The following is a 115,343-nucleotide window of genomic DNA, read 5'->3' on the forward strand; positions in this document are numbered from 1 at the left end:
AATTGCATATTTCATTGGAATGCGGAATGTACCTGCCGGAGGTTCACCTGCTAAACCAGCGGATATAAAATGAAAACGGCTGGATCGAATAGATCCAGCCGTTTCAATCAAACCTATTTTCGCAGAAACCTAGTGGTTTACTTTGTTGATTTCGATGCCGAGTGTGTTGTATTCAAACCAAGTTCCGACCGCTTTTCCTGCCTCGTAGCGGCCTTCAAACTCTTTTGCACCGTTTTTGTGGTAAGAAGTCCACAGGCCTTGTTTGACGGCCTCGCCTTTCACTATCGTGTATTTTCCTTCCGATTTGACTTGTCCAGATCGGTAGTACTCCTTCCAAAGGTCAAAGGGAGCACCTTCCTTATAAATTCCCTCGCGCATTACCTGGCCGTTGTCATGGTAAAATTTCCATTCGCCAACCTTTTTCCCATTTTGGACATTTCCTTGATACTTTTTTTGACCATTCTCAAAGTAATCAGCGGTCGGCGTTTGGGCTACCGAAACCGAACAAGAGACCAAAATCAGGAATAACGCTGCGATTAATGTTTTCATACCTCAAATTACGGATGAAAGCAGCAAGCGTTGGCGGTCGTAATCCACAATCGCGGCGGAAACGGCCCAAATTGACGACAATCGGCTTAGCGCAGCACTGTCACTGGGCACCCCATTTTTTGACAATTTCGGCGTAATCCTTTTCGAGGTCTGTTGCTGTGACGTTTTTGGAGCGGATGATTCCCTTGGCGTCCAACAAAAAGGAGACCGGGATGCTTTGAACCTTGAACTGTGCGATTTCTGGCGAACTCCAGCTCGCGTTGCCGAGCATTTGGCCTTTCCAATCCAAGCCATTTTCCTTCACTGCTTTCAACCAAGGCTCCTTGATATCGTCAATCGAAAAAGTCAGGATTTCGATGGGCACTTCCGGATGGGCATGGCGCCATTCTCCAAGGCGTTTGGCTTCCATCTGACCCAGACCACAAAAAGAGGCCCATATATAAAGGTATGTGACCTTGCCTCTGCTGTCGGAAAGTGAAACCGAATCCCCGCTGATGTCGGCAGCGATAAAATCCGTCGCCTCATATCGAATGAAATCCACGCCCATTTTTTCGATTTCATGGTCGATATGGTTCAAGAACGGCGACTTTTCACCTGCTGATTTCCGGCGCTCCAAAAACTGCTGCAAATAATAGAAATCACCTTGTGGATTCAAGGTCGAGGCCGCGTACCAAGCCGAACCCGCGTGCGGGACCGTGTCTGCATACGCACGCACAAATTCGCGGTAGCCATGCAACGCCAGATCAGAAGTCGATTCCTGTATCACCCAACGCTCACGATCATTTGCTTGGTTCATGTTTTGAAGCTTCCGGTATTCACGGCTGTACTCGGATCTTAGCCGGTTCCGCACGTTGGAAAATGCTTGCAAGGAGGCCGTTCTTGCACTTCCCAGCACTTTGCCATTCGCAAGTTGACCGGAATTGGCTGTGACGGTGAGGTGGTCGTTCATCGGCACGAGCATCATGCTTTGATTGTTGGAAAGGCGCAGTGTGAAAATCTGGTTGGAATCTGCTGGATGCCGCAATGAGAATTTCCCTTCTGAATCTGTTTTCGTCGAATCCACTGTTTGAAAGCCGGTTGGGCCAACAAGGTCAAGAAAAACTGCACCTTCTGGGTATTCTGCAATCGTACCTTCGATTTCGAATTCGGACTCGCTTTTGGGTTGATTGCAGGAAAAAAGCAGCAAAATGGAGAGTAAAGCACCAATGGAAACTGTCTTTTTCATGCGTTGATCAATCGAATTGACGTCAAAAATAAGAGAATTCCTGAATCAGGGGAGATTCAATTTCTTGGGAACGATTCTCAGCCTGCGGATTTATCCGAGGAGCCCATACCGCGAAGCCAGTTGCACCGCTTCCATACTGTTCCCTGCATCGAGTTTCTCTAAAATCCGTTGACGGTGGGTGTTGACAGTATGGACGGAAATGGAAAGCAAATCTGAAATTTCCTTACTGAGATGGCCTTGCTGAATGAGGGACAGCACTTCCCGCTCGCGAGAAGTAAGTTTTGCCTTTTCTGTTCCGCTTTGACCTTGGGCTTTTGGAATTTCAGCAACTTGACCCGTTCTGTAATTGACGAGCGTGCTTTGGACCCCAAGGTCGCTGCCTTGGCGCGGCGAAATGTCGAGAACACTCAGCGTAAGCCAAACATTGCCCTGCGCATCCAATTCCAGCGGTTGGTGCTGCTCCACAATGCGGATATAGTTTGCTTCATGACTCAGAATTCTGTATTCTGTAATCGCCTTAAAATCATTTCGATCTGCGATTGGAAGCGCAAAGAAAAACTCTAGCGTAGAGATTCCGCGGGCGATGAGCACGGGATAATCCTCGGGATGAATCCTTGAATCGAAATATTCTGTGCCCTCGTTTTGGATTCTGTCGTGGTCATACCCAAAAAGCGATTCGAAGTTGTAAGAGGCAAACACATGCTCCCGACGGTTCATGTCAAAAACCGATACACCGCTGTTTTTGATAGCTGCAAGCTGCTCCAACATCGGCCGCGCGCTCTCCAGCTTGGCATAATCCAAGCCGGCTGGATCGAGCTGCTGTCGCTCCAACAATTCAAAATAGCGCATTTGCAATGCTTGCAACTCTGACATGCCCCAAAGATACTGATTGATCAGTATTGCCGGGCAAACAAGGCTTGGACTGATTTGCCTTAGGATTCAAAAACGCGAAATCCAAGGTAAAATCAATGAAAAAACAGCAACGGATTCACCCCGAATATCCAAAACGCATGCTGCGTATGACCATGCTGATCACGGGACTAACCCTCTTGGGGTTTCGTGCAGCGGGCCAAGGCATTCCGCCGTTTGCAGATCTGCATTGCCATTCATTTCTGAAGCCATTCTACTCCGGATGGGGCAATCCTTGGGAATTTCATGAACATGAATGCCCAACGACTTCCTACGACATGGTCCTGGAAAAAGCAGGTTCGGTTCCGAAATTCACCCAAAGCAACTTCGAATCCATGCTCCTCGGCAATGTCAAAGTGGCCTACCTTTCCTTGACGCCGCTGGAATACGAGATGCGCCATCCAAAGATCTTCCGTGACCTTGAAAAATTGCGCAACAGCTACGCCTGCATGGCAGGCATCACACCCAATTGGGAATTTTTCCTTGACAAAAAGGTCGATTATTGGCAGGAATTGATGGCCAATATGCAACAACTCATCCGCGGCAACCGACAACCATTCGTAGCCGGGAAAGACACCCTTTTTTACGAAGTCGTTGGTTCAGGAAGTCAATTGCAGCGCGTTTTGGGGCAAAAGAATCGGCTGGCGGTCATCTTGAGCATCGAAGGGGCCCATTGCCTCGGTCAAGGCCCGCTGACGCCCGAATTGCTCGCTTCGGCAGACTATCAGGAAGAAATTCTAGAGCATGTCGACGTACTCAAAGGCATTCGACCAATGAATGCGGAGGGCGAAATGCTGCCGTTCCCGGTTTGTGTGATGACCCTGAACCATTTTATGTGGAATGGATTGAGCGGGCACGCCAAAACGTTCGGGCAGGTGGAGGGCTATTTGCTCGATCAAACGGAAGGAATGAATACAGGAGTGACGCCCTTGGGCGAAAAGGTGATCCGGCGGCTGCTCGACAAGGACCAAGGTCGTCGCATTCTCATCGATGTCAAGCACATGGGAGTCGAATCCCGGAGATGGTACTATCGACATCTGGCGGAGCGCCGTTTGAATGGCGACACGATACCCGTGGTTGCGACGCATTGCGGCATCGCCGGCAATAGCTGGTGGACCATTGCGACTGCGCGTAACGGCAACGACCAAAACAAGGTGAGTTGGCTGCATCAGGCGCCGATTGCAATGTTTGATGAAGATGTGCACGAAATTTTCGCAACGCATGGCATCCTTGGGCTGATGCTCGACAAGTACCGCTGCGGCGGCGCACTTGGCAATGCCCTCGTCGATGAAACGCGGGAAGGTTCCATTCAACGCCGCAAAGCCTATATCCACCTTCTCGTAGCCAATATGCTGGAGGTGGTGGATGTCATCAAATGCAAGGAGGCTTGGGACATCATCGCACTAGGCAGCGATTTTGACGGGATGATCAATGCCATGGAACCGTATGACCAAGCGATCAAATTGCCCACGCTGCGCGACGACTTGATCGCCTATTTCGAGGCTCCCGAGGATATTTTTGACCTTTTTCCCAAGCGGAAGGTTCAGCGTTATATGTTTGGGCTCAGCGCCGAGGAGATTGTCAACAAAGTCATGGGCGGCAATTTGCTGGTCTTCACCAAACGTATGCTGGACCAAGAAATTGCATCTGGACAAGCGGCGGAAGGGAAAAGTGAAAAGTGAAAAGCTAAAAGTGAAAAGTTGTGATTCTTGCTTTGCGGAATGCGATGGGAATCGTGCGGTCCATTCCGTTTGATGGGAGTCCAATTTGTCGACAAGGCTCCATGAGATGACGTTAAATTCCTTTGCGATGATTTTGCATGTGGCTTTTCCAATTCGGTAGCGTTATTTTGCAGGTATGAGCACATTGATCACGCCGTCGGAAGCCTTGGCATCGACCCTCGCCGGGGTGCAGCCGTTGGGTACCGAAAAAATGGACTTGCAAAATGCCTTGGGCCGTGTTTTAGCTGCCGATGTTTTGGCACCGATCGACCATCCGATTTTTGATCAGACTGCGGTGGATGGCTATGCTTTCCGATTCGCGGATTGGGAAATGGGCAATCCTTTGTTGGTTTCGGATCACATTCGTGCGGGAGATGCTGGCGAACGGGTTTTGGGGCCGCGTGAATGTAGCAGGATTTTTACTGGCGCCCCGCTGCCTCCGGGCGCGGATACCACTGTGATGCAGGAACTTACAGATCGCGAGGGGAATCTCCTGCAGATTCGTGACGCAGGCTTACGGTTGGGTGGGAATGTGCGTCGTGCGGGCGAGCAAATCCGTGCAGACGCGCTTGCACTTTCGCAGGGACAGCGCCTGAACGCAGGAGGAATCGGCTTTTTGGCATCGTTGGGAATAAAATATGTGGAGGTATTCCAGCGCCCGAGGGTCCACATCATAGTCACCGGCGACGAATTTGCCAAGACAGAAGCGGAGTTTCAGCGCGGCAAAATCTACGAATCGAATGGGCAGATGCTCAAGGCTGCTTTGCAAAGCCGGGGCATCTCCGCCGAATTCACTCTCTGCAAAGACGATCCAGCAGTTATGGCCGAAATGGTCAAGCTCAAGTCGTCGGAATGCGATCTGCTGATCCTCACCGGAGGCGTTTCTGTCGGGGATTTTGACTTCAGCCGCGGCGCTTTGGAGGCGAATGCATTCGAAGTCATTTACCATCAAGTCGCCCAAAAACCCGGCAAGCCCTTGCTTTACTGCGCTCGAACTCAACAGCGGGCATTTGGACTTCCGGGAAATCCAAGGGCTGTGCTGATGTGCTACCACCTCTATGTTTGGCCACTTTTGGACCTGTTGGAAGGGCAAAAGAGGACGGGATTGCCTTCGCTGGAATTGCCGTTGGCAACCCCCTACCGCCGCAAACCCGATGGCAAAGTTCATTTCGTCACGGGCAAACTCACGACGCAAGGACTCCAAATCGAAGGCGGGCAGCAATCGCATATGCTTCAGAGCTTCGCAGAAGCCAATTTGATCGTAGAACTGCCGGCCGGCCCCGAATCGTTTGCCGCAGGAGATGTCGTGAAATGCTATTGGCTTCCGCAGGTCTGATTCGGAATTACTGCGCAGGCCCAACTTATCCACATTTGCCTTTTCCCGATACCAAGGTCAAACCCAAAAAAGGTAGATTCGCGCTTATTGTGTTTGAATCAAAAACCGATACACTATGCAAGGAGAAAAAATAAGCATCCAAAATGGGGTGCTGCAGGTTCCCGACCAACCGATCATTCCATTTATCGAAGGTGACGGCACGGGTCCCGATATCTGGGCAGCTTCTGTCCGCGTGCTCGACGCCGCCGTCGAAATCGCCTATGGTGGCAAGCGTAAGATTCATTGGAAGGAAGTTTTGGCAGGTCAAAAGGCTTTCGATACAACCGGAAGCTGGTTGCCTGAGCAAACAATGGCTGATTTCCGCGAGTATCTCGTGGGCATCAAAGGTCCATTGACCACTCCGGTTGGCGGCGGCATCCGTTCGCTGAACGTGGCTTTGCGTCAAGAGCTTGACCTCTATGTCTGCTTGCGCCCTGTGGAGTATTTCACTGGTACGCCAAGCCCGGTCAAGGAGCCTGAGAAGGTGAATATGGTGATCTTCCGCGAAAACTCCGAAGACATCTATGCCGGTATCGAATTCAAGGAAGGCAGCGACGACGCCAAGAAGTTCTTGGAATTGCTCAAGGAGCATTTTGGCGCACGTTTCAGCAAGATCCGTTTCCCTGAAACGAGCGGCATCGGCATCAAGCCTGCCTCCAAAGAAGGAACGCGCCGCCTGTTCAAGGCTGCGATGGACTACGCCATTCGCCACAAGCGGAAAAACGTGACGATCGTGCACAAAGGCAACATCATGAAATTCACCGAAGGTGCATTCATGGAGTGGTCCTATGAAATGGCCCGCGAAGATTACGGCGGCACCTTGATCGACGGTGGTCCTTGGACCAAAGTGGTCACCAAAGACGGCCACGAAATCGTGGTGAAAGACGTGATTGCCGATGCATTTTTGCAGCAGATCCTGCTGCGTCCGGCCGAATATGACGTCATTGCCTGCATGAACCTCAACGGGGACTACATCAGCGACGCACTTGCAGCCCAAATCGGCGGCATCGGCATCGCTCCTGGCGCCAACATCAACTACGTCAATGGCGCGGCGATTTTCGAAGCGACCCACGGTACCGCTCCAAAATACGCTGGTCTTGACAAGGTGAATCCCGGTTCGGTGATCCTTTCGGGCGCCATGATGCTGGAATATCTGGGTTGGATCGAAGCCAAAAACCTGATCCACAGCGGACTCGCCAAGGCGATTTCGTCCAAGCGTGTCACCTACGACTTCGAACGTTTGATGGAAGGCGCGACCTTGCTCAAGTGTTCGGAATTTGGTGACGAGATCATCAAGAATATGAAGTAAGCCTGTTTTGAGGCAATTTGATGGCAGCCAGAAAGGGGATTTTTCCTTTTTCTGGCTGTTTTTTATCGAGAAACTTTGTTTCGTTTATTTCGTTAGTAACAATAAATTTTACATTAACAAAGTTAACCAAACGGGACATACAAAACCCACAGATCCAAAAAATTGGCGCGAGATCGCTTTCTAGATTACCAAGGCCACCCAACGACAACTTCCAACACAAGGCATCATCGCTGGGATCTTCGATTGAGGAGACAGGAGACTTTGAACTTGCTAAGGCGACATTGGAGATGTTCATGAGCATCCTATCCAATATGGCAGAAGGCAAAACGGTCTCCATTGTTCCATCAGAGTCTGAACTCAGCACACAACAGGCCGCCGATATGCTGAATGTCTCCCGTCCCCATTTGGTGAAGCTGATCGAGAGGTCATTGGCCAAGGATTCCCTTCAAGAAAGTGGGCAATCCATCACAAGCTGCAGCTAAAGGCCTTGTGGCCAATCGAAAAATGCTGGGTTCAACGTTCAAGAAAGCTTCAATTTCTCGCCAATCAAGCCCAGGTTGGGCCTGGGCTTCGAACGAATCCATGAACTAAATCTGGTGATACTCCTGGAGCTATTTACCAGCCAGCACCCTGACTAAGAGGTGTAATGTTTGACAAAATGCAGGTTTACTTTCTGGAGGACAAACAAAAGATAACTTGCTAAAAATTCAGGAATAATTCCGTTTTTCAATTAAACCGAGAATAGTTAATGAATCAAGGCTCATACTCCAAATTGATGAACTTTTGGGGCAAGAAAAGATGGAGCTAATTGGATAGAGAGTTTGCCCAGCTTCTAGACCTTTCTGAGATGAACCCTTATCCGCTGCAATAGCGACCTGTTACGCAACGGGACAAGGCTTCTAAAAGCAGAGAAAGTTTATGGCTTATCTCGAATTCATGGGCCAGATGGCTCAATGGCATCCTCTGAAACCATCATCAGAACATTCGAATTGACACCATTGGTAGAGCTCATCAAACCGACTTAAGAAATCGGGTAGAAAGGGAAGTCCTGATTTACTGGAAAACCACGAAATCTGGAGCTTCACATATGTTCAAAAATGGGCAAAAAAAAAGGCAACGCCAGTTTCCTGACAAAGCCTCCGATACAAATATACGAAAACAGCTAGAAAAGAGTGCGATTCCACCCTACCTTTTTCAGATTTTGTTGAAATTCAATCACTTTAGAATTGCCCATCCACAGATGCTGCCCTACCTTGCATTAAAAAAAGTATCGATGAATGCTTTCAATTACCCACGTATTGCACAATTACTGTGGCTACCGATATTCATTTTGGGATTTGCAGCCTCTGATAGTACTTACCTCCACGCCCAACCCATCCGCGTCTACATGGACCTTCAAATCCATACCACGATGCACCAAGCCTACGGCTTCTTTGGCGAAGGGCTTCAGTATATCGACGCAAAAAAACCGCCCAAGGAGAGCTACAAGCATCTGCTCAAAAACGTGAACCATGCCGATTATCTCGAAAACAATTCAGGGGCGCGAATCATTTGCAACGGGGCAATCACCAACGAATGGGTGCGTTCCAAGAAGAAGGCGCGTCGCGTTATTTTGGAGCAAATTGACTATGTAAATGCTTTTGCGGCGGCGCATTCCGACAAATTTGCGGTCGCCAAGTCGCCGCAGGAAGTCCGGGATTTGGTCAATACGACAAACAAGACGGTCATTTTCCATTCCATCGAAGGTGGCAACAAACTGATCAACAGTCCCGAAGACGCCCAATTTTGGGCGGAACAAGGTGTGGCATTCATTACGCTCATTCACTTACGGGATGCCAAATTGGGCGCGGCGGCCGTTGCACCGGAATTCATCACGAAGTTGATCAACCTACGGGCTGCCTTTCGGAGGGAAAAGAAACGCGGACTTACCGAATTGGGCAAAAAGGCGATTGTCTGGCTGGCAAATGCTGGCATCATGACCGACATCACGCATATGTCGGATGGCTCCCGAAAAGACGCGCTGGATGTGATGGAAAAAAATGGCATTCCTCCCCTATCGACCCACGATGGCTTCAAGCCGATTCAAAACCATCCAAGAGCCATTTCCGAATCTGATGTCCTGCGGATTTACCAAAATGGAGGTTTGATTTCGTTGCCCATCAGCGGGTACTCCCTGCTCCCGCACAAAGCTGACAGCAATTATCAGCGGCAAATCGATCAGCTGAAATGCTATTGTCCAGGATCGATTGACACGTACAAATTCACCTACTCGGCACTTCAAAAGTTCATCGAAGGCAATGTTGCCACAATTTCTGAAGGGAAATTTGCCAAATTCGATGGGCTTTCCGAGTCAGAAAAGGAGCAGTTTTCGATCGGATACCAGAGCGATTTTAATGGTTGGTTGAACCACAGCCGGCCAAGATATGGCAAGGATGGCTGCTACGAAACCGAAAAAGACGACAATTACGCCGAACTGGAAATCAAGGGCCTCGCACATCCAGGACTGATGCCGGACTATTGGGAAACCCTCAGAAGTGAAGGTGTAGATTTGGCTCCCATCGAACGCGCATCTGAGCGTTTTTTACAAATTTGGCAGCATTTTCTGGATCAGAAAGGTACCTTCGAATAAACGATTGGACAATGGTCAGCTTGGACAGCGTACGGGAAATCGCATTGGCTTTTGAGGCTGCTGAAGAGGTGCCGCACTTCGAAATCACATCCTTCCGCGTCAAGAAGAAGATTTTTGTGACGATGAATGCGGAAATGAACCATATCACGATTCGGCTATCGGAAGTGGATCAATCTGTTTTTTACGAATACAGTCCCGAGGTCATTTACCCCGTCCCCAACAAATGGGGTAAATACGGTTGGACGCATGTCAATTTATTGCTTGTCGAGGAAGAATTGTTGCGCGAGGTGATTCGTCTGTCTTATTGTATTGCGGCGCCGAAGAAGCTAGGGGACAAATACATGATGGACGTGAATTTGTGATTAGTATGTAATCAGTAGCAGGTTTTCATCATTGGCTTTTGCATCGTCCAAACGAAATTTCATCCATGCAACACATTATCAGCCGATTATTCATTTTCCTCTTGTTTGTCAGCACGGCAAATGCCCAAAGTCTTCCGCCTTCATCCTCCGATTCGACGGAAAGCAATCCATCCTTCGGGGCCAAGATTGGACTTTTTGGCTCCGGGGGAATGTACCGTGGCTTCCGACAAAAGGAATCCATTTGTTTTGATTGCACCCCGCGAGCGTACCAAACAGCAACTGTAACCAATGCTTTGGCAACATTTGGCATGGTGGCAGAGATTGGCAAAGCCCAAAAGCATCTTGGGATACGAGGTGCACTTGGTCTGGCCTACCAACAAATCAAATGGGACTATGAATTGGAATTCCGGCCAAGAGGCCTGCCTTTGCAACAACATACGGTTCATTTGCGGGCGAATCGGCTTTTACTTGATCTGAATTTTAAGCTAAGGTATTCCACGTTGGGCCGACATCCCTTGATTTTGCAAATGGGCTTCTTTGCCAACGGGTTTTTGACGCGTGGATCCAAATCGTATTCGACCTCTCCCAATCGGTCTGCCTTTTTCAGCCAATTGTTAGGGCCACCCATGGGTGTGACTGCGGGCCTCTCCCATCAGCTCAAGGCAAAGGGAATTGTCCTTGAGCCATTTGCAGAGTTGAGATACAGCCTAGCAAAGGTCATGAGGGATCCTGATTTCACTTCTGGAAGTCTGCAAATTGGGTTGATCGCATGGATGCCCAAATGAAATCACCAACCCCGAGAGGAACCCTTCGGCCTCTGGCAAAAGGTGGTAGGCGATGAACGGCTGCAAGCAGAGAGGAAGAAAAGAACCCGAAGGTTCTCAAAATCATTGTTCAGTCCCCCACCCTCTCGGTACACGAAAGGTTCCTCGCGGATTTGGTTGGGCAATAATACGGAAATCGGCAAATCGGAAAGGCGATTTCGTTTCTCTACGCGCAATTCAGCAGTTGCCAAGGCGTTTGAACATAACATTCCAAACACCGATCCGCCAAGCCACGAAATTTCACCTAATTTCGCGGCATGAGTAATGATGTTGCCCAACCCGACCCCAATGAGATGCTGCCCAAGGGTCGCCGAATTTTCCTGCAGTTGGCTATTGGAAGCCTTGGTTTGGCCCTTGTATGCATCATCGAGGAACTGATCACCTGGAATGCACCGCCATTTTTGATCGGGCAAGCCGTGCTTTTTACCATTTTAGGATTGTTTTGGTGGCTCCTTACCAAGGGGCATGCCTTGCGGTGGCTGCTGTTTGGGGTGCTGCTGATTTGTGGGGCCTATACTTTCCTTTTAGGTGGCCTTCATATGAAAGATCTTCAAACCGAGGCTGTTGATCCAATTTGTTATTGGTTGGTCGGCGGCGGAATCGCCTTCCTCGGAATGGGAGGATATTCTGCCTACAGTGAAGAATTGGATTCCTATTTCCGCTGGCTTGTGCAGCAACGTGCTGACAAAAATGGAGAGCCAACCGAATCCTGAAATACGAAAGGACCTCACTGAAGCAAGAAAAAATATCCTGCAAATGCAAAAACGGGCGGCACCATTACAGTACCGCCCGTTTCTATTTTCAAAGTTTCCGCTTACTGAAGCGAAACTTTTTTGATGATCGACTTACCGTCAGCTTCGACACGCAGGTAATAAACACCTGCTGCTTGTGAGGAAAGATCAAAGGCAAGCTTGCCATTGTTGAATCCTGTCAAGTTGCGTGAAGCGACCTGCTGACCGATGGAATTGAACACAGCCAATTTCACATCCGTTGCGTTGGGCAGGTTCACGTTCACCGAGAACATACCATTGTTAGGGTTCGGGAAGACCGACACTGCATTGGAAGGCAGTGCATTGGCTACCGCAACAGCACCGACTTGGATATTGATATTGTCCAAGTAGAGGTTGTTTTCGTAGTCGGTGATGTTCACGAACTTCACGATCACGTTGGAGTTACCGACAAACTGACCCAAGCTCACGGATTCGTTTCTCCACTGATTGGGGCTGCTAGGGGTAAATGCACTTTGCAGATAATAAGGAGTCACCGTGGTGAGTGCTTGATCAAACTTGCGGTAGATTTCCGTCCAAGAAGTTCCGCAGTCAGTCGAAGCATAAAGTGCAAGTGTGTCTGAATATCCCGTCTGCGAGTACAAAACATAGGAAAGGTCAAACGTCACATCTGCACCGGAAACACCTGAGAGATTTACACTCGGAAGCAGGAATTCGTCGACTTCGCCACGTGCGTTGTAGTCATAGTTGTTGACCCAAACAGAACCATTGCCGCCGTTGCCGACATTGGCCTTGTGCTCCCATGTAAAGCTGTTATCAGGGTTGTTGAGTGTCCAACCTGCAGGCGGCCAAGTGGTGCTCGTGAAGTTGTAGGCAAATGGGAGTGCTTGCCCGGAAGTGGCAATCGTAAAGCTGCTCGAGTTGGAGTCATTGTTTACATCACCATCCGTAGCACCATTTGGGTTGGTGGTGTAGATTGTGATCGTGTGGTTGCCCGCGGAAACGGTCTGCACTGGGAGCGTCACGTTCGTTGCAGCCAAGGACGAAAGACTACCGGTCCAAGCTTGGGTGGAGACTGCACCTCCGTCGATTTGCCAGTTGATCGTGACCGATGTCAAGGTGTTCAAGCCAAAGTTCTTCAACGTAAAGGTTGGCGTGATTTGTTCCGTGCAGTACGTTCCTGATGGCGATGAAATAGCCAAAACACCAGCATCATTAGAGGGCAAATTGACAGGAACGCAACCCTGTGAGTTTGCCAATGAAGACCTTGTGCCGGAAAGTGTGGCATTCATCCTTGTCCCTTGACCGTTGGTAAAGAAGTACATACATGCATCCGGGGTATAGTCCATGTAGTTCATGAACATGACGCCTGGGGAGGTTGCTGAACAAGCATCGGTAGCTGGGAAGCTCAAGCAATTGTAGTTTTCGCCAGCTTGGTTCGGGGTATCTGCAACAAAGTCAGTACCATTGCATGCACCGCCATCATCGCCCCAAATGTGGCGAAGGTTGAGCCAGTGTCCCACTTCGTGGGTACAGGTACGGCCTTTATTGTAGGGCGCAGAAACAGTTCCGGTACGGCCGAAAGCATTGTAAAGCACCACCACGCCATCTGTTGCAGCCAATCCGCTACCTGGAAATTGAGCGTAGCCCAACAATTGTTGCCCCAAGTTGCAGACCCAGAGATTCAAATAGGAATCGCGTGGCCAAGCATCGCTCCCACCTTGGCTGGTATATTTCACGGGGTCGCCGTTCATACCAAAAGACGTAACGGTCGTGTTGACACGTACAATGCCCGTCGTGGGAAGACCTTGTGGGTCGCGGCTTGCAAGGCAAAATTGAATGCCCGTATTGGCCACCAATGAAGTCCAAGCACCAGGAACGCTGGTGACGTCGGCATTGGTTCCACTGTAATCTTCATTGAGAACAGCAATCTGAGATTGTACCTGTGTGTCGCTGATGTTCTGTTGCGTCGTACGGTAGACAACGTGTACGACGACAGGAATGTTGATGACGCCACCGGGAGTCCGGAAGTTCTCGCCATTTTCACGCACAAAGCGCTGAATCTCATTCTCCTGCTTTTGCAAGCTCTTCGCAATCGAAGGATCGCTCTGCATTTGTTCATGGAGGTGGTCCATCGTACCGCAGGTACGTTGTGCCACCAAGCCATTCGCTGCCAAGAGCACTACAAACAGTAAAGCATACAATTTTCTCATCCTATTCAAAGCGTTTAAAATCTTGCATAAGATTACAAATTTTCCCCTCCAATCCCTCAAAGGCCCCCAACTAAATCGATAAAAAGGTTATCCACATGGCAATTCTGGCGATTTCAGGCTGATTTTTGTAATTGAATCGAAAAGCATCAGAAGACTTTGATTAGCTTCGTGTATGAAAATTAATGCCTTCGCAGCGCAAGAATCCGGCGCAACCTTACAGCCTTTTTCCTTCGAATCAAACCCGCCGAAGGCAGGCGAAGTACTTGTCAAACTCACGCATTGCGGGATTTGCCACAGCGACCTCCATCTGATTGACAATGATTGGCGGGCAAGTAAATATCCACTTGTCCCCGGCCATGAGGCGATCGGCACCGTGATTGAATTGGGTGAACAAGTACCTTGGCTCCAATTGGGACAAACGGTTGGAATCGGCTGGCAAGCAGGCAGTTGTGGATATTGCGAATGGTGCGTCCAAGGACAGGAACAATTGTGCAGCAAGAATGTCGCAACTTGCAATGGCCGTTATGGAGGCTTTGCCGACCATTTACTTGTTGATGCACGTTTTGCATTCCCTATTCCGGCTGCGCTTGCGCCAGAAAATGCTGCGCCACTGCTCTGCGGTGGCATCACCGTTTATTCACCGCTCCGTAACTACGACGTGCGCCATTGGCACAAGGTCGCAGTCGTCGGCATCGGCGGACTCGGACACCTTGCGATTCAGTTTGCCTCCGCCATGGGCTGCGAAGTCTGGGCACTCTCCCACTCAGCCAACAAAGAAAATGAAGCGAAGACCTTGGGAGCGCATCATTTTGTCGCAACCTCGGACCCCAACAGCCTGAAAGCGTTGCGCGGGAGCTTAGACTTCATCTTGGTGACAGCCACCGCAGACCTCGACTGGAAACCGTATGTCGCTGCCCTTCGCCCCAACGGACGCATCTGCTTCGTGACCGGTCATGCCACCCAATTGGACGTTCCCGCTAGCGCGTTGCTCGCCAACAAAGGCATCCTCGGAAGCCAAATCGGTGGCCGCGCCCTCATGCAAGAAATGCTCGAATTCGCCGCAAGGAAAGGAATCGTTGCCAAGACCGAAGTCATGCCCCTCGCCAATGTCAATGCTGCCCTGGACAAAGTCCGCGACGGAAGCGTAAGGTACCGGATGGTGCTGAGAATGGGGAATTGACAATTAAGTATGCTAGGTTCGCAGTTAGCAGTTTGCAGTTAGCAGTTTTGAATGTCGCGTTTGGCGCCACTCTCGCTGCTCACTGCTACTTTCTAACTGCTAACTGCCCAGACTTAACGCTGCTTCATCAGCACATCCAAGTACTGCTCCAGCTGATCCTTGAGGGCCGTCAAGTCGGCATCTTGGGCGCCGGGGAATACCTTTTTGAGGGATGCCAATCCGTCTTGCAGCGCGACTTTTGCGCCTGCTTGGTCACCGCTGTGGAACTTGTCGCTCATCGCCTTGAGGCTGGCATTCATCACCGCGACGGCATACATTTTCTTCTCCTGCTGCTCCATCAACAGTTCCATTTCGCCGCTGCCTTCACTCCATTTCAAGGGTGATTCCACAACCTGCTCCACGACCTTGTTGGTGCGCAAATCGGTGTATTTCAGCTTGATGGTCACCGGCTCATTCTGTGCACTCGGCATCGGATTGAGCACTTTGAAGCGAATGAATGCCAATTGATTCAACCCGGCATACATGTTTTTGAGCTTGATTTTGAGGCGATTGGGGCCCTTTTCCGTAATCGGGAAGCCGAGGAGCTGCTTGTACTCCAAATGCTTGTTGAAGAGCACTTCGACTTCCAAGTTCTTTGCAACCGGGTACAGCACCGCGCTCAGCTGCTCCACGAATACGTCACGCATGCCGCGGGCATCGCCTACGTGCTCGAGCAAGCCCCCGCCACGCGTGGCCAATTGCGTGAGCAAGGCGACATTGTAGTCTTCGCCGACGCCGACCGCACTGCATTCCATGCCTTTGTCGGTGAAGGGGGTCTGCATTTTGATGAAATCTTCGATCGGCGTGCCATCGTAGCCATCCGTCAACAAAATCATCCGGTTGGTGCCACCTGCCTTGAAGTTCTTCTGAAGCTCTTTGTAGCCGGCTTGCATTCCCTTGAAGATGTTGGTGCCGCCGTCGGCTTCGATCCTTTCGATCAGCTGTACGATCAGCGCTTTGTTTTCGCCAATTGCCTGGGCAGGAATCAAAACCGTTTCGAAGTCCTCAAAAATCGTCAGCGAAATCACGTCCACCTTGCGCAAGCTTTGGACAAAATCCACCAAGGACAATTTGAGTTGATCGATGCGGTCATGGCCCGACATCGAACCGCTTTTGTCAATCACGATGGCAAGATTGAGCGGGGGCGCAAGACTCTTTTCAGCTTCGGCTCCGGTTACGAATGCCAATCGCAAAACCGCCTCTTGGCTGTTGGCATTGATCGGGCCTCCCCATTGCACCAATGGATTGACGGCGTCGTTGGATTCGGGAGCAACATATTGGCGCTCAAGGAATTTCGTAAATGCATCCACTGCCAATTGTTCGGGGCGGGGAATGAACTTGTCCGGGAATTGGTACTTCTCCTGCGGATTGTAACGCACGGTTTTGGTGCTGTAGCCGATGCCACGGCGGCGGCGAAGGTCCACGACATCCAAATCGAATTCGTAGCGGCCGTGGATCATGTATTTTTTGCCTTTGGGGAGGAGAAAAGTCACCACACCGTTCAGGTCGGTCTTTCCGCGATACCATTTCTTCTCGCCAATCACCTCCAAAAACACCGGTTCGCTTTTCCAAACCCCGTCCGGACCGCCCTTCATGGTCAAATGCGTAATCACACTGCCCGAAGTGCCTTCCTGCGCTGGATCGAGGAATTGCTCGACGGTATCGCGAACCACTTTTTCCTTGATGATCGTGGGTTCGTAAGTGAAGTGGCGCGTACCTCTGTAGCCTGGCACATTGGGCAAGTCGATGTAATCGTAGCTCGCGATGCCATCGATGTCGATCTCGTATTCATTGTCGAGGGGCACCATGAAGGTCGCGATGCCAGCAGCATTGGTATTGGTGGTGAAGGTTTTACCGATTTTGTAGCAGGTAACTGCGATCGGATAGTTGAGCAGCGGCTGATCGTTGCCTTTCACGACTTCCAGCTTAATGAGGCCCAAGCCCGTGGTAGGTTTTACATCGGGGCTAAACTTCTGTGCTTCCGTCTTGATTCCCAACTTCGTACGGTCCACCGGCGGACGGGATTCCCGTTCGTAGCGCTTGAAGTCGTAGGTAATCGTTTTGGACAACTTCATGTTTTTGCCCGGCATCACCTCGAGTTGCCAGAAGAAATAATCGCGCACTTGTTGCACATTCATCTGCCAGAAACGACCGGTGGTGAAGGTATGGGCGAGCTTCCCTTCGGCATCCGTCTTTTGGAGATGGCGTTCGCGGGTTTGGGTTTCGATGAATTCAATTTCTGTCGCGGCCAGCGGCTTGCCGTGATTGTCGAGCACGGTCAAGGTAAGGGCAAGGTTGCCCTGTGGAGCCTGCGCCATTGCAATATTGGCGGTTAACAAACAGAGGATCAGGGCCCAAACACATTGGGCAATTCGAGCAGTTTTCATAGCGAATGCGTTTTCTTAGCGGTACAATACTACAATGTAGGAAGGGCAATTGGTTACAGCTGGGAAAATGAAAAATTGCCGTGGGTTGGAATTTTGGAGGAAGGACCTAGCCTCAACGAAACTTTGCAAATCAGATCGATCCTGCAAGTTTTTCTACTTCCTGCACCGACAAGCCGCTAACATCGGCGACTTGATTATGTGGCAACCCGATGGCGAGCAACCTCTTTGCGACAGATTCCTTCTCTGCAAGTAGCGCTGATTCAACAGCATTTTTCACCGCCCGCGAAACCGCCAAACTCTCCCTCCCCCGCGCATCTTGCTCCCGCATGCCCGCATAAATGTATTCATCCCATTCCTCCTTATTCCAACTTTGGCGGTTTGCATCCTGATAGGCTTGAACAAGGCCTTCATCGTTGGCATTCTCTGGAATTACATTGAGATTTTCTGCCTCTTTGATGAAAAATATCCATTTGTCCGCAATGGTGGCCAATTCAGCACTGCTTTTGTTGAATTTGGGCAGCTCGATGAAGAAGAAATCCATGTCCTTGATGATCCTTTCTCCAGTTTCGACATTGCAGATGCTGTGGTGCGAGAAATAATGGTCGCCCTGGGTAAATGGGAAATCAAAAATGCCAATGAAAATCACGGGGCGCAGTTTGTGGTACTGATCCCCTACTGCAATTTGCGCGGCATATTCCTTCGAAGAATAATACAACAATCGCTTGTCCATCCCGTCCAAATCAGCCACTTGCATCTCAATGATGAAGCTTCGGCCAGCCTTGTCCCGCGCACGAACGTCAATGATCGTGGCTTTCAGGTTACGAATGATCGGCAACTGATAAGGATTCAGGATTTCGACTTCCGCGATGCGGTCTTCGCCTTCCAATTTGAGGATCGCATTCAAAAAGGAAATGAGAATGATCTTCTTGGACTCATTCCCAAAAATTTTCCTGAAGGCGATATCGTTGGTTACATCTACGAAGGTCATCACGCGACGATTTAAACAAAGTTAGCGAATCTCGTGTTGGGCTGCAATGGTTGAATCGAATTCGATTTGGAGTCATTGGGGGAATTTGACAGCGAATTTCCCAAAAAAACATCCCCCTCGAACTTCTCAGTTAGACTCTAACTCAAACCTCAACATACTTCCCTCCCCCACCTCATAATACCCCAATTCCTTGTAAATCTTATTGGAAGTCGGATTGTCGGCGTCGGTGTGCAGGCAACAAAACCGTTTGCCGTTCTGCAATTGCAATTGGGTGATTTGGGCGACGAGGTTGCTGGCGAATCCCTTCCCGCGCGCCTTCGGAGGCGTGTAGACGAGCACGACCGTGATGCCGTGGCGCGTGGGACGTTCGACGCCTGCCATGCTCACGACTTCGCCCTCGACTTCCCAAACCCAAAATTGCTTTTCGAGAATCTTCGCGCGGGCCAATTGCGTCGCCTCCTCGATGCGAAGTGTTTGACGCAAGGAATCCAGAAAAAAGTCAATCAACCAATCTCGGATCAAGTCTGCGTCACGTGGTTCGGCAAGCCGCATCGACCCTGCGCAAGGTCTTGGCAAGCTCAATTGGTCGAGTTGCAGGGTATTTTGCCGAAAAACCCGCTTCCATCCCGGAAAATAGGCATCGGCAAAGGCACTGACCTGCGGCTCTGGGCCCACGATTCCCGGCAAATGGGAGTGATGGAGCTGCATCCATTCGACACCCGCCGCCAATGCACTTTCCCAACCTGTCGGAGCGCAAACCAAAATCAATTCGCGCGGCGCGGTTTGGAATAACGCGAGTTTTCTTTGCCCTGCTTCCGAGATGCCCACCATCAGGGCAACTACTTCACCGCCAGCCGCTTCGCGGCGCTGAAGCCGATAGAGAAAACCCAGCAACAAATTGTTGTTGGCCGCATTTTGCTCGAGCCATTCGGCCCAATCGGCGAGCATCGCTGTGGCAGTGCGGTATTCTTGGATGTCGATCTGCGGCATTTTCTACTTTTTCTGGGGCAAAAGTAAGCGTTGGAACGGGGAGTTCATTGTCGCAAAGGTCAAAATATCCTTGCAAAAATGGCGTCGCTGCCTTTTCATCCGATTGAATTTCCCTTTCACTTTTCTTGCCTCTTGGCTTGGATTTTCGCATTCAAATCCGATATTTGATCATCATTCACCAACTCAATTCCAATGCAAACTGCGCTCCGTCCCAATGCTCAACGTGCCAAGATCGCCATCATTATGATCTGGATCACGCTGGGGACACAAATCGTTTCGAGTATTTCTGACTTTTTTCAATTGATGCTCCTCAAGGCCATCGACAATGGGGAATCCTATGGAATCGACAGTTTGAACGCCAACGATACCAGGCAGCAAATTTTGGGAATTGTGACGTTCCTGATGTTGATTGCTTCGGCGGTCACCTATATCCAATGGTTTCGCAGGGCCTATTATAACCTGCACCTCATGGACGGAAACCTGCGATTTTCCGAAGGTTGGGCATCCGGGGCTTGGTTTGTTCCCATCATTTCCCTGTTTCGTCCTTTCCAGATCATGTCAGAGCTGTTTCAGGTCTCCAAAGCAATTCTATCCCGCAACTTGCCTCAATGGCAAGCAAGAGAGCATTCCACTTTGCTCGGGATTTGGTGGGCGCTGTGGGTTATCAACAATGTTTGGGGCAATATTTCTGCGCGGGTTACCTTGGATGCCAGCACCATCGAAAAACTCATTGTATCCACCCAAATCAGCATGTGGAACGTGGTCATCAACATTCCATTGGCCATTCTCGCGGTGAGGATCATTCAGGAATATTCAGGAATGGAGGGTCTTTTGGCCACACCGATGGCAGTTTTCCAGCAAGACGAACCCGTTTCGGCAGCTCCAATGGAAGAACCGGCAGCCCCGTCGATCAACCTTGAAAAGGGACCGTCTGCTGAATAAAACAAATACCGGAACAGAGCTTTCCTCCATTCCGGTATTTGCGATACATCCTACGCGCTAATCTTCTCAGCTTGCTGCTTTTTCCTCTTCGGCAGGCGAATTGTCAGGAAATCCGCCCGGGAATCCGCCGCAGCGATTGCCCCATTTGGCCTTCATTTTGGCCTTGTCGGATTCGCTCATGCTTTCCCAACGCTGCTCGAATTTCTTGCGCCAATGTTCGTGGCGACCTTGACCGCCATTGCATCCGCCATGGCCTTGACCGCCCATGCGGCCGCCCCATCCGCCCCGACCTCCGAAGAAGATCTTGGCCAAAATCAACAGCCCCATCGCCTGCAACCATGTGATCGCGCCCAATCCGAAGATCGTCGGCATCAGCCAGTTCCAGAGACCCATCACGGCAAAGCCTGCCAAGGTCACGAATGCGGCGCCCATTACCGCGAATTTTAAGCCTTTCAAAATCCAGAATCCTTTGGTTTTCATTTTCTTTCTTGTGTTTTAATCCAAATACCATTCGGCCAACCGCCCTCTCAGATACTGCACGGCGTGGTACTTGCGCATCCGCAAGGTGTTTTCCGTTTCGCCGGTCAGTTCTGCGATTTCCCGGAAACTCAGCTCATCAAATTCGTGGCTCACGAATACAAATCGCTGGTTTTCAGGAAGGTCTTCGATGGCGGCTTCGATTGCCGACCAGATGGATGTGCGTAACATTTGCTCTTCAGGATTGCCACTCAGATCGGGCAAGATGTCCATGAGGCTGAGGGTCGGTGCACCGTCCTCGTCCTCGATTGCCTGCTGCCGGCTCGCAGGCAGGGGTTTCTTGCGGCGATACAGGTCCGCGATCTTGTTTTTTGCCACCCGAAACAACCAAGAGCCAACGCGTTCGATGGTTTCCAAGCCCCGATAGGCCTCGGTCAACTGCGAAAACGTGTCCTGAAAAATGTCGAGGGCATCGTCATCATCGCGCACCTGCCGCTTGATGAAGTTCAAGAGCTTTCCCCCCTCCTTGCGGTGGGTCTGCTCGATCTCTTCATTTTGCGCTGCTGCCATTGATATATGCTGTACGCTATCCATTTCTAACCATGTAGTCGGCGGAATGGATTTTTTATTTCAAGCCGAAGGGGGATTTTCTTTTGCACTACCCACAATATATTGGTTAACAGTGCGTTAAAATTATAGAATGGTCCAAATAAAATGGGATGCCATCCGAAAAGCCTGGCTATTCAGTAGTTTTTCACCGATGAAACCAACGAAGCGATTTTACATCCTGCTCCTTTTCCTGACCTTGATGCCGATGTTGCAACAGGCGCAGTTGCTCGTGGATCCTACCTCGAGCCGTGCAGCAAAGCGCCGCCTCAAGGGAAATGCCAAGGTGGCCAAACTCAGTCGAAAAATTACCGCCGACAAAGTTACCGACGAGGAAAAAGTGACTGCGATCTACCGCTGGGTGACGCGCCATATTCATTATGACAAGCGCAGCTACCGTTTTCACATCATCAAGCCTGCCGAACCTTGGTATGTATTGCGTCGTCGCAAGGCGGTTTGTGCAGGCTATGCCACCCTTTTCAAACGTCTTTGCGCAAATGTCGGGATCGAATCGCATTTCGTCATCGGCCATGCCAAGGGGCTCGATTACCGAGAGGGCGAGCGATTTCTGCGTGGCGAACATGCATGGAATTCGGTATTGATTGGCGGCGAATGGCGTTTAGTCGATCCGACTTGGGGCAGCGGTTGTGCCATTTTGCGAAAACAACTGCTCAAGAAGTTACAATTCAAGCTCTTTGGAACGCTTTATTTGCCCAAAATTCGGATTGTGCACCGTCCGAATATGGATTGGTTGTTTGTCCCGCCGCAGGAAATGGTTTGGAGTCATTTGCCCGTCGATCCGAAATGGCAATTGTTGGATTCGGCGGTTTCGCTTGCAGCGTTTGAAGCCGTGCGGGATACTTTTATACCAGCCGTTCCCAACAATTATCTCGACGCAATCGCGGATGCAAGCGGTCATATCGAGCCGATCCAAGAATGGCAAGAAGGCAGAAATGGCCGCCAATTTAACGTGAGAGACGAATTTGATCTCGCACGCGGATGGATCCGCAAGGGACAGGAAGCTTTGCTGCTTCCAGCGGATGCTGGAGGTGATACGATTGTCTGGCACCGCGGCATCGATGACATGAAGGAATCAACGCCTGCTTTGGCGGCCTGGATGCAAGTGTTGAATGCCGAAAATCGACTTCGGCAGCAAGAATTGAGTGCCTTGAACAACCTCATTCAAAGAAGCCTTGGAAAAGTAAGGGTCGACTACGATCGTACGGAAGCTGAACAGCGCCGAACTCGGCACTTTAGCGACGTCATACATTACCATCAGCAAAATGAAAAGCGGTTACTCGACCGGATGCGACAATCATTTCGCGACAACGGCAGAGGTCCTATGGTCGTGGGAAAACCACCCAAACCTCATGTTTTGGAGAATCTTCAACACAAGTATTCCCAATCGATGGACCGTGCTGATTCGTTGGTCGGGCTTGCGCTGGGAACGACGGTGCAAATGTTGGCACTTTCCGATACCATTGGATCGCTCCAAGATAGTTTGGAAAACACCCGAATACAGGCTGTGATCCAACTCGAAGTCTGTAAGTGGCTTCTGATGGACGCAAGGGAAATCCGCTATGGTTGGGCGCTGATGAAGCTTGACAGCATTGGTCGTCAGTTAAAATCTCAAAATCAGCGTTGGCACAAGGTCAAAAACCGGTATTGGAGCATCTACAAATCCAGCCGGCTACGTTGGCTCGCGCCTGCAAGGCAAATGGAAAAAGCGCATGGCTTGATTTGTCAGATTCATCGCGTCAACGCCCCCTTGTTGCTGGTTGAGGATCTCGGCGATCGTTTCAGAAGCACCTTCGAGGAATTCAGGAAGCTGCGTTATCAACAAATGCAGATTCCAAATTCAGAAGTTGCAGTTGAAAAACAGCACCTTATGACTTCCATGGCGATTTACATCAAGACCGAAATGGAACTGAATCGACAAAGTAACCTTGGTTACGATTTTGTAACCGCTGAAAGGCGTTGGCAAGCAAGTTGGTACCGTGGCGAACGCGCACTTGCAGCGAATTTGCGCAATTCGGCGCGGGATGGCATGCTCAGGTTGGGAGCTTGGATCAAAAATGCACGCGCTGAGGCCAAACGGCAACTCGCAAGCCGTCGATAACGCGACGGCATTCCCGGCGAGCTCCTTCCCTCCTACCTTTCCACCGCAAAATTCACCGATCCGATCCCTGATTCTGTCCGGAGCACAATCCGGTACATTCCAGTGGCGAGCTGGGAAACGTTCAGTTGGATGCCCAATCGACCGCCCTGCACGTCGACCGATTCTTGCTCCAAGATGCGCCCCAACAGGTCGACAATTTGAATTTCGCCGCGATCACTGAGCAGGCCGGAGGCGCTCAGTTGAATCATCTCGGATGCGGGATTGGGACCCACTTCAAAGTGCAAGTGCAAAGCCTCGCCGATGGCACTCGCCACATCAATAAAAATCGAAGCTGAAACGGCACTGCAACCATTTGCATCCGTGATGGAAACAGCATAGTTGCCCGAGGTCAATGCGGTAAAGCTTTGACTAGTTGCACCTGAAATCGGGCTTCCATTCAACAGCCATTGAAAAGTAACGCCGTTCGTGGCGGTCAACAGCGGCCCGATGGCATTGATGGAAACGGTCGGCGCAGGGAAAACAGTCACCAAAACCGTATCCGCGACGCTGCAATTGGCATTCTGACCGGTCAAGACATAACTCGTGGTCGATGTCGGGAACGCCAATGGACTTGCAATTGTGGTATCGCTGAGGCCGGCAGCGATGCTCCAAGCGTAGCCGCCGTTGCTTTGGCCCTGCAATTGCGTGGTGTCGCCTTCGCAGATGCTCACATCGGGGCCCGCCGAAACCACGGGTGCCGTCGTGACGGTGATGTAGCCAGTCAATGTCCGTGTATCAGATCCGCTGCCATTGGTCGCCACAAGCGTCACATCATAGGTTCCTGGCGCACTGTAGCAGATGTACTGCGGATTTTGAAGGTTGCTCGTCGAAGGTGTGCCTCCTGGGAATGTCCACGACCATGAGGTAGGCTGCCCTGTGCTGAAATCCAGAAAACTTGTGCAGCCGCTGCCACAGAAATCTGTGGTGATGGCCATAAAATTCGCGAGAGGGACCGTACTGTTCGTGATGAAAAAGCAGGGGCTGTTGGCGGATGAATTGTTGTTGATGCTATTGGTCGCAATCGCTGTCAAACTCCCCGAAAGTGCGCCGCTGTAGGACCAATTTCCCGTTCCATTGGCTTGTATGGTGGCCACAAAACTGCGTGGTTCGCAGTTTTGGCATTGGTCGTCGATGTAAAGATCGACCCAGTCATTGGCGGCTGCGGTGCCGTTGGCGCCCGCTGCATTGGCCGCGAGAATCACCGGAGAAGCATAGCCATTGTTGCCATCGGGCTGCATGTAATTCCCGTCCTCCAAAGAAATGCCATCATAGCCGTTGCAATAAATCACGTTGCCGCGAATCGGATTGTGATTGGCATTCGTTCCCCAGACATTGACACCGTAGTAGCCGCTATTGGCGATCACGTTGCCCTCGCCGGCATTGAGTCCGCCGATCGTGTTTCCGCTACTGGGGCATCCGTAATTCGAATAATGCACGCCAACCTGGACACCCGAATATTGATTGCCGAGGGCCGTTCCACCGGACATGTCTGTTCCGATTTTGTTGCCTTTGACCACGTTGTTGTTGCTGCATTCGATCAGAATTCCACTGTAGAGATTCGCCGAAATCACATTGCTCCCTCCCGCTGTTGCGCTGCCGATCGTGTTACCGTTGGCACCGTTCGTGAGGAAAATGCCTTCATATTCATTCGGAATCGCCGCCGTCCCGGTTGCATTCACGCCAATCATGTTGCCCAGAATGCTGCAATTGGTGGAGGCCTCGATTTGGATGCCTTGGTAGCGATTTCCCGAAATGACATTACCTTCCCCCGCCAATACGCCGCCGATCACGGTCCCGTTGCAGCCCGCATTCAGCACAAGTCCTTCGTATTCATTGGCTTTGGCGACCAAACCGGCGTCATCGGTTCCGATAAAATTCCCTTTGAGTGTGCCGTTTGCTGCGCCGTTCACTTCAATTCCGCGGTAATAATTTTCGCTGATGGTATTGCCTGCTCCCACGCCGCCGAGCACATAGCCACTCGCGCCGGCATTGATCACGAGGCCATTGTAGGGAAATTTCTGAATTCGAACGCCTTTCAAAGTAAAATTTGCCCCGTTGACTTCGATGCCGTCTCCGTTCTGGAACTGCGAACCGTCAATGATAATCTTGCGCCCGTTACCGGTGTAGCCATTGGCAGGCTGCGTGGTGCCGTCAATGGTCGTGCCGGCATCGTTGAGCACAGGAAGCGAACTGAAGCAATAAATGGTATGTGGAGCTTGTCCGGGAATGTTGAACACAACATTGTCTGCGCCCGGGGTGAGATTGCAGAAGGTCATGGCCTCCCGCAGGGAACCTGCGCCAGCGTCACTCACCGTAGTAACTGTGAAGGTCGTTGCACCGGAGAAATGGAACAGGCAAAACGCAAGCAGTAGAAATGTAATTGCTCTTTTCATGTGTGAATCCTTTAGGGTGAAGATAGTCAAATGCCTCCGAAATAGTACTGATTTACAGCAGCATTATTTCATTCCCTCGAATTTCGAATGACGAAGCTGGAAAGCAGTTTTTCGGCTGAGGCAGAATGGAATCGGCTTGGCCGGCTATTTTGCCCGCGTCTCGGAAAATTGTTTGTAGGTTCCGGAAGGGATCACCGCCATCAATCCGTTGACGCTGTCGACCAGGGAATTGCCTTCGCGCGTAGCCACGGTGTATTCGTAGGTGTCTTCATTGGTGAATTTGCCTCGGCGAATGGTGACGGCCTTGCCATCGGTCATGCGGCAGGCAATTTCGAAGCTTCCCAGGCTCTCAAATTTGGGATTGAGCGTATGGAAATGCATCATGGTGCCATTGTCATTGGTCATCGTCGTGAGCATTTCCCAATTGCCATCGACATTTTTCCAGATCGCCCAGGCACCAAAAAACTGCATCCGGATCTCGGTTTTCACCTTCGCATCCACCTGAACCTCAACCCGCTGAAAATGATACAATTGCGGATCGATTTTATTTGCAAAATCAGTCCCGATGAAATAGTCCTTTGGTTTCGCGCGGTACCGAGATTTGGCGAGGAAGTCCTTTTCGCTCAAGGTTTCGAGTTCCATTTCCACAGGTTCCTGCCCTTTGGCGACGGGCTCCGGCCGTTCCGGAAGCTGATTTCCTTCGACCTTTTGCCGCGTAGAATTGACCTCTTCAGCAGGCGCAGAAGCCTCTTGCCCCACGCATCCAATGTCTTTTTGGGGAACATCAGTAACTCAATGGCAATAAATATAAAGGCCTCATTTTGAATCTCCTTTTGCTTGAGCACAAAAAACAACATATTGAGTGGAGCGTTGATAGTTAAAAGACAACTCTCAACTCTCCTCTCTCAACTCTCCACAGTCGCAACAAAGATTGACTATCCCCCCATGGATCATTCGTCTTCATCCCCATTGATCGGCGGCCCAACTCTCCATTCGTTGCCGTGACGGGTCACGAGCAGGCGGTCGAGGGTGAGTTTACCGTCGGGATGATAGCAGATTTCGGACACCAAGACAGTGTCGGGATCCAGAAATTCCCTTTCCGGAAATGCCCTCAGAATCCCGTCAAAATTCGGCATCGCGCCTCCCCGGAAATGGGCTTCGAAGGACAATCGCAGCGTTTCTGCCGTTGATTCGACCAACTCATCGACCTGCTCCTCGAAATTGGGCAGGCGTTCCAAGAGCATTCTCGCCTCGGTTTCAAAGTCCTTGCAAGCCAATGCAGCTTCCAAATCGCCATTCGAATAGGCATCTTCCAAGCACAGAATCGCCCCTTCCGGTGTCGTCATGTCGTGTTCAAAATGGTCCACGCCGTAGTCAAAGGTCACCCCGAATCCCTTGTCAAATTCCTGCCGTTCCTCGGGACTCAGGCTCTCGCGGTAAACCCGGATTGTATATCCGCCGATCAAACGTCCATCTTCCACGATCAGCCAGTCTGAAATCGCATCCACGGGAATGCCGATTCGCGTGCCTGCCTTCACATTTTGCACCATTACGGGATCGCTATCGAGCGTGCCATAAAACAGACCGTCTTCGTCGAGGCTCAAGTCGCCAAGCCACATGTGCTCGACGCCATTTTCGTCTTCGATCCTGACTTTCAAGGAGAAACCGTACTGTTCCTCGGATGGATCGGCCAAACTTTCCCGGAAATAGCCGAGGGTATGGCGCGCCTTTTCCATCGCCCAGTTCATCTGCGCATCGCCCGAGGCGGCATCAAAGATGTTGTCGCTTTCTTCGCGTTTGGTGTAACTCATTCGCGTACGAGTTTCATTTCCTGGATCAGATTGGTCGCGCCCGCATATTTATCGACGATGAAAAGCACGTAGCGGATGTCGACCATGATGTTGCGGCAACGCTCGGGGTCATACATCACGTCGCTCATCGTGCTTTCCCAACTACGGTCGAAGTTCAAGCCGATCAAATTCCCGCTGCCGTCAATCGCGGGCGAACCCGAATTGCCGCCGGTCGTTTGGTTGGAGCCGGTGAAACAGACGACCAAATCGCCATTAGCATCGGCATATTGGCCAAAATCATGGGCTTTGGCGAGGTCGATCAGGCGCTGCGGAATGTCAAATTCGGGGTCGTCCTTGACATATTTGGCAAGCACGCCATCCATCGTCGTGTAAGGCTTGTAAATCGTGCCGTCGGCAGGTTCGCTGCCTTCGACCTTGCCATACGTGACGCGCAACGTGCTGTTGGCATCGGGCCAATATTTTTTGTCGTTGAACACCGTCATCAGGCCTTTGACATAGATGCGCATCAGGTCCTGCATTTTGGCATTCACTTCCTGTCCGGAGGCCAAGGCTTTGGCCGTCCAAGCAGCAGAGACGCTTTTCTGCAACTGATAAATCGGATCGTTTTGGATCACTTTCGGACCCTTTTTCCCGAATTTGTCCAAGAATGCATTCAAACGCGCCTCGTCGGTGAAGACGGATTTGGCGAAGGTTTCGGAGGCATAACGGTCCCAATCCTTGCCGTATTTGGCGGTCAAACTTGCGTGGATGTCGGGTCGCAAGGTCGGATCCAAACCGTCGATGTACATGGGATACAATGCAGCCAAAATGCGGCGGTCGGCATCCGGATCGTAGTTTTTGTAGAATCCCGTGGTGCTTTCCTTCAGCTTTTTAATTTCGTCGGCCAATTTTCCATCGGCGACGAGCTTGTCATAGTTGTCGGCGAGACCCGCAAATGCCGCGGAAAACCGCAGTGCCTCGGGGCCCATGTGGTAAAATTCGATGTACAAGGAACGGGCCATGAGGAAAGGCTTTGCCTTGAGGATCAAGGCATTCAGATCGGTGACAACAGCGCCATATTGACTTGCAAGCTTGGGATCGCGGGCAACGGCGGTGTTGAATTGACTTTCAAGGGCCTGCTTCTTTTCGACGGCATGCAGGCGCTCCAAACCTTTGGTTTCGCCGATCCATTTTTTCCAGGCATTGGCGATACGGGCTTGTTTGGCGGCGTAGGCGATGCGCAAACGCGTGCTTTTGGTCATGGTTTCGTCGATGATCTCGAGGCTTTTGTCACGCATGGCAATCGCCCGCGGATTCATTTCCTGAGCAATGAACTTGACCATTTCGCTGTGCAAATACTGCTGTGTCTGCCCAGGGAAACCATAGACCATGGTGAAGTCACCCGGTTTTGTGCCCTTGAGCGATACCGGCAAGGAATGACCGGGAGTATAGGGTTTGTTGTCTGCCGAATACGCCGCGGGCTCATTGTTGGCATCGGCGTAGATGCGAAACATGGAGAAGTCGCCGGTGTGGCGTGGCCACATCCAGTTGTCGGTATCGCCGCCAAATTTGCCGACGCCTCCGGGAGGCGCACCCACGAGGCGCACGTCCGTGAACGTCTTCGTGACGATCATGTAAAACTCATTCCCGTAGAAAAATGGCTTGATTTCAGCCTGATGTTTGGGTTCGGCAGCCTCCGTTGCGGCTTCGATCGCTTGAATGTTGGCACCGATCCGTGCAGCGCGCGCTGCGACATCCAGCCCATCAGTTCCGTCCAGAATCTTGGCGGTCACATCCTCGATGCGCACGATAAATGTGGCGGTCAGTCCGGGATTGGCCAATTCTTGGTCCTTGGATTTGGCCCAGAAGCCATCCTTGAGGTAATCGTGCTCCACTGAACTATGGCTCTGAATCTGCGAAAATCCGCAGTGGTGGTTGGTGAGGATGAGCCCTTGCGTCGAAATCACCTCTGCGGTACAACCGCCGCCAAAGAGCACGATGGCATCCTTGAGGCTGGATTTGTTGACCGAATAAATGTCTTCGGCGGTGAGCTTCAGGCCCATGGCTTGCATGTCCTTCTCATTGAGGGACTTGAGCAACGCGGGAATCCACATGCCCTCCGCTGCGCGCAGTGTGAGGGTGAGGGTGAGCGTGAGGATCAGTGTGATCAGTATTTTCTTCAGCATTCTTCTTGCTTTAAACGATTTGGCGGTGAAGATAAGCTGTTTGGGCTTCGAGTGCAAAATCAGTGTGAGCGGGAGAGTGAGAGCGAGAAGGAATTTCGGCGAATTTGGAGGGTTGGCAGGTCGGAACCGCTGATTTGGGTGGAGATTGGCAATTTTTGTACCCTGCGAAGTCGCCATTGGGAGGGGAAATTCACACAGTACTACTCAGAGGCGGTGGATGGCCACCAAGGCACCAAGACACCAAGCGGACAGGCTGGACTTCGTGCCTTGGTGCCTTCGTGGCCAAATAAAGAAATGAAATTCTTTGCTGTCTGAAATGAAAAATGGAGGGCTCGAACTTCCATGACTTTCCTCATTGTGGATGAATTTTTCCTTTTCTTATTTGGAACGATTCTAAATAAGCACGATATTTGCATTCGAAATGGAAGGTAACATGGAAGACTTTATCAGCGTTGACAATGGACTTTCGATCTTTGGACGGAGCGACGAAGAGCGCTTGCCCAAATTTGCCTGCGGCCTCGTCGGCTGCTGCGAAGGCAAGAAAAAGTGCTGCAAAAAATACAAGGACGGAAAACGGTGCAAATCGTGTCCGAAGCGGTGAGGGTGAATGGAGAATTGAGAATTGAGAATTGAGAATTGAGAATCGAAGATCGGCGAAGCCAAACCCGAAGGGTTCAGCGAAGCTAATTGAGAACTGCTAAGTTCATCCCCTTAGTCAGTCAACCCAAAGCTGATCTTGCTTTTATGCGATTGCGCTTTACCTGATTGACCTTAGAAATTGTAACCAAACCTCGATGATGGCTTGCTCCTGCCGCGTTGTTTGCCTATTGCATTTTCCTTTTGCTTGACGGATTTCTTTGGAGTGGGTGGCCAATTCGATGGTGACCTTGCGCTCGTCCTGGCATTTCAAGGAAAAAATGGCGGTGTTTCCATTTACACAAGCGTGCGCATAGCCCGCCACGCAATGGCGCATTGCCTGGCCTTCCTCCAAAAGTTGCGTTCCGTTGCAAAGTTCCGTGATGGTCCATTGATGGCCAGCCTCATCCTCCCCGGTCCAGTCCCAGCCTTTCTGTTTCCAGCGCAGTTTGACGGCGGGTCGATACCGACTTGCTTCATATTCCCTGCTTGCATCCAAAACCCTCGCTGGGCTTCGGCCATGCCATTCGAATTGAATTTCACCCGAACGTTCCACTTCAGTGACGAGATGAATGGCCCAATCCACCACCAATTCGAAGTCAGCTGCAGAATATGACTTACAATGCTGATCCAACCAAAGTAGCGTTTGCCTCGAATATTCAACTGCTTTTCGTTTTGGCGGCGGCACGACTGGATTCAACAAAAATGCATTCCAATTGTGAACGGTCCCGAAGCTGAGGTTGCTGATTCCGAGACGTGACATTTCTGCCCAAGTACAAGCCGCGTCAAACGACAGATAGCCTGGCGCCATCATCAGGTAATGCGCGAATTTGCGCGGAATTTCCCAGCCCAGAATTTGCGAAGCAGATTGAATGCTAGCACCTTGCGCAGCGAGGAAAAACCACTGCAACCAAGCCGCTTGCGGTTCCACATTCTTCTGATTCCAACAGGTATAAAAAACCGGCGGGACTGGATAAATCACAAATAGATGGTCGATCAAAGATCGCTGACGGCTCGCGACGTCGGTCATGGGATCGGTCCATGTTTGCGCATCCCTCACCCAAAAGGGTTGCAGCAACAAAACATTCATCAAGAATCTCGGATTTTCAATGAATGCGCCTTCACTCAAGTTTCGAAATGTGGCCAAATTCGTTTGATCCTTCAAAAATTCCCGAAGGGACTCGGGAAGCACATGGGCGGTTTGGTAGTTGACGTCAAAAAACGTGGCAAATTTCAGGAGCTCCAGTGCCAATTCTTCGGATGGGATCCGGTCCTTGCGAAGCTGTGGCGTTGTTGATCCCCCATGATTTTTTACTGCCCCCAAACGATCCCAAACCGTTGCTGGAATCAAGGATTGAAGGTTGTCGGAGTTTTCTCGCCAGATGCAATTCCTGATTTCCTGCTTTATCAAATCGGGCTTGTAGGCAAAGTCATAATGATCTTCTCCATCATAGCAGACTCGGCAGCAGCAATCTATACCGTGATGAGCTTCTGCTTCCGTATCGAGATCTTCTGCAAGCGGCGCTTGCGATAACCTACGGTAGCGCTGACTGAATTCGTGTTTTGGAAGCGGTTTGTGCCAATTGGGCACACGTTGACCGCGAATGGACTGTTTCATGAAGTGGCTTGTTTTGCATTGATAAAAAGTTTGCCTGTTTAAATTGATGCAAAACTACAAAGCCAAGATATTCCAAGAACGCATTTGCTCCCCAACGGTCATGTTTTGAAACTCAATCGCCGGAAAAGCAGCCCAAAACGGATAAAACCTTTCGCCAAGGAAAAAAGAAAAATCCGTCCTCATCAAAAATGATTCACCCTCACCCGCAAACTGCAAGCAATTCATTTCTAATTCCTCATTTGCTGACGCGATTGCTTCGCAATTCTAATTGCTAACTGCTACTTGCTAACTATTCACTGCTACCCAACCTTAATATCCTGATCTCCCGCCCATTGCTGAATATCCTGTTTGCTCAAAGCCGCTGCCATGAGGTCGGGAAACAAATTGGGCGTGCAGGCAAAAACGGGAATTCCGAGGGAAGCGAAATACTCCGCATTTCCGTGGTCGTAACTCGGGGCGCCATCGTCGTTGAGCGCGAGCAAAGTGATGAATTGCACACCAGCCGCCGTGAGTTCATGGGCGCGTTTGCGCATCTCGGCTACGTTGCCACCTTCGTAAAGGTCTGTGATGAGCACCAACACCGTGTCCAACGGTCGCGAAATGATCTGTTGACAGTACGTCAGCGCACGATTAATGTCTGTGCCTCCGCCGAGTTGCACGCCAAACAGCAGATCCACAGGATCTTGCAAATCTTCCGTGAGGTCGGCCACTTCCGTATCAAAGACGACCATTTTGGTTTGCACCGCCGGAATCGAAGCCATTACCGCTCCAAAAATCCCTGAATACACGACAGAACTGCCCATGGATCCGCTTTGGTCGAGGCAGAGTACAATGTCCTTCATTGCCTTGCGCTTGCGACCGTAGCCGATGCGGGTTTCCGGGATAATCGTTTTGTATTCAGCCTGATAATGCTTGAGATTCTTGCGAATCGTCTCGTTCCAATTGATTTCGTTGTGCCGCGGTCTGCGATTTCGTGCACTTCGGTTGAGACTACCTGCGATGGCTTGCTGCAAGGGCGAACTCAACTTTTGCAGCAATTCGTCCACCACCTTTTTGACAACCAAACGCGCAGTCGCCTTGGTCTTTTCGGGAATGGCACGTCCCAAAGTCATCAAATTGGCGACGAGATGCACATCCGGCACGACCGTTTCCAGCATTTCCGGTTCCGTGAGCATGCTCGTGAGGTTGAGGCGTTTGAGCGCATCTTGCTGCATGACCTTGACGACGGTATTGGGGAAATATTCGCGAATGTCACCCAGCCATCGGGAAACATTGGGCGAACTCGGCCCGAGCCCAGCCTTGCGACTCGTATTGTAAAGCGCTTCCAATGTCTTGTCAATGCCGGTTTCCTGTATAGAAAGCGTCATCGAAAGCTCCTCCTTGGCTTCGCTGCCCAAGATCAACCGCCAACGTTTTTCAAGTTCTTCGTTCATTGCATTTCCATTTCAACATCCAAAACCTGTTGGCTTTGCAACCCCATCAACTTTTCCAAAATCGGCAAGACCGCTGCTCCCCGCTCCGCATTGAAGCCGGCAATTACACGTGGACCTTTGGTTCCGACTTCCCCATGTTTGACCTTTTCGGCGATTTTGCGCTTTTCGGCAGATTGAAAAATGGCGAATGTGCGCCGCAGCAGCGGAACAACCTCTTGAAAAACCTCGGCAGAAAGCCCGGCGACCCAGTCGTTGGTGATTTGCCAGATCGTTTCGTCCAAGATCAGCACGGTCGCGGCATCTTTCAAAAATCCTTCGAGCCATGCGGCTGAAAATGCGGGTTCATTTCCCGTCGAAAGCGCGCGGCTGAATTCCAAAGCAGTAGCCTCGGGATCAAGGCTTTGCGCATCATACAAAATCTTGCAGCAAGTTCCTTGAACCATCGGAGCCGCCAGATGAATCGCCATCGTTTTGATGAGCGTGGCGATCCAGGCTTCACGTAATTCGGCGTCGTCGAGCAGTTGCACCGCATCGTTGACCTCCCGAATCTTGGTGGCCATTTCGGTGGCTTGATCCTCATCAATTCCCGTGCAACTGATCGGTAGCGAAGCGATCATGCGATAGAAAATCGAATCCAGAATCACCGCAATGGTCTCACTGTCAGTTCCGCGCACATTCCCATATTTGCGCAGTTGCACGAGCGGAATGAAGGCTGCCATCAGCGTGGCATTGTCGGATGTGCTTGCCGCAAGTTCGTCCATCCGGCGCATCACCGCTTGGATCCCGGAATGCAATTCGGCGGGAATGGCTCTTTGGGCCAACTGGGTAATGGCATCCAAGCGGGTAATTTCTGCTGCCAAATGTGCGATATAATGGTTGCAAGCCATTTCTACGGTATTTCCCCAAGGCGCTTTTTCCAGCAATTCAATCGTGAGCTCCGGTTTCCAAAGGAGCACCCATTCCTCCTTGAAGGTCCCTTTTCCACGTACATATTGCGTCCTTCCCCACTTGATGTCCAACACGAGCAGCCGATGCAACAGAATACTTTTCTGCAATCCGGATTCCTCACGTAGATCGAGGCTCAAGGGTCTCGCCTCGTTGGAGACTTTGAGTCGCAATTGCCGGATTTGTTGATCGAGGTCGCGCTGCAGCGGAATTTGCGGCGTTCCTTCGGGGATTTCGCCCAAGACGTTTCCTACGATCAGTTCCCGCCAAACCAATTGCATGGGCACATGGTCTCCCATGCACATCACCGTTTGGGTGGCTTCGTTGAGCTCTTTCAGGCCCGCTCGCGGAAGTGCGCGCAACCCTGCCAATGCGTTTGCAAGGCGCACAGCCTCAATGATATGCGCAGAAGAAATATCGATTTTGTTCTTGCGAAAAACGCGCGCCGCATGCGTTAACCAAAGGGTTCCGTCATCCTCAGGATGGTTCCAGCAATGTTGGTACCATCCCGGCGAATTGACACCGGCGCCATAACCGCTTTCGAAGGAAAGTCGGTCGCTTGTCCATGGAATCCAAGTGGCTTCCACCTTGATTTTGGGAAGGCCTTTGAGCAGCGCATCGTCGTCTTTTTGCTTGGGCGTTGCCAACAATGCAGGTATGTGCCAAGCCCCGCAAACCACGGCAATATCGGCGTACATTTCACGTTCCGCCAATTTGATCGCCCGCCGCATAAAGGCTTCGCGCCTTTGTTCCATCATGCGCTCCGGCCCCGGATATTGCTCCCGCAAGGCCACCATTGCCTCTCGAATCGCCTCAAAGACCTCCGTGGAATGCATTCCAGTTTCAAAATAGTGCTCCCACCATTCCTCCTCGTCCGCATAACCCGCTACATCCGCAAGGTAGGCAAGGGGATTTCTGGGAATCTCAAATTCCGGGAATTCATCCTCCTCCGATTCCTGGGCATCCAATTCTGAATTAGGTGCGCTGAACCCATCGGGTTTCTCCAATGCCTGCTCTTCCTCCAGAATTGCAGCATCAGCGACAACGGGAATGGGCGCCGTCTCTGCCAATTGGTGGACCAAGGGCATGTCGATGAACCGCACGGGAATTTTGTTGGCAAGTCCGTAACGGATCGCCTGCCATTCGGGAGAAAACTCTGAAAACGGATAGAAAACAGCCTTTTTAGGTTCATCAGGCACGTAAGCCAGCAAAGCCACCGGCGGCTTCATGTCTTCGCGGCCCATCCATTGCAAGACCGCCTCCCCTTCCGGCGGCCCTTCCACCAGAATGATCGACGGTCGGACCGCCTTGAGCGCATCCAACAAGTGCCTTGCCGACCCCGGGCCGTGGTGACGAATTCCAAAGAGATGAATCGCCATGCTGCTCAGATAATGTCCCTGCAGGACCGGTAAATGTCCTTCCAACCGTCACGGTTCTTGAGCACGGTTTCCATGTATTCCTGGAACACGATTTTGTCTTGCACCGGATCCTTGACGATGGCGCCGATGATGCCGCTCGCAACGTCATCGGCCTTGACGGAACCATCTCCAAAATGGTAGGCCAAGGCCAATCCGTTGTTCATCACGGAAATCGCCTCGGCGGTGCTGAGCGTGCCCGAAGGTGATTTAAGCTTGGTCTTGCCATCTTCTGAAACGCCGTTGCGCAATTCGCGGAAAATGGTGACAATACGCCGAATTTCCTCCAATATGGGCTTTTCGACGGGCAAGGACATGGCCTTGGAATAGCTCGCCACACGCTGCCGCACGATTTCGACCTCCTCGTTCATTGTTGCAGGAACAGGAAGAATGACGGTATTGAACCGGCGTTTCAGGGCGCTGCTCAGTTCATTGACACCCTTGTCGCGGTTGTTGGCCGTGGCGATGACGTTGAATCCGCGTACAGCCTGAATTTGGGTGTTCAATTCGGGAATGGGCAGCATTTTTTCACTGAGAATCGTGATCAGCGTGTCTTGCACGTCTGCGCCAATGCGCGTCAATTCCTCGATGCGCACAATTTTGCCGGTTTTCATTGCCCGAAAAACGGGCGTTTCGACCAAGGCTGCTTCGGTTGGGCCTTGTGACAGCAACAGGGCATAGTTCCAGCCATAGCGCACACTTTCCTCGCTCGTGCCTGCAGTGCCCTGAATGACCAGGGAGGAATCTCCGGTGATCCCGGCCGTGATATGCTCGGAAACCCAAGATTTGGCGGTACCCGGCAAACCGTAGAGCAACAATGCGCGATCCGTGGTGAGGGTCGCAACGGCGATTTCCATCAGGCGGCGGTTGCCGATGTATTTCGCACTGACCTCAAAACCATTCGACAATTTGCCACCCATGAGATAATGGACCACGGATTGTGGCGACAGCAACCAATTCTGCGGTTTGGGGTGCTTGTCTTGCCGCTTCAGTTCTTCGAGTTCCTGTGCGTATTGCTGCTCGGCGGATTGCCTTAAAATTTGCTGTGACATGTGGTGATGTATTTAAAGTTTCAAACTTTCTCTGATTTCCAGCAGGCGAATCATTTCCTGGACCTGCGCGGAGAAATACCGTAGCGGACTTGCGACATCTGCCCCCGCCAAGGCATACTCCTTGAGCAGAGCGTTCAGCGAGTTGGGAAGATGCAAAGCCAACCGGCGGTACATCGGCTGATTGATTTGGTAAGGATTCGCTGCGAGCGCCTGCACCAACAGCAAACCCAAATCCCTGGTAATCAAGCCATATTGATCATCAAACAGGTCTTCCAGAACCTGCACAAGATTGTTTTCAAGGACCTTGGAATAAAACGGACCACGTTCGGCAACAGGAATCAGGCTCAAGGTTGCATAATCTTGCTTGATTCCGCGTGTCATCAAGGCTTTGGCAACGGCGACATGCTTAAAGTGAAGGGCTGCTTCGTGAAGTCCGTTGTGGTAGGCCCAGGCGACCTCATCCTTTTGCACGATGTCCAAAAATTCATCGAGACTCAGTTGCAAATGGCGCAGCAACGCATCCGGATGGACAAAAGCAAGCACCTTTTGGAGCCAATGGTGGTGATCCTCCACGCCTTTGATTGAACTTACCTTGGAGATACCCGTGCCGAACAGCGCCTCCGAAGGTTCGACGTTTTTGTCCAGGTGAAGCACCTTCTTCTTGGCGAAAAGCATCACACGTTGCTCCTTAACCGAGAGTGCTCTGGAAATGTGGTCCTCGTACATTCTGTTGATCGACGAACCGGGAATCAGCTTGAGCAGGTCGAGGGCCAACTCTTTGACCTTCTTGGACTTGTCGGTCGACTGCATTTCCAGAAAGGTGACGTCGGCATTGCTGAGGCCAATTTCCAGCAATTCGAGGAATTCTACGCGGTTGTTGGCATTTTCCTGGGGAAAGGCTTCCGTGAGCAAGGGAATCGCGGCACTCGGATCCTTCGCCCGCAATTCCCGCAGAAATTGCATTCTGTCATTGTGCGTGCCGGTTTCCCAATTGCTTTCGGCGATTTTAGCATCGATCAAGGGCGCCCATTGCGCATCAAGTCCGATCAGCCATTTGCCGGATTCGCCGCAGGCTTGGACGATCGGCGCTGCTTGTGCAGGCTTCTTGAGCGCTTGATTCATGAGCAGCGGCACGATCTGATTGGGCAAACGTTCGTTGCGGCGATTGCATTGAAAAATGAGATAAGGTAGCAATACTGCATCCTCCGAAGCCACTGCAGTCTTGAGCCAATCAGCGGCATTGGAAGGGAATAAGGGCAACGTTCCCACTGGACAAGCCGAGACATTGGCTTCCAACTTCAGGGGTTCGCGGCCGCAGGTTTCAAACAGGATCGCGGTGGCTGCATACCGCAAAAAACCGTCCTCCTTGTCGGATTGGGTGGTTTTGATCTTGTCGGCGATTTCCGCCAAATCGGGAATCGGCGCTGCAATGTACTTGTCAGTGCCCAGCAGAGCAGACTTGAGAATTTCGTCGGTGATGGTCATTGGATGGGATGGAATTCGTTGGCAAACCAGACGGCTTGGATGTCCAGAAGGTCCTCTTCGAAGACACCAAAGCAGGAAAATGGATTTCCCTGCGTCAGCGCGAGGATGGTCCACAAGTCCAAACCTGTATTTTTGATTTGGATGCCGTCCCCATTCGGATCGACAGAAAACCATGTTGCTCCTTGGCGCGAGAGCTGGACTTCGCTCAGAATCAGCGGAATTTTCTCCAAAAAGGGATTGCAGGCGAGACTTGCGGCCACAGATGCATGCGCGTCGGTTACGGTACCTGCCACCTGCAATGTTTGAAGCTGACGCCGAAGGGGTTCTTGCGTTTTGACCAAGGCCCGCAGCGGATAAACCGAAGGGAAAAAGACGAGCTCGGCAGGCAATAGGCTTCCCGGAACCAACAAATGCTGCGGCAATTGGCCGGCGGCATAAAAATTCAGGATCAAAGCAAACTTGCGGCTTTGGGTGCCATAGAGCCAAATTCGTTCGGTTTGAAGATTACCGTCTTCCTCTTGGGTTTTGGACAAAACTGCCCATTCGTCGTGGATTCCCTCGTTTGCAAGCACTTCCTCTTTGGGCACAGTCCACCCCACGAGGAGTTTGAGTTCGAGTTGCCAATCGGGCGGAAGGGTATCGCTTTTTTGAAAGGCATCGGTCAGCAGGTAAAGCTTGCTGATTTGGGACAAAAATTCTTTTTGCCAGCCTTCCCTAAAGTAATTGATTTTCTGAAGCTTGCGCAATTGCGCTGCCAATCCGCCGGCTTGCGCGTCCACCATGCGCGAAGTGATGTTCTGCGCGAATTGGTAGGCATTTTGCGGAACACCCATGATGCCGGTCCGTACCAAGTCCTTGAGCCATAGCCGCAATTCCTCGACGCCGGATTCGACCTTCTTTTCGCGGGCTTCCTGACGCTTTTGTTGGGCTTTTTCGTCAATCGGCTTTGCTTCCTTGGTCTCCTTGGCTTCGGTGCGCGCAGTCCTTTTGGCTAGCCATTCCTCGACGGAGGGCGACAAATTGCCTTGCTTTGTAAATGCCTCGGAATTCGAAAGGAAAAGCAACATCAAGCCGAGACCATGTTTGCAGGGAAATTTGCGGCTCGGGCAGGAGCATTTGAAAGCCATGTTTTCCAAATCGACCATGGTCTTGTAGGGTGTGCTCCCACTGCCCTGACAATCCCCCCACAAGGCGAGAGGATGCACATTCCGCGAAACCCATTTGGAGGCCGTCGCCAATTGCTGCCCTGCCTTGACCGAGGCATCGTCGGGCGCCAACTGAATGATCTGATCTCGGGTGAATTGCATCGAAAATGGTTAAGAAGTTTGAAAACAGGTCGTTACCCCCTTACGGTACAGCAACAATCAAACTTCGTGACTTTGTCGGAGCCGACAAAAATGAAGTTGTTCTAGTTTTCCACAAACACGCAGCAGGAGCGAAATCGACTTCCGCTCCTGCTGCATTTCGAAAAAAAATCCCGAATACTGAGACTTACCTCCTCACCACCAACGGCTTCGAAAACGTTCCCGTTTCGTGTTGCACCCGCACAATGTAGTTGCCAGACAGGAAATCCGTCAGGTCAAAGGCGGATTCGTGGCGGCCTTGGGTCTGGAATCCTGCGGGAATCGCAAGGATGCTGCGGCCGGTCAGGTCGTAGATGCCGATGCTGACGTTGCCGGAGCCTGGCAATTCGTAGCCGATTTTGACGGTATTCGCGGCGGGATTGGGCCAGATTTGGAGGGGATCGGTACCTGCAAACAGGTCCTCTTCCGTTTCCAAGACGAAGTCGAGATTCGGCTTAGGGAGTCTTGTGGTGGTGTAGAGGCGGTATTCGCCGGCACCCAAGGTGTATTGCATCGCCGTGTTGGTCACGTTCATGCTGTCCCCGCTCCAATATTCGTACCACCAGCCACCGTGCTGAAAATCAGCATTGAAGGTGATCGTATTCACATCAAAATTCCCGAATACCGCCACGTCCATCGAGGCATGGTTCAAATAGATGCGCTTGATGCCGCCGCCGAGGTTGTGGGAATAATTGGTCGTATTGAAAACATCCTGCGAAATTTTCAAATTCCCCAAGGCGCTCCACACTTTGTAGAGGCGCTGACGTTCAGGCACGTTCATGTATTCCCAACGCGGTGGTTTGTTGCAGACGCGGCAAGGATCATCGATGGAAATGTCATAACCCCGTTCGCCAAATTGCCAGACCATTTTCGGTCCGGGAATGGTGAAGAAAAAGTTACCCGCCAATTCCATCCGGGCCAATGCTGTACTCAGGTTGGTGATGTCATATCCGCCGCTGCTGTTTCCGAATTGCAGATTTTTGTACATCAACCGCTCTTCGTCGTGGCTTTCCATATAGCCCATGACCTTCGGCGAATTCCAGTTACGGACTTTGTAATCAATCCATTCGAAGTTGGAGGTACCCACAAAACCCATGGTTGCTTCATTGTAGTTGTAGTTGTGATTGCCCCAAAGCATGAAGCCCATGTTGTGAAGGGCGGTCTCCTCCGAATTTTCAGCGAAGTGCTCCAAAATCAGGTAGCAGGTTGGATCGGTCAAACGCAGCGAATCTTTGTAGTCGTCCCAAATGTTGATCCGGCTTTGATCGAAATTGCCCCATAGGCCAACGTTGCTGCCGCTGTTGACTTGTGTGAATCCCTTGGAAAGGTCAAAACGGAATCCATCGATCTTAAATTCCTGTAGCCAATAGCGCAGGGTGCGGGTGAAAACACGCTTGGTCCAAGCGGATTCATGGTTAAAGTCATAGCCGACATTAAAAGGATGACGGGCATCGGGATTGAGCCAAGGATTGTCTGAGCGTGGTTTAAAATTGATCGCGTCCCAATACATCTGACAGAGCGGACTTTGGCTGAAGGCATGGTTAAATGCAACGTCCAAGATCACGGCCATTCCACGCGAGTGGCATTCATCGACCAATGCTTTAAAATCCGCAGCCGGACCGTAGTACTTGTCCAAAGCCATGTGAAACGACGGATTGTAGCCCCAGCTTTCGTTGCCTTCAAACTCGTTGATCGGCATGAATTGGATGGCGTTAATCCCCATGCGCTGCAAATAATCGAGGGTATCCTTGATCGAATTGTAATCGTGCTCGGCGATGAAGTCCCTGACCAGCAATTCATAAACGATCAATTCCTGCTCTGCCGGCTTTGTGAAATTCGGCACCTGCCAGACATAGGGTGCGCCATCGGCATCCAACACGGTCACAATTCCCGTCGTTTTTCCGGTGGGATAGGTCGGCAAATTGGGATAGGTGTTGGATGAAATGTATTGATCGTTGGAGGGATCGAGGACGGTTTCGGAAAATGGATCCGCGACGCGGAGGTTGCCGTCGATGTAGTATTGATAAGTGACGACTTGGCCCGGAGCAACCGTAATGTCCTTCCAGAAGGTATTGTTGTCGGGGGTCTTCTTCATGAAATAGGCAGTGTCCGCGATGTAGTTGTTGAGGTCGGAGAGAATGTAAACGCCGGTTTTGGCGGGTGCATCCAAGACAAGGCGCATGGTCGTCGCATTTACGCGGTTGAGTCCGCGCAACGTGCCTGCGGGCAAGGCCGCTACCGTCACCGGCGGATTCACTGCGTAGTAGAAGGTATCGCTCGCAACCGTGCTGCCATCATCGGCGGAGATAATCACGCGGTGGTTGCCTACAGCGCCGGCAAACATCATGTGCGTGAGCGAAGTTCCGGTAGTCGTTGTGACCGTCGTTCCATTGTCAGTCAACGTCAAAGTCGCCGAACCCGAGGCCGATGCACTCACGTTGATGGGCGCGCCTTGGCTCGACACCAAAAAGGGCGCACTTGGAGCCAAAAAGCTCACGTTGAGCAGGTTGTTTTGATAGACGGTGTAGAAGATATCCGAACCGTCGGTATTACGTCCGACTACCGAGCCCGAAGTGTTGCGGAAAACGAATGCCATTTTCAGGATCGATTCGGGGCCAGGTACGCCATAGAAGTTGCGCAGGTGAAACTTCATGCGCCAAAGGTTTGGTCCGACGTTGGTCATGGCGACCGTCGGATCGGCGGTGCCCCAGTTTCCTTGCACGTATCGCCAAGTCGTTGGCGTCGCGCTGAGGTCCGTGACCACACCTGTATGCGCATACACAGGCGAGACGCCCGTGAGCGCACCATTCCCGAGTGTCGCATTAAAAATAATTTCCACCGAATCCGATGCAATCGGAAACACCGGCGTCACAGATACGACCTGCGACCAGCCCAGGGTTGAAAGAACAAGCAGCAATCCCAGCAACAGTGAAAATCGTTTTTTCATACAGCCCAATTTTTGGATTCCCTTAAGTGTCAAATTAACACTAAGTAAAGACGAAAGTTTTGAATTTCAAAGGCCACCCTAAAAATGGGGTCAACCCTGTCCCAAAAACCGAATGGGCGTTGACACCGATTCGGTACCAACGCCCATTGGATAAAATGCCGCATCCGATCACCAAATCACCAAACGGAGACTGTCTGGACGGTACATCTTGTCGCCTTCTTTGACGCCGAAGGCTTCGTAGAACTCCGGAACATTGCTCACCGGCCCAATCACGCGGTATTTCGCTGGTGAATGCACATCGCTTCTCACTCGCAAGGCAATCGCCTCCGGACGCATATTGGTCATCCAAGCCAAGGCATGTCCTAGAAAATACCGCTGTGTAGGCGTATAGCCACCGATCATCTTGTTTTCCTTGAATTGAGCCGTACGCTTGAAAGCTTCGTAGCCCATCACGATACCGCCCAAGTCGGCAATGTTCTCGCCTTGCGTTTGGTCGCCATTGATGTGCAAGGTATCCACCGGCACATATTGGTTGAATTGTTCGACGATCTTTTTGGTTTTAGCCTCGAATCGCTTGTAGTCTTCTGCCGTCCACCAGTTGGTCAAATTGCCGTTTCCGTCGTACTTACTGCCCTGATCGTCAAATCCATGGGTGATCTCGTGGCCGAATGTCGAACCACCGATAATGGCGTAGAGGATGGCATCGTCTGCCATTCTGCCCTCATAACCCGGCACCATGATATTGCTTCCCGGTACGACAATTTCGTTGTTGCTCGGGTTGTAATAGGCGTTGTAAGTCTGTGGAGTCATCTCCCATTCGTTGCGATCGACGGGTTTGCCATACTTTGCAATGTTGTAGTCGTGGTGCCAACGGTTGGAATTCATCATGTTTTGCGCATAAGAATTCGCGACGACCTCCAACTTGCTCATGTCTTTCCATTTGTCAGGATAGCCCACTTTCATCACGATTTGATCCAGCTTTTTCAGTGCCTTTTCCTTCGTTTCGGCCTCCATCCAATCGAGGTTTTTGATGCGTTCGGCATAGACATCTTTGATGGCAGCACCGATTTCAGTGAGCTTTTCCTTGGTTCCCTTGGGCAAATATTCCGCGACATACACTTGGCCGATCAGCTCCCCGAGTTGGTCGTTGGTATTTTCCACGACGCGTTTCCAACGGGGTTGTGGCTCCTTGATGCCACTGAGAACCGTGCCAAAAAATCCGAATGCATCCAAGTACGTTTTGTCGTCGAGGTAACTCGTGTAGCTGGAAATCAACTGAAGTTTGAAGTAGTTTTTCCAGTCGTCGAGGCTGTAAGTCCCCAACATGCCGTTCAAAGCGGTCAGGAATTCGGGTTGCCCCACGATGACGGTATCGACCGCTGCCAGCCCGAGTGCGCCGGTCATGGCCTGCCAATCCCATTTGGGCATGGTGCTTTTCAGCTTGGCAAAGGCCCATTTGTTGTAATTTTTGTAAGGGTCGCGCGTGTCTTCGATTTTGCGAGAGGCCTTGGCCAATGCCGTTTCGAGTGCCATGTTGCGCGTTGCAGCTTCGGTGGCCTTGGCAGCGTCATAGCCGAGAATGGCGTACATCTTCGTGGAATAATCCACAAACGCCTGCCGCGTACTGTCCAATTCAGGATCGAAATAATAATCCCGGTCGGGCAAGCTGAGACCACCTTGGTGGATGAGCAGGGCATATTTGCTGCTGATTTTATCGTCTTGTCCGACCCAGATGCTCAGCATTGGTCCGCAGCCCAAGCGATGCAAATTGGCCACGACCGCAGGCACGGCGGCCATGTCGGTAATCGCGTCGATGCGGTCAAATTCGGGCTTTAAAGCACCCAATCCCTGCGAATTGAGGGCAACGCTGTCCATGCCGGAAAGGTAAAAATCCCCGATTTTTTGCTTGGTGGTCCCTTTTTCAGCTTTGGCATCGGCCGATTTTTTGCAGATGTCGGAAATCTGAGCCGCCAGGGTATCCTCGATCATCAACCAAAGACCGGCCGTTGCTTCTGAGGCCTTGATCGGATTTTCAGCAAACCATTTGCCATTGGCGAATTGGAAAAAATCGTCACCCGGGCGCACGGTGCTGTCCACGTGGGCGGCAAGCGCGTCAATTTCCGGGGATACGGTTGTTGCTGTGTTGCCTTTTTCCTTGGGGGTGCAGGCTGAAAATGCAATGCTGCCCGCGATCAGGAGCAGCAAAAGATGATTTTTACGCATGGAATTTTCGAAATTCAATTGGGCCGCAAGGTAGGCATTTTGCAGAATGTTCAGGCATTCAGCACGTGGATTTGATGGCTCATCCTGTCATGCATCCCTGCTGACAAGGTACATTACCCGGCAATTAGCGGTGGATTGGCCCTTTTACCCACGCCTTTTGGCCTTCCTTGGCGTGAAATGTCCAGCAGACAATCCTGCTGTTTTTCTGGCCTTGCCGCGATTCAATCGTGCGCACTTCGGCAGCCTTGGCATGCTTGAGTGCCATGTAAATCGGCTGGAGATTTTCGGATTTGGAGACGATGGAGGTGAACCAGAGGCAGTTTGTACCGACCGCGATACTTTGATTGATCATCCGCTTGACGAATGCCAATTCGCCGCCGTCGACATACAATTCCGCTTTTTGTCCGCCGAAATTACGTTGCACGGCCTCCCCTTTTGCAAGTCCGAGGTTCCGGAGCTTGCGTGCGGTTTTGGCGTCGGCATCTGCCTTGGAGCTGTGAAACGGCGGATTGCAGATCGTGAGGTCAAAGCGTTCGCCCGGCTGCCAAACATTGCGAAAAATATCCGTTTTGATTGGTTGCAGCCTTATTTCGACAGCGCCTTTGAGGCTCGGGTTGAACTTGACAATGTTTTCGGCGGATTTGACCGAAACTGCATCAATGTCTGCCCCGATGAAGGTCCAACCATAGACATGCCGACCGATAATCGGGAAAACGCAATTCGCCCCCACGCCGATGTCGAGTACGCGCACGGACTTGCCTTCGGGAATGTTGCCGCCATTCGATTCAGCAAGCAAATCCGCCACATGATGGATATAATCGGCCCGGCTCGGAATCGGAGGACAAAGGTATCCGGCAGGGATGTCCCATAATTTGACCCCGTAGTGCAAGATCAGCAAGGCCCGATTGAGTTCCTTGACGGCCACGGGATCGGCAAAGTCGATGGTGGCTTCGCCAGTTGGGCTTTTAGAGACAAAAGGCTGGAGACTTTGGCTCGCTGCGCCAAGCGCCGCAAAATCGTAGCGGTGTCGATGCACATTGCGCGGATGCAATCCCGTGCGTTCGGTGGATTTTTCGGATGCCATTTCGAGTTGCAAAGGAAACGAATTAGATTTTCAGAACCACAAGTCGAGACCCGCAATAACTGCGATGGGCCCAAACGGCTGAAGCCTACTGCACCAATTCATAGTTGGTGCTGCGCCCTCCGGCAGCCTCCTTGCGCAAGACATTCTTTTCAATCAGTTCATTGATGTCACGCAAGGCGGTATCCTGTGAGCATTTTGCCATTTTGGCCCATTTGGAGGTATTCAATTTCCCTTCGAAGCCATCAGTCAATTTCCTGAGCATAAACCATTGCCGGTCATTGAATGGATTCATGACATGAAGCATCCAAAAACGGTGCCTGTACAAAACCGAGGCGAGGGTCGTTTGGGCTGCGGAACAGGCGTCGATGAGGCATTCTAAAAACCAAAGTAGCCATGCGGTGATGTCCAGACTTGCCTTTTGCGACTTTTCCAGGATTTCGTAGTAGTCTTTCCGCTCCTCCATGATCTGCGCCGACAAGCTGTAATAGCGCAGCAATGTACCGTCGGCGCGTGCGAGGAGCAGGTCGGTCAGGGCCCTGGCGATGCGTCCGTTGCCGTCTTCAAACGGGTGGATGGTCAAGAACCAAAAATGCGCGACGCCGGCTTTGATGACGGGGTCAAGACCTTGGTCACCATTGAACCAATCCAGAAATATCTGCATTTCTGCCTCCACCCTCTCCGCAGGAGGTGCCTGAAAGTGAATCCTTTCCCTTCCCATCGCCCCGGAAACCACCTGCATCGGACCGGTGGAATCATCTCTCCAGCGACCGACAACTATTTGGTAAAGGCCACTGCGGCCCCCGGGAAACATCAAAGAATGCCAACCAAAGAGGCGGTCGGTCGTCAGCGGCACATCGCAACGCTGCGTCGCATCGAGCATCATCTCCACCACGCCCTCCACGTGCCGTGCAGACGGCACGAGACCTGCGATATCCATGCCCAGACGGCGGGCGAGTGAGGAACGCACTTGCTCGGGATTGAGCACCTCCCCTTCGATCTCACTGGATTTCAGGACGTCCATGGACAAGGTTTGCAGGTTGGCTTCGTTCCGGAGATCAAATCCCAATGCCTCCATCCTTCCCACAAGCCGGCCTTGCAAATGCCGAAGCAAGCCGAGCGTACCGAGCAATGCTTGATCATCCCAATGAAATTGGGGCCAATCCTGCAACTGATGCACATACCGACTCATCCTCCTAAACATCCCCAAAGTTATTCATTTCTCTCCGGTTTTAAAATAATCTCCGCACATTTTGCGGAGATTAACACAAATATTCACCGCAAAGTCGCCTATTCACCGCATATTTTGCGGAGATTAGTCCATATATTCTCCGCAAAGGCGTCTATTCACCGCATCTTATGCGGAGATTAGGACAAATATTCTCCGCATGGGGTCGTATTCACCGCATGATTTGCGTAGAATGTGAGGATGATTCACCGCACGAAGGTTCTATTCACCGCATGATTTGCAGAGATTGGGAAGGCTATTCACCGCATGAAGGTTCTATTCACCGCATTAGTAGCGAAGATTGCAGCAGCTTTTCGCCGCAAATCCATCTTGTATTCAAAAATCAAGGTGTACGATACGGATGCATCATGCAAGCACATTCCGCGCGGCATTCCGAATCCTACATGCTGCCAATCCAAGTGGCCTCAACTCCCCAAAGCGACCAACTGCTCCTTGACCTTCGTAGCCGTAGTTTCCAGGAAATCCAGCTTTTCCGTTTGATTTTCGCCAATGACAATGTCCTTTTTGGCAAAATATAGCTTCCCGTCCGCAGCTTGGAGGGAAAGCAGGATCGCCTTTTCCCCTTTGGGCAGTTTGTTGTAGCCTTCGGTCTTTTGCGTAAACCCGTAACGCTTTCCATCCACCGAACTGCCCGACAAAATGATCTTCCGAGCTGGTAAAATGAGCTGCACCATGTCTGAGGGCCGGTTGGTTTCCGCAAACAACTGGATCGGAACGGCTGCCGGATCCTTGAATAAGACATCGACATTTACCCAGCCAAATTCCAGCGCATCGTAGGCGATATATGCTGAATTGACTTCCGCCAGGACGTCATCAGGAACCTCTGCGGGGTTCATCAATTTTGGTGAGTTTTTGCGCGGCGAAGTCCCTGAATGTCTGAATCGAACGGTGACAATATTCCTTCTCCTTTTCTATTGCGTTTTGGTGCAATGCGACTTGCTCTTTGCTCGGTGGACCGCCATTGAGACTTCTTGGCTTGAATTCGATTTCGTAACCTACACGTTGGATCGAATCCGCAATGAAATAGTCCACCATCAATTCATCGATTTCCCAAAGGTTCAATTCCAGATGTTCGAGGTAAACCTTGGTAATGTAAGGCATGCAATGCATCCGAAAACGTTCGCGAAACTCGCGGGTTGCAAGCAAGGTGTTTTCGTATTGCGTGATATCCCCCGGGGTATAATAGAACTCTGGGGAATGCTCCCGTTGCGACCACTTGGGATCATCCTCGCGCAAAAATCCGAAGTCTTTCGGGCATTCACCGTAGGCTTCATAGGCCGCAAGCTCCCGGATCGGAAACGGAATCAGCAATTTGCTGGGTTCCTCCACGTTTGTCCAGTTCATCCTGCCATCCGCTTCACGCTGCCCGAGGAAGATCTTAGCATCGGTATCTGCTTCTTTCACCGGAATTTCAATGCGAATGGGTTTGTTTTTATCAATGGACAGCTTCGCTCCTGCGGCATCCTTCGCAGAAAAATAAATCATGCCCTGGGTCTGGAGAATGTCGTCGCCATGGACCGTCTGCAAGTTGCTCGTGACATAGTCTGCCATGGAAAAATGCTCCTTGAGTTCGACGGTGACGGTTCCTGTGACCGGCTTTCCATTGGCATCCAGGAGGCTATTGGCGGGGACATACAAGGTCGTGCCGCTTTTCCCTCTGAGCACATTGTCCTTTCCCGCATCCATCGAAAGCATCTGCATGGGTGCGCCGATGGGTTTGAGCGAATCGATCAATGCGGCGGGAAGATTCCCGAATTCGGTATTGACGGCAGTTTCCGATGGTTTTGGTTCGTTGCAAGCAACCATCAACAATACTAACATGAACACTATCAACGAATTGAAAACGTTTTTCATGAATCTAATTTGGTGTATGATCTTCGATTTTGAAATGGGTTATCATTGGCGAATTTGGCCCTCACCTCACCCAAATCCGGTGCCAAGTATGGGGATCGGTGGCTGCTGGACCCGGGCAACAAGTGCGGATCATGTCGTCGACCTCCCACCTGCGGCCGGTGATCGGCAAGGAATTTACCGTCCCGCTACAATCAGAAACCCCTGTGATCCAATGCCTTGTGCAGCCTTCGAAGAAAGGATGATTGCACATGGCGTAGTTGCCTTGATTGCTCAAACTGCCGTTCTGCGTGGCAGGCAGCAGGCTTGAGTGTCCAGCCAAGGCCGTAAAGCTTCCTCCGAGGCCCAAACAATTCCCAGTACCCGTGCGAAACGCCGCGAGCGTGCCTGCATGCGAACTTTTGAAGTGGATCACCCGCGGATGGTTGGAGGTGATGGCATAAAACCGCACCGACGCAAATGGAATTGCCGTCATCAGACTGTTGCTTGCATGTCCCCAAAAAGCGGTTCCGCTTTCGTTAGGTCCAAGTGCAGTCGCTCCCTGTAAAGGCAGGTCAATCGTCCGCACCTGATTGTTGGGATTCGTGCCGCCCTGATGCAAATAATTGAGCACCAAGGTCCATCCCCCGCCGTCAGTGGTCATATCGCAATAACATTGCATGGGTGCCATCGGGCCGTTGCAATCGACATCGATGGTATAAACCCCATCGGCAGACGCTGGATTTGCCAACTTGATCTGATCACAATTTTGATAACAAACCGAGGTCGGTCCGCACATACTCACCCACTGAAAGGAGTTCCAGTATTCGAGGCAGTGGATCGTGAGGTTGTAGATCACAAGGCCCTCGGCCGGACTCGGGATCGCATTGCGCTGTGCGGTCGTCATACGCGGGGGCAAAAGGCCTGAAGTGGTGGATTCGACCTGCAATTTCGCGCTCGGATCAATTACAGCCGTGCCGACACCGACATTTTGGGCATTCGTCAGCTGAAACATTACCAGCAGAAGCAGCAGCAGAACATTCTTTTTCATCATTGGAAATCGCAGGCGATGGCACAAAGCTTGCCTGATTGCATGAATTTAGGAATTTGCTGTGGAATAGCAATCGCTCGCCCCACGGCAGCAATCAACGTGATCGCTGGAAAACCTTCAAACCGAGAATCAATCCACAAAAAATCAGGCTTCCTGATTGGGGAAGCCTGATAATCAACATGTATGTAAAACCACTTACTTCTCAAAAATCAATTTCCGAACCTCCTCCTGATTGCCTTGCTTCAATTTCAGCAAGTAAACGCCGGAAGCAAAATCACAGACTTGCATGTCATACTTGTAAGGGGCTTGCCCCAATTCGACGGTGCGCTCCCAAACCCGTTTGCCGTCCACACTGTACAATGTGATCACCGCAGTCTGCCCAGGGTATCCCGTGGCGTGGATGTGCAAAATCGAATTGTTGGGGTTGGGATACGCCAGCAATTTCACGCCTTGCCCTTCGACCACGACATCCACCACGGCAGAATACGTCTCTGCACCATTCTTGTCGATCATTCGGAGGCGATAATAGTTCAAACCGGGCAAGGGCTTTTGGTCTTCAAAATGGTAATTCAGCACGGATGCACTCATTCCAGCAGCTTTGACCCGACCGAGTTCAAGAAAGGCCCGCGGCGCACCGCATTTTCCGATTTTGCAATTGATCCCGTCGGTTGCCACCGAACGCTCGATCACAAACCAGTCGCTGTTGGACTCGGATTCTGTGGTCCAAGCCAAGGAGACAATGTTGTTGCCCATGGATTCGGCGGTGAACGAGGAGATAATGGCAGCAAACGGTGCGCAGGTCAAGGTAAAATCTCCCGTGCTTCCAGGCTGATCCAAATAGAGTCCGCCGCATTTGAGGCAGAGGAGATTCAATCCCGACACAATCGCACCGCTGTTGTGCTGCGCATTTCCGCAGACCTCGAAGTACCCATGGCTTCCGGCAGGCGAGACGACGGAACCATCATTCTTCAACGTTCCTTGCATGTAGACCGAGCCGGTGATGAAGATTGTTCCACGGTTCCAAAGATCGCCCTTGATGTTCATGATGCCGTAATTGGACAGCGTTGCACCGGGATAATTGTCCACCCGACCGGAAAAGCTCATCACCGCATTGTTGTCAAGCGCACCGTTGTTGCGAAGCCCACCCGCCACGACCGAGTCGTTGCAAACAAAGCTGCCGTTGTTGTCGATGTCATTTTTCACTGTCAAATGGCCCCCAGCGGCAACTTCAACGCTGCCTGAGGTCCCGATTTCAAGTGTATTGGGGTGGGAAATCCGGTGGCGGATCGTTACTTGGTCTGAACTTGCCGGAACCAATCCAGTGGACCAAACTGTCTCATCGTTCCAAGTGCCGTCCTTGATCGATTGCACGAAGGCGGCATTGGCACTGGAAAAACTCATTGCAAGCAGCAACAAGGCTGCAAATATCCATGAGAATGTAGTTTTTGTCTTCATTGTACACGCTTTAGATTCGCTACAAAATTAGGTGGCGTATCAAGCGTGAAGGCCGACTTTGGTCAGGAATCCAATTGATCTTTGGCAGTATTTGGTCAACCTATTGTACTTTCAAGATTCCGCAAATTCTCTGGCGAATTTCAAAATCTCGGCGATCGTAGGCGCATCCAATGGGAGAACATTGCCTTCGGAAACCACCATTAATTTGCAAGTGGGGCTATAGACCCATTTCCAATAATTGGCGCGCTCCATGAGCTCGACCAAGGTCGTGAGGATCAGGTCGTCCTTGATTTCTTGCGATTCGTAAATGTCGATCAGCGGCAGAATGGCTTCTTTCACCTTCAATTCTGCGATGGCGCGCATCAAGGGAATGGAGGGCGATTTGTTGGTTGAGAGGCATTCCAGGATCACTTTGCCGACAGCAACCGAGTCTTTGATCAGCGCCGCCATTTGACGTTCGCTCCAGTAATCGCCGTCATCCTCATAGGGCAAATTCCGCGAAATGGCTTGAATGTAGCCCGCTGCGACGCCAAATTCGGCGCAATTTTGGGACCATTCCTCCGGATGAAACATTTGATAGGCCAACAATTCCTTGGCGTCAAGCGCAGCAAATTGCTCCTTTTTGAGCTTCAGACGAATGGGATATCCATCCGCATCAGACGAATCCGGAATCGCTTTCAACCACTTTTCAAGGCGATCAGTCATCAAAAATTCACGATCTGCCTCCCAAGCATCGCCCCAACGCTTGTTCAATACATCGATTTCTTTGCGTGATTTTTGAGGCGGCAGGGAGGGATCAAGATGCAAATCATAACCGCGAGCTGTATCTGCAACAGAATCCGGTGATGCAATCGCTTGCGAATCCGCCAACGTATCCGGTCCTAAAGTCTGGGAAGGTGTGGCATCGTTGCAGCCTTGGAATACAAACAAAAGGCTTGGCAACATCATCCAAAACAGGACGGTGGCGGTCAATTTCATTCGAGCAGTTGATTCGATACGCATTGTGTGGTAAAGCTAGGGAAAATTGAAGGACGCACGACACCTGCGTCCATGCGGATGTCTTGCGAAATCCACATTGTCCTATCGGATGGTCAACTTCGAATTCGGAACGGACTAATGTTGAATCCCAACCGAATCCATCACCACACGAAATCCCAAGTTGGAGAAGCTAGCCACCTTGCGCACCTTGCCGATATCGGTGCTGTTGAAAAAGGAGCAGGAAGCGAAGCTGCACCACCACGAGCCCCCGCGGGCGCAGGCGAAGTTCTCATCCTCAACCCAATACGTCGGACGGTCTGCGCAAAATTCGAAGATATTGCCATACACATCATAGAGTCCCAACGGATTGGCTTCATAGGTTCCCACAGGCGCGGTGCGCAACCACGGGTCTGCCGTATCTGCCACCAAATGATCCTTGCCATGCCAGACATTGGCGTAGGATTGAAGTTGCTTGCGGTCATTTCCCCAGAAATAGTGGCTGCGGCTACCCGCACGAGCCGCCACTTCCCATTCGTCCAAAGTCGGCAACCGCACGCCCGCCCATTCGCAGTAGGCCAAGGCATCCAAGAAGCAAATGCAAGTAACCGGATGGTTCATTTTGGCTTCAATTCCGCCATCCGTGACGCCATTGGGGAACCGCCAATAAGCCGTACTGTCTTCCTTCCACCGAAATTCGGCAAGCCCGGGATAAAAGACATAGGCATCATGGCGCTTTTCGGCGAATGTTTTGTATCCTGTCGCTGTGACAAATGCTTGAAAATCAGCATTGGTCACCTCATGGATGGCGATTTGGAATGGGGCGATGCTGATCTTCCTTTTCGGATTGACGAGATGATTGGTCGCGCCAACCACGTATTCACCCGCTTGGACCTGCGCAAACGGGCTCACGGTCGGGGATTCGGCGAGGCATCCAGCGAGGAAGACCATTCCGATGCTCATGGCAAATCCGAGAACCCAACTTTGGCGCTGCATCTTGGGATCAGGCGCCGGCAAATTTCTTGGCCAAGGCAATGATTTCCTGCACGTTGGCGTCGTTGAGTGCGGCAAAGTCGCGCATTTCGCCTTGGTAGTCGCCGCCCATTTCCTCTCTCATCTCGGCCGCAACATTGCTGCTGCTCCAATCAGCGTATTCCGCCTTGCGCATCATCTCAATGCAAGTGGACAAAAGCAAATCGTCTTTGACCGTTTGCTGCTGATAGAGATCCAACAACGGAACAATCGCCGATTTTACCTCAAAGGCTACGACGGCTTGCATCATCGGGATCGAAATCGCCTTGTTGGTCGAGATCGATTTTAAGATCCATTTCTCAAGCTCTGCCTTTTGCGTGTTCATCGCCTCCAATTGCCGGTCGCTCGGATATTCTTCCCCGCCAAAGGGCAAGGAACCCGAAATTCCTTGGATCAAACCGACATCAAAAAAGGCCATGCTGCAATTCTGACCCATCATTTCGGGATGAAACAGGTAGTAGCAAAACTTCTCCGAAAACGAAAGTCCCTTGAATTGCGCATCGGTCAATTTTCCAGGTTGATCAAAAAGGTCCTCATCGGTAGTGGACTTCAATTCGCCTATCCAACCCATCAATTTGGGCGAACCGAGCAATTTCTTTTCGGCCGCAATCGCGTCTGCCCATTGCTGCTTGATTTTTGTGCGATCAGCTTCTGACTTGAGCGCCGGGCGATTGGCCCCCTCCGCGTCGATCACATCGGGTGCTTGGGTAGCATTGTTTTTGGCGGAATCCGCTCCGGAAATGGAGGATTGTCCCGCATCGGCGGCATTTTGCTGGCATGAAACGGCCAACAATGCCAAGAGGGAGAAAAGGAAGATCCTGGTTTTCATGAAGGCAAATGTAGGAATCTCAGGAGAATAGCCATTCGAAGTCTGAAAAAATAAACGACGGATTGAGGGAATAAAAAAGCCGTGCAACCAGGTGGAATGCACGGCTTTTTCCAAAGTTCAAAATCAATGCGCGATGGTTACCCGCCTGCTTGCGCGTGCTCCCTCGTGTTGCAGCGTGAGCAAATACATCCCGGCAGGGAGGTCGCTTACGTCAAGCTTGGCCGTCTGAGCCGAGATGCTGCGATTCAGAATGACCTTTCCTGCCAAGTCCGTCAAAACCAAGGTTTGGGGATGCTGATCCAATCCCAGAAGGTTCAATTCGGTGTTGGCGGGATTTGGATAAACCGTCCATTTTGGACCGTTTCCGAAACCTTGGTCAACAGCAAGCAATTCTGAATCGGTAATGACCTCGCCAATAGTATCGCCATTCACAATCGCTCCTACAAGATCAAACCTTCCCATGGATTCAAAATCTGCCCATTCCACATGCGTCACACCAAAGCCTTGGCGGAAGACTGCCCTGATTTCGTCCAAGGAGGACGCTGCACAAGTGTCTCCACCGATGCCATAGTACAACCAGCCAACGGCGCCATTGCTACGGCCAAGGTGCAACTCGTTCTGATTGGCGTTGCGCTGATGGGTCATCGTCGTCCACAATCCGTTCCAGCCCGCCGCCATGCTGTCGACGGCAGGCGTGTAGACGTACGTGGCCCAAGGCTCGGGCATACCGAAACCGGCCATCATCCCGGGTGCGCGTACCTGCTCATGATGTGATTTGCCCAAGATGTTGTTGGGAAGATCGGAGATCAGGAAGGACCCTCCCGTATTGGTCACGCTGATATTGACAACGCTTCCATTCAGTTTCATCGTATCTCTGACAATGCCGGTCCAGGCAATGTGCATACCACCCATGACGCGCTGCGCCGTGTCGACGTGAAACTTGACTCTAAATATATTTTCCTGTGTGCCAATGTCTTGGATGAATCTTTGGGAGGAATAGAAGAAATCTGCCCCCACGGGCAAGTCAAAAATTCCGTCAAAGCCCGGCAGCGTATCGCCAAGATGCAATTCTTGAATTCCGGCAAGCCTGAAGCGCGACCCGCCCAAAGAAGCAGGCCATTCCAGAACCCCGTGCGCCTTGGACAAAACCAAGGAATCCAAAGCCAAGGTTGTAAACACCTTCACCGAATCCAAGGTCAATCCAAAAACCGGCCGTTGGTAGACCCTCGTCACTGCGGCGGTCAATCCGCTGATGCTATCGAGGGTAAAACTGCTGCCCAATCCCGCTTGCGTGGGGACAGCAAGGTTATGTGGGCTTTTGAAGTTAAAAGTTCCGTCTGCAAATGCGCGCATTTCCCGACCGATGAACATCGGCATGTTGCGCTGCGAGGTATCCACAGGAAACACGAAACGCCGCGCAACACTGAAAGCCGTATCCGCCCCTAGCACCTCGATCGAGTCAAAGTGAATGCTCTGATCCGGCAAAGCGGTCGCCGTATCAGATTTGTAGTGGTAAGTACGACCGGATGTAAACGCCTCCCAATTCTGGGAATATCCGAACAAGCAAAAACAGCAAGCAAACAAGGTAAAGATTAGATTTTTCCTCATATCATGAAATATAAGAAAAGTCCACTCATCCCCCAAAACCAAAGCTTGGTCGATGAAAAATTATCATTGATCCGATTTGAGTCCCGATGGCGTTGCCGTCATTTTCTGCACGCCCAAAATCCAAATACTGATCCTTTAGAACAGGTCCATCTTGGCCCAAAGTCGCTCAAATTCCCCTTGGAAGGAATGTACCACAGCCAATTCGGTCGAAACGATGATGTTTTCCTGATTGAATTCAGCTGCGGATTTTGTCCAGTTATAGCTTCCTGTGACCACCGACTTCCCGTCGACGACGGCAAATTTATGATGCATGTGATGTTCGGTGCGGTCCACCTTCACGGCGATACCGGCCTTCACATGACGCTCGATGTCCGAACCCAGGTCCAAGAGTTTTTCGTTGTCCGTTACGACCCGCACCTTGACATGCCGTTGGTGGGTTGCGATCAAAGCATCTGATATGCGGTCGTCGCTGATCGTAAATACGCAAATGTCCAAGGTTCTTTGCGCGGACTGAATCTGACTCACAATGGCATTCAGACAAAAGTCTCCGGGACTGAAATAAACCAGACTGCCTGCTGTTTTGGGCTGATGTGGCTTCTCATCCAGAATCCTTGTCGCCGCCTCCAACCATTCAAAGGCGAACTGGGTGTCATTGTCCTTGGAAACAGAACGGGCCATGGCGAATAACTTGGCACGCAATACATCATGGTTGCTTTGGTCCAAATTGGCCGCCAAATACAGCTCCCGAATGGCATCACGTTCCGTCTTTGAGAAAAACTTGTCGTCAAACGACTTCAGGAATGCCAACTCGAGCGCATCGTAATTATTCATAACGCAATCATGATCAAATTCTTCGCTCTTCGTGCAACAAGATCCGAATTTCACCGACGTTGAGTTCTGTGCCGTTGCGGTAACCCGTAATATAGGCTCCGTTAAATCCAGCTTTCCGGATCTGTTCAAATGCCTTCTTGACATCCGCGGCGGAGAGATAGTCCCCGACAAAACAGCGCGGAAAGCCGGTCGGGACGGGCTGATAGAAGATGTAGGGTTCCAATCCGCCTAATTTCCTGCGATTTTCGATGGAAAGCTCCTCCTTGTAGGCCCCGAGTTGCACACGGAATGTCACCGCATCTCCCAAATTGGAGGGCGGTGTATTGTGCTTGAAGGCAGGCAAGATAAATTCGTCATTGTTGCCAATCGGTGCCGAATCCCCCATCCAACTGCCCACAGAATTGGAATCCTTTGGGCTCTCTGCGGCAACGGCGGTGGGTTGCGAACGGTTGCCTTTCTGCAGGCTGTCACGCTCCACGACGATCACGGGTTGATACGGCTCTACCGGCTTTTTCGCAGCAGGGGCATCATTTTCCACTTTGACATACACCGGATTGCCCGATTTGACCGCCACCACATCTGCATCCGTGGTCGGGACGATCACCTTGGGTTTGGCATCCACGATGGGCTGCGGCACAGGCATGGCCGCTGCGAGGGTATCCCGCTTCGGCTTGGGCGGCGTAATCACCGGCGTGGTGGGCTGCACCTTGACTGGGGTAGGCTTCACACCTGGCTTGCCCTTGTATTTCGGACAATCCTCGGGCCTGAATCCATCACCCGCCTCATTGGTCTCCAACTGCGAATTTTCCATGTCAACGCCATCGATCGTGCCGATGATCTTGAATTCGGTGCGGCGGTTGCGCTGATGCTCCTGCTCCGTGCAGGGTTCGCCATCGTAGCAGCAATTGCTCAGCTGATACTCACCATAACCCTTGGCTTTGATGCGCGCCGGATCAATGCCCAAGTCAATCATGAAGTAGCGGGCGGCATTGGCGCGTTTCTGCGAAAGCTCCTCGTTGTATTTGTCACTCCCGCGGGCATCCGTATGCGAACCCAATTCGACGATGATTGTGGGGTTCTTTTTCATCAATTCGGCCAAATAGATCAAATCATTGTAGGCATCCGCGCGGATCGTCCATTTGTCAAAGTCATATTTGATATTCTCAAGGCGAATCGGCTTGTTGAAGATGATCTTCTCCATTTTCAACGGGATGATCGTGTCGCCATCAAATGCCGTCTGTGTCGTGGAAACCCGCTGACTGTAAGTCAAATAGCCAGGGTGTTTGACATTCATTTCATAGTATGTGAAGGGCTTCAGGCGAATGTGGAATCGTCCGTTCATGTCCGCGATACGCTCTTCCTTCTCCCCCACCCGCAGGCTCACAAACTCAATCGTTGCGCCCGGAAGGCGTTGTTGCGTTTTCTCATCAATCACGATCGCCGAGATCGCCGGCGGCGGACTCCAAAGCTGCACAATCTTCAAAAACGACATTTCATCCCCTGAGGGCACCGTGCTGAACGTGGTCAGATGCGGATCAAACTCCGAGGTTTCCACCAAAATCTCAAATTTGTGGTCAAAGTAAGTCTTGAATCCCACCATTCCCGTGGAATCGGTCGTCAAATCGTACTTCGAATTATCGGTCAGGTCTTTTACACTGACTTTGGCATTGCGAATCGGCAATTCGGCGATGCTGTCGAGGACCAAAATCTGCAAAACGGGCCTACGAAGCGTCACTTTGTAGATATCGTCTCCACCGTCGCCCTCCGGCCTGTCAGAACTTAGGAATCCGTTTTCATTGTCTTTGTCCAAGTAAAATGCGAAGTCGTCCCAAGCCCCGTTGATGGGATAACCCATATTCACGACCTGCTGATTGCCAGAGAGATGCACGTAAAAAATGTCCAGGTGGCCGAGTCCAGGATGCCCATCTGACGAAAAATAGAGGGTCCCGTCTGGGTGGATGAATGGAAACATTTCGTCTCCCGGGGTATTGATATTTTCAAGATTCACGGGTTCTGACCAACCTTCTCCAACGCGATTGGCAACATAAATATCCTTGCCGCCGACTCCGCCGGGCCTGTCAGACACAAAATACAACCGCAAACCATCCGCAGAAATACTGGGATGGGTGTTGCTGTATTCATCCGAATTCAGATCCAATTCCGTGATTTCAGTGGTTTCCAGACCATTGATCCGACCGCTGTACAGTTTCAATTTGATGATGCCTTCGTCGCTTTTGCCTTTTTCCTTTTCGTTGTAGTTGTTGCGGGTAAAGAAAAACTCCGACTCCCCATTTTGCTGCGTGAAATTGCTTTCATGGTAGCGGGTATTCACTTCTCCCTTGATCCAATCCGGTTTTGCCCATTTGGCCGAATCCTTTTTGTAGCTCGTGTAAAAAAAGTCCAGAAACGGCGTATCCAGCCAATTGAAGGATTGCCGCACCGGAATTCCAACCTCGCGTGAACTGGCAAAAACGATCCCGTCTTGGTAGGGAAAAGTACCAAATTCGGCATGCTCGGAATTGAACGGCAAATGCTCGACATCAATCCTTGTCGAATCTTTGTGAAGCTCTGGACGGCGCTCGATCGCCTTCAGGAAGTTTTTGCCGCGTTTGTCCTCCGGCATGGCAGCAGCATAGTCCTGAAACATCTGTCGCGCCCCATCAATGTCCCCGTTTTGTAAAAGGGCATGGCCGTAGTAAAAGTATGTGATCGGTGGATGCCCAGGTATGGCAAGCACCCTGTCATACCATTTGGCTGCATTTTGGTAGTCATGCGTGAGCCGGTAGCAATCCGCCAGCTTCATCGTCGCGTCGTTGTCGATATTCTTCTTGAGATGATGCTCGTAGTAGGGAATCGCCAACTGATAAGATAACTTCTTATACAAGGCATCGGCCTTGTTCTTAAAGCGGGCCTGTCCATTTACCCCCGCGACGCACGCAAAAATCAACGCAAAAACAAGAAAAACCTTCTTCATGTACACCAATTTGGTTGATAGGTTCCCGCTCAAAATACCCGGGGACTTACCACAGATTCATTGCCAAATGAAAAATCGTAGCTGATCATCAACTCATGCGAACCGGAAGTAAACCTCCGCAGATCCGTGAAGGGATAATCGTAGGCATAGCCTGCCCGCAACTGCCGGTTGAATTGGTATTCGAGGATGCCGACGATGCCGTCTCCGGTGCGATAGCTTGCTCCGACGCCAAATTTCCCCCCAAAATACATGTTCATGTTGATGTCCAGTTCCAGCGGCGCACCGTAAACCTGCTTCAGCAAAACGGAGGGCTTGATTTTGAAATCCGGATCGATCGGGATGACGTAGCCGGCCATCAGGAAAAAGTGGCGCTTCAAGGCTGCGATATCCGATTCCTTGGAATTCAAACTGATCCCAGGACGGTTGTTGTCCAGCGAATTGACCAAGAGGTGCGGAATGGAGAGACCCGCAAAGAGCTTTTCCCCATAGAAAAATGCGCCGAATCCCGCGTTGGGCAGCAGCAAGTTGCGGCCATACATGGCGGGGACATTGTCATTGGGGTCGATCATGTGGGCTTTGTTCCAGTTGATCCGCCAATTGTAGAGCGTGCCTTGCAAGCCGAGTTGCAGCTTGTATTTGCCCATGGGAATGCGGTAAGAATAGGCTCCTGAAAGCCAGGTTTGGCCGATGTAGGACAATTGGTCGTTTACGATCGTCAAACCGAATCCATTTTTGCGCGCTGCATCGGGCGTATGGATGCTGAATCCGCCGGTGACGGGTGCCGAGGCGATCCCCAGCCATTGGCGCCGCACCAAGCCCGTAAGCGAGACCACATCGCGACTGCCGGCATACGCCGGATTCACGGTCAATGGATTGAAGTAGTATTGACTGAACATCGGATCCTGCTGCGCCTTTCCTTCGAAAGCCAACAACATCATCCATCCGACCAGCAATACGCCGCTCCACGATCTGTATTTTGATCTATGTATTCTCATTGTCAATTATCTAAAAATCACAATGTCACCCAAGATATCCGACTCACCTTCTTTCCCAGTGGTGAAAATGTAGTAATAAGCGCCATCCGGCAGAGGAGCGCCATTTTTGTAGTTGTCACCAGCCCAAGTATTGTCGTACTGATCCTTTTCATAGACCAGATTACCCCAACGGTTGAAGACCGCCAAATGGTTGTTGGGATACAGGCCGATTCCTACAATTTCGAAGAAATCGTTCCTCCCGTCATTATTGGGCGTAAAGGTGTTCGGAATTTCCAATTCCAGAGGGAGCACGACGAAGTTGCAAATTTCGACGGTGTCTGTGCATCCTGCGCTGTCGCTTGCTGTCAACGTCACACAGTACGTTCCGGGGATGTCATACGTATGCAATGGATCCACCGCCGATTCGATTCCGCCATCTCCAAATGCCCAAGCATAGAAACTCGCATTCTGACTCGTATTCAAGAATGTGACCGTATTGTTGGGGAATTGCAATTGTGCGGGCATTGTCGGATTGGAATTAAATCCTGCGATCACCGGCAATGGGTCCGTCAATGTTTGTGCGCCTGTGATTTGGCAGCCGTTGGCGTCAGTAGCCGTCACTGCGTAGCTTCCTGCACCGAGACCATTGAGGCTGCTGAGCGTGTCACCCGTATTCCACAGGAATGAATAGGTTGGCGTACCTCCCGTGACATTGACCACAAGTCCTCCGCTTGTGTCCGCGAAGCATACAATAGCCACGCTGTCCAAAACAAGCGCAAGTGGATTCGGCTCGGTGATGCTGATACTGTCTATCGAAGTGCAACCCAATGAATCAGTGACTTGCACCGTCCAAACGCCCACGCCTACGCCCAACAATGTATCATTGGTACTTGGCACGGTCGTATTCCACAAAAATTGAAACGGTGCGGTTCCACTTGAAACGCCGGCAACAGCCCAACCGTCTTGCCTGCCAAAGCAACTGACGTTGCTGCTCGCGATGATCGAAGCCACCGGCGACGCGCCATTCGCAGGCAAGTTCACGACCAAGGTATCTTCACAGAATAGGTTGTCCGTTACGGTGAGGAAGTAGGTTCCTACACCGATTCCAACCAAACTGTCAGCTGTGGAGCCGTTCCCCCAATGATAAATATAGGGCGAAACGCCACCTGTCACGGTCAAATGAATTGCCCCTGATGTTGAATTACATGTCGGCAAGGTCAAAATCGGCTGAATGGACAACGCTGCTGGTTCGCCAACGGTATCGGTAATCGCGAATGTACAACCCAAGCTGTCCTTGACCCAAACGGTATAAATTCCTCCGCTAAGGCCGCCAAACAAATTGTTATTGGTCCATGTCAAACTGTCGATGCTGTAGCTATAAGGCGGCAAACCTCCGGAAACAGGAAGAAACCCGATTTCACCGTTGGCATCGCCATTGCAAGTGACATCGTTAATGAAAATACTGGCTTGGATCGGAACCAGGGAATCAATCACCACCGTATCCACGACCACGCTGCAACCATTTGCATCGGTAAGGCCAATGACAAAGGTCCCGGCTCCCAAGGCCGTAAAATCCGGATTGGATTGAAGCGGACCGCCGTTGAGATTGTATTGATAAGGTCCCGTTCCACCTTGTGCATTGTTGACCCAGATTTCACCCAGTCCCAAGGGTTCGCAAGAAAGTCCGACAACAGAATCAACTGCAGAGAGGGCGTTGGGCTCGGTAATTTGGACCATCAGGGTATCTGTGCAGCCCAATTGATCTTGTGTCACCACCAAGTAATTTCCAGCCGGCAAGCCGGTAAAACTATTTGCCAACTGAAGTGGACCGGCATTGAGGCTGTATTGGAAGGGTGCATTACTACCGGTGGCAAGAACCCAAATTTCGCCATCGCTACCCGTGTTACAACTTACCATGGACAACGAATCCGTAGCAATAAGCCCACCCGGAATCGGAACGTTGACATTGAGCGTCAATGTGCAGCCATTCTGATCGGTGACCACCACCACATGGGCGCCCCCGGATACACCCGTGAAGCTGTTGCCCGGCTGCAATGGCCCGCCATCCAAGCTGAAACGATAGACAGGCGTTCCACCCGTTGTATTCAATATCCAGATCTCGCCGTCGTTGCCCGGGACACAAGATGAGGTTACTGTCGAATCGTTGGCTGCAAGAGGTGCGGGCTCAGCGACGACCAAACCATTGAAGACCAGAACACATCCGTTGGTGTCGGTGACGCCAATGGAATAAGTACCGGGTGCGAGACCAGAAAATGTATTGCCGGATTGCGCAGGGCCACCATTCAAGCTGTATTGATAAGGTGCTACACCGCCCGTTACACCATTCAAACTCACAATACCATCATTGGCGCCGTTGCAAGTCACATCCGTGCTCGCAGGTGTGCCCGTGATCACAGCGGGCTCATTCACAACGATATTCGTCAATGTCACGGTGCAGAGATTGGCATCGCGAATCGTGACCGTGTACGTGCCTGCTGTCAATCCGCCAAAGACATTCGATCCGCCAAACGGACCGGCGTTGAGGCTGTATTGATAAGGTCCTACCCCACCTGCACTGGCATTGATCGTGATCGAACCGGTGTTGCCGCCGTTGCAGAGGACATCTACGACAGCCGGGGTCCCGGTTATAGCCGCGGGTTCGTTGACTACAATATTATTGAGTGTGAGCGTACACAAGTTGGCATCCTGAATCGTCACCGAATAGGTACCGGCCGTGAGGCCCGCAAACACGTTGGATCCGCCAAATGGTCCAGCATTCAAGCTGAATTGATAGGGTCCAGTTCCGCCGGAGACGGCGTTGATGGTGATCGAACCGGTGTTGCCGCCGTTGCAGGTGACATCCACGACCGCAGGCGTACCCACAAGTGCAGCCGGCGAACTCACCACGATATTGGTCAGGGTGATTGTGCAAAGATTCGCATCTTGGATTGTCACCGTGTAGGTACCTGCGCCCAAGCTGCCAAAGACATTCGAAAGCTGGAATGGGCCTGCATTGAGGCTGTATTGGTAAGGTCCGACCCCGCCCGCAGCGCCGTTGATGGTGATCGAACCGTTGTTGGAGCCGCAAGTGACGTCGACCACGGCGGGGGTACCGGTGATCACAGCAGGCTCATTCACAACGATATTGGTCAAAATAACGGTGCAAAGGTTGGCATCCCGAATCGTGACCGTGTAGGTTCCTGCCGTCAATCCACCAAAGACATTCGACCCTTGGAATGGTCCGCCGCTCAAGCTGTATTGGTAAGGTCCTACCCCACCGGCGGTGGCATTAATCGTGATCGAACCGGTGTTGCCACCGTTGCAAAGGACATCGACCACGGCAGGTGTGCCCGTGATCACAGCGGGCTCATTCACAACGATATTCGTCAGTGTCACGGTGCAGAGATTGGCATCGCGAATCGTGACCGTATACGTGCCTGCTGTCAAGCTGCCAAAGACATTCGATCCGGCAAAAGGTCCAGCGTTGAGGCTGTATTGATAAGGTCCTACGCCACCTGCGGTGGCATTGATCGTGATCGAACCGGTGTTGCCGCCGTTGCAGAGGACATCGACGACAGCCGGGGTACCCGTGATAGCAGCGGGTTCGTTGACGACAATATTGTTGAGCGTGAGCGTACACAAGTTGGCATCCTGAATCGTCACCGAATAGGTTCCGGCCGTGAGGCCCGCAAATACGTTGGATCCGCCAAATGGTCCAGCATTCAGGCTGAATTGATAGGGTCCAGTTCCGCCGGAGACGGCGTTGATGGTGATCGAACCGGTGTTGCCACCGTTGCAGGTGACGTTCACGACCGCAGGTGTGCCCGCGAGCGCCGCCGGCGAACTCACCACGATATTGGTCAGGGTAATTGTGCAAAGATTCGCATCACGAATCGTCACCGTATAGGTTCCCGCACCAAGGCTACCGAAAACATTGGAACCCTGAAATGGACCCGCATTGAGGCTGTATTGGTACGGTCCTACACCACCGGAAGTACCGTTGATGGTGATCGAACCGTTGTTGGAGCCGCAAGTGACGTTGACCACAGCGGGTGTACCGGTGATCACGGCAGGCTCATTCACAACGATATTGGTCAAAATTACGGTGCAAAGGTTGGCATCGCGAATGGTGACCGTGTAGGTTCCGGCCGTCAATCCACCAAAGACATTCGAGCCTTGGAAGGGACCGCCGCTTAAGCTGTATTGGTAGGGTCCGACGCCACCGGCGGTGGCATTGATCGTGATCGAACCGGTGTTGCCACCGTTGCAAAGGACATCGACCACGGCAGGCGTGCCCGTGATCACAGCAGGCTCATTCACCACGATATTCGTCAGTGTCACGGTGCAGAGATTGGCATCGCGAATCGTGACCGTATACGTGCCTGCTGTCAAGCCGCCAAAGACATTCGATCCGCCAAACGGACCGGCGTTGAGGCTGTATTGATAAGGTCCTACCCCACCGGCGGTGGCATTGATCGTGATCGAACCGGTGTTGCCGCCGTTGCAAAGCACATTGACGACAGCCGGTGTGCCGGTGATGGCGGCGGGCTGATTGACGACAATATTATTGAGCGTGAGCGTACACAAGTTGGCATCCTGAATCGTCACCGAATAGGTACCGGCCGTGAGGCCCGCAAATACGTTGGATCCGCCAAATGGTCCAGCGTTGAGGCTAAATAGGTAGGGTCCAGTTCCGCCGGAGACGGCGTTGATCGTGATCGAACCGGTATTGCCGCCGTTGCAGAGGACGTTCACGACCGCAGGTGTGCCCGCGAGCGCAGCCGGGGAACTCACCACGATATTGGTCAGGGTGATTGTGCAAAGATTCGCATCGCGAATCGTCACCGTATAGGTTCCCGCACCAAGGCTACCGAAAACATTGGAACCCTGAAATGGACCCGCATTAAGGCTGTATTGGTAAGGTCCTACGCCACCGGAAGTGCCGTTGATGGTGATCGAACCGTTGTTGGAGCCGCAAGTGACGTTGACCACGGCGGGTGTGCCGGTGATCACAGCAGGCTGATTCACAACGATATTCGTCAGTGTGACCGTGCAGAGATTTGCATCTCGAATGGTGACCGTGTACGTGCCTGCCGTCAATCCACCAAAGACATTCGAACCTTGGAATGGGCCGCCGCTCAAGCTGTATTGGTAGGGTCCGACGCCACCGGCGGTGGCATTGATCGTGATCGAACCGGTGTTGCCACCGTTGCAGAGGACGTTGACAACGGCAGGTGTGCCCGTGATCACAGCAGGCTGATTGACAATGATATTCGTCAATGTCACCGTGCAGAGATTGGCATCGCGAATCGTGACCGTGTACGTGCCTGCTGTCAATCCGCCAAAGACATTGGATCCGCCAAACGGACCGGCGTTGAGGCTGTATTGATAAGGTCCTACCCCACCCGCGGTGGCATTGATCGTGATCGAACCGGTGTTGCCACCGTTGCAAAGCACATTGACGACAGCTGGTGTACCCGTGATGGCAGCGGGCTGATTGACAACAATATTTGTCAAGGTAACTGTGCAAAGGTTGGCGTCCCGAATTGTCACTGTGTATGTTCCAGCCGGCAAACCGCCGAAGACATTCGATCCACCAAAAGGACCGGCATTCAAGCTATATTGGTAAGGCCCGACGCCGCCTGCGGTGCCATTGATCGTGATCGAACCGGTGTTGCCGCCGTTGCAGAGGACGTTCACGACAGCAGGGGTACCCGTGATTGCTGCCGGCTGATTGACAACAATATTCGTCAAGGTTACTGTGCAAAGGTTGGCGTCCCGAATCGTAACTGTGTAGGTTCCAGCAGTCAATCCGCCAAAGACATTCGATCCGCCAAAAGGGCCTGCATTCAAGCTATACTGATAAGGTCCCACGCCTCCGGCAGTGCCATTGATCGTGATCGACCCCGTGTTTCCACCATTGCAAAGGACGTTGACCACGGCGGGAGTGCCGGTGATCACAGCAGGTTGGTTGACAACAATATTGGTCAAAATCCGCGTACAGAGGTTGGCATCCCGAATCGTAACGGTGTAAGTACCAGCTGTCAATCCACCAAAGACATTCGATCCGCCAAATGGACCTGCATTTAAACTGTATTGATAAGGTCCGACGCCTCCTGTTGTGGGATTGATCGTGATCGAACCGGTGTTGCCGCCGTTACAGAGGACGTTGACTACCACAGGGGTGCCATTCAATACGGCAGGTTGATTGACGACAATATTGGTCAGGGTGACTGTACAAAGATTGGCATCCCGAATCGTCACGGTGTAAGTGCCGGCTGTCAATCCGCCGAAGACATTCGATCCGCCAAACGGACCGGCGTTGAGGCTGTATTGATACGGACCGACGCCACCTGCGGTACCGTTGATGGTGATCGAACCGGTGTTGCCGCCGTTGCAAAGCACGTTGACGACAGCTGGTGTACCCGTGATGGCAGCAGGCTGGGTCACAACAAACGTATCCTGAGCGGTACAGCCTTCAAATACATCGAAAGTGCGCACGATATAGGTTCCGGCACATAAGCCGGTAATATTATCAGCTCCCGCGATTCCGTTTGCAGTACGAATCGTAGTGTTACCCGCAGTATTGATCCAGGTATAGTTCCATGGTCCTGTTCCTTGTCCCGTTGCCGTGGCGGTTGCCGTACACGCGCCGTTGCACAGTACATTCGTATTGGCGATAATTGGTTCAGGACAGCAAGTAATTTGTGCGCTGAAGAAGATATCCGGGTCGTTTTGGCAGGCAATGCTTCCCCAAGAACCAGATTCGCCGTCTGCCAATGTATTGACACTGATGCTCAAATCGGGGTTGAATCCAGGGATGCCGCAAGCATCCGTCGTGATGCGCCAGCAAAACACCCAATCTCCAATTCCCGGAGAGGTTGTAAGGCAGTTGTCTCCGAAGTTGTTGCCAGGGTTTCCATCATTGTTCCGGTCAAAATAGAAGCCGTTTCCCCAAACATTTCCAGTTGCTGTACTCGTGCAACCTCCTGGATACCAAGCCCATGTGCCGACCGTTCCATCGCAACTGGATGCAGGAGCTGTCGGGACGATGGTTGCCGGATTCCATCCTGATCCGAAGGTCAATTCGACACCGTGAAGCCAATTCGCGCTTTGCTGATTCCAGCCGGTTACCGTAAAACAAAAATCCACGACCGTTCCAGCTTGATAAAAGCCATTCGTAGGCAAAGGGTTCACTGTAAACGTGTGATTGACAAGACATGCTGCGCAGTTATTGTCATTCGAAAGGGTCATTGAGAAGTTCCCTCGGTCACCAATGTTCCCGCCAGAAATCTGTATGAGATACGTCCCGGGAAGCAACCCAGTGAAGGTCGTTGTCAATGAACTTGCATTGCCAGTAGCACAACCCATCCCGACAAGTGCACCGCAACCTCCTTGCCAGAGCGCAAAATTGGGGTTGTTAATGCCGCCTGTGATGTTCACGTTGAGTTCCGAACCCGTCAAAGTCACCTGATACCAAACGTCGGATGCGGGTGAAGCCGTGCTTGCATTTCCCTGCTGACAGCCAAGCATCGAGGGATAAGGACTGCTTGCAGTTGCAGCAAGATTGGTCGAATTGGTCGTCACGGCCGCGCCAACCCCGCGCGTCGGAATCGGTCCCGCAGTGCAACTTTGCGGTGTTGGCAACGCTCCTATGTTTTGCGCCGTCGCACAATTGTCATTGGCAGGTTGCGCAAAGGCCAAAGTCCCAACGCAAAGTAGCAATGTTGCAAGAAGGTATTTTAGTCGTCGAATTTGCATAGCAGAAAACGATTGTTGGGAAAATCTCAATGTTTGTAAGTCGCTTGAACCGATTCATAAATCACGCCGGCCGGGTGAATTTCAAATCGGCGATCCGGATCAAGCGGCGTGTTATCATCCATGGCAAGTGCGCCATTCACCAAACAATTGTTCGTTTGCATTTCAGAAGCTGAAAGCAAATGTACTTCAGCACCATTGTTGAACAACATAGTGCGGCGAACCGTTTTTTTGCGATACGAATCCAAATTTGCAGCACTAAATGCCGCATCAATCTGCCCAAGGGTGTATGTTCCTGTCGAAATAACGACGTAGGAACAGTTTCCTTGAGCGTTCATTTTACCGAAACAAAACAGGCCGACAAAGAGCAAGACAAACCAAATGCCTCGAAATTGCATGTTTTTCAACTTTTTGGGTTCTTTTTTCCGATCCTTTCCCGCTGATGGGACCTACAATAGAATGCAATGTAGAAAAAAAGTCCAAAAAAATAGCGGTCGGCCGATGACTACATTACGTGGTCTAGATGCGAAAATTGTCGAATTTGCCCGCCGATGGAAGGATACCACTACCTTTTGGCCATTGGAATAGGAATTCTCACTGGATTTGTCAACACGCTCGCCGGCAGCGGCACCCTTCTGATTACACCCTTTTTTATCTTCCTGGGCCTCCCTGCCGATGTTGCCAATGGCACTAACCGCTTGGGCATTTTCGCGCAGACGTTGGTCGGCTCATTCATGCTCAAGCGTCAATCCAATGTCAGCCTCAAAGGCTCCGAAATCCTGATCATTCCCTCGATGATCGGTTCGGTGGGCGGGGCATTGCTTGCGAGCCACCTGAACCCGAAGGTCTTGGAAGGCGTGATTGCAGTCGTGATGTTGTTGATGATCTACCCCATTGCACGCAACAGCGAGAAGTGGATGCGGGAAAAAAGCGTCTCCGAGGAATTTCACAGGAAGCCACTGCTGATTGTGATTTTCTTCATCTTGGGCTTCTACGGCGGATTCATCCAAGCCGGAACCGGCATTTTCATCTTGAGTGCCATCGTTCTCATTGCCGAACGCAGCCTTCAATACGCCAACCTGCTGAAAAACCTGATCGTGTTTTTCTTCACCATTCCCGCCCTTGCCATCTATATCTACTACGACGAAATCAACTGGGAAATCGGCTTGGTGGTCATGGTCGCCCAAAGTGCCGGCGCTTGGTTTGCCGCAAGATTCCTCGGGAAAAGCCCGAAAGCAAATCTGGTGGTGCGGTACCTGCTGATCGTGATTTTGGCTGTGAGCGGGGTGATCATGCTGGTGAAGCTGTTTCGGGCGATGTGAGTTTGGCGGTAGGGCCCCTGGTATCTGTCGTTTACCGAAAGCTGATACCAGATGCGCTCGCAGATGTTCTGAATATGGACCGATTTAATGTAAGTAGGGCAGAAATAGCGGTCTCCTGAAGAAAATACACTTAGGATCGCGGAAGATGCAACAAAAAAGTTCCTTGGCTCGGTTGATTTTCAGCTTGAAAAATACTAAAATTGCCTTAAAGGAAGCCATATGGATTTGAAGTTAAGCAAGACGAAGCTCGAAATCATCAAGAAGGTAGAAGCATCCGAAAACGGAGCCTTACTAGATTGGATTTTGCAAGAACTGGAATCAGTGCTACCATTCAGCTCCGATCAAATTCAACCCATCACGGAGGAAGAATATCGCACGGAGGTCGAAATCGGACTGAAATCGGCACGAAAAGGTCCTTTGTACACAAGCCAAGAAATCAGAACTCGCTATGCCAACCGAACCAAATCAACGCCCGCTTAGGGTACAGTGGACCGAAGAAGCCGAGATTGACCTAGACAAGATTTGCGCCTTTCAAGCACTGATTACTTCGCAGTTGGTTGCTGATCAATTGCATAGCAATATACTAAATCAAACTGACCAACTTGGATTTTTACCTTATTTGGGAATGAAGGATGTGGTCATTGGAAAAATGGAGGAAAACGTACGCTGCATTCTTCTAGGCCATTTCCGCGTTGTTTATGAGGTTGCGGAAGAAGAAATCAGAATCCTTCGTGTATTTGATATGAAAAGAAATCCAATCAGCTGGAGCTAATAGCAACAAAAGAACGCCGCAAAACTGGGCGCTCTTTTGGCTTTTACATGAACTTAAACACTAGAAATCAAACCAATACCACCCCTTCTGCTTCCGCTCTCACACTCACTCTCACACTGTTTTTCTCCTCAGGAAGCAAGGCAAAAAACACATCCTTCCACTTTCCCGCACGTTGCAGGCGCAGGAGCTCACTGAGGCGCACGCGCCCCGTCAGGTACGCGTATTCACGGCTGCGGAAACTTTCTTCTATCTCAATGAATTGAATCTCACTCAGCACCCCGACATCCGCATACCGGAAATATACCCGCACCTCAAAGCCCAAATTCAAAGCCGAACCAAGTTTTCCAGCATCTCCCGAGTTGCCCTCTTTGGCTGAATTCACCCCTATCCCTGATTCTCCAAATTCAGAAAATTCTGCTCCTAGCTCGCGGTATTCATACCCGTACCCATAGCTGATCGCACTCAGGTCGCTCAGCACCGCCGAACCGGTCGGATGGCTACCGGCTCCCTTGCCGAGCAACATTTGCCCTTCGAGAAAGGCGCCTTCCAAAACGACCGCATTGTACTCTTCTTCAACGGAATACAAACGATGACTAGGTGCCACGAATTGCGGCGCCACCACCGCCCTGATTCGGTCTCCATCGGCTGCTGCCCGCGCCACGAGCTTCAATTTCCATCCATTTTCCCTTGCAAAGCGCAGTTCCGGATTTCCCAAATTGGAGATGCCAAATGCAGGAATATCCTCCGGTGCCACAATCACCCCGAATGCATGGGCAATCAGAATCGACAATTTGTAGGCCGCATCGATGCCTTCGAGGTCCAAACGCGGGTCAGATTCCAGAAATCCTTCGTCGAATGCCAATTCCAAAGCATCCTGAAAACTCAGTCCATCCCGGAAAACCTTGCTCAGGACAAAATTCGAACTTCCGTTGAAGATGCCTTCGAGGCCCTTGAGCAGGTCATTGTCGTAGTATTCCTCGAGGTTCCGGATGATCGGAATGCTCCCACAAGCGGCTGCTTCATATAGGATGGGTAGGCCATGTTTGCGTTGCAAGGCCACCAATTCCGCGAAATGCTCGGCTATCAGGCGCTTGTTGGCCGTGATCACGGCTTTTTCGTTTTCGAGGGCGGCTTTGACAATTTCGAATGCTGCGTCGGCATCGTCGGTCAACTCGACAATGACATTGATGTGCGGATCGCGCAAAACGATATTGCGGTCGGTCGTGAACAGTTCGGCGGGCAAACTGCGGGCCTTACCGCCATCACGCACAACGATTTTTGAAATATTGGCAGAGATGCCTTTTGCTTGTTCCAGCGCGGCCACAAACCCTTGTGCCACAGTCCCGAAACCGAACAAGCCGATATTTAAATGTGCTCTTGACATGGAAGTGAAAAGTTAAAAGTGATAAGTTAAAAGTGAGAAATAAGGGTTGAGATGTTTTGCTAACGGGCGACAGCGGCATTTTCAATTAGCTTCGCTGAACCCTTCGGGTTTACTGACGTGATGTGCTTCGCAGTTCTCAATTCTTCATTCTCAATTATTTCCAGCGCTTGCGCAATATCCTGGATGAGGTCATCGACATGCTCGATGCCGCAGCTGAGGCGCACGAGGCTGTCGTTGACGCCTGCGGCTTGTCTTTTGGCGGCAGGCACACTCGCATGGGTCATGGTGGCCGGATGACAAAGCAAACTTTTGACACCGCCGAGGCTTTCGGCGAGTTTGAAGAGCTTGGTCTGCGTCACGAAGGCCTTGGCCGTTTCCAAGCGGTCGTCCTGAAAGCTCAGGCTCAAAACACCTCCGAACAAACGCTGCTGCTGCTTCGCAACTCCATGATTGTGATGGCTTTCCAATCCCGGATAATGCACTTTGGCGACGGCCGGATGGGCTTGCAAAAATTCGGCGATGGCCTGCGCATTTTGGCTTTGACGCTCGATGCGGAGGTTGAGGGTTTCAATGCCGCGGATGCAAAGCCAGCTGTCAAAGGGGCCCAAAATCGCGCCGGAGGCATTTTGAATGTATTTGATCTGGGCGGCAATCTCAGGGTCTTTGGCGACCACCAATCCGGCGACGACATCGCTGTGACCGGCTAAATATTTGGTGGCACTATGCACCACAATATCCGCCCCCAAATCCAGCGGACGCTGCAAGGCCGGAGACGCGAATGTATTGTCTACCACGAGCAAAGCGCCGTTTGCATGGGCAATCTTGGCGATTTCGGCGATGTCGCTCACCTTGAGCGTGGGATTCGTCGGCGTTTCCAACCATACAAATTTCGTCTTGCTGCTGATCGCTTCGGCGACATTCTCCACGGAAGTCGTGTCAACATATTGAATATCAATTCCCAAGCGGCTGTAAATGCCCGTAAAAATGCGGTAAGTGCCACCGTAGATGTCATCGACCGCGAGCACTTCGTCGCCTGCATTCAGGAGTTTGATGACCGCATCAATCGCCGCCAATCCGCTGCCAAATGCAAATCCGGAATGCCCGCCTTCGAGCTCAGCAATCAGATTTTCAAGGACTTTCCGCGTCGGATTGCCGGTGCGGCCGTAGTCAAAACCCTGATTCACGCCGGGTGCCTCCTGCACAAATGTAGAGGTCTGATAAATGGGAACTGAAATTGCGCCGGTCAATGGATCAACAGGTACAGCATGGATAACTTTTGTGTCAAAATTCATAACAATGGAGAATGAAAAATGGAAAATGGAGAATGGTTTTTTGAAAATTGAAGGATCGAAAAGGCAATGGAAATCCCCGTGGAAATTCTCCATTCTCAATTCTGAATTATCAATTCTCAATTACCTCCGCTACCTGTCTTGAATTCTGATTTCCTGCAAAAAACAAAAAATCCCTTCCGGCTTTCAGAAGAGATTCAGCGTTTTCGCAGATTGGCTTTTAACACCAACTTATCTCTCTCCGATTCCGCCGGGGAATCAGAGTGGGATTTGGCACCTTGCTTGTTCCTGTTTCGATCAGTATCGAACACCAGGACGCGTAGGTTGCCAAGGTTTCATCGGGCCCATTCCCTCCACCTTTCTTGATAGGATAGCTTTTAAAAGAACTGACGCAAAGATAACGGGTTGAATTTGACAATAGCAAAATTTTATTTTAAAAATTTACTTTCAGCGCATCGCATACAAAATATTATTCTGGAATTATATTAACATCCAAAACAAATGAACATCAATCAGACCTGAACAAATGTGAATATTCGCCCAAACAGGTGAAAAAAATATTTACCGTTTCGGCCACTTTCAAAACGAAGCGCAAAACACAGTGTGTTGAGGCAACCCACCAAATGCCAAGAGGCTGCCCCTTTTGGGAGACAGCCTCTTGCATTCAAAATCATTTATCAATCAACCAATGCCTATTCCTTCACGACACGGGTCGTAAGGTTATTGACGTTGATCATGTACATGCCAGAAGCGAAATTGGAAAGATCCAACTTCGTAGTGGCTTGGCCATCTGCAATGACGATGTCTTGCTTGAACACCACTTTTCCATAGAGGTCAGTGACCGTCATTGGATATGTGGCATCAGCGCTACAATCGTTGCAAGAGATTTCGACGTCCACCATACCGTTGGTTGGATTCGGGAATGCCGAGATCGACAACGCTGGCAGAATTTCCTTTTCATCTCCGGCTTCAGGCTCGCCAGTGAGGCGGCTGTTGCAGTTGTTGCGACGCTCGACCTTCACGCGGAAGGTGCATGAACGTGTATTGCCGCATGCATCCGTAGCGGTTGAAGTGACCCAAGTGGTTCCGACTGGGAAGAAGGAGCCCGCGGCTGGCGTGGAAACCACCGTAGCAGCACCACAGTTGTCAGACGCTGTCACGTTGAAGTTCACCGTCCTGCCTTGACCATTGTTGGGGACACAAACCGTGATGTTGTTGGGGCAGTTGATGCTTGGACGGACGTCGTCATACACCGTGATGTTTTGTGACTGGGAAACTGAGTTACCGTAGGTATCAGTTGCAGTCCAAGTACGCACGATGGTATAGCTGTTGGCACAAGTTCCCGGGACAATCGTCTCATTGAACGTGACCGTTGGGCATGGGCCGCAAAGGCTGGTTGCATAAACGCCGCAGCTGTGGCTGACGCAATAGACATTGCAATTTGAGCCAGAGCCGGAGCCGCCATGACCGCTGCCGCTGCCTGAACCTGAGCCAGAGCCGCCGGTACCGCAAGGATTGGTCATGTAGCCATTGTAACCAGCATAGTTGCCATTGGAACCGGAGCCACCGTGGCCGCTTCCGCTGCCACCGTTGCCATAGTTGCACTGATGTGAACCGGAGCCGCTACCGCTGCCAGAGCCGCTGCCATGATGACCGCTACCGCTGCCAGAGCCGCTACCTGAGCCGCCATTGCCGTTGGATGGGCAAGCTACAATGCCTGGCGCATTTGGAATTTGATCGCAACGTTTTCTGACATCGCAAGGTACGCCCCAAAGGGTGATGATTCCGTCGCCAGCAACGCTTACAGTGAAGCTACATGCAGAAGTATTGCCGTTCACGTCCGTTGCCACTGCATTCACAGTGGTTGTGCCAAGGCCAAATACGCTGCCAGAAGCAGGAATGACGCTCGTCACAGAAGAACCGCAAGCATCCGTTGAAGTCACCTCATAGGTAACCGTTGTGTTGCACTGACCCAATGGTGCCGTCACGTTGATGTTGGCTGGGCAAGTGATCACTGGAGCAACATTGTCTTGCACGGTAACGTCAGAAGTACATGTGCTGACAAGGCCATTGACGTCGGTGACCGTGAGGACCACGACATAAGGACCGCCTACGTTTGCACAGCTGTAGCTGGTTGGTGCAATCGTTGCAGAGGCAACGCCACAAGCGTCATTGCTGCCATTGTTGATGTCAGAAGCCGACAAAGTGAAGCTGCCATTGGCATCCAATTGAGCCGTGAACGGCTGGCAGATGGCTGTCGGAGGCGTTACATCATTCAAGGTCAAGATGATGCTGCATGTGGCTGTGTTGCCACCCGCGTCGGTTGCCGTGAAGGTGATCGTGTTGTCACCTGCGCCGGAGAGCACGGTACCTGCTGCAGGTGACTGAGTGACGGTCACAGGACCGCAATCGTCAGAAGCAGAGGTCAAGCCGGTGTAGTCAGCAATTGCAAGGCTGCAATTGGCATCCAAGTTGGTTGTGACATTGCCGGAGCAAGCGATCACAGGTGCAACAGGTGAGCAGCTGGATTCGAGCGTGAAGTTGCCTTCTGCGCTGCTGAAACCATGTACCAAGATGTAGTAGTCCACACCCGGGGTCGAGCACCACGTCACAGAAGACTTGAAGCTCGGCGAGCCAGGTCCTGTAGAGCAACCACCGCCGATGTCGTCATTGCCTGTCAAGCAGGTCAAGGAAGCAGGGCTACCGGTGTAAACACGGAGCTTGGTATCAAAGTCGGTGCCTGCGTTGCAGGTCGTCAACGTGATCTGATTGCCATTGCCGGGCATGACATACCAGACACCGCCGCCGGTGCCGTCTGTGGTTCCGCAAACGCCGAGGGTTTCGGAAGTTGCGCAAGATGTGTTGCCGCTCACGGTAGTGCCGCAAGCCATGGGTGCTGCATTTGCAACCAAGTCATTTGCAGGAGAAGCAGTCACGACGACGGTCGTGGTTGCGGTCACGTTGCAAACGGTGTAGGTAATGGTATGGGTTCCAGGACCAGCAGCAGATGGGGTGAAGGTATTGCCTGACACGCCAGCACCGCTGAAAGTACCGCCAGCGTAGTCGGCGCTCAAAGTCACAGCTGCATCACCTTCGCAAAACGGACCAACTGCGTTGATCGTCACCGTTGGAGCTGCACAGCTCATGCTTAAGGCAAATGGACCTGTTGCAGAAAGAAAACCGTTTACCAATACGTAGTATGTGACACCTTGTGTGGTACAGAATGTGGCCGTTGATGCCAAACCTGGCGAAGTACATGCATCATCGTCTGCAGTTACGCAAAGCGGATTGGTGCAAGAACCTTCATAGACATGCAATTTCGAATCATAAGTCGTCGAAGGATCGCAGAGGCTCAAGGTGACAAAACCACCCGTGCCTTGGAACGTGTACCAGAGACCACCACCTGTTCCGACCGTAAAGCCGTTGCAGCTAGGAGCTGCGTCTGCAGTTGCATTGGTGGTGTTTCCTGACACTGTCGAACCGCAGGCAATGCTGATCGCGCCGCTGCAAAGGTCATTCGCAGGTGCAGGTGATGGGCAAGCAATGCTCCAAGTTTGCGTTCTTGAAGTAGTCCCTTCGCCATCCAACAAAATGAAGTAGTTGCCGGCTGTCAGTGAAAATGTAACCGTTCCACTGATGGAGATGTCATCAATACATGTCCAACCCGTGGCGCCACAACCTGCTCCTGCCGCTTTGAAGAAATAGTCGACATAGCCGCCCGTTCCACCAGAAACATTCAAGGTGTAGACGCCGGTCGTCGGTGCGGTAAAGGTATAAACTGCCTCTGCACCGGGTGTCGAAAAGCCGCATGAACCGGGGCTCCAACCGCCGCCGTTGCCGACCAGGGTAGTCGTCTGTGAACCGCCGCAAACCACGGCTGCCGTATTGGCGCATGGATCAAAGGCTGGTGCACAGCTGATGTTAAATGTCTGGGTACGGGAAGTGGTGCCTTCGGCATCGGCAAGCAGGTAGTAATTTCCGGCAGCCAAGGTAAAGGTCACAGTTCCGCTACCGGAAATGTCGTCGATACATGTCCAGCCTGTGGAGCTACAGCCACCGGCTGTTGATTTGTAGAAGTAATCCACAAAACCGCCGGTACCGCCAGAGACGGTCAACGTATATGCTCCCGAAGAAGGAACGTTGAAAGAATAGATGCGCTCAGCACCCGGAGTTGTGAATCCGCATGAACCTGGGCTCCACAAACCGGCACCATCCAAGGTGAAAGTCTGGTTTACACCGCAGTTGATGGCAGTCACTGCAGTACATGGGTCCACTGGAACCGGCGTAGTGCAGCTCGCACATTGCACGGTGGTGACACGGCATGAGCTTGCAGAACCGCAGCCTGCAGAGTTCCAGTGTGCATACAATGTTCCCGTGAAGGTGTTGACGAAGGTAAGCGGAGATGCGCCAAAGGCCACAACCGGGCCATTTGAGCTGCCACTGCGAATCGTAATCACACCACCGACTGTAGAATGGGTAAATTTCAGGGTCTGACCCGAAACCGCTCCTGAAATCGGGGAAAACTCCCCGTCAAAAGAGCAGGTAGAAACGGTCACCACCGCGCCGGCAGTATTGATCGTTGCCGACCCAAACTGCGAGGTGTTCAGACACTGAGCTGCAAGGCTGCCCACCGTCAAAAAACACAGGGAGAAAATGAATAGAAGCTTTTTCATATCTGATTTCCTCCTTATTGTGTGACGTTGAAAAGGACTGTATTGGCATTGACCAAGTCGCGCAATTCCTGATGGAAGGTCGCGTAATCCTGTGCCGAAATGGTCACGATGGTTTGACCACGTGCCAAGGAGAATGCCGCCATGTAGGCTTCGCGCAAACGCACGTTGCTCGTGGCCCATTCTGCTTGATTCGCACGAAATTCAGCCTCCATTTTCCGGAGTTGATGTTCAGCGACATCGGCAGTAGGTACATTGAAAGTTTCGCCGGCCTGCACCTTGTTGGCTTCATAGGCGGCGTTTTCAATTTCGGTGGGTTGCGTTACCACCACTGGACTATTGACTGGCGAACTGGGATTGTTGGCAATCCAAACAGTTTTTGCCTGCTCGTAGGCTTCGGCATCGGCCTGTGGATTCCCGGTATTCGGCATAGTCGGGAAGCCGTTTGGCATTTGCGCAATACCCAATGAACAGATTGCGAGGAAAGCCAAGAAGGCCAAACATCGCATACCATTACGTTTTTGATTCATCGCGAAACGATATAAGTTGAACTTGAAAAAAAATGAATGAAGTTGACTTGGATGGAGGCCAGTTTTCGGACAAAAGCAGCCCAGCATCAAACACCATTGATGAAATTTAATGCTACCACATGCCTGAATTCCAAATACTTCTAACTCCAAAAGAACACACCTACGCTGGGCCCAAATCATGCACCAGAGAGCGTGAATATTTTACTGAGACATTAATTCTTCCTTGACTCCTGTTGATTCTAACTTGATTGATCTTAAATATTCAGTAACACAATTCTAACAATGAGGTAAGGAAAATACAATAAGTTATCAAAAAAATTACTACACATCCACAATTCTTACCTTGTATAATTGATCAACAACAGCGGAAACGATTCCAATATTAATTCAATAGGCATAAATAAGCCTAAAGGCATCCTAGATTCTGATATTCTATCCGAATCTATTTTCAACATTATCCAGGTTAAGCCGTGTAAGAATTCAAACAAAAACAGAAGAGAGCGAGCTTTTTCTATCAATAAACAGGTCCAAATTCTCCTTCATTCTCGGAAAATCTTTCAGGGGAATTGCCGACGGGCTGTCTCGAACGGAGCGGTCGGCAGATCCGAGGACTTTGTTTCCGCAGTTGGTTGTTTGTCAATAAAAAAAGTAATCAAGCCATGTCTGAATAAACCTGCAATGTTCTGAAACAGAATCTTAGCTGCAGGTTTTTGGTTCCGCAGGAGAATTCAAGCCTTCGTTTGTCGCCTCCGAAGGCAAACCTTGGAAGCCCCAAAAGAAACCGTGCCGTAAAATTCCTCGTTGTTCCTACTTTTCGGTCGCAATGTTCACCTTGCCTTGTACATCCTTCCAGACCTTTACCGTCTGCCAGAAGCCATACGAACGATCGGACCTCTCCGCCAATGATTTGGCCATTTGCAACGCACTTGGCTTCAAGTCGACTTTGTAATCCTTGTGATTCACGTTGATCGTCAGCGGCTTCTTCGGATTCACCAATGCCTCATGCAGATGAATCGAGATCCCTTGGGACAGATTCTGAACTTCGATGCGATTCTGTGTCGGAAAGGCCATGACCTCTGAAAAGACCGGAAAGCCGCTCATCTTCATCCGACCACCGACGTAGCTGATCCAGAAATAGTTATCATTTCCTTCACGCACCATGTAATGATCCCATTTCAAATGAAGCGGATAGGGATTCCTGCGAAAATTACTCAACCAAGTCGGTGCATCGGTGACGGCAGTGGTGGTCTTAGCGCCTTTCGGGTTTCGTAGCCAATGAATGGGATCTGCAATGACATTCGCCTGAAAATCAGGGCCGCGACGATCCATCACATAACTGTGTTCAGCACCTGAATGCACGTAGACTTGATGTTGAAAATCTCCCGGATGCAGTCGCGCGAGGCTGTCCAAAATCTTGCTGTAAAGCACCGTTTCCTTGTTGCGGTTGTAAGCATCGTCCAATTCGCCAACTTGGAGCAGCATCGGAACGTGTTGCAGATTGTCGGGACCGACATCGTTGTGATGCCCCGCACTCATGCTCGCCGCAGCCAATTCGGAGGCCATCCGAGGCGCCAATTGATACACGCCGTCACCACCTGCGGAATAGCCAAGCAAGTAAATCCGATTGGGGTCCGCACCCGTGTAGAGCCTAACCTGTTTCAAAATCTGACTGTAAAATACTTCCGCATCGCCGTCAAAATGGAGATTCCACGTGTCATTGGGGCCTCGTGGGGCAATGTAAATGCCTGTGTCGATGCTGTTGAGATAGTAGCGTTGCATCTGCTCCCACTGTTCGTCATTCATTTCGGCAGGTCCTCCTCCCCCACCATGCAAGGCGATGTAGACGGGGTAACCATCCGCAGGGGCAGCACCCTTGACTTGGATTGAAAACCGTCCGACTTTGCCGTTTTCGTAGGTTATCCTACCCTCTTCGAATGCCGCCTTTTCCTCCGGATTTCTGCGTTGATCATCCAACAACCGCTGCCACAATGCCTCCCGCACCATCGGAATCGACGCTGAATCAAGCGTATAGTCCTTGGCTTTCAGCGAATCGATCACGTCGGTAAACGTTGGCGCGGCTTGCAGCATCCGCAGGAATTGTTTGGTTTCCGTTTTGGACATCTGCGCATCCATCGCAGAAAAGAGACCGCAGAGAACCAACAGCAGGAGGATTTTACGCATACGCTTCTTGAATAACATTCGCTAGTTTAATGCAAAAACTGAACCGTAACAAGGTCAATTCATGTTTTGTCAGCGAACTTTCGAAATCCAATCGACGCGCGCTCAGACGCCACCTGCCTTGGAAATTGGGTCAAATGCGCAAGGAATCCGTTTGTATATTGCTAACTGTTTTCATCATCCGAAGTCAAAAATGCCGCTACAACCCCTTCGAATCGTCATTCTGCTTACCCTTTTAATGGTCCTTGCATGCCGACCCGCGCAGGCGCAGGACGATGAGGCCCCCGATTGGCAGCCGCTTTTGGTCAAACACTTCAGCCAATCGGATTTGGATGCAGCGGCCAAGGGATTGGATTTGGCAACCTACATGACGGAAAAAGAGCGCAACGTGCTCGCCTACACCAATTTGGCGCGACTGTTTCCACTTCAATTCGATGCCTTTTACCTGGATTGGCTGGAAAATGTGGAGGATGACGAAGGCTGGGAAAAGTACACTGCGAATGACTATTTCTACACGACCTTGCACAAGGACTTGCAGAAAATGAAGCCTTTGGCACCGCTGCGACCGAGCAAGAAGTACTTTGTTGCCGCCGAACAATGGGCAAAATACAGCGGAAAAAACGGCCTTCTGGGCCACAACCGCCCTTGGTACATGCGCAATACACAAGCCGAATGCTGCGCCTACAATCCGTTGGACGATCCCATGACGCTCGTTCTCGACCTGCTCATCGACGAAAAAGTCAAAAGCCTCGGGCATCGCAAAATTCTACTCGGCAAATGGCTCGACTGCGGGGCAAGCATCCAACCGCACAAGACTTATGGCTGGTGCTTGGTGATGGATTTTGGCGGGGAATAATCGTTTGCCTCACAATGCAATTGGTCGCTTCGGACGGAACATCAATTCCTCCAAAAGCTTTCCAAGGTGAATGAAGATGGCTTTACGAACGGCAGATAAGTCAATCCATCCATCCGGAACTTTTCATAAAACGACTCCTTGCAGCTCAGTTCGGCACAAAAGTTATAGCCGTCTTGGCTGTTGCCCGAGCCGAGCCAAGAATAGATTTCGACCTTTTCCCCCGGATAATTTTTGGAGATGTAGTCTTCCATTTCCTTCCTTTGGACCTCGTGGGAGACCTTTACATGATCGTACATGATCATGAATTTCCCATCAAAATGCCGCCATTTGGGTTCGGGAATGTAGAGCAGATTGGGTTGCTTTTCGATATGCGCCAACGTTGCCCGCGCTTTGGCGATGTCCTCAAATTGCTGTGTCACGCGGCCGGCAATCTTGTAGCCTTCAAACGGGAAGTAGCCGGAGAATTTAAATTCGTCTTCGTCGGTACTGATCGAATGGCAATTTGTTGAAACGACAAACGCCTCCTCCAACTTGCTATGACGGGTCACCAAGATCGAATAATCGTCGAAGCAGGCAAAAGGATAAACGGTGGCGGGTCCTTCGACGACCAATTTCTGTTGGATGCCTTGCAGAAGCTCGGGTTGCTCAAAATAAGACACAGACATCATGGTATCTGATCGGGCCCCGATGCCACGTTCAAGGGGCATCACGAGGATCGCATACCCTGGTTTGGAAAAGTCGAAGTCGGCTAGGACGGCGGTGGATTGGAATGCGCGTAGAGGTAAATGGCAGAAAGTCAAGCGTAAAAGGCAAACAAAATCATCAGATATTAAGCAAATCCTCAATTCACCCAGATGCAACTTTCAATCTATGAATTGGTTACGGAGCCTCACGCTGAAAAATACGAAAACTTCGCGAAGACGTTCCCGCCTACAAAAAATACAAATGGAACGTTCAAACCAACGGAGCAATGGTTTGCATCAATGCGCCTTTCGCCCATTCACGACGCGGGCAAATCGAAACAGTTGACTCATTTGCACAAACTCCATATTCCCTCTGTCTTCCCCGTTTGGGTTTTCTCTGCTGATGGCAACAACGCGGTAGTACTTATCATGGTACCTAAAAATACTTCCTCTACCCAATAGAAAGCCTTCGCGGGTATCGTCCAGTGTGATTTCTGCCGCAATTCCGATTTTGGGAAGGAAATTCGATCCTGTAAACACTTTGGTTTTGAATCCAAAGGCCATCATGCCGCCGCCCTCAAATCGGAGATGGCAACCGTGGCAAACTTCGTAGGATTGGGCGAAAAGGCCTCCTTTGCCCAATGTGACCATGATCAAAATCGGAAGATAAACTTTATAGAACCGTCGTTTCTGCAGCCGAAGGGACCGTGAGATTTGCAATGGAAACGAATTTGCACTCATGGTAGCGGTTCAATCCTTGTCTTGAGGTCCATTTAGCAATCGGATGTTTTCAGGCAAGGGGTAGACTTCTTTACAAATTAAGTAGCCTTGAACAGATCTGCCACGACCCTCGCGATAAACGTCCGTAACAAGATAGTTATGATTGTCAAATCGAAAGTAGGTTCCTTTGGCCGCCATTATGTCCAAAACAGGGTTTTCGCAAAAGATATTTGCCGCAAGGAGACGCCTGCGAGCCCCATTGCCCGTAATCACCTTTTCCTTGCTAAACCCGTAGGTGTAAACCTCTTTCATTCCCAAAAAGCAGTTTGCCCCGTGGATCAATTTGTGATCGGTTGAAAGTTGTTGAGCATGGAGAAAGGGCATTGAGCAATGGAGGAAAACAAACAGGCTAAAGATATGAGTTGCTTTCATGAAAAAGGGGCTAGTTGCATGGTAGCATGTTTGAATTCCCCCCCATCAAGAATTCTCCCGCTTCTCCCAGACATGGATCGACTCATACACCTTGTCCAAAATCCGTTTGCGGATATCCAGCTGTTGGAGTTTTTTGTTTTCGGCGTCGGGCCATGTGCGGTTGCTCAGGAAGACGTAAACCAGATCGTATTTGGGGTCCACCCAGACGCAGATGCCCGTGAAGCCAAGGTGCCCGTATGTGAGCGCGCTCGCGCGGTCGCTGCATGAACTTCCATGCCCCGGATCGGCTTTGTCCCAACCGAGGCCGCGACGGTTGTCGCTCTGTTGCCTTTTGGTGAAATACTCGACTGTCGCTTGGTCAAAATACGTTTGGTCGCCTTGGCTGCCCCCGTTTTTGACCATCAAAAGGAGCTTCGCCAGGTCATAGACATTGCTGAACAGGCCTGCATTCCCGCTCACGCCTCCTAAAACAGCGGCACTTTGGTCATGGACATAGCCTTCGACCTTCTTGTGGCGCCAAAGGTTGTCCATCTCCGTCGGTGCACAGGTCTTCCTGGGCATCTTGATCGCCGGATTAAAACAGGTATTGTTCATTCCCAAGGGTTTGTAAAACACGGAATCCAAATACCTTTCGAAGGGGACGCCCGATGCTCCTTCCAGGACCCGCCGCATCACAATCATGCTCAGATCGCTGTAACGCATCTTTTTGTCGCTTTTGATCGGGCTGCTCATGACCATTTCCCAGACCGTGTCCTGATAGGCGCCACACATGAACAGGCCGTCGATGATCGGCACACAAAACGTGTCATTGGGCTGCGCGCTGTAGAGGTTGGGCTTCAATCCGGCCTTTCCCATTGTCTCTTGGTAAAAGGGAATGAACGGCACCAAACCCGAATTGTGCAGCAGCAGGTTGCGCAATTTGATGCTGTTGAGGTTACGGCCACGCATTTCACTCACGTAAGCGCTCGCTGCCTCCTCGATGTTGATGAGCTTGTCGTAGTACATTTTCATCGTCGCGACCGTCGTTGCGGAAACCTTGGTCACCGACGCAAGGTCATACAGCGTGGCATACGGATCGACCTCCTTGCCGGCGCCGTTGTATTCTGTGCGGCCATAGCCCTTGTCCCAAACGATTTTGTTACCGCGCATCACAAGCACGGCACAGCCCGGGGTTGCTCCGGCGGTAATCGCCTCTTGGGCAATCGAATCAATCGCCTGCAACACATAGCTGTTCATCCCGGCTGCCTCCGGCATGCCAAATTGGAAGCGGTAACCACTCGGATTGGCGATGCTCGTGCCTGCAGGAAATTGGGCGCTTGCCGTCACCGGAAGGCTGCCATCCACCTTGATGCCGCCAAAAAGTGCCTCTGCAGCAGCGACTTGGGCATCGTCCTTGTTTTCGTAGGCGACCAAAATCGCATCCTCGTGGCTCCCAAAATATTTCAAGGCATAAGGACTGCCAAACAGCACCGCGATCACCTCGCGGCTTTTGATATCCAACTCCTTCATCAATGCCTGCGTCCCGGCACTGATCCCGAAATTTTTCGAAGCACTCTTGCTCATGCCGTCCACGCCGACAATCACGGTATTGTACCCGGCAATTTGCGCCAGCAATTTGTCCCGCTGCGCCTTCTCAGCCGCGGCAGGAAGCTGGAAAAAGTCCATTTTAGTGTAAGTTCTGAGCTTCTGCTTGAATGCAGAATTCGCCCCGGCACCAATTTCAACAACCGCAATTTTGCGTTCGGCGAGTTTGCCGATCGGCAAGATCTGATTGTCGTTTTTGACACAGGTCATCGCCAATTGGAAAAGCTTCTTGCGCAAAGCGAGCCCGTTGGCGGTCATCATTTCGTTGGGAATCACCTGCGGCGTGAACCGGTTGGTATGCAGGCCACACCATTCTTTTGCCACGAGAATTTTAAGCACGCGGGCATCCAATTCGGCCTCGGTCACTTCCCCTTTGGCGATGGCATCCTTGATCAGTTTCTTGGCTTTGGCGACGTTTCCTGAGAAAAGCAGCACGTCATTCCCCGCCAAAAAGGCTTTGAGATCCGTTTCGCCTTCGGCCCAAAACTTGGCGACGCCTTGCATGCCAAGTGCATCCGTAAAGACCAAACCATTGAATCCCATCTCTTTGCGCAAGAGGTCCGTGACGATCTTCGGCGAAAGTGTACTTGCCAAATTGGGCGTATTGTCGAGCGATGGAATGTACAAGTGGGCCACCATGATGCTCGCAATGCCCCTTTCAAAGAGCTTTTTGAAGGGGTACAATTCGAGGCTGTCGAGACGCTGCTTGGTGAACGGAATCAAGGGAAGGTCGGCGTGGGAATCGGTATCGGTGTCGCCATGTCCGGGAAAGTGTTTGGCACAGCCGATCGTACCGCTGTATTCCATGCCTTTGTACATAAAAAGGCCTTTGATAAAGACATTTTCGCGGTCTTCTCCGAAGGAACGGTCGTTGATGACGGGATTCCGCGGGTTGTTGTTGACGTCCACAACCGGCGAAAAGTTGACGTGCACTCCTACCCTGCGGCAGTGTTTGCCCACTTCCATGCCCATTTCGAAGATCGGCATCGAGTCGCGAATGGCGCCCAAGGTCATGTTTTTGGGGAATGAAATCGTGCTGTCGAGGCGCATCCCAAGGCCCCATTCGGCGTCGGTGGCGATGAGGAGCGGGAATCGGGCAGCTTTTTGGTAGCGGTTGACGAGGTTGATTTGGCGACCGGGACCGCCTTGCATGAAGATGAGTCCGCCGATTTTTTCATCCCGAACGAGCTTTTCGATGGCGGCGACGTGATCGGCTTCCTTGTTGCTGTAGGCGGCCACCATGAACAATTGGCCGATTTTTTCATCGAGCGTCATGCTGTCGAGGGCCAATCGGGCCCAATTTCCCACGCTTTGCTTCGGTTTGGCAGCAGGCTTGCCTGCAAGCGGCATTCCATCCGTCGCGAATGGCCTTGGATGCGTCGGCCACGAAGTCGCCAACAAGGGCAAAGCCATCAAAATTCCCAGCGCGGCGAAGAATCGCCTTCCATTTTTCCTTTTCCCGATCATGTCACGCAAACCTAAGCAAAAACAAAAGCCTGAAACTGTGGCTATTCACAGGGTTTGTATAGGATAGTGTACGATAGGATGGGTTTTGAGTTTTGGGATTAGTGTTCAGAGATTTGTTCTGGGAGTTGAGAGTGGAAAGTTGAGAGTTGAGAGTTGGTTTGGCGAAATTGGGGAAAAGTGGGGAATTCGAAATGATCAGTACTTCTTCTTTGCGAAAAGAGCCCGATTCGAAACGTTAGACCTGGTGCCGGGCGGATTCGATTTGTCAGCTGATAGATTCGATCTTGCCAAACTGGTTTAGGATAAAATCGAAGAAGCTGAAATCTTGGCTGCCAATTGATTATATTTGAATCCACTCAGAGTCGTTTTATAACCAAGAATGCGAAGCCTTAAGAACTACTTCATCCTTTTCCGCGAACTTTCGGCATTTGCCTTGGGCTTTGATAGGCCGTCGAATAGGAAATTGAAGAGGCTGTTTGCCAACACGGACAAGGTAATCATCAAAATCCAAGGTTTTGGGTTCAATGACGAAATCACAGAGGAGGTAGTATTTACGTTGACTGGAGAAGAACAATTGAGCGTCCCATTCGATGGCAATAAGAAACCGTTCATGCCTTGTATTGGTCCTCCTCAGAAAGCAAGGGAGAGATCAAACGACCCCTCGGTTTGCACATGGGGTTTCGATTCGTTACGGCCGCATATGAGCTATGCTAAAGCATCCAAATCAATTGGGTTTCCAAGAGGCAGAGGAATGTCCAACCAATCGCAATACTGGTTTGCTGGTGGCCATGCCCTTTCTTTTCCAATGTAATTGGAGCTTGCAGCAACAGAGCCCTTTGTCAACCTGGGTATCTATCCCCCGCACCGCATCAACCGCCACCTTTTCCCCGCCACCGCGATCCCGACCCATTCGTTTTTGCCGGTTTGAATCAGCTCTCTTGGGGCGAGGACGGTGAATTCTTTGCGGGATTCTTGGAGCAGCAGGTCGAAACTGTAATCGGAGAGGTCCCATGCGTAGGTGGCGGCGCCGAAGGGTTTGGCTTCGTTGTTGGCCTGCGAATAGTCAGATGCCAAGGCATACCACTTTTCGTTGACCAAAATCGGTTGCCAGGAAAAGGTTTCCATCATTTCTTCGCGTCCGAGGTTCAGAAAGCCTGTCGTCGTGTTGGAAATCAGCTGATAATCAGGATCAAATCTCCAAACATGCAAGGAATTGTTGGTTTTGCTGCCCGGCGAATGTAATTCGATGCCTTTGTCGGGAAGCCCGCGGAGGTGCAAAACAAAGGTGAATCCGGCAGGATCGGCCAACAATTCAGACTGATAACTCGATCGGATGGCCACGGCACCACTTTTTTTCTCCCTGCGAATGAGCGCGTCGCGCATGGCTTCGCTCAAGGTGTACAGGTGAAGGTTTTCCAGCGTGTCGGCACGCGTGATTTCGCCAATGAAAACGCCCGCTTCCCGTCGTTCATTTTCCTGATCCAAATACCATCCGGCCGCGATCAACTTACCTGGGACATTGGTCAAAATCTTCAATTCCACGGGAACTTGCCTGCTTTTCGTGAAGCCAATTACCCGCGTCGTGGACTCGCCAACATTATAATGCAGCAATCCGAAGGAAATTGTGGCGGGACCTTGAAAAGCACTTCCCCCGCTTTGCGTCTGCGCGGTAAACAGCAGATGCTCCGAATCCAAAATGTACATTTTTCGCAAGGAAACCGACTGATCAAACCTGCGAAATGGCGAAAATGCTTCGTGCACCACATTCAAGTTGCGGTCCAAAATCATACAGGCCAAGGAATTATCCGTCAATTCTTCGCGGCTGATGCGGCGCCAAGCAAGCAAGACAAAATTGCTATCCGGCGAAAATTCATATCGGAATCCCGGTTGGTCCAATCCCAACGAAAACCCAGGCAAATCGTCCAAAATACGGGTTTTGATGGCCGGATTTCCCCCGCCAAACACGGGTTCGCTGAGCATCAAGGCCGCCATGCCGGTATGCGGCGAACGTGCGACATTCAAAATGGCAATCCCATTCGGCGACGGAATCACTTCATAGACATTCCGAATCTGTCCTTCCCGACCAAATCGTTTGATTTTCAGGGTGTCAACCGGAACCAAATCGGGCGCAAACCGAATCACCTGCAAGCTGCGTTCGCCCTCGGCGCCGAAATTCCAATAATGGCCGGAAGTGCTTTTGAAGACATAAAAGTACCCATCACCGCCTTGAACGATGCGCAGGAAGCGTTCGGCAAGTTTTTTGCGAAGGAGCGGTCCTTTTTCTAGCGAAAAATCAGCAGCAAGCCTGCCCGGCAGCAACAAAACTGCGAGCAGCACCATCCAAGCAGAAATATGGCGACAAGAAGCAAACATCTACGATCCGAGACGGAAGTTAGGAATTTTTAACGGATTGGAAGTGATGGCCGCGGATTTGGGCAATTGCTGAGGGAAGTGCTGTGGGAAGTTGCCGTTTGTCAGCCCAAGCCAACGCTCTGGGATGCGCTGACAAACAGCAACTTCAGTGGTTCCGGGATGGGCTGGCAAACCGCAACTTTAGTTCGGCTGACGGACAATTCATCGAATCAATGCCCTCCCTGACCGATCGGTTGCTTGCCCAACGTGAACAATTCCTTACCTTCGCGGCCTGAAAAACGGGAATTGGGCATGAAAAACATTATTGGCATTCGGAGAGAGGATTTGAGCAAAAAAGGTGAGCAACGCGTGCCCATTACGCCCGGTTTTGTCAGCGAAATCGTCGCAAAGGGCCATAGCGTGCTCGTTCAACCGGCGATGCACCCCAAAACCCACGAACTCAAGCGGGCGTTTCGCGACGTGCAGTTTACACAGGCAGGTGCGCATGTGCAGGAAAACATCAGTGAGGCAAAACTCATCGTCGGACTCAAGGAAATCGCCATCGAATCCATCTTTCCCGACAAGGCTTATTGCTGCTTTTCGCATACCCACAAGGGTCAGAAGAAAAACCGCGAAATGCTCCAAGCCTTTTACAATCAGCGATCTACACTGATCGACTACGAATTGGTGACCGATGCCAATGGCCAACGGACGGTGACGGCATTTACCTATTATGCCGGGTATGCAGGCATGATCGATACACTTTGGGCGACGGCACAACGCCTGCATTTGAAGGGGCAAGACCATCCCTTCGCTGCGATTCCACAGGCCTTTCGCTACGATGACCTTGACGAATTCAAACGCCTTCTCGCCGAAATAGGAGAAGACATTCAAGAGGAAGGTACGCCAGCCGAATTGCCGCCGTTCATCAGCATCGTGCTCGGTGACGGCAAGACAAGCAAAGGAGCACAGGAAATTTTCAACATCTTGCCTGTCAAGCAGATTCGCCCCGAGGAAATCGAAGCAGCTTACAATTCCGGCAATCGCAAACAAGTGTATCAATGTGTGATGCATATCGGTGACATGTTCCGCCCCAAGGTGGGAACCGCCGTGAGCCGGGCAGATTGGGACAAAATGGAAATGGAAGCGCGCAGTGTCGCCTACCTCACAACGCCGATGGACTTTGAAAGCACATTGGCGAGTTATCTGCCTTTCGCGACGATCGTGCTGAATTGCATCGTGTGGTCCCCTAAATATCAGCGTGTTGTGACCAAAGCAATGGTGCGTGACCTTTGGTTTCAGGGTCATCACCTTGAAGTCATCGGCGACATTTCCTGCGATCCCAACGGCGGCGTCGAATTCAGCATGGAAACTTGGATCGACAATCCGGTTTTTGTCTACCATCCGCTGACCGAGGAGTCGACCTTGGGAATGAGCGGCGAAGGCGTGGCGGTAATGGCGGTGACCAATCTTCCTTGCGAATTCAGCAAGGACAGCAGCGAGCAGTTTGCCCGTGATTTGGCCCATCTCCTCCCCTCTTTGGTGGATGCCAACTTCGAAGGTTCGCTGGAAGAAAGCGGCCTCGACGACGAATTGAAGCGCGGCGTGATCCTCTGGAAAGGGCAATTCACGGAGAAATATGCCTACATGATGGAGTATTTGCCGGAGGCCGTGCCCTCAAAGTCCTGATCGATAACCGGATAGCATTCCCAAAACTTCCATTCGAAACGTGCGCAATTGCTCAATTTGGCATTGCTGGCCCATCGATCGTCTAATTATTTTGCCAGATTTCACAGAATGACGATGAAAAATCGAAAATATTTTTCATATTTGATCATTCAATCACTCGGTAGGTAAGCAAGTTTGGCTTTGTTTTCTGGACCAGTTTCCAGAATTTGCTCGTTTAGTGATTGACCCTCATGAAATTATACAGCCAAGTTTCGCTCTTGTTGCTTCTGCTTGTCCTTGGATGGGGACGTGCCGGTGTCATCGCGCAATGCACACCGGGAACGTATGACTATCACGGTTGCCCGTATCAAATCAACTATGTCCCAGGCAACAATTATACCCCTCAGGGTACAAATACCTATACCTGGCCAACCTCGGTATCTGGTGCTTATTTGGTGAGCGGACAAGGTCAACCCGTTGCTTATTACATGTTTACAGGGATGGGACACATCAATATTCCAGTCTCGATCTACAACAGCTTTTACAATTGCACATATACAATGACGCAGCACTTTCATGTGCAGCAATATTCCACGCCGACCATCGTGGGCACGATTCCCGGAACGTGCACTGGAAATCAAACGTTCACATATACTGCCACGCGCTGGACCGATAGCCCGAATCCTGGAGGAACACACTGGGAAAATCATTATTGGACGATTCAGGGAGGCACGCAAGTCTCATTAACGACGGGGCAAGTCACCTTTGCAGGGCCTTATGGCTATCACCTGATTGACACACTAAGGTTACAATGGAATACCTCCGGACCGCGCAGGTTGATTTTACGCCGAACTGGAATTGCATGGAGTGGTTATGCACCGGGTTGGAGTTCATGTGAAGAATTTGACACGCTGGAGGCCGTCGCCGGCCCCAACCATTTGACAGGACCAAACGCCGGATGTAGTGGTGTCACAGGAAATTATGCCGTGAGCGCCGACACCGGCTATACTTATCTGTGGACCGTCACAGGTGGTGGAACCTTGGTATCCGGCCAAGGAACACCCAATGCAAGTGTGAATTGGACGGGTTCAGGACGTGTGAAGGTCGAAAAGAACTTCCTTTGGTGCCCGATCACATATAAAGATTCCGTTGATTTCACGGTAAATCCGCTTCCGACCCCCAATTTGGGGCCCAATACGAGCTTCTGTCAAGGCTCCGGATTTTCGCTCGATGCTGGGCCTGGAATCAGCTATTTATGGAATACGGGCGCTACTACACGTACGATCATTCCCCTTTCATCTGGAACTTATTCTGTGACCGTGAGCAATGGCATTGGATGCAGCAGCGCGAGTTCCGTTACCCTGACCATGAACCCTGCTCCGGTGATTACCTCCCTTCCGACGAGCCAAATCGTCTGTGCGGGTACCAATGTCGTTTTGAATGCGGGAACTTGGAGCAGTTACCTTTGGAGCAACGGCGCAACGACACAAACCATCAACCCGACGACAACGGGAACGTATTCGGTCACCGTCACCAACAGCAACGGATGCACAGGTTCGGCCTTCACGTTTGTGAGTTTTTTGAACAACCCTGTACCGGTCCTGCCTCCCAATTTGACGGGCTGTGCCAATACGCCGGTGACTTTAAATCCTGGAACATTTCCAACCTATCTCTGGAGCAATGGCGCGACGTCGCAAGCGATTTACCCCACAACATCGGGTGTTTATTCGGTGACTGTGACCGGATCCAATGGTTGTACCGGCAATGCCTCCACCAATTTGACGATTCACCCATTGCCTACTCCCAACCTCGGGCCCAACCAAACGGTGTGCACCGGGGCGACCGTGGTCCTCAACCCCGGCACCTTCAGTGCCTATGCTTGGAGCAATGGTGCGACGACACCAACCCTTTCGCCGACGAGTTCCGGCAATTATTCCGTAACGGTGACCGATGTCAATGGCTGCTCTGGTACGGATGTGGTCACCATGACCTTCCATCCGTTGCCCAGTTTCAGTTTGGGAAATGACTCTTTTGTCTGTGCAGATACGACGGCTATGCTCTACGGCCCGGGTGGAATGAGCAGCTATAGTTGGTCCACGGGCGCGACGACTCAAAACCTCACAGTCGGATCAGGAGGCACTTATCTCCTCACCGTGACTGACGGAAATGGCTGCACAGCCTCCGATGACATCGTGATTTCGGGCTTGACGGATTGTGTATTCCCGGGGGATGCGAATTACGACGGCGTGGCCAACAACGTGGATGTCTTGGCAATTGGGGCTTACTACGGGTATGCAGGAACTGTAAGACCAGGAGCGACAACACAATGGTATGGGCAGAATGTCGCGAATTGGGGCGGCGCCTTGCCTGGAAATGCCGACCCTAAACACAGCGACTGCAATGGCGACGGATTGGTGCAGGCAGCCGACACCTTGGTTGTACACACCAATTATGGTGAGACGCATACCAAAACCGAAGGAATTGCCGCGACAGGAGCCACTTTGGAGGTGGTTGCCGCGTATGACTCAATTTTGCCTGGCGGTTTGCCTTGGTTCGTGATGTACATGAATAGGAATCAAATTCCGGTGGATTCGGTGTATGGAATCGCCTTTACGCTCAATTACTCCGCCAATGCAACGGCAAGCCCTGGTGTAAACCGTATCGACTATTCAAGTTGCTGGTTTGCGGGCAATGGACTTCGAATGGATTTTGAGCATAACTTATACCCTCTAGGTGAAGTGGACATCGCCCTCGTGAGGATGGATCATGTCCAGCAATCCGGTTTTGGCGAAATTTGTCGATTTTACATTCAAACCGATCCGAATCTCACCGCCGCCTACACCCAGCTCGATGTTTGGTTGACCGACATACACTTGGTCGATGCCCAACTTGGCCTTCACCCAGTCACGGCGACAGGTGCGTCCACGATCGTCACGCATTTCCTGACTGGCTTAGAGGGGAGTTCGTCGATCCAACCACCCACTGTTTTCCCTAACCCGGCGCAGGATATCTTGCAAATCGTTCAGCCGTCTGCCGAACTTTTGGAAGCAGTATTGTTGGATGTAAATGGCCGAATGCTCCTCGTTCGAGATCTTTGGGTGCAGCAAGTGCAACCATGTCCATGTCTGAATTTTCGGAAGGTGTTTATTTCCTTCGAATTTCCACTTCCGCCGGCAGCTATATGAAAAAGCTCGTCATCGCGCGTTAAGCTTTGCGGCTTCATCGACTTTTTGACGCAGCCACTTGAGGTCGCTTGCCTCGCGCGTGGCTTCGATGGCACCAATCAAAGCACCCAACAGCACCCGACTACCCTGCCTGTAATCCACCAAACGGATGAGGAATTGCACAAAATTCGCATGAAAATTGCGCTGACGCTCTGAAATCGCGGAATTGCCCTTCAGGTACTTCAATTGCTTTTCGGCGAGGGTATGAAGTGCATTCCAGTCTTCGAGTTCATAGAGGGACTTCATCAATAGTATCTTGCCTTCCAATTCGTAAACTGGGTCCGAAAACATGGCGAATTGCAGCAATTTGCGGCATTCCGCGAAGGCGCCGAGCACGTAATGCAGGGCAGCATGGCTATAGGCCACGATGCTTTCCTTTTCCGATTCAGGCAAAAGCTTGGAATAGGATTCGATAAATTCCCTGGTCCAATCAAACTCCTTGAGTCGTAACCCAACGGTAAGGATGTTCTTGAAGTGCTGGGCAGGAAACGTCTCGTTTTGTATCAACACCTTGTTTTCCAACTGCTCCTGATACAACCAAAAGATTTCCTGCAAATAGCCTTCCGTTCCCCGGTTGAGTTGTTGAATGCTGAAACTGAGCGCGAATCCATAAAGGTGCATCAACTCGTCCTGCTGAAAATGCTTTGCATTGGTTTTGAGGCTCATCCGCAGTTTCCGAAAGTACAATTCGGGATCTGTATGCGTGAGCATTTGTAGAACCGTTTCGTAAATCGCAATCGCAACGGGTTCATTTCCCAATTGCTTTCCCAGCCGTTTGCGCAGTTCGTCGACCAATTGCTTGTCCCCTTCCTGCACATTCCCGCCTGCCTTGCTCACGAGGTCGCATACGAGTCGGAGACGCGTGCCAAAAAAGAAGTTCTGCAAATCCTCGATCAGGGGATGCAGCCAATCCTCGCCCGTTTTTTCCTTTCGATCAGTCTCAAAATCCTTGGCTAATTGATGCAACCGGAAGCGCTCGTAATGGTAGTCGGCATCGCGCAAGCCGTCCTTGTCGAGCTTTTCGAGGGCTTTGGCGAGGCCTTGGCCGAAGTATTTTTCCTGTTTACGTTCCGCCAACCCTTCCAGCAATAGCCTGCCTTGGAGCCAATGCTTGGAAGCCAGCTGCTTTTGCACCAGGAATTCCTCGACCAACCGCGTCAAATCCGTCATCACATATCGCAAGCGTTGATGGTCATAAGCCAATTCGGGCCAAAGACGTTGATGCATCACTTCCAATTCAGGAGTGGATTCGCCTCTTTTCAGGTACTTTTCCGTTTCCTCCAGCAACCTCACCACGATTTCCTGCTTGTTGAAAAATGGCGAATTCACCAATTCCCTGAGATTGCGCAGTTCCCAGACGTCAAAGGTCCGCAGCAGGGTGACCAGTTTTGTTTTTTCCATTCTTCCCGATAAATCTCTCTCTGATTGGCTTCAAAACTATTGCATATTGGATAAATGGGAAGATTTTTTTCGAAGAAACCGTTAAAACTTGCCCGATGAAATTTTGAACAATTTGACTGCGTTCTTGCCACAAAGGCACGAAGACACCAAGTCAGGCGCGCTGTCCTTCGTGTCTTGGTGCCTAGGTGGCCAATTTTCGAAGGTGCCCCACTCACCAAACAATCTCCGCAGAATGTACTTTTTGAGCAAATGCGGCGTAAATTCGAAAAGATGAAACGGAGGTGGATGTACGGGATTCTTTTGCTGGCCTTTTGGGGCCTTCACAACCTTGCATTCGGGCAATTCCAGCTTGTTTTGGAGAATCAAAACGCCTTCAAAAGACACCGCATATTTGTCGGCGACGAAATCGGCATCCGCGTCAAGGGCATGGATCAGGTTTATGTCGGCGAATTGGACGGGGTGAAATCCAGTCTGATTTTCATGTTTGGCGACAGCTTGGATCCCAAAAGCTTTGACCGCATCCATATTGCAAGGCCCAAAGCAGGCATCAACATGCTCCGGGGTGCGTTTATCATGACAAGCATTCTGTATCCGGTCATGATGGTTCTCAATTTGCCCCGTGACCAATGGACCTGGAAACGCGCAGCGATCACGGCGGGCGTCAGTGCAACGGCATTGATCACGCAAAAAACACTGAAATTGGCCTATTGGAAACGAAAAAGGCTGGATCGAGGCAAATGGGAATTGCGTATTCGGCCGACAGTGGAGAGCCTTTGACCTTTTTGCGAATCACAACTTCGTAATCCGTTGATCATTGGGTCGGAAGACGGAGTGAACGAAAGGAAAGCATTCGCAGAAATTCCCCAAAAATCTTCCTACCTTCAAGCCGAATCATCAGTGACCCTTATTTCCCATGCGTCCCTACGCAATTTTGATCGTGCTTGTGACTTTGCTGCTCGGCTTCTCCCCTGCCGCGAAGGCTTCTGCAGACCCCGTTGACAGCCTCAAGGCATTGATTGCCAAGGCTCCTCACGACACAACCAAAGCATTCTACACCAATCAACTCGGCACAGCTTTTTTCAATACGGACCTGGACTCCGCGATGGCCTATTGGCAAAAGGCCCTCAAAATGGGCGAGGTGCTTTCCATGCACGAAGACACCTTGGTACGACGCGCCGGCAAGCTGCAAATCATGAAAAGCGCGAGCAATTGCGCGGTGGTTTACCAATACCGCGGACTTTATCCGCTGGCGCTCAAGCAATACCAACGCTGTCTGCGCATCGCCGAGGACCTCAAAAACCGGCGGGGCACGATGATGACCTTCAACAACATCGGCCTCATCGAATTGGTACAGGAAAAATACACCGAGGCACTGGACCATTTTCAGAAAAGTCATGTCATCTCCCTGGAGCTCAAGGATTCCACGACCACGTCCACGACCCTCAACAATGTAGGAATCGCACTCAAGCGCCTCAAACGCTACGACGAGGCACTTGCCAAATTCCGAGAAAGCCTTCTCTGGGCCAAACTTGTCGGCAACGACGACCAAATTGTAGATGATTTGATCAACATTGGCTCGCTGCAGATTATTCACAAGGACTTTGATTCGGCCAATGCGACTTTCCGCGAATCCTTGAAGCTGGCGACCGAAATTGAATATTCCTTGGGGAAACCCAGTATTTTGAGTGGGATTTCAGAGTCCTACGAAGGTGCGGAAAACCTTGACAGTGCTTTGCACTATGCGCATGCAAGCTTGGATTCGGCTCGCGCCCTGGACATGACCGAGGAGATCATTCCCGCGCTCGAGCAACTGGCCGAATTGCAGGAAAAAACAGGGCAATTTGCCTTGGCAACCGCGACGCTCAAGGAATATATCACCCTGAAAGACAGCTTCTTCAATGCCGGGAAGGTATTGGAATACGGCCAATTGAAGGAGAGTTTTGCCTACGAAAACAAGGAATTACAAGAAGCACTGGACCAACAAAAGCAGGAAGCGGAACTCCGTGCAAAAAACTTCAAACAATACCTGATTTCATTTGCCACAGCCTGTTTGGTGGCGTTGCTATTGCTTTTTGGCGTTCGCTACGCTAAACGAAGGCGCCTGAAGTACTTCGTAGTCTTCGGGGCGCTGCTGTTTTTCTTCGAATTTGCATTGGTGTTGCTTGACAACTTCGTAGACGGCTTCACGGGCGGATTGCCGATCCCTAAATTGCTCGCCAACGTGCTGCTCGCGGCGGTGTTTGCGCCACTGAATGTGGTACTCGAAAAGTCGCTCATGCGCGGAAAAGGAAAAGCAAAGGCGGAACCTGTGGCCGAGAACCAAGAAGAATCAGGAGCCGGGCACCGGCGGGAGCGGTGAATTTGGGGCTCGTTCGTTTGCGCCCAAAGGTTCCCCCCCCCGGGGTCCCGGCAGCATCAATCAGCCGACCAGGGCCGGGGGGGGGCCTTTGATTGGGATCGCCGGCGAACGGGCTTATTTTGGCCCGGGGGGGGGGGCGCCGCCGGCGGGGGGCGCCGCCGATCAGCGTTAGGCCGGGGGCCCCGCTTCGAATACTCTCTTCACCCCAACTCACACTCAAACCTCACCCCGGATCAACATCCACCAAGATCCGTAACGTCTTTTGCGGCGCGTTGCTGTAGTAAAAATCGATGCGCTCGGCGAGGATTTTGCGGACTTTGTCCACGGAAGCCGTTCTCGGGATTTTGAAGATGGCGACTTGGCGGTATTCGTTGCGGAGTCTTGTGATGTACGGATATTCAGGACCTAACAAGGCGTCCCCGAAGCTGATCAGGAAGATGTTGCGGATGACTTCGGCCTGACTTTCCAAGAACATCTGATTGGGATGGCGCAGCTCCATTTTGATGATGCGCGTGAAGGGCGGATAGTTGAGCACTTGCCGGTTGGGCAGGTCGAGGTCGTAGAATATGCCGAATGGTTTTTGCAGCAATTTCAGCACGGGGTTGTCAGGCATATACGTCTGAATCATCACCTTGCCCTTTTTGGTACTGCGTCCTGCGCGGCCACTCACCTGTGTGAGCATCTGATAGGCGAGCTCATGTGCGCGAAATTCGCCCATGCTCAGCATCAGGTCGGCCTCGATCACGCCTACCAAGGTTACGTTCTCAAAATCAAGACCTTTGCTCACCATTTGCGTACCAACCAAAATGTCGATTTCGTGGTGCTCAAGGCTGCGGATGATTTTCAGAAAACCCGTGCGGGTGCGCGTGGTGTCCAAGTCCATCCGCGCGATGCGCGCTTCTGGAAAATGCGCCTTGATTTCCTCCTCGATCTTCTCCGTTCCGATCCCCATTTGCCGGATTTCGTAGCTCGCGCACTTCTCGCATTTGCTGTATTGATGGTCGATGTACCCGCAATAGTGGCAACGCAACTCTTTGCGCGCCTTGTGAAAGGTCAACGAAATGTCGCAGTTGATGCAATGCGGCACATGCCCGCAATTTTGACAGGAAATGTAAGGCGCAAAGCCCCGCCGGTTTTGGAACAGGATCACCTGCTCCCGCCGCTCGAGCGTTTTGCGCACCTCGATCAACAAGGCTTTTGAAAAATGGCCGTCCATCAGACGTTCCTTTTTCGCGGCTCGCAAATCCACGATTTGAATCTGCGGCAATTCGGATTTCACCGCCCGGTTTTTGATTTCGACGAGGGTGAATTTGCCAGCGCGGGCATTGTGATAGGTCTCGAATGCCGGGGTCGCCGAACCCAGCAAAACGTTGAGGTTCAGCATTCGCGCTGCAAAAATCGCGACATCGCGGGCATTGTAGCGCGGATTGGGCTCGGCTTGCTTGAAGCTGTGGTCGTGCTCCTCGTCGATCACAATCAGGCCGAGTTTCTTGAACGGCAAAAAAATCGCCGAACGCACGCCGATCACGATGTTGTATTCGCTCGTCAAGACTTTTTGCCAGATTTCAACGCGCTCGTTGTCGGTGAAGCGGCTGTGGTACACTCCTACCTGTTCCCCGAATTCACTTTTGACTTTGTCGATGATCTGCTGCGTCAGGGCAATTTCGGGCAGCAAATAGAGCACCTCCTCCCCTTTTGCCAGCGCCTCCTTGATCAATTCGATATAAAGGTGCGTTTTCCCGCTTCCTGTCACGCCATGGAGCAAGACGGGTTTGGTCGGTTCGGCAGCAAACGATGCCCGAATGCTTGCCAACGCCTCATTTTGCTCATCGGTAAAGGTGATCGCCTTGTTGTTTTCGCGGTAGGCTATGATCGCCATACGGTCTTCCGGCTCTTCAAATTCGCGGAGGAAACCCTTTTCGATGAGGGTTGCGATTGGACCTTCGCTGCCGGGCAGGCGCTTGCGCAGGATGCTTTTCAGGATGGGTTTTCCGTGAAAAAACTGCTCGACGACGAGCATGAGCACTTCTTCTTGTTTGTGCGCATTTTTCAGGCTGCTGAAGGCTTGGTTGAGTTGCGCTTCCTCGCGGTACATGGGTGCGACTTCCACAAATCGCACCATTTTTTGCGTGTAGCCTTCCTTGAGCCGGTGTACCAATCGAATCAAACCCCGGGCTTCCAAATTGCGCAATCGGGGCAACGGACCTTGCATTTCCATCACCAAGCCCGCATCAGCAAGATTCATGCGACGTTTGGATTCCAATTGCCGCAGGAAATCATAGTCTTTGGAGGCAAGTTCGGCATCTTCCCAATTGTCGATTCCTGCCCATTCAGCCACCATTTCGCTTTCCAGTTTCAGTCCCGCAGGCAGGGCGGCTTTGTGGACTTCACCCTCCGTGCAGAAATAATAGTGGGCGATCCAAGCATAGAGATCGAGTTGTGCCTTGTGCAATACGGGTTGGTCATCGGGAAACGCTTCGACGAATTTTAGTTTCCGTAAGACCGCGTCGTGCAAACCTTCCGATTCATCTGCTGCGTCCTTGACCTTCCGAATGACCCCGGTATACATCTTATTTCGCCCGAATGGCACGACCACACGCATTCCCACAACGGCCAAAGCTGCATTTTCGGGTGGCACGCGATAGTCAAAAACACTTTTGAGCGGCACAGGCAATATGACCTCAACGACTAGATTCATGAGGCTTTGCGTACCTTTTTGAGTGAAAGCATGTTGATGGCATTGGTGGTGAGCCCAGTGACATCCTTGGAAATGATTCTGACGATCTTGTCGTAATAAAGGAGTACCACCGGCGCCTCTTCCAGCATTTGCCGGTCCATTTCCTGATAGAGCAGAAAACGAATCGAATCACGCGGTTCGGATTGTGCCGCTGCAAAAAGGGAATCAAACCGAATGGATGAAAAACGCATTCGATTGGGTCCGTTGGGCGGAATTTGATCCGTCGTGAAAAGGCCGAGGTAATTTTCGCCATCCGGATAGTCGGCAATCCAACCAGCCCGCCAAAGGTTGATTTCGCCTTTTCCGGCAGATTCCCGCACAGCTGCACCGTCCATGTTGTCGATCGTCACGCTCAAACCTATCCGTTCCCAGCTTTTTTGGACGAATTCCATGGCAGCTTGGTACACAGGCGTGGACTTCAAGGATAGGGTCGGAATGCCCTTTCCAGCCGGATAACCCGCCGCTTCCAGCAATTGGGAGGCCTTGTCAGGATTGTAATCAAAGCCCACCACTGCATGCGCATCAAAGCCCGGCATGCCCGACGGAATCATACCCGAGGTTGCGGGATAGCCATTTCCGTTGAGCACATATTCTACCAGTGCCTCCCGATCGATCGCATAGTTTAATGCCTGTCGCACACGCCGATCCAACAGCGGATGCCCTTTGGCAGCGGGCTTCGTCGAATCGACCAAAATCCCGATGAACTCCGTATTCAGTTGCGGATGAAGATCAAACTGGAATTGATCAAGGTACTTTTGTCGGATCTCGCCCCGGCTGTCAAAAACTTCGTCCTTGGTGCTTTTGTCAATGCCATTCACAAAATCGAGCCGCCCTTGGCAGAGTTCTACAAATTCGCTGAGTCGCTCCCGAATGAACCGTACGTGCACGGCATCGAGGTAGGGCAAAGGCTTGCCTTGCGCATCCTTTTCAAAATAGCGGTCGTTTTTGAGCAGAATCAGACTCACATTTTCATTCCAACTTTTAAACTTGAAAGGTCCAGTTCCAATCGGATGGCTTCGGAAGTCTTTGCCGTAAAATTCGACAACCTCCCGGGGGACGATCGAGGCGTAGGCCATGGCAAGCAGGTTGGGAAATGGGGCGAATGGTTTTTCCAATCGGATCTGAAAAGTAGAATCGTCGACCACTTTGAATCCTGAAACCTCGGCGGCCGAGCCGTTGCGATAGGCCTCGACACCGGCCACTTTGCCGTTGAAGATCCAAAATCCTTTTGCCGCTACAGCGGGATCGCAGATGCGGGTAAAACTGTAGCGCACGTCTTGCGCATTCATTCGCCGGGTGCTGTCAGGCCCCAAAAGCGGACTTTTATGAAACCAGACATCGTTGCGCAGATGAAAAGTGTAGGTTCGGCCGCTATCGGTCACTTCCCAAGTGCGGCAGAGGGCGGGCTGCAGGACGAGGTTGGAATCAAACGCTAGCAAACCGTCAAAAATCTGGGCACACATCCATGTGGCGCTTTGGTCGCTGGCATAGGCTGGGTCAAGTGTACTTAATCCTGCATAGAGGTTCATGCGGAAAACTGTCCGATTACCAACATCTTCCGACGGTTTTCCACATGATACCAACAAGGCTAGTGTGCATAACAAGGCCAACAAAATTTGCATTGATGGCGCGCTTCTTTTGTAACTTTGCCTCTTGAATTTTAGCATCCGATAAGGTCTGCAAGGGTGTACTGAATCGGCAAAATTAAGTGAAAAAAAATGGTTCCCTGCAACCAGGAGGAAAAGGAATACTGCGGATGACGAAGGTAATCTCGATTGCGAATCAAAAAGGCGGTGTCGGTAAGACCACCACTGCGATCAACTTGGCTGCAAGCCTCGCTGCTTTGGAGTTCAAGACACTCATGATCGACACCGATCCCCAAGCCAATGCCACGAGTGGCCTCGGCTTTGATCCGCGTAACACCAAACGCGGCATCTACGAGGCCATGATCAGCGACGAGATTGAAGCCAAGGACACGATCCTCACGACCGATTTCCCCAATTTGGACTTGATTCCCAGCAACATCGACCTCGTCGGCGCGGAGATTGAGATGATCAACCTGCCCAACCGCGAACGCAAAATGCGGCGTATCCTTGAGCCTTTGCGCGGGATGTATGACTTCATTCTGATCGACTGCTCGCCTTCACTCGGTTTGATCACGGTCAATGCTTTGACGGCCTCCGACTCTGTGATCGTGCCCGTCCAGTGCGAGTATTTTGCTTTGGAAGGTCTCGGCAAGTTGTTGAATACCATCAAAATCGTCCAACAGCGTCTCAATACAGAACTGGAAATCGAAGGCATTTTGCTGACGATGTACGATTCCCGCCTGCGCTTGAGCAATCAAGTGGTCGACGAAGTCAAGACGCATTTTCAGGAGATCGTATTTGACACGATCATCACCCGCAACATCCGCCTCAGCGAGGCTCCGAGCTTTGGCTTGCCTGCCCTCATGTTTGACGGCGAAAGCAAGGGCGCCATCAACTACATGAACCTCGCTCGCGAGATCCTGCAGCGCAATGGATTGACGCTCACGAGCTTGAAAGATGGCCAACATTCCAACAATTGAGCTCCGATACCAGTAGAGAATTAATGATTGATCCGAAAAATAAGCGGCGAAACGCACTTGGGCGTGGCTTGAGTGCCTTGCTGAGCGACTCTGAAAACCCCGAACTCGAAAGCGGTCCGGTTGCTGAGCAGGCAAATGCGCCCCTCGAGGCCTCTGTAAGCGAGATTCCGATCAACAGCATCGAAACCAATCCCTATCAGCCGAGGACGCATTTTGACCTCGTTGCACTGGAGGAACTTTCCATGTCCATTCAAGCACAGGGCATCATTCAGCCGATTACTGTGCGCAAAATGGGTGGCGACACTTATCAGTTGATCAGCGGCGAACGTCGTCTCCAAGCCAGTAAAATGGCAGGAATGCAGACGATTCCAGCCTACGTGCGCACAGCAGATGACGAGCAGATGCTGGAAATGGCGCTGATCGAAAACATTCAGCGTCAAGACCTCAACCCGATGGAAATCGCACTTGCCTACCATCGTCTCGTCGAGGAATTGAACCTCCGCTTGGAAGATCTTGGCGACAAAGTCGGCAAGAAAAGGGCCACTGTCAACAATTACATGCGTCTGCTAAAGCTTCCTCCCGAGATTCAAATCGGACTCAAGGAAGCCAAACTGAGCATGGGTCATGCACGCGCCTTGATCAACATCGAATCGATCGAAGATCAACTCGCTGTCTATAAGGCCATTCTCGAAAATGACCTCAGTGTGCGCAAAGTGGAAGAAATGGTGCGGGCCATCGCCGAACGCGGGAACAAGAAGCCCAGTTCGAAGCCGACCGCGGCCAAGGACATCCATGTTCAGAAGCTCGAACGCCGACTCGAGGACAAATTTGGCAGCCGTGTTGTGATCTCGCAGTCTGCTCAAGGCAAAGGCGAACTCAAAATCGGCTTCGAATCCATCGAAGACCTGAACCGTATCCTTGAAATACTGGAAGCTTGATTCGACGCAATTGTCATAGGGGATTCTTTGCTGGCATCGCTTTGGCTTTTTTGACCTGCTTTTGTGCAGGCTATGTAAAATGTCAAGTGATTCCGCCGGATACCGTGATTGGCATTGTCGATTCGTTGAAAGCCGACACTTTCCTGAGCACCAAGACAAAAATCAAAAGTTTGCGCGAGCCAGAGCGTGATACGGTAAATGCACCGATCATTATCATGGACGCCGGCGAAGCTACTGCCGTGGGGGACAGTTCGCGGAAAGACACTTCCAAATCCAAAATTAGCCGATTTTTAAGCACCATTCACCTTTCTCCCCCGCGCGAACGTTACGACGCCAAGGTCGCGGTCCGGCGCAGCTTGCTCTTGCCGGGGTGGGGACAATTGTACAACCGTCGACCTTGGAAAGTGCCCATTATCTATGCTGGATTCGGGGTATTCGCCTTTTTTATCATTGACAACCATCGCGGCTATTTGGATTATGACAAAGCTGTGAAATGCGTTGGTTTTCCGGGGACTTGCAACCCCAATCCCTACTACGTTCTGGGGCAAACGTATGGCGTCCAAGGACTCATTAACATTCGTGAAGGCTTCCGCAGATACCGCGATCTGAATTTCATCATCGCCGGTCTTTGGTACACATTGCAGGCGGTGGATGCCTACGTGGATGCCCACATGCGGGGATTCAATGTTTCGGAAGACCTTTCCCTGGACTTCCACCCCAACGTGGGCATTGATCCGTTTCGGCAAAACAGTCTGTATACTGGAATGACGGTCTCCCTCAAACTACGAAAATGAGTCTTCGAATCGCATTGGTGGGATATGGCAAAATGGGAAAGGCTGTCGAGGCCGAAGCCCGTGCGCGCGGCCATGAGATCTGTTTGATTGTCGATCAAGACAACGCGCACCTCGCAACGCTCTTGCGTCCCGAAACCTGCGATTGTTTCATCGAATTCACCCGCCCGGAGGCTGCGTTGGGCAATTTCAGGAATTTGCTTTCGACAGGAGTACCGATCGTGACAGGAACCACCGGTTGGCTCCCCGAACTGGAAACTTTCCGTGCTGAGGTGCTCGCTGCCAACGGCCGTTTTATGTACAGCAGCAACTTTTCCGTCGGCGTCAACGTCCTTTTTCAGCTCAACAAGATGCTTGCCAAGCTCATGAATGGCCATCCGCAGTACGATTGCTATATCGAGGAGGCACATCATCGGCACAAAAAAGATGCGCCATCCGGAACTGCACAAAGTCTGGCAGGCCAAATTTTGGACGGTCTGAATCACAAGACCAAACTTGCTGGACCAGAATTGCTCCTTCGTGCGCCAGAACCCGAAGAGCTTTCGATTGCCTTCACGCGAGCAGGCGAGATCATTGGCAATCATGCGGTCACATATATCTCTGATATTGACAGAATTACGATTCAGCACGAGGCATTCAACCGTCGCGGATTTGCGCTGGGTGCAGTCATTGCTGCCGAATGGATGCAAGGCAAACGCGGCTTTTTCGAATTCGGGCAAATTTTCGAAACAATTCAGCCTTTCTGAAAATTTGTAGCCAACATTGGAACAATGCCAATTAGCATCTAATTTCAAGGATGGATCATCTCTATCTCAACCGCGCCGATGTACGCGCACTGAACGCGAGACGCATTGGCAGAGAAAAGCGTAGGGTATGCCACATTCCGGAAAAGGGCCTCTATTTTGGCCTTCGCGGCCAAATCTTCAGCTGTTGCTACAACAAATCGTATGTGCTAGGGACTTATCCAGAGCATTCGATCCGTGAAATTTGGGAGGGCAAAGCGCTAAAACAGCAACGGCGAGCGATCAAAAAATGGGATATGGCATTGGGCTGCCAAGGCTGCTATGAACTGATCAAATCCCAGAATTTCAACGCATTACCGCTCAAAAACTACGATCGATTTGCTCCGAGAAACCGCAGGTTTCCTGCGAAAATGGACTTCGAGTTGTTCAATACCTGCAACTTGGAATGCATCATGTGTCGCGGCGAATTTTCATCTACGATTCGGAAGAACCGTGAAGGATTGCCGCCCATCGATTCCCCCTATGATGCCGCCTTCTTTGATCAGGTCGAGGAATTCATTCCGCACCTGCAAAGCAGTCACTTTCTAGGCGGGGAGCCGTTTCTCATTCCGCAGTACGTCGATTTGTGGGAAAGAATGTCTGAAATCAATCCCAAAATGGCTGTTTCAGTTCAGACGAATTGTACCGTTCTGAACCAACGGGTGAAAGATATCCTTGAGCGAATGGACTTTCACATCAGCGTATCCATCGACTCGGTGGATGCTACCAACTATGCCTTCATTCGCAAGCATGGACAACTCGATCGCGTTCTGGAAAATCTGCGTTACTTCCGAGAATACACATATCGGCGTGGCACCTTACTCACACTGGCATTTTGCCCGATGCCCCAAAATTGGCGTGAATTGCCGATGATCGTCGATTTCTGCAATGAATGGGGAATGCCTTTGATGTTTACTACCGTCGAATCGCCGCCCTCTTGCAGCCTTTCTGCCTTGAATTTTGCTCAACTTTCTGAAATTGAAGCCTATCTCCAACCACATCTGCATCCACTCAATACCCCACTTGAACGACAAAACCGGCAAACATATCTCGATCAAATCCAGCAAATCAGGTACTGGAAGGAGGCGGCCCGCTCAAAGGAATTGGCTGGAATCGACCAGAAACCAACGAATTTCAATGAATTGATCCAACAAATCCGGCAAGTCATGGGCTTGACGACCGGGATGGGTGCCGCAGAACTGGATCAGGCCGTTCGCGATATCGAAACAAAGCTGAGATTTGTGTTGAATTATGCTACCCATCGTGGACAAGGCGCTGAAGCTGAGGCTAAAATGATTGCAACGCAACCCGAATTGATCATTCGATCGGTACCGGGTTTGACAGAGCAAGAACTCTTGGGACTTTTCAGCAGCTTTGTCATGCCAATGAATTAGCGATTGTGATCAACTTTTTTCTTTTTCTGACGACAGAATTCCGAGCCATTTCTTGGAATCACTCGTATTACCCAACTGTTTTCCTAAATTTGGGAGATTTCCCAAAAGGCTGGCGCAGCTGGCAAATTAGCATGATGCCACGCGTTGGCCATTAAATGAAGAAAATCGAATGCAATACCATCTGATTGTAACCCTTCCAATTTTCCTGTTGCTGCATACAGGTCTCGCACTCACCTTCAAGAAGGCAGGCGAAAGTTGGTGGAAGGGCCTCGTTCCACTCTATAATGTATATGTCTGGCTGCAACTGGTCAAGAAGCCAAAATGGTGGATCATTTTTTACATGATCCCCGTGCTGAACTTCGTGATGGGCATCGGTATCATCCTGGACTTGGTCAAGTCATTTGGCAAGCAGAAGTTTATCGACCATGCCTTGGCTGTGATTTTTCCCTATTTCTACTTCATTTATCTGGGGCTCAATAAAAAAGACCAATACCAAGGCAATACCGACGAACCGACAAAAAGCACGGGCCGCGAATGGATGGATGCCATTTTATTTGCCGGTGTTGCAGCCTTGGTGATTCGCACCTTCCTTTTGGAAGCCTTCATGATCCCGACGACATCGATGGAAGGCTCCTTGCTTGCTGGCGATTTCCTTTTCGTAAGCAAGGTCCACTATGGCGTCAGGATGCCGATGGCACCACTTTCCGTTCCATTTGTGCACAACACGCTCCCATTGACCAAGGGCACCAAATCCTACCTGGATTGGATCACGTTGCCCTATTCAAGGCTCCCGGCGCTGAAGACCATTGAACGCTACGACATTGTCGTCTTCAACTACCCCGACGACGATATTCACCCCGACGTCGACGAACTCGGCAAAATCGAGGTCACGAGCATGAAGCAAAATTATATCAAACGTTGCGTTGCCACCCCGGGAGATCTGCTGGAAATCAGGGATCGACAGCTCTACATTAACGGTGAAAAGGGATGGAACCCGGAATTCATGCAGTTTTCCTATTTGGGAACTGGATTTTATGCCAAAACGCTTGAAAATGAAGGCTTCAGGGTCGCGCCGCAAGAAAACAACGGCAATGCCTTCATCGATCAAGGCACCGGTGCCTGGGTCCTGCACATGAACGAAACTCGCTTCAAGAAGCTCTCTTCGGTCAAAGGGACCTCGATCACTCCGTTGATTGAAGACTTGCAAACGATGGATTTGGTGCGCCATCGCAACCAGGAAATGGAACAGATGGCCCGGGGCGGAAAATATGCACTTTTCCCAAAGGCTCCGGAAAAAGTGCTTTGGACAAAGGACGACTTTGGTCCGCTTTGGATCCCCAAAAAAGGTGCAACCATTCCCCTGAATGACAGCACTTTGACCTTTTACGAGAAGTGCATCAAGGTCTATGAAGACAATACTTTGGAGTTCAAAGACGGAAAGTACCTGCTCAATGGCGAAGTTGCGACGAGCTACACCTTCAAGTTGGATTACTATTGGATGATGGGGGACAATCGCCATCAGTCCCTGGACAGCCGTTATTGGGGCTTTGTCCCTGAAGACCACATCGTAGGTAGGCCTTGGTTTGTCTTGTTCAGCTTCGAAGGAGGTCCGCGCTGGGACAGGTTCTTCAAGCCTGCAACGAAGTGGGAGCCCTGATCCACTGTTGAAATCATCTTCCCATCCTGAAGAAACGCCTCAAGTCACGACAGTGGTTTGAGGCGTTTCGCTTTGCGCTGCGCGGCCAATGAAGTCGCCACTGCCTGCAAATCCTGATAGCGCGCGAAGGCAGGACTGCCGATTGGACCTTGTAGCTGGATGAAGACCTTCCTAACGATAACCGGGGAATGCTCTTGCCAATTGCATGGACAAATGCAGGAAAAGCGGATTGCCGATGAAGGGATGCCGAATTGGACAAGGTTTGCAATCAAGGCCTGATTCAATACGTTTTTCCGGGAAAGGAAACCGCTTTTGAATATCTGTGAGCAGGATGCCATTACGGAAAACCGTCTCCAGATGAAAGGAAGCCGATTCCGATTCTCCGTGAGAAGAGGGCGTTAACGAAAAGCGGCTCCCGATGAAAGGAAGCCGATTCCGATAATCCGTAAGAAGATGGCGTTAACGAAAAACGGCTTCCCGATGAAAGGAAGCCGTTTTTGAATATCTTTGAGCAAGACAGCTTATTCTACTTTCAGATGTGTTCCTTCAGGAACGGTCGTCGTTGCAGGATCCAATCCGTTGATCAAAAGCAAGGTATTGGTATCTGTTTCGTACATCGTGGCTATTTGGTCGAGGGTTTCGCCAACAGCAACCACGTGCGTGGTTTCATCATGGGGTTCGCCCAAGTAGTAAAACCAGCTTTTTTCAATCTTGGCAACGGGTTTGATCGGCATCAAGGTAGCTTCGTCGATGACCCATGAAGGATCGACTTGCTCTCCAAAAACCCGAATTTCAAAGTGCAGATGGCTTCCAGTACTCTGACCTGTGCTGCCACCGAGACCAATAGGTTCTCCCGATTTCACCACTTGTCCTTCATGGACTTCCAGTTGCGACATGTGCCCATAAACAGTTTCCAGACCACCTTGATGGCTGATGACTACGAAGTTGCCATAGCCTTTTCCATAACGGGCGATTCTGATTTTGCCATCCATGGCAGCGACGATCGTGTCGCCTGTTTCGAGGTCAATGTCCAATCCTTTGTGGAATTTGCGTCCAAAAAGGCTGCGGTAACCAAATCCCGATGTAACCCTGCCCTGCCTTGGAACCGTATAGTTCAACAATCCGCCTTGGGCAAAATTATAAATGAGGGTATCTGGAAAATTGACCATGTCCACATGGTACATGTTGATGTCTGAGGTATCCCAGCGCGCGACCTTTCCATAATCTGGATTGATATCGGCGACAGAAATGTTGAGTCTTCTGATTACCACGCCTTCATCGGCAGTGGCTGCATCTCCTGCGGTGGCTGCAGAATCACTGCCACCTTTCTTCTCCCCGCCACCTTCCCAAATCGGGGAGGCCAAACCGGTTGAAAATGTAGAAACAAACGTCAGAATCCCAATGATGAGTTGGATTCGCATTAGCAATTCATTAATTCAGTATCTTCTTAAAACAGCAGGCACAAGTTACCTCCATTACTTAACAATTCCAAGTTATCCACAGAACCACCTTCAAATTTTCCAAGAAAAACGGGTTCTTAGGATTGGGTGTTGATAACTCATGCCGTAACTACCTGAATACTAGTCGTAACGAGCAGTGCAAGTTTAGGCATCCAAACCCGAACAACCAAAAATATTTAACATTTGTTATAATTTTCTTGCCCCAAACCATGCATTTGGCACGGTTTTTTCGTCAAAAATCGCGGAATTGATAGCGAATTTGACTCTTCTTTTCGGTGATATGCGGCGGCTTAAACGATTTAGGAGAAAATTGCGTTGAATACACACAGAAAATCCCAAGTTCTTTTTCACTTGGTTGCATTCTATCGAGGTCTAGGCTTAATTTTGACTCAAATGCCATTGGCAGAATGAAAAATATTAGAAAGACGATTGTCCTGATGCTCTTGATCTGTGCGAGTTGGTCCGCGAAGGCCGTCGACCATATCTTGATTCCTATGGACTACACGCAAAGCAACCACCTCAAGGCGTACGGAATCGCATTTTGGGTGCTTGAGCACAATGTGGACGTGCAGTGGTTGCTCAACTACCGCGGAGGCTCCTTTACATTCCCTGCTTTTCCAGACTTTGAGACCGAACTTTTGGTGCGCGACGTGAAGTATGACAAGATTTCAGCCGGCGCCTTGACCAATATCCTTGCCGAAGTCACATCCGAAGATGTCAACATGGACGCCGTCAAGCTTGAAAAAGCTCCTAAAGTCGCCGTCTATTCACCCAAAAATAAACAACCTTGGGACGACGCTGTGACCTTGGTACTCACATATGCGGAAATCCCCTACGATGTCGTTTACGATGGAGAGGTCCTGGACGACTCCTTGGCCAAATATGACTGGCTACACCTTCACCATGAGGACTTTACAGGCCAATATGGCAAATTTTACGCGTCCTTTCACAGCCAACAGTGGTATCAAGATCAAGTCGAAGAGTCCGAGGCGCTTGCCAAGCGTTACGGTTATGCCAAGGTGAGTCAATTGAAACTTGCAGTGGTGAACAAAATCCAAGGCTTTTGCAAACAAGGCGGCTTTGTATTCGCAATGTGTTCCGCAACAGATAGTTACGACATTGCGCTGTCTGCCTACAACACCGACATTTGCGACTATATGTTTGACGGCGATCCTCAAGCACCTGACGCACAACAGAAGCTGGATTTTACGCAAACGCTTGCATTCGAAGACTATACCTTGATTAAGGACCCGATGGTCTATGAATTCAGCAACATCGATGCAAATCCAGCCTTCGGCCGTGCGGTTCCCAAGGAATTGGACTATTTCACTTTGTTTGATTTCTCTGCCAAGTACGATCCTGTGCCCACGATGCTCTGCCAAAACCATACAAGCACTGTGAAGGGCTTCATGGGGCAAACAACGGCATTTAACAAGGCGACCATCAAAAAGGAAGTGCGGATCATGGGCGAATTGAAAGCCTTTTCAGAGGCGCGTTACATCCATGGCAATTACGGCGAAGGCATGTGGACCTACTATGGCGGCCATGATCCCGAAGATTATCAACACATGGTCGGCGAAGAGCCGACAGAATTGCGGCTTTTCCCCAATTCGCCAGGTTATCGTCTGATTCTCAACAATATTCTTTTCCCAGCTGCGAAAAAGAAAAAGCTCAAAACTTGATCCGATGCGTTTTCCCCTGCTCTTTTTGTCCTTCACAGCTTTGACACTTGTCCTTGGATGCACGCCGTCTGCGGCTGAATCAAATTCTTCCCTTGAAACGGAGCCCGGCAAGGAAAAAACCATTCACCTGCAGGTTCATCAACCGGAAACGGGCGCTTTGATCTCCTATCCGGGCGTTTTGGTGTACAAGGAAGTATCGACTGTCAGGGAAGTGCTGCTGTCGGCGCAGAAAGATTTCCCCGAATTCAGCTTTACCGACACGCTGTATCCCGGCGCGGGGCACCTTCTTACCAGCATCCACGGCATCAAAAATGCCACTGGAACCGGCGGTTGTTGGCAGTTTTGCATCGACAATGTTGCTTCCGACCTTGGAATCGATGGGAAAACCATTGCACCAGGACAAACACTGGATTGGCACTATTCCGAATATGGAAAACTGCCGTGCAAAAAGATTGGAGAATAATTTCCCTCCATCGTTTATATTTGTCCCGTTAAGCAAAAATGAAATTCTGATGAATCAACGACACTTGAGCAATGCAGGAATTTTCCTGTTTTTGGTGATACTGATTGTAGCCGGCCGCTACTTTCCCCATGCAGCGAATTTCACCCCTGCTGCGGCAGCGGGCCTTTTCGCCGGATTCTGGTTCCGCAACCGCTTCACGGCCGTTGCCGTTCCGCTTGTAGGTATGCTGTTGAGTGACTTGTTGATCCAACAGTCCTATCCTTGGACCACCATGGCAATCGTTTACGTTGCGATGGCCGTTCCGGCTTTGTTGGGAACAGCTTTGTTCAAGGGAAACAATGCCGGATTCTTGAAAAAAGCCGGCAAAGTGACATTGGGCGCCGTTGCTGGTTCAGTTTTGTTTTTTGTGAGCACCAACTTCGCAGTTTGGATGTTTGATGGCATCTACGCCAAAAACGCCGCTGGATTTGCAGCTTGCTTTGCCGCTGCTGTCCCCTTCTTCAGGTTTACCCTTGCAGGTGACCTTTTCTTTGCATTCAGTTTGTTTGGCGGTTACGCCTTGGTCTCCAGCATCGTTGCAAGCCGCAAGGCGAATGTAGCAGGACTCTAAGTCGGCAAATTCCGCATTTATGAAAAATCCTTCTGCATCATAAGTTGAAGGATTTTTCGTTTTGTTGGAGATCCGACGGCGCAGAATGGCATTAACAGAAATTCGGGCATCTTTCGTAAATTGGACGGCATGAAAGCGTATTATTCAGAGGCTGAGGCCAATGCCAAGCTGGTCTTTTTGGAGGGATGGACCTTTCGCAACAACGGAATTGAGAAGGAATTCACATTCCGGGATTTTGTGGATGCCTTTAGCTTCATGACCCGGGTGGCGATGGAAGCCGAACGCATCAACCATCATCCGGATTGGCGCAATGTATGGAACACTGTGCATGTGCGCCTGAGTACGCACGATGTGGGCGGCCTCACTGACAAGGACTTTCAATTGGCAGATACGATAGAAAAGCGGATTCTCACGAAATGATTCAAATTCCGATCGTCAACAAATCGGGGAATCCCCTCCCCTTTTACGCCACTGCACAGTCGGCAGGCATGGATTTATGTGCTGCCTTGCCTGAGCCGATCGTATTGGCTCCCGGCGATTATCGCCTTGTTCCGACAGGCTTGTTCATCGAATTGCCTGCGGGTTACGAGGCTCAAATCAGGCCGAGAAGTGGCCTTGCCTTCAAGCATGGCGTTACCGTCCTCAACGCGCCGGGCACGATCGATGCCGACTATCGCGGCGAAATCGGCGTTTTGCTCATCAACCATGGCAAGCAGCCGTTTGAGATTAAAAATGGCGAACGCATTGCCCAAATGGTCATCGCAGCGCATGCAACCGTCGAATGGCAGCTTGCCGAGACACTGGAAGCAACGGCGCGCGGCGCCGGCGGATTTGGGCATACAGGAAAAAACTAATCGGCTGATCCTGCATTGGCCAACACATAGAAAGAATTAGCAGAACGCATGAAGATCATCATCCCCATGGCCGGTCGCGGCTCAAGACTCCGGCCACATACGCTCACCACACCGAAACCGCTGCTTCCGATTGCTGGGAAGCCGATTGTGCAGCGTCTGGTCGAGGACATCGTGAGCCTGTATGATGGCAAAGTCGAAGAAATTGCCTTCATCATCGGCGACTTTGGGCAGGCCGTGGAGCAGCAACTTCTGCATGTCGCAGCGAGTTTGGGCGCCAAGGGCCATATTTTCCATCAGGAAGAGCCACTTGGAACGGCACATGCCATCTGGATGGCCGAGTCCGTGCTCAAAGGCGAATGCATCGTGGCATTTGCAGACACGCTCTTCAGGGCAAGATTCAAACTCGACCGTACCAAAGACGGAGCCATCTGGGTCAAACGTGTCGCCGATCCCTCAGCCTTTGGTGTGGTGACCCTTGATGCCAATGGCGTCATCAATGAACTCGTCGAAAAGCCGGTCAAATACGTTTCCGACCTGGCCATCATCGGAATTTACTACCTGCGCCAAGGCGAGGCCCTGCGCGAGGAGATTAAATTCCTGCTCGACAATGACCTCCGGGAAAAGGGCGAATTCCAATTGACCAATGCCCTGGAAAATATGAAGGCCAAAGGCGCACAATTTGTGCCGGGAACCGTAGAAGACTGGATGGATTGTGGCAACAAGGACGCGATGCTGGAAACGACACAAAAAGTCCTCGAATATGATACCCGCGACGGCAAATCGCTGGTATCAACGGACCTATATGTACGCAATAGCCAAGTGATTCCGCCCTGTCATATCGGAAAAGGTGTGCGCTTGGAAAATTCAGTTGTAGGCCCAAATGTGTCGATTGGAGAAGGAACGGTCATTGTAAACTCGGTTGTAAACACCTCGATTATCGGAGAAAAGTCTAAAATCGTCAACACGGTCCTCGCCAACAGCATGGTCGGCAGTCACGCCTTGGTAGAAAGCCATTCCCGCAACCTCGACATCGGAGATTATTGTAGAATTCGTGCCCATGAATAAGTTCCTGCTTTCCCTCCTTGTATTGGTCCTTGCCTTGGGGTCCGGTAACGCCATGGCGCAAAAAAAGGAGAAAAAAGGCAAAAAGGGCAACGTCACCAAAACCGCAGCCATTGATCCAAAGACCAAGGAGCGGATCGATTACCTTTTCATCGAGGCCAATACCCTTTACCTGCAAGAAAAGAAGACAGAGGCCATCGCTTTGCTGAAGGAACTGCTCGCATTGGACTCCAAAAACCACGCAGCACTCTATCAAGTCGGAAAAATCAACAACGAGCTGCAAAACTTCGGCGAAGGCATGAAGTATTGTAAGTCCGCGCTGGACTTGAACCCGGAAAACTATTGGTACTACGCCGAATTGGTGATCGCCTACCAAGGAGCGCGTGAAATGGGCAAAGCCTTGGAGGTACAAAGTGCGTTGGTCAAGAAATTCCCCTCAGACAAAAATGGACTATACGATCTGGCACAGTTGTATATCCTGAACAAGGATTTCCCGCGTGCAATCGAAACCTACGCGCAATTGGAAAAACAAACTGGCGCAAACGAGGAAATCACCTTTCGCATGCACCAACTGTATGTGTACACCAATCAGCCAGACAAGGCGATGGCGGAAATCGACAAGCTGATTACCGAGAATCCCTATGAGACACGCTATCATCAAGCAAAATACGATCTCCTTTTGATGATGCAGAAGCCGGAGGAAGGCAAAGCCATGCTGGAAAACCTCCTGGA

At 51.2% G+C, this 115,343-nt stretch carries 84 protein-coding genes and 1 riboswitch (1 of these 85 cut by a window edge); of the genes, 32 read left to right on the forward strand and 52 right to left on the reverse strand.

Annotated features, from left to right (window positions below; genetic code table 11):
• Positions 1-129 precede the first annotated feature (129 nt).
• The 3 genes from IPN95_04690 to IPN95_04700 form a co-directional block, all read right to left on the reverse strand.
• On the reverse strand, positions 130-549 hold the full coding sequence (locus IPN95_04690; protein MBK9448704.1) for a hypothetical protein: 420 nt from the start codon (positions 547-549) through the stop codon (positions 130-132).
• A 100-nt stretch (positions 550-649) separates the two neighbouring features.
• The gene (locus IPN95_04695; protein MBK9448705.1) at positions 650-1,774 is read right to left on the reverse strand and encodes an AhpC/TSA family protein; all 1,125 of its coding nucleotides are present in this window, start codon (positions 1,772-1,774) and stop codon (positions 650-652) included.
• A 90-nt stretch (positions 1,775-1,864) separates the two neighbouring features.
• Entirely contained in the window at positions 1,865-2,638 is a 774-nt protein-coding gene (locus IPN95_04700; GenBank protein MBK9448706.1) for a LuxR family transcriptional regulator, read from the reverse strand.
• Positions 2,639-2,742: 104 nt separating this feature from the next.
• Here IPN95_04700 and IPN95_04705 point away from each other — a divergent pair, with 104 nt between their 5' ends.
• The 3 genes from IPN95_04705 to icd all read left to right on the forward strand — a co-directional run bounded on the left by IPN95_04705 (position 2,743) and on the right by icd (position 7,088).
• Positions 2,743-4,365 carry a hypothetical protein gene (locus tag IPN95_04705; GenBank protein ID MBK9448707.1) on the forward strand — a complete coding sequence of 541 codons (1,623 nt, stop codon included), beginning with the start codon at positions 2,743-2,745 and terminating at the stop codon, positions 4,363-4,365.
• A gap of 175 nt (positions 4,366-4,540) precedes the next feature.
• Positions 4,541-5,740, forward strand: coding sequence for a molybdopterin molybdotransferase MoeA (locus tag IPN95_04710; GenBank protein MBK9448708.1), 1,200 nt, complete (start codon positions 4,541-4,543; stop codon positions 5,738-5,740).
• Positions 5,741-5,855: 115 nt separating this feature from the next.
• Positions 5,856-7,088, forward strand: coding sequence for an NADP-dependent isocitrate dehydrogenase (icd, locus tag IPN95_04715; GenBank protein ID MBK9448709.1), 1,233 nt, complete (start codon positions 5,856-5,858; stop codon positions 7,086-7,088).
• Here the strand turns inward: icd and IPN95_04720 are convergent.
• Entirely contained in the window at positions 7,072-7,389 is a 318-nt protein-coding gene (locus tag IPN95_04720) for a hypothetical protein (GenBank protein MBK9448710.1), read from the reverse strand. The genes icd and IPN95_04720 overlap by 17 nt on opposite strands.
• Here IPN95_04720 and IPN95_04725 point away from each other — a divergent pair.
• From IPN95_04725 to IPN95_04745, 5 genes are all read left to right on the forward strand, one after another.
• Positions 7,382-7,570: a hypothetical protein gene (locus tag IPN95_04725; GenBank protein MBK9448711.1), complete on the forward strand. Its 189-nt coding sequence runs from the start codon at positions 7,382-7,384 to the stop codon at positions 7,568-7,570. The two genes, IPN95_04720 and IPN95_04725, sit on opposite strands and share 8 nt — an antisense overlap.
• A 791-nt stretch (positions 7,571-8,361) precedes the next feature.
• A complete protein-coding gene (locus tag IPN95_04730; GenBank protein MBK9448712.1) occupies positions 8,362-9,717 on the forward strand; it encodes a membrane dipeptidase in 1,356 nt (451 codons plus the stop codon).
• An 11-nt stretch (positions 9,718-9,728) separates the two neighbouring features.
• Positions 9,729-10,079 (forward strand): MmcQ/YjbR family DNA-binding protein, encoded by a 351-nt coding sequence (locus tag IPN95_04735; protein ID MBK9448713.1) that lies wholly within the window; start codon positions 9,729-9,731, stop codon positions 10,077-10,079.
• A 65-nt stretch (positions 10,080-10,144) separates the two neighbouring features.
• Complete coding sequence (locus IPN95_04740) at positions 10,145-10,864, forward strand: hypothetical protein (protein MBK9448714.1); 720 nt, start codon at positions 10,145-10,147, stop codon at positions 10,862-10,864.
• 296 nt (positions 10,865-11,160) lie between these two features.
• Positions 11,161-11,616 (forward strand): hypothetical protein, encoded by a 456-nt coding sequence (locus tag IPN95_04745; GenBank protein ID MBK9448715.1) that lies wholly within the window; start codon positions 11,161-11,163, stop codon positions 11,614-11,616.
• A 101-nt stretch (positions 11,617-11,717) separates the two neighbouring features.
• Here the strand turns inward: IPN95_04745 and IPN95_04750 are convergent, their stop codons facing one another.
• Positions 11,718-13,844, reverse strand: coding sequence for a T9SS type A sorting domain-containing protein (locus tag IPN95_04750; protein MBK9448716.1), 2,127 nt, complete (start codon positions 13,842-13,844; stop codon positions 11,718-11,720).
• Positions 13,845-14,016: 172 nt separating this feature from the next.
• Here IPN95_04750 and IPN95_04755 point away from each other — a divergent pair, with 172 nt between their 5' ends.
• The gene (locus tag IPN95_04755) at positions 14,017-15,024 is read left to right on the forward strand and encodes an NAD(P)-dependent alcohol dehydrogenase (protein ID MBK9448717.1); all 1,008 of its coding nucleotides are present in this window, start codon (positions 14,017-14,019) and stop codon (positions 15,022-15,024) included.
• A gap of 113 nt (positions 15,025-15,137) precedes the next feature.
• Here the strand turns inward: IPN95_04755 and IPN95_04760 are convergent, their stop codons facing one another.
• The 3 genes from IPN95_04760 to IPN95_04770 all read right to left on the reverse strand — a co-directional run bounded on the left by IPN95_04760 (position 15,138) and on the right by IPN95_04770 (position 19,428).
• On the reverse strand, positions 15,138-17,450 hold the full coding sequence (locus IPN95_04760; protein ID MBK9448718.1) for a VWA domain-containing protein: 2,313 nt from the start codon (positions 17,448-17,450) through the stop codon (positions 15,138-15,140).
• A 130-nt stretch (positions 17,451-17,580) separates the two neighbouring features.
• Complete coding sequence (locus tag IPN95_04765; protein MBK9448719.1) at positions 17,581-18,438, reverse strand: Rpn family recombination-promoting nuclease/putative transposase; 858 nt, start codon at positions 18,436-18,438, stop codon at positions 17,581-17,583.
• A 126-nt stretch (positions 18,439-18,564) separates the two neighbouring features.
• On the reverse strand, positions 18,565-19,428 hold the full coding sequence (locus IPN95_04770; GenBank protein ID MBK9448720.1) for a GNAT family N-acetyltransferase: 864 nt from the start codon (positions 19,426-19,428) through the stop codon (positions 18,565-18,567).
• A gap of 192 nt (positions 19,429-19,620) precedes the next feature.
• Between IPN95_04770 and IPN95_04775 the strand changes: the two genes are divergently transcribed.
• Positions 19,621-20,370 carry a DUF4328 domain-containing protein gene (locus IPN95_04775; GenBank protein MBK9448721.1) on the forward strand — a complete coding sequence of 250 codons (750 nt, stop codon included), beginning with the start codon at positions 19,621-19,623 and terminating at the stop codon, positions 20,368-20,370.
• Between the two features lie 66 nt (positions 20,371-20,436).
• On the opposite strand, the gene IPN95_04780 is transcribed toward IPN95_04775, so the two are convergent.
• Both IPN95_04780 and IPN95_04785 read right to left on the reverse strand, forming a co-directional pair.
• Positions 20,437-20,850, reverse strand: a complete 414-nt coding sequence (locus IPN95_04780; protein ID MBK9448722.1) for a hypothetical protein — start codon at positions 20,848-20,850, stop codon at positions 20,437-20,439.
• 15 nt (positions 20,851-20,865) lie between these two features.
• The gene (locus IPN95_04785; protein ID MBK9448723.1) at positions 20,866-21,417 is read right to left on the reverse strand and encodes a sigma-70 family RNA polymerase sigma factor; all 552 of its coding nucleotides are present in this window, start codon (positions 21,415-21,417) and stop codon (positions 20,866-20,868) included.
• Positions 21,418-21,607: 190 nt separating this feature from the next.
• Here IPN95_04785 and IPN95_04790 point away from each other — a divergent pair, with 190 nt between their 5' ends.
• Positions 21,608-23,572, forward strand: coding sequence for a hypothetical protein (locus tag IPN95_04790; GenBank protein ID MBK9448724.1), 1,965 nt, complete (start codon positions 21,608-21,610; stop codon positions 23,570-23,572).
• A gap of 32 nt (positions 23,573-23,604) precedes the next feature.
• Here the strand turns inward: IPN95_04790 and IPN95_04795 are convergent, their stop codons facing one another.
• The 4 genes from IPN95_04795 to IPN95_04810 all read right to left on the reverse strand — a co-directional run bounded on the left by IPN95_04795 (position 23,605) and on the right by IPN95_04810 (position 29,980).
• Entirely contained in the window at positions 23,605-26,004 is a 2,400-nt protein-coding gene (locus IPN95_04795; protein ID MBK9448725.1) for a PKD domain-containing protein, read from the reverse strand.
• A gap of 144 nt (positions 26,005-26,148) precedes the next feature.
• Entirely contained in the window at positions 26,149-26,763 is a 615-nt protein-coding gene (locus IPN95_04800; protein MBK9448726.1) for a hypothetical protein, read from the reverse strand.
• Positions 26,764-26,954: 191 nt separating this feature from the next.
• A complete protein-coding gene (locus tag IPN95_04805) occupies positions 26,955-27,815 on the reverse strand; it encodes a DUF2314 domain-containing protein (GenBank protein ID MBK9448727.1) in 861 nt (286 codons plus the stop codon).
• Positions 27,812-29,980: a S46 family peptidase gene (locus tag IPN95_04810; protein MBK9448728.1), complete on the reverse strand. Its 2,169-nt coding sequence runs from the start codon at positions 29,978-29,980 to the stop codon at positions 27,812-27,814. Before IPN95_04810 ends, IPN95_04805 begins: the two co-directional genes overlap by 4 nt.
• 421 nt (positions 29,981-30,401) lie before the next feature.
• On the opposite strand from IPN95_04810, the gene IPN95_04815 reads away from it, so the two are divergent.
• A complete protein-coding gene (locus IPN95_04815) occupies positions 30,402-30,581 on the forward strand; it encodes a hypothetical protein (protein ID MBK9448729.1) in 180 nt (59 codons plus the stop codon).
• Positions 30,582-30,737: 156 nt separating this feature from the next.
• Here the strand turns inward: IPN95_04815 and IPN95_04820 are convergent, their stop codons facing one another.
• The 24 genes from IPN95_04820 to IPN95_04935 all read right to left on the reverse strand — a co-directional run bounded on the left by IPN95_04820 (position 30,738) and on the right by IPN95_04935 (position 69,131).
• Entirely contained in the window at positions 30,738-32,234 is a 1,497-nt protein-coding gene (locus IPN95_04820; GenBank protein ID MBK9448730.1) for a PcfJ domain-containing protein, read from the reverse strand.
• Between the two features lie 299 nt (positions 32,235-32,533).
• Complete coding sequence (locus IPN95_04825; GenBank protein ID MBK9448731.1) at positions 32,534-33,667, reverse strand: VWA domain-containing protein; 1,134 nt, start codon at positions 33,665-33,667, stop codon at positions 32,534-32,536.
• Positions 33,664-35,991, reverse strand: coding sequence for a hypothetical protein (locus IPN95_04830; GenBank protein ID MBK9448732.1), 2,328 nt, complete (start codon positions 35,989-35,991; stop codon positions 33,664-33,666). The genes IPN95_04825 and IPN95_04830 overlap by 4 nt, the downstream gene beginning before the upstream one ends.
• Before the next feature lie 5 nt (positions 35,992-35,996).
• On the reverse strand, positions 35,997-37,079 hold the full coding sequence (locus tag IPN95_04835; GenBank protein ID MBK9448733.1) for an AAA family ATPase: 1,083 nt from the start codon (positions 37,077-37,079) through the stop codon (positions 35,997-35,999).
• Between the two features lie 12 nt (positions 37,080-37,091).
• Positions 37,092-38,564: a hypothetical protein gene (locus IPN95_04840; protein MBK9448734.1), complete on the reverse strand. Its 1,473-nt coding sequence runs from the start codon at positions 38,562-38,564 to the stop codon at positions 37,092-37,094.
• Positions 38,561-39,871, reverse strand: a complete 1,311-nt coding sequence (locus tag IPN95_04845) for an SWIM zinc finger family protein (GenBank protein ID MBK9448735.1) — start codon at positions 39,869-39,871, stop codon at positions 38,561-38,563. The genes IPN95_04840 and IPN95_04845 overlap by 4 nt, the downstream gene beginning before the upstream one ends.
• Before the next feature lie 184 nt (positions 39,872-40,055).
• A complete protein-coding gene (locus IPN95_04850) occupies positions 40,056-42,854 on the reverse strand; it encodes a T9SS type A sorting domain-containing protein (protein ID MBK9448736.1) in 2,799 nt (932 codons plus the stop codon).
• Between the two features lie 168 nt (positions 42,855-43,022).
• Positions 43,023-45,077: a M13 family metallopeptidase gene (locus IPN95_04855; protein ID MBK9448737.1), complete on the reverse strand. Its 2,055-nt coding sequence runs from the start codon at positions 45,075-45,077 to the stop codon at positions 43,023-43,025.
• 124 nt (positions 45,078-45,201) lie between these two features.
• The gene (gene rlmF, locus IPN95_04860; protein ID MBK9448738.1) at positions 45,202-46,161 is read right to left on the reverse strand and encodes a 23S rRNA (adenine(1618)-N(6))-methyltransferase RlmF; all 960 of its coding nucleotides are present in this window, start codon (positions 46,159-46,161) and stop codon (positions 45,202-45,204) included.
• An 85-nt stretch (positions 46,162-46,246) separates the two neighbouring features.
• The gene (locus IPN95_04865; GenBank protein ID MBK9448739.1) at positions 46,247-47,350 is read right to left on the reverse strand and encodes a Fic family protein; all 1,104 of its coding nucleotides are present in this window, start codon (positions 47,348-47,350) and stop codon (positions 46,247-46,249) included.
• Positions 47,351-47,811: 461 nt separating this feature from the next.
• Positions 47,812-48,243, reverse strand: coding sequence for a hypothetical protein (locus tag IPN95_04870; protein MBK9448740.1), 432 nt, complete (start codon positions 48,241-48,243; stop codon positions 47,812-47,814).
• Positions 48,221-49,228 (reverse strand): hypothetical protein, encoded by a 1,008-nt coding sequence (locus IPN95_04875; protein MBK9448741.1) that lies wholly within the window; start codon positions 49,226-49,228, stop codon positions 48,221-48,223. Before IPN95_04875 ends, IPN95_04870 begins: the two co-directional genes overlap by 23 nt.
• A gap of 94 nt (positions 49,229-49,322) precedes the next feature.
• Positions 49,323-50,288, reverse strand: coding sequence for a hypothetical protein (locus IPN95_04880; protein MBK9448742.1), 966 nt, complete (start codon positions 50,286-50,288; stop codon positions 49,323-49,325).
• Positions 50,288-50,494: a hypothetical protein gene (locus IPN95_04885; GenBank protein ID MBK9448743.1), complete on the reverse strand. Its 207-nt coding sequence runs from the start codon at positions 50,492-50,494 to the stop codon at positions 50,288-50,290. The genes IPN95_04880 and IPN95_04885 overlap by 1 nt, the downstream gene beginning before the upstream one ends.
• A complete protein-coding gene (locus IPN95_04890) occupies positions 50,484-51,743 on the reverse strand; it encodes a T9SS type A sorting domain-containing protein (GenBank protein ID MBK9448744.1) in 1,260 nt (419 codons plus the stop codon). Before IPN95_04890 ends, IPN95_04885 begins: the two co-directional genes overlap by 11 nt.
• A 111-nt stretch (positions 51,744-51,854) precedes the next feature.
• Positions 51,855-52,721, reverse strand: coding sequence for a hypothetical protein (locus IPN95_04895; protein MBK9448745.1), 867 nt, complete (start codon positions 52,719-52,721; stop codon positions 51,855-51,857).
• A gap of 135 nt (positions 52,722-52,856) precedes the next feature.
• Positions 52,857-53,669 carry an SUMF1/EgtB/PvdO family nonheme iron enzyme gene (locus IPN95_04900; protein ID MBK9448746.1) on the reverse strand — a complete coding sequence of 271 codons (813 nt, stop codon included), beginning with the start codon at positions 53,667-53,669 and terminating at the stop codon, positions 52,857-52,859.
• Positions 53,670-53,721: 52 nt separating this feature from the next.
• A complete protein-coding gene (locus tag IPN95_04905; protein ID MBK9448747.1) occupies positions 53,722-54,579 on the reverse strand; it encodes a hypothetical protein in 858 nt (285 codons plus the stop codon).
• 123 nt (positions 54,580-54,702) lie between these two features.
• Complete coding sequence (locus tag IPN95_04910) at positions 54,703-56,187, reverse strand: T9SS type A sorting domain-containing protein (GenBank protein ID MBK9448748.1); 1,485 nt, start codon at positions 56,185-56,187, stop codon at positions 54,703-54,705.
• Positions 56,188-56,322: 135 nt separating this feature from the next.
• Positions 56,323-57,018, reverse strand: coding sequence for a DUF1669 domain-containing protein (locus IPN95_04915; GenBank protein ID MBK9448749.1), 696 nt, complete (start codon positions 57,016-57,018; stop codon positions 56,323-56,325).
• Positions 57,019-57,031: 13 nt separating this feature from the next.
• Complete coding sequence (locus IPN95_04920) at positions 57,032-59,992, reverse strand: PD40 domain-containing protein (GenBank protein MBK9448750.1); 2,961 nt, start codon at positions 59,990-59,992, stop codon at positions 57,032-57,034.
• A 29-nt stretch (positions 59,993-60,021) separates the two neighbouring features.
• The gene (locus IPN95_04925; protein MBK9448751.1) at positions 60,022-60,987 is read right to left on the reverse strand and encodes a type IX secretion system membrane protein PorP/SprF; all 966 of its coding nucleotides are present in this window, start codon (positions 60,985-60,987) and stop codon (positions 60,022-60,024) included.
• A gap of 6 nt (positions 60,988-60,993) precedes the next feature.
• Positions 60,994-68,727: a gliding motility-associated C-terminal domain-containing protein gene (locus tag IPN95_04930; protein MBK9448752.1), complete on the reverse strand. Its 7,734-nt coding sequence runs from the start codon at positions 68,725-68,727 to the stop codon at positions 60,994-60,996.
• A 26-nt stretch (positions 68,728-68,753) separates the two neighbouring features.
• Positions 68,754-69,131 carry a hypothetical protein gene (locus tag IPN95_04935; GenBank protein ID MBK9448753.1) on the reverse strand — a complete coding sequence of 126 codons (378 nt, stop codon included), beginning with the start codon at positions 69,129-69,131 and terminating at the stop codon, positions 68,754-68,756.
• 144 nt (positions 69,132-69,275) lie between these two features.
• Between IPN95_04935 and IPN95_04940 the strand changes: the two genes are divergently transcribed.
• Together IPN95_04940 and IPN95_04945 are read left to right on the forward strand one after the other, a co-directional pair.
• Positions 69,276-70,046, forward strand: a complete 771-nt coding sequence (locus IPN95_04940; protein ID MBK9448754.1) for a sulfite exporter TauE/SafE family protein — start codon at positions 69,276-69,278, stop codon at positions 70,044-70,046.
• 448 nt (positions 70,047-70,494) lie between these two features.
• Positions 70,495-70,818: a type II toxin-antitoxin system RelE/ParE family toxin gene (locus tag IPN95_04945; protein MBK9448755.1), complete on the forward strand. Its 324-nt coding sequence runs from the start codon at positions 70,495-70,497 to the stop codon at positions 70,816-70,818.
• 67 nt (positions 70,819-70,885) lie between these two features.
• On the opposite strand, the gene IPN95_04950 is transcribed toward IPN95_04945, so the two are convergent.
• The 5 genes from IPN95_04950 to IPN95_04970 form a co-directional block, all read right to left on the reverse strand.
• Positions 70,886-72,202 (reverse strand): homoserine dehydrogenase, encoded by a 1,317-nt coding sequence (locus IPN95_04950; protein MBK9448756.1) that lies wholly within the window; start codon positions 72,200-72,202, stop codon positions 70,886-70,888.
• 59 nt (positions 72,203-72,261) lie between these two features.
• Positions 72,262-73,494, reverse strand: coding sequence for a PLP-dependent transferase (locus tag IPN95_04955; GenBank protein MBK9448757.1), 1,233 nt, complete (start codon positions 73,492-73,494; stop codon positions 72,262-72,264).
• A 225-nt stretch (positions 73,495-73,719) separates the two neighbouring features.
• Positions 73,720-73,863, reverse strand: a riboswitch (SAM riboswitch).
• Between the two features lie 320 nt (positions 73,864-74,183).
• Positions 74,184-78,164 (reverse strand): HYR domain-containing protein, encoded by a 3,981-nt coding sequence (locus tag IPN95_04960; protein ID MBK9448758.1) that lies wholly within the window; start codon positions 78,162-78,164, stop codon positions 74,184-74,186.
• 14 nt (positions 78,165-78,178) lie between these two features.
• Positions 78,179-78,691: a hypothetical protein gene (locus IPN95_04965; GenBank protein ID MBK9448759.1), complete on the reverse strand. Its 513-nt coding sequence runs from the start codon at positions 78,689-78,691 to the stop codon at positions 78,179-78,181.
• 807 nt (positions 78,692-79,498) lie between these two features.
• Entirely contained in the window at positions 79,499-80,872 is a 1,374-nt protein-coding gene (locus IPN95_04970) for a hypothetical protein (GenBank protein ID MBK9448760.1), read from the reverse strand.
• 190 nt (positions 80,873-81,062) lie between these two features.
• Between IPN95_04970 and IPN95_04975 the strand changes: the two genes are divergently transcribed.
• Entirely contained in the window at positions 81,063-81,725 is a 663-nt protein-coding gene (locus tag IPN95_04975) for a hypothetical protein (protein MBK9448761.1), read from the forward strand.
• Between the two features lie 41 nt (positions 81,726-81,766).
• Here the strand turns inward: IPN95_04975 and IPN95_04980 are convergent, their stop codons facing one another.
• From IPN95_04980 to IPN95_05000, 5 genes are all read right to left on the reverse strand, one after another.
• Positions 81,767-82,393, reverse strand: coding sequence for a hypothetical protein (locus IPN95_04980; protein MBK9448762.1), 627 nt, complete (start codon positions 82,391-82,393; stop codon positions 81,767-81,769).
• A 312-nt stretch (positions 82,394-82,705) separates the two neighbouring features.
• Positions 82,706-83,059, reverse strand: a complete 354-nt coding sequence (locus tag IPN95_04985; GenBank protein ID MBK9448763.1) for a hypothetical protein — start codon at positions 83,057-83,059, stop codon at positions 82,706-82,708.
• A gap of 99 nt (positions 83,060-83,158) precedes the next feature.
• Positions 83,159-83,560 carry a hypothetical protein gene (locus tag IPN95_04990; protein ID MBK9448764.1) on the reverse strand — a complete coding sequence of 134 codons (402 nt, stop codon included), beginning with the start codon at positions 83,558-83,560 and terminating at the stop codon, positions 83,159-83,161.
• Positions 83,561-83,605: 45 nt separating this feature from the next.
• Positions 83,606-86,611, reverse strand: a complete 3,006-nt coding sequence (locus IPN95_04995) for a serine hydrolase (protein ID MBK9448765.1) — start codon at positions 86,609-86,611, stop codon at positions 83,606-83,608.
• 852 nt (positions 86,612-87,463) lie between these two features.
• Positions 87,464-88,984 (reverse strand): hypothetical protein, encoded by a 1,521-nt coding sequence (locus tag IPN95_05000; GenBank protein MBK9448766.1) that lies wholly within the window; start codon positions 88,982-88,984, stop codon positions 87,464-87,466.
• 291 nt (positions 88,985-89,275) lie between these two features.
• Between IPN95_05000 and IPN95_05005 the strand changes: the two genes are divergently transcribed.
• Both IPN95_05005 and IPN95_05010 read left to right on the forward strand, forming a co-directional pair.
• Positions 89,276-90,652 carry a hypothetical protein gene (locus IPN95_05005; GenBank protein MBK9448767.1) on the forward strand — a complete coding sequence of 459 codons (1,377 nt, stop codon included), beginning with the start codon at positions 89,276-89,278 and terminating at the stop codon, positions 90,650-90,652.
• A 3,094-nt stretch (positions 90,653-93,746) separates the two neighbouring features.
• On the forward strand, positions 93,747-93,839 hold the full coding sequence (locus IPN95_05010) for a T9SS type A sorting domain-containing protein (protein MBK9448768.1): 93 nt from the start codon (positions 93,747-93,749) through the stop codon (positions 93,837-93,839).
• Here IPN95_05010 and IPN95_05015 read toward each other — a convergent pair.
• Complete coding sequence (locus IPN95_05015) at positions 93,826-95,256, reverse strand: hypothetical protein (GenBank protein ID MBK9448769.1); 1,431 nt, start codon at positions 95,254-95,256, stop codon at positions 93,826-93,828. The two genes, IPN95_05010 and IPN95_05015, sit on opposite strands and share 14 nt — an antisense overlap.
• A 270-nt stretch (positions 95,257-95,526) precedes the next feature.
• On the opposite strand from IPN95_05015, the gene IPN95_05020 reads away from it, so the two are divergent.
• Together IPN95_05020 and IPN95_05025 are read left to right on the forward strand one after the other, a co-directional pair.
• Positions 95,527-96,033: a hypothetical protein gene (locus IPN95_05020; GenBank protein ID MBK9448770.1), complete on the forward strand. Its 507-nt coding sequence runs from the start codon at positions 95,527-95,529 to the stop codon at positions 96,031-96,033.
• 136 nt (positions 96,034-96,169) lie between these two features.
• Positions 96,170-97,615, forward strand: a complete 1,446-nt coding sequence (locus IPN95_05025) for a tetratricopeptide repeat protein (GenBank protein MBK9448771.1) — start codon at positions 96,170-96,172, stop codon at positions 97,613-97,615.
• A 223-nt stretch (positions 97,616-97,838) separates the two neighbouring features.
• On the opposite strand, the gene priA is transcribed toward IPN95_05025, so the two are convergent.
• Both priA and IPN95_05035 read right to left on the reverse strand, forming a co-directional pair.
• Positions 97,839-100,313 (reverse strand): primosomal protein N', encoded by a 2,475-nt coding sequence (gene priA / locus IPN95_05030; protein MBK9448772.1) that lies wholly within the window; start codon positions 100,311-100,313, stop codon positions 97,839-97,841.
• The gene (locus tag IPN95_05035) at positions 100,310-101,881 is read right to left on the reverse strand and encodes an ABC transporter substrate-binding protein (GenBank protein ID MBK9448773.1); all 1,572 of its coding nucleotides are present in this window, start codon (positions 101,879-101,881) and stop codon (positions 100,310-100,312) included. The genes priA and IPN95_05035 overlap by 4 nt, the downstream gene beginning before the upstream one ends.
• A 227-nt stretch (positions 101,882-102,108) precedes the next feature.
• Here IPN95_05035 and IPN95_05040 point away from each other — a divergent pair, with 227 nt between their 5' ends.
• The 6 genes from IPN95_05040 (at position 102,109) to lepB (ending at position 108,480) form a co-directional block, all read left to right on the forward strand.
• Positions 102,109-102,918 carry a ParA family protein gene (locus IPN95_05040; protein MBK9448774.1) on the forward strand — a complete coding sequence of 270 codons (810 nt, stop codon included), beginning with the start codon at positions 102,109-102,111 and terminating at the stop codon, positions 102,916-102,918.
• 23 nt (positions 102,919-102,941) lie between these two features.
• A complete protein-coding gene (locus tag IPN95_05045; GenBank protein ID MBK9448775.1) occupies positions 102,942-103,856 on the forward strand; it encodes a ParB/RepB/Spo0J family partition protein in 915 nt (304 codons plus the stop codon).
• A 50-nt stretch (positions 103,857-103,906) separates the two neighbouring features.
• A complete protein-coding gene (locus IPN95_05050) occupies positions 103,907-104,650 on the forward strand; it encodes a hypothetical protein (GenBank protein MBK9448776.1) in 744 nt (247 codons plus the stop codon).
• Positions 104,647-105,393 carry a 4-hydroxy-tetrahydrodipicolinate reductase gene (gene dapB, locus IPN95_05055; protein MBK9448777.1) on the forward strand — a complete coding sequence of 249 codons (747 nt, stop codon included), beginning with the start codon at positions 104,647-104,649 and terminating at the stop codon, positions 105,391-105,393. The genes IPN95_05050 and dapB overlap by 4 nt, the downstream gene beginning before the upstream one ends.
• A 50-nt stretch (positions 105,394-105,443) precedes the next feature.
• Positions 105,444-106,823, forward strand: coding sequence for a radical SAM protein (locus IPN95_05060; GenBank protein MBK9448778.1), 1,380 nt, complete (start codon positions 105,444-105,446; stop codon positions 106,821-106,823).
• 895 nt (positions 106,824-107,718) lie between these two features.
• On the forward strand, positions 107,719-108,480 hold the full coding sequence (gene lepB, locus IPN95_05065) for a signal peptidase I (protein ID MBK9448779.1): 762 nt from the start codon (positions 107,719-107,721) through the stop codon (positions 108,478-108,480).
• A gap of 521 nt (positions 108,481-109,001) precedes the next feature.
• Here the strand turns inward: lepB and IPN95_05070 are convergent.
• A complete protein-coding gene (locus tag IPN95_05070) occupies positions 109,002-109,664 on the reverse strand; it encodes a peptidoglycan DD-metalloendopeptidase family protein (protein ID MBK9448780.1) in 663 nt (220 codons plus the stop codon).
• Positions 109,665-110,347: 683 nt separating this feature from the next.
• Between IPN95_05070 and IPN95_05075 the strand changes: the two genes are divergently transcribed.
• The 7 genes from IPN95_05075 to IPN95_05105 form a co-directional block, all read left to right on the forward strand.
• Positions 110,348-111,622, forward strand: a complete 1,275-nt coding sequence (locus IPN95_05075) for an asparagine synthetase B (protein MBK9448781.1) — start codon at positions 110,348-110,350, stop codon at positions 111,620-111,622.
• A 4-nt stretch (positions 111,623-111,626) separates the two neighbouring features.
• Complete coding sequence (locus IPN95_05080) at positions 111,627-112,085, forward strand: DUF4430 domain-containing protein (GenBank protein ID MBK9448782.1); 459 nt, start codon at positions 111,627-111,629, stop codon at positions 112,083-112,085.
• A 49-nt stretch (positions 112,086-112,134) separates the two neighbouring features.
• Positions 112,135-112,695, forward strand: coding sequence for a hypothetical protein (locus IPN95_05085; GenBank protein ID MBK9448783.1), 561 nt, complete (start codon positions 112,135-112,137; stop codon positions 112,693-112,695).
• A 129-nt stretch (positions 112,696-112,824) separates the two neighbouring features.
• On the forward strand, positions 112,825-113,115 hold the full coding sequence (locus IPN95_05090; GenBank protein ID MBK9448784.1) for a 4a-hydroxytetrahydrobiopterin dehydratase: 291 nt from the start codon (positions 112,825-112,827) through the stop codon (positions 113,113-113,115).
• Entirely contained in the window at positions 113,115-113,549 is a 435-nt protein-coding gene (dut, locus tag IPN95_05095; protein MBK9448785.1) for a dUTP diphosphatase, read from the forward strand. The genes IPN95_05090 and dut overlap by 1 nt, the downstream gene beginning before the upstream one ends.
• Before the next feature lie 48 nt (positions 113,550-113,597).
• On the forward strand, positions 113,598-114,614 hold the full coding sequence (locus IPN95_05100; protein ID MBK9448786.1) for a nucleotidyltransferase: 1,017 nt from the start codon (positions 113,598-113,600) through the stop codon (positions 114,612-114,614).
• Positions 114,607-115,343 carry the 5' end (the start) of a tetratricopeptide repeat protein gene (locus IPN95_05105; protein ID MBK9448787.1) on the forward strand. Its footprint extends 997 nt past the window's final position, so the window shows 737 of its 1,734 coding nt (coding positions 1-737); it begins with the start codon at positions 114,607-114,609; its stop codon lies beyond the right edge, outside the window. The genes IPN95_05100 and IPN95_05105 overlap by 8 nt, the downstream gene beginning before the upstream one ends.

The organism is Bacteroidota bacterium, assembly GCA_016718825.1.
Classification (GTDB): domain Bacteria; phylum Bacteroidota; class Bacteroidia; order J057; family JADKCL01; genus JADKCL01.

Bases quoted from the DNA above. Each gene is read 5' to 3' on its own strand.
- IPN95_05045 (MBK9448775.1), top strand. From the start codon at position 102,942: ATGATTGATCCGAAAAATAAGCGGCGAAACGCACTTGGGCGTGGCTTG.
- IPN95_04980 (MBK9448762.1), bottom strand. From the start codon at position 82,393: ATGATGTCTGTGTCTTATTTTGAGCAACCCGAGCTTCTGCAAGGCATC.
- IPN95_04990 (MBK9448764.1), bottom strand. From the start codon at position 83,560: ATGAAAGCAACTCATATCTTTAGCCTGTTTGTTTTCCTCCATTGCTCA.
- icd (MBK9448709.1), top strand. From the start codon at position 5,856: ATGCAAGGAGAAAAAATAAGCATCCAAAATGGGGTGCTGCAGGTTCCC.
- IPN95_04745 (MBK9448715.1), top strand. From the start codon at position 11,161: ATGAGTAATGATGTTGCCCAACCCGACCCCAATGAGATGCTGCCCAAG.
- IPN95_05040 (MBK9448774.1), top strand. From the start codon at position 102,109: ATGACGAAGGTAATCTCGATTGCGAATCAAAAAGGCGGTGTCGGTAAG.
- IPN95_04790 (MBK9448724.1), top strand. From the start codon at position 21,608: ATGAAACCAACGAAGCGATTTTACATCCTGCTCCTTTTCCTGACCTTG.
- IPN95_04785 (MBK9448723.1), bottom strand. From the start codon at position 21,417: ATGGCAGCAGCGCAAAATGAAGAGATCGAGCAGACCCACCGCAAGGAG.
- IPN95_04810 (MBK9448728.1), bottom strand. From the start codon at position 29,980: ATGCTGAAGAAAATACTGATCACACTGATCCTCACGCTCACCCTCACC.
- IPN95_04775 (MBK9448721.1), top strand. From the start codon at position 19,621: ATGCAAACTGCGCTCCGTCCCAATGCTCAACGTGCCAAGATCGCCATC.
- IPN95_04740 (MBK9448714.1), top strand. From the start codon at position 10,145: ATGCAACACATTATCAGCCGATTATTCATTTTCCTCTTGTTTGTCAGC.
- IPN95_04765 (MBK9448719.1), bottom strand. From the start codon at position 18,438: ATGACCTTCGTAGATGTAACCAACGATATCGCCTTCAGGAAAATTTTT.
- IPN95_05080 (MBK9448782.1), top strand. From the start codon at position 111,627: ATGCGTTTTCCCCTGCTCTTTTTGTCCTTCACAGCTTTGACACTTGTC.
- IPN95_04825 (MBK9448731.1), bottom strand. From the start codon at position 33,667: ATGAACGAAGAACTTGAAAAACGTTGGCGGTTGATCTTGGGCAGCGAA.
- IPN95_04710 (MBK9448708.1), top strand. From the start codon at position 4,541: ATGAGCACATTGATCACGCCGTCGGAAGCCTTGGCATCGACCCTCGCC.
- IPN95_04835 (MBK9448733.1), bottom strand. From the start codon at position 37,079: ATGTCACAGCAAATTTTAAGGCAATCCGCCGAGCAGCAATACGCACAG.
- IPN95_04730 (MBK9448712.1), top strand. From the start codon at position 8,362: ATGAATGCTTTCAATTACCCACGTATTGCACAATTACTGTGGCTACCG.
- IPN95_04955 (MBK9448757.1), bottom strand. From the start codon at position 73,494: ATGAATTTTGACACAAAAGTTATCCATGCTGTACCTGTTGATCCATTG.
- IPN95_04755 (MBK9448717.1), top strand. From the start codon at position 14,017: ATGAAAATTAATGCCTTCGCAGCGCAAGAATCCGGCGCAACCTTACAG.
- IPN95_04965 (MBK9448759.1), bottom strand. From the start codon at position 78,691: ATGAATCAAAAACGTAATGGTATGCGATGTTTGGCCTTCTTGGCTTTC.
- IPN95_04850 (MBK9448736.1), bottom strand. From the start codon at position 42,854: ATGAAAAAACGATTTTCACTGTTGCTGGGATTGCTGCTTGTTCTTTCA.
- IPN95_05060 (MBK9448778.1), top strand. From the start codon at position 105,444: ATGGATCATCTCTATCTCAACCGCGCCGATGTACGCGCACTGAACGCG.
- IPN95_04910 (MBK9448748.1), bottom strand. From the start codon at position 56,187: ATGAGGAAAAATCTAATCTTTACCTTGTTTGCTTGCTGTTTTTGCTTG.
- IPN95_05025 (MBK9448771.1), top strand. From the start codon at position 96,170: ATGCGTCCCTACGCAATTTTGATCGTGCTTGTGACTTTGCTGCTCGGC.
- IPN95_04820 (MBK9448730.1), bottom strand. From the start codon at position 32,234: ATGAAACAGTCCATTCGCGGTCAACGTGTGCCCAATTGGCACAAACCG.
- IPN95_04760 (MBK9448718.1), bottom strand. From the start codon at position 17,450: ATGAAAACTGCTCGAATTGCCCAATGTGTTTGGGCCCTGATCCTCTGT.
- IPN95_04995 (MBK9448765.1), bottom strand. From the start codon at position 86,611: ATGATCGGGAAAAGGAAAAATGGAAGGCGATTCTTCGCCGCGCTGGGA.
- IPN95_04830 (MBK9448732.1), bottom strand. From the start codon at position 35,991: ATGGCGATTCATCTCTTTGGAATTCGTCACCACGGCCCGGGGTCGGCA.
- IPN95_04905 (MBK9448747.1), bottom strand. From the start codon at position 54,579: ATGAAAACCAGGATCTTCCTTTTCTCCCTCTTGGCATTGTTGGCCGTT.
- IPN95_04815 (MBK9448729.1), top strand. From the start codon at position 30,402: ATGGAAGGTAACATGGAAGACTTTATCAGCGTTGACAATGGACTTTCG.
- IPN95_04880 (MBK9448742.1), bottom strand. From the start codon at position 50,288: ATGAAAAAGAATGTTCTGCTGCTGCTTCTGCTGGTAATGTTTCAGCTG.
- IPN95_04930 (MBK9448752.1), bottom strand. From the start codon at position 68,727: ATGCAAATTCGACGACTAAAATACCTTCTTGCAACATTGCTACTTTGC.
- IPN95_05035 (MBK9448773.1), bottom strand. From the start codon at position 101,881: ATGAACCTCTATGCAGGATTAAGTACACTTGACCCAGCCTATGCCAGC.
- IPN95_04890 (MBK9448744.1), bottom strand. From the start codon at position 51,743: ATGAAGACAAAAACTACATTCTCATGGATATTTGCAGCCTTGTTGCTG.
- IPN95_05010 (MBK9448768.1), top strand. From the start codon at position 93,747: ATGTCCATGTCTGAATTTTCGGAAGGTGTTTATTTCCTTCGAATTTCC.
- lepB (MBK9448779.1), top strand. From the start codon at position 107,719: ATGAAGCAAAATTATATCAAACGTTGCGTTGCCACCCCGGGAGATCTG.
- IPN95_04770 (MBK9448720.1), bottom strand. From the start codon at position 19,428: ATGCCGCAGATCGACATCCAAGAATACCGCACTGCCACAGCGATGCTC.
- IPN95_04870 (MBK9448740.1), bottom strand. From the start codon at position 48,243: ATGAACCCCGCAGAGGTTCCTGATGACGTCCTGGCGGAAGTCAATTCA.
- IPN95_05075 (MBK9448781.1), top strand. From the start codon at position 110,348: ATGAAAAATATTAGAAAGACGATTGTCCTGATGCTCTTGATCTGTGCG.
- IPN95_04940 (MBK9448754.1), top strand. From the start codon at position 69,276: ATGGAAGGATACCACTACCTTTTGGCCATTGGAATAGGAATTCTCACT.
- IPN95_04780 (MBK9448722.1), bottom strand. From the start codon at position 20,850: ATGAAAACCAAAGGATTCTGGATTTTGAAAGGCTTAAAATTCGCGGTA.
- IPN95_04960 (MBK9448758.1), bottom strand. From the start codon at position 78,164: ATGAAAAAGCTTCTATTCATTTTCTCCCTGTGTTTTTTGACGGTGGGC.
- IPN95_04705 (MBK9448707.1), top strand. From the start codon at position 2,743: ATGAAAAAACAGCAACGGATTCACCCCGAATATCCAAAACGCATGCTG.
- IPN95_05085 (MBK9448783.1), top strand. From the start codon at position 112,135: ATGAATCAACGACACTTGAGCAATGCAGGAATTTTCCTGTTTTTGGTG.
- IPN95_04695 (MBK9448705.1), bottom strand. From the start codon at position 1,774: ATGAAAAAGACAGTTTCCATTGGTGCTTTACTCTCCATTTTGCTGCTT.
- IPN95_05015 (MBK9448769.1), bottom strand. From the start codon at position 95,256: ATGGAAAAAACAAAACTGGTCACCCTGCTGCGGACCTTTGACGTCTGG.
- IPN95_05090 (MBK9448784.1), top strand. From the start codon at position 112,825: ATGAAAGCGTATTATTCAGAGGCTGAGGCCAATGCCAAGCTGGTCTTT.
- priA (MBK9448772.1), bottom strand. From the start codon at position 100,313: ATGAATCTAGTCGTTGAGGTCATATTGCCTGTGCCGCTCAAAAGTGTT.
- rlmF (MBK9448738.1), bottom strand. From the start codon at position 46,161: ATGGCATCCGAAAAATCCACCGAACGCACGGGATTGCATCCGCGCAAT.
- IPN95_04845 (MBK9448735.1), bottom strand. From the start codon at position 39,871: ATGCAATTCACCCGAGATCAGATCATTCAGTTGGCGCCCGACGATGCC.
- IPN95_04925 (MBK9448751.1), bottom strand. From the start codon at position 60,987: ATGAGAATACATAGATCAAAATACAGATCGTGGAGCGGCGTATTGCTG.
- IPN95_04915 (MBK9448749.1), bottom strand. From the start codon at position 57,018: ATGAATAATTACGATGCGCTCGAGTTGGCATTCCTGAAGTCGTTTGAC.
- IPN95_05020 (MBK9448770.1), top strand. From the start codon at position 95,527: ATGAAACGGAGGTGGATGTACGGGATTCTTTTGCTGGCCTTTTGGGGC.
- IPN95_05005 (MBK9448767.1), top strand. From the start codon at position 89,276: ATGAAAAACATTATTGGCATTCGGAGAGAGGATTTGAGCAAAAAAGGT.
- IPN95_04805 (MBK9448727.1), bottom strand. From the start codon at position 27,815: ATGAGTTACACCAAACGCGAAGAAAGCGACAACATCTTTGATGCCGCC.
- IPN95_04970 (MBK9448760.1), bottom strand. From the start codon at position 80,872: ATGCGTAAAATCCTCCTGCTGTTGGTTCTCTGCGGTCTCTTTTCTGCG.
- IPN95_05000 (MBK9448766.1), bottom strand. From the start codon at position 88,984: ATGTTTGCTTCTTGTCGCCATATTTCTGCTTGGATGGTGCTGCTCGCA.
- IPN95_04950 (MBK9448756.1), bottom strand. From the start codon at position 72,202: ATGTCAAGAGCACATTTAAATATCGGCTTGTTCGGTTTCGGGACTGTG.
- IPN95_04840 (MBK9448734.1), bottom strand. From the start codon at position 38,564: ATGACCATCACCGACGAAATTCTCAAGTCTGCTCTGCTGGGCACTGAC.
- IPN95_04750 (MBK9448716.1), bottom strand. From the start codon at position 13,844: ATGAGAAAATTGTATGCTTTACTGTTTGTAGTGCTCTTGGCAGCGAAT.
- IPN95_04690 (MBK9448704.1), bottom strand. From the start codon at position 549: ATGAAAACATTAATCGCAGCGTTATTCCTGATTTTGGTCTCTTGTTCG.
- IPN95_04920 (MBK9448750.1), bottom strand. From the start codon at position 59,992: ATGAAGAAGGTTTTTCTTGTTTTTGCGTTGATTTTTGCGTGCGTCGCG.
- IPN95_05100 (MBK9448786.1), top strand. From the start codon at position 113,598: ATGAAGATCATCATCCCCATGGCCGGTCGCGGCTCAAGACTCCGGCCA.
- IPN95_04875 (MBK9448741.1), bottom strand. From the start codon at position 49,228: ATGTTAGTATTGTTGATGGTTGCTTGCAACGAACCAAAACCATCGGAA.
- IPN95_04865 (MBK9448739.1), bottom strand. From the start codon at position 47,350: ATGAGTCGGTATGTGCATCAGTTGCAGGATTGGCCCCAATTTCATTGG.
- IPN95_04900 (MBK9448746.1), bottom strand. From the start codon at position 53,669: ATGGTCTTCCTCGCTGGATGCCTCGCCGAATCCCCGACCGTGAGCCCG.
- IPN95_04725 (MBK9448711.1), top strand. From the start codon at position 7,382: ATGAGCATCCTATCCAATATGGCAGAAGGCAAAACGGTCTCCATTGTT.
- IPN95_04855 (MBK9448737.1), bottom strand. From the start codon at position 45,077: ATGCGTAAAAATCATCTTTTGCTGCTCCTGATCGCGGGCAGCATTGCA.
- IPN95_04945 (MBK9448755.1), top strand. From the start codon at position 70,495: ATGCCAACCGAACCAAATCAACGCCCGCTTAGGGTACAGTGGACCGAA.
- IPN95_04735 (MBK9448713.1), top strand. From the start codon at position 9,729: ATGGTCAGCTTGGACAGCGTACGGGAAATCGCATTGGCTTTTGAGGCT.
- dapB (MBK9448777.1), top strand. From the start codon at position 104,647: ATGAGTCTTCGAATCGCATTGGTGGGATATGGCAAAATGGGAAAGGCT.
- IPN95_04895 (MBK9448745.1), bottom strand. From the start codon at position 52,721: ATGAAATTGACCGCCACCGTCCTGTTTTGGATGATGTTGCCAAGCCTT.
- IPN95_04985 (MBK9448763.1), bottom strand. From the start codon at position 83,059: ATGGTCACATTGGGCAAAGGAGGCCTTTTCGCCCAATCCTACGAAGTT.
- IPN95_04720 (MBK9448710.1), bottom strand. From the start codon at position 7,389: ATGCTCATGAACATCTCCAATGTCGCCTTAGCAAGTTCAAAGTCTCCT.
- IPN95_05070 (MBK9448780.1), bottom strand. From the start codon at position 109,664: ATGTACCATGTGGACATGGTCAATTTTCCAGATACCCTCATTTATAAT.
- IPN95_04795 (MBK9448725.1), bottom strand. From the start codon at position 26,004: ATGAAAAGAGCAATTACATTTCTACTGCTTGCGTTTTGCCTGTTCCAT.
- IPN95_04975 (MBK9448761.1), top strand. From the start codon at position 81,063: ATGCCGCTACAACCCCTTCGAATCGTCATTCTGCTTACCCTTTTAATG.